Annotated in this window: 117 protein-coding genes, 2 pseudogenes and 1 riboswitch (2 of these 120 running past the window's edge); of the genes and pseudogenes, 12 read left to right on the plus strand and 107 right to left on the minus strand. The window is 37.1% G+C overall.

Translation table 11 applies throughout. From position 1 onward, the window contains the following. Positions 1-613: the 5' portion of a sugar ABC transporter ATP-binding protein gene (locus ACFSTA_RS08170; protein ID WP_377556117.1), read on the minus strand. 899 nt of this gene lie to the left of the window's left edge; only the first 613 of its 1512 coding nucleotides appear in the window; it begins with the start codon at positions 611-613; the stop codon falls past the left edge of the window. A 403-nt stretch (positions 614-1016) separates the two neighbouring features. Here ACFSTA_RS08170 and ACFSTA_RS08175 point away from each other — a divergent pair, with 403 nt between their 5' ends. Genes ACFSTA_RS08175 through ACFSTA_RS08185 form a run of 3 tightly spaced genes read left to right on the plus strand, consistent with a single transcriptional unit; the run spans position 1017 to position 3929 of the window. Then, complete coding sequence (locus ACFSTA_RS08175) at positions 1017-1934, plus strand: sugar-binding transcriptional regulator (RefSeq protein ID WP_377556118.1); 918 nt, start codon at positions 1017-1019, stop codon at positions 1932-1934. Between the two features lie 52 nt (positions 1935-1986). Continuing rightward, positions 1987-3576, plus strand: coding sequence for an autoinducer-2 kinase (lsrK, locus tag ACFSTA_RS08180; RefSeq protein ID WP_377556119.1), 1590 nt, complete (start codon positions 1987-1989; stop codon positions 3574-3576). Beyond that, positions 3573-3929, plus strand: a complete 357-nt coding sequence (locus ACFSTA_RS08185; RefSeq protein ID WP_377556120.1) for a cupin domain-containing protein — start codon at positions 3573-3575, stop codon at positions 3927-3929. The genes lsrK and ACFSTA_RS08185 overlap by 4 nt, the downstream gene beginning before the upstream one ends. A 192-nt stretch (positions 3930-4121) precedes the next feature. On the opposite strand, the gene ACFSTA_RS08190 is transcribed toward ACFSTA_RS08185, so the two are convergent. From ACFSTA_RS08190 to ACFSTA_RS08235, 10 genes are read right to left on the minus strand one after another with little or no spacing between them, the layout of a single operon-like run. Next, complete coding sequence (locus ACFSTA_RS08190) at positions 4122-4769, minus strand: bifunctional 4-hydroxy-2-oxoglutarate aldolase/2-dehydro-3-deoxy-phosphogluconate aldolase (protein ID WP_377556453.1); 648 nt, start codon at positions 4767-4769, stop codon at positions 4122-4124. A gap of 24 nt (positions 4770-4793) precedes the next feature. After that, positions 4794-5732 (minus strand): sugar kinase, encoded by a 939-nt coding sequence (locus tag ACFSTA_RS08195; RefSeq protein ID WP_377556121.1) that lies wholly within the window; start codon positions 5730-5732, stop codon positions 4794-4796. A gap of 12 nt (positions 5733-5744) precedes the next feature. Then, entirely contained in the window at positions 5745-6593 is an 849-nt protein-coding gene (locus ACFSTA_RS08200; protein ID WP_377556122.1) for an SDR family oxidoreductase, read from the minus strand. Further along, positions 6580-7665 carry a mannonate dehydratase gene (uxuA, locus tag ACFSTA_RS08205; protein WP_377556123.1) on the minus strand — a complete coding sequence of 362 codons (1086 nt, stop codon included), beginning with the start codon at positions 7663-7665 and terminating at the stop codon, positions 6580-6582. The genes ACFSTA_RS08200 and uxuA overlap by 14 nt, the downstream gene beginning before the upstream one ends. Before the next feature lie 22 nt (positions 7666-7687). After that, on the minus strand, positions 7688-9091 hold the full coding sequence (uxaC, locus tag ACFSTA_RS08210) for a glucuronate isomerase (RefSeq protein WP_377556124.1): 1404 nt from the start codon (positions 9089-9091) through the stop codon (positions 7688-7690). Positions 9092-9139: 48 nt separating this feature from the next. Next, the gene (locus ACFSTA_RS08215) at positions 9140-9898 is read right to left on the minus strand and encodes an SDR family NAD(P)-dependent oxidoreductase (RefSeq protein ID WP_377556125.1); all 759 of its coding nucleotides are present in this window, start codon (positions 9896-9898) and stop codon (positions 9140-9142) included. A 42-nt stretch (positions 9899-9940) separates the two neighbouring features. Continuing rightward, positions 9941-11218 (minus strand): TRAP transporter large permease, encoded by a 1278-nt coding sequence (locus tag ACFSTA_RS08220; RefSeq protein ID WP_377556126.1) that lies wholly within the window; start codon positions 11216-11218, stop codon positions 9941-9943. A 41-nt stretch (positions 11219-11259) separates the two neighbouring features. After that, on the minus strand, positions 11260-11733 hold the full coding sequence (locus tag ACFSTA_RS08225; protein WP_377556127.1) for a TRAP transporter small permease: 474 nt from the start codon (positions 11731-11733) through the stop codon (positions 11260-11262). A 13-nt stretch (positions 11734-11746) separates the two neighbouring features. Continuing rightward, positions 11747-12760, minus strand: coding sequence for a C4-dicarboxylate TRAP transporter substrate-binding protein (locus ACFSTA_RS08230; protein ID WP_377556128.1), 1014 nt, complete (start codon positions 12758-12760; stop codon positions 11747-11749). Positions 12761-12791: 31 nt separating this feature from the next. Beyond that, positions 12792-13520, minus strand: a complete 729-nt coding sequence (locus ACFSTA_RS08235) for a GntR family transcriptional regulator (protein WP_377556129.1) — start codon at positions 13518-13520, stop codon at positions 12792-12794. 538 nt (positions 13521-14058) lie between these two features. Here ACFSTA_RS08235 and ACFSTA_RS08240 point away from each other — a divergent pair. From ACFSTA_RS08240 to ACFSTA_RS08250, 3 genes are all read left to right on the plus strand, one after another. Further along, complete coding sequence (locus ACFSTA_RS08240) at positions 14059-14472, plus strand: FAD-binding oxidoreductase (protein ID WP_377556130.1); 414 nt, start codon at positions 14059-14061, stop codon at positions 14470-14472. Positions 14473-14698: 226 nt separating this feature from the next. Further along, positions 14699-15526 (plus strand): D-arabinono-1,4-lactone oxidase, encoded by an 828-nt coding sequence (locus ACFSTA_RS08245; RefSeq protein ID WP_377556132.1) that lies wholly within the window; start codon positions 14699-14701, stop codon positions 15524-15526. Continuing rightward, positions 15523-15711, plus strand: coding sequence for a hypothetical protein (locus ACFSTA_RS08250; protein WP_377556133.1), 189 nt, complete (start codon positions 15523-15525; stop codon positions 15709-15711). Before ACFSTA_RS08245 ends, ACFSTA_RS08250 begins: the two co-directional genes overlap by 4 nt. A gap of 75 nt (positions 15712-15786) precedes the next feature. Here ACFSTA_RS08250 and ACFSTA_RS08255 read toward each other — a convergent pair whose 3' ends face one another. The 16 genes from ACFSTA_RS08255 to ACFSTA_RS08330 all read right to left on the minus strand — a co-directional run bounded on the left by ACFSTA_RS08255 (position 15787) and on the right by ACFSTA_RS08330 (position 31546). Then, positions 15787-16641 carry a hypothetical protein gene (locus ACFSTA_RS08255; protein WP_377556134.1) on the minus strand — a complete coding sequence of 285 codons (855 nt, stop codon included), beginning with the start codon at positions 16639-16641 and terminating at the stop codon, positions 15787-15789. Further along, positions 16628-17395 carry a WD40/YVTN/BNR-like repeat-containing protein gene (locus tag ACFSTA_RS08260; RefSeq protein WP_377556135.1) on the minus strand — a complete coding sequence of 256 codons (768 nt, stop codon included), beginning with the start codon at positions 17393-17395 and terminating at the stop codon, positions 16628-16630. The genes ACFSTA_RS08255 and ACFSTA_RS08260 overlap by 14 nt, the downstream gene beginning before the upstream one ends. A gap of 711 nt (positions 17396-18106) precedes the next feature. After that, positions 18107-18922: a bifunctional hydroxymethylpyrimidine kinase/phosphomethylpyrimidine kinase gene (gene thiD, locus ACFSTA_RS08265; RefSeq protein WP_377556137.1), complete on the minus strand. Its 816-nt coding sequence runs from the start codon at positions 18920-18922 to the stop codon at positions 18107-18109. Between the two features lie 60 nt (positions 18923-18982). Next, positions 18983-19750, minus strand: coding sequence for an SDR family oxidoreductase (locus ACFSTA_RS08270; RefSeq protein ID WP_377556138.1), 768 nt, complete (start codon positions 19748-19750; stop codon positions 18983-18985). A gap of 11 nt (positions 19751-19761) precedes the next feature. Further along, entirely contained in the window at positions 19762-20772 is a 1011-nt protein-coding gene (locus ACFSTA_RS08275) for an ABC transporter substrate-binding protein (RefSeq protein ID WP_377556139.1), read from the minus strand. Further along, complete coding sequence (locus ACFSTA_RS08280; RefSeq protein ID WP_377556141.1) at positions 20769-21524, minus strand: ABC transporter permease; 756 nt, start codon at positions 21522-21524, stop codon at positions 20769-20771. The genes ACFSTA_RS08275 and ACFSTA_RS08280 overlap by 4 nt, the downstream gene beginning before the upstream one ends. Further along, positions 21521-22267 carry an ABC transporter ATP-binding protein gene (locus tag ACFSTA_RS08285; protein ID WP_377556142.1) on the minus strand — a complete coding sequence of 249 codons (747 nt, stop codon included), beginning with the start codon at positions 22265-22267 and terminating at the stop codon, positions 21521-21523. The genes ACFSTA_RS08280 and ACFSTA_RS08285 overlap by 4 nt, the downstream gene beginning before the upstream one ends. A 16-nt stretch (positions 22268-22283) precedes the next feature. Then, positions 22284-23735 carry an acyl-CoA reductase gene (locus ACFSTA_RS08290; protein ID WP_377556143.1) on the minus strand — a complete coding sequence of 484 codons (1452 nt, stop codon included), beginning with the start codon at positions 23733-23735 and terminating at the stop codon, positions 22284-22286. Positions 23736-23740: 5 nt separating this feature from the next. Next, positions 23741-24817, minus strand: a complete 1077-nt coding sequence (locus tag ACFSTA_RS08295) for a LuxE/PaaK family acyltransferase (RefSeq protein ID WP_377556144.1) — start codon at positions 24815-24817, stop codon at positions 23741-23743. Between the two features lie 372 nt (positions 24818-25189). Further along, positions 25190-26209 carry a thiazole biosynthesis adenylyltransferase ThiF gene (locus tag ACFSTA_RS08300; protein ID WP_377556145.1) on the minus strand — a complete coding sequence of 340 codons (1020 nt, stop codon included), beginning with the start codon at positions 26207-26209 and terminating at the stop codon, positions 25190-25192. Continuing rightward, positions 26206-26973, minus strand: a complete 768-nt coding sequence (locus ACFSTA_RS08305; protein ID WP_377556146.1) for a thiazole synthase — start codon at positions 26971-26973, stop codon at positions 26206-26208. The genes ACFSTA_RS08300 and ACFSTA_RS08305 overlap by 4 nt, the downstream gene beginning before the upstream one ends. Positions 26974-26975: 2 nt before the next feature. After that, on the minus strand, positions 26976-27179 hold the full coding sequence (gene thiS / locus ACFSTA_RS08310; RefSeq protein ID WP_377556148.1) for a sulfur carrier protein ThiS: 204 nt from the start codon (positions 27177-27179) through the stop codon (positions 26976-26978). 15 nt (positions 27180-27194) lie between these two features. Beyond that, the gene (gene thiO, locus ACFSTA_RS08315) at positions 27195-28319 is read right to left on the minus strand and encodes a glycine oxidase ThiO (RefSeq protein ID WP_377556149.1); all 1125 of its coding nucleotides are present in this window, start codon (positions 28317-28319) and stop codon (positions 27195-27197) included. 64 nt (positions 28320-28383) lie between these two features. Continuing rightward, positions 28384-28989: a thiazole tautomerase TenI gene (tenI, locus tag ACFSTA_RS08320; protein WP_377556150.1), complete on the minus strand. Its 606-nt coding sequence runs from the start codon at positions 28987-28989 to the stop codon at positions 28384-28386. A 329-nt stretch (positions 28990-29318) separates the two neighbouring features. Next, a riboswitch (TPP riboswitch) is annotated at positions 29319-29419 on the minus strand. Positions 29420-29566: 147 nt separating this feature from the next. Then, positions 29567-30550 carry an alpha-ketoacid dehydrogenase subunit beta gene (locus tag ACFSTA_RS08325; protein ID WP_377556151.1) on the minus strand — a complete coding sequence of 328 codons (984 nt, stop codon included), beginning with the start codon at positions 30548-30550 and terminating at the stop codon, positions 29567-29569. Positions 30551-30562: 12 nt separating this feature from the next. Next, the gene (locus ACFSTA_RS08330) at positions 30563-31546 is read right to left on the minus strand and encodes a thiamine pyrophosphate-dependent dehydrogenase E1 component subunit alpha (protein ID WP_377556153.1); all 984 of its coding nucleotides are present in this window, start codon (positions 31544-31546) and stop codon (positions 30563-30565) included. A 202-nt stretch (positions 31547-31748) separates the two neighbouring features. Here ACFSTA_RS08330 and ACFSTA_RS08335 point away from each other — a divergent pair. Further along, a pseudogene (locus ACFSTA_RS08335) lies at positions 31749-32003 on the plus strand (cupin domain-containing protein); the annotation flags it as partial. A 104-nt stretch (positions 32004-32107) separates the two neighbouring features. Here the strand turns inward: ACFSTA_RS08335 and ACFSTA_RS08340 are convergent. The 15 genes from ACFSTA_RS08340 to ACFSTA_RS08410 form a co-directional block, all read right to left on the minus strand. Beyond that, positions 32108-32776, minus strand: a complete 669-nt coding sequence (locus ACFSTA_RS08340) for an LrgB family protein (protein WP_377556154.1) — start codon at positions 32774-32776, stop codon at positions 32108-32110. Beyond that, the gene (locus tag ACFSTA_RS08345; RefSeq protein ID WP_377556454.1) at positions 32767-33114 is read right to left on the minus strand and encodes a CidA/LrgA family protein; all 348 of its coding nucleotides are present in this window, start codon (positions 33112-33114) and stop codon (positions 32767-32769) included. Before ACFSTA_RS08345 ends, ACFSTA_RS08340 begins: the two co-directional genes overlap by 10 nt. A 168-nt stretch (positions 33115-33282) precedes the next feature. Then, positions 33283-34071, minus strand: coding sequence for a fumarylacetoacetate hydrolase family protein (locus ACFSTA_RS08350; RefSeq protein ID WP_377556155.1), 789 nt, complete (start codon positions 34069-34071; stop codon positions 33283-33285). A gap of 16 nt (positions 34072-34087) precedes the next feature. Then, positions 34088-35194 (minus strand): NAD(P)/FAD-dependent oxidoreductase, encoded by a 1107-nt coding sequence (locus tag ACFSTA_RS08355; RefSeq protein ID WP_377556157.1) that lies wholly within the window; start codon positions 35192-35194, stop codon positions 34088-34090. Between the two features lie 14 nt (positions 35195-35208). Further along, positions 35209-36234, minus strand: coding sequence for an ABC transporter ATP-binding protein (locus ACFSTA_RS08360; protein WP_377556158.1), 1026 nt, complete (start codon positions 36232-36234; stop codon positions 35209-35211). Beyond that, on the minus strand, positions 36231-37208 hold the full coding sequence (locus ACFSTA_RS08365; RefSeq protein ID WP_377556159.1) for an ABC transporter ATP-binding protein: 978 nt from the start codon (positions 37206-37208) through the stop codon (positions 36231-36233). Before ACFSTA_RS08365 ends, ACFSTA_RS08360 begins: the two co-directional genes overlap by 4 nt. Positions 37209-37225: 17 nt before the next feature. Beyond that, positions 37226-38125, minus strand: a complete 900-nt coding sequence (locus ACFSTA_RS08370; protein ID WP_377556160.1) for an ABC transporter permease — start codon at positions 38123-38125, stop codon at positions 37226-37228. Between the two features lie 13 nt (positions 38126-38138). Next, positions 38139-39056, minus strand: coding sequence for an ABC transporter permease (locus ACFSTA_RS08375; RefSeq protein ID WP_377556161.1), 918 nt, complete (start codon positions 39054-39056; stop codon positions 38139-38141). A 21-nt stretch (positions 39057-39077) separates the two neighbouring features. Beyond that, a complete protein-coding gene (locus tag ACFSTA_RS08380) occupies positions 39078-40634 on the minus strand; it encodes an ABC transporter substrate-binding protein (protein ID WP_377556162.1) in 1557 nt (518 codons plus the stop codon). A 12-nt stretch (positions 40635-40646) separates the two neighbouring features. Continuing rightward, positions 40647-41993, minus strand: coding sequence for a M20/M25/M40 family metallo-hydrolase (locus ACFSTA_RS08385; protein ID WP_377556163.1), 1347 nt, complete (start codon positions 41991-41993; stop codon positions 40647-40649). Continuing rightward, positions 41990-43084, minus strand: coding sequence for an NAD(P)/FAD-dependent oxidoreductase (locus ACFSTA_RS08390; protein WP_377556164.1), 1095 nt, complete (start codon positions 43082-43084; stop codon positions 41990-41992). The genes ACFSTA_RS08385 and ACFSTA_RS08390 overlap by 4 nt, the downstream gene beginning before the upstream one ends. Continuing rightward, positions 43074-43355 carry a (2Fe-2S)-binding protein gene (locus tag ACFSTA_RS08395; protein WP_377556165.1) on the minus strand — a complete coding sequence of 94 codons (282 nt, stop codon included), beginning with the start codon at positions 43353-43355 and terminating at the stop codon, positions 43074-43076. Before ACFSTA_RS08395 ends, ACFSTA_RS08390 begins: the two co-directional genes overlap by 11 nt. After that, positions 43321-44178 carry an FAD-dependent oxidoreductase gene (locus ACFSTA_RS08400; protein ID WP_377556167.1) on the minus strand — a complete coding sequence of 286 codons (858 nt, stop codon included), beginning with the start codon at positions 44176-44178 and terminating at the stop codon, positions 43321-43323. Before ACFSTA_RS08400 ends, ACFSTA_RS08395 begins: the two co-directional genes overlap by 35 nt. Continuing rightward, positions 44168-44419: a 2Fe-2S iron-sulfur cluster-binding protein gene (locus tag ACFSTA_RS08405; RefSeq protein WP_377556168.1), complete on the minus strand. Its 252-nt coding sequence runs from the start codon at positions 44417-44419 to the stop codon at positions 44168-44170. The genes ACFSTA_RS08400 and ACFSTA_RS08405 overlap by 11 nt, the downstream gene beginning before the upstream one ends. 82 nt (positions 44420-44501) lie before the next feature. Then, entirely contained in the window at positions 44502-45221 is a 720-nt protein-coding gene (locus ACFSTA_RS08410) for a GntR family transcriptional regulator (RefSeq protein WP_377556169.1), read from the minus strand. A 332-nt stretch (positions 45222-45553) separates the two neighbouring features. On the opposite strand from ACFSTA_RS08410, the gene ACFSTA_RS08415 reads away from it, so the two are divergent. Continuing rightward, positions 45554-45847, plus strand: a complete 294-nt coding sequence (locus ACFSTA_RS08415) for a hypothetical protein (protein WP_377556170.1) — start codon at positions 45554-45556, stop codon at positions 45845-45847. A gap of 145 nt (positions 45848-45992) precedes the next feature. Here ACFSTA_RS08415 and ACFSTA_RS08420 read toward each other — a convergent pair whose 3' ends face one another. The 7 genes from ACFSTA_RS08420 to ACFSTA_RS08450 form a co-directional block, all read right to left on the minus strand. Further along, positions 45993-46784 carry a class II aldolase/adducin family protein gene (locus ACFSTA_RS08420; protein ID WP_377556171.1) on the minus strand — a complete coding sequence of 264 codons (792 nt, stop codon included), beginning with the start codon at positions 46782-46784 and terminating at the stop codon, positions 45993-45995. A 43-nt stretch (positions 46785-46827) separates the two neighbouring features. Beyond that, positions 46828-47826 (minus strand): ABC transporter substrate-binding protein, encoded by a 999-nt coding sequence (locus ACFSTA_RS08425; protein WP_377556172.1) that lies wholly within the window; start codon positions 47824-47826, stop codon positions 46828-46830. A gap of 11 nt (positions 47827-47837) precedes the next feature. Continuing rightward, positions 47838-48629: a carbon-nitrogen hydrolase family protein gene (locus ACFSTA_RS08430; RefSeq protein ID WP_377556173.1), complete on the minus strand. Its 792-nt coding sequence runs from the start codon at positions 48627-48629 to the stop codon at positions 47838-47840. Between the two features lie 409 nt (positions 48630-49038). Then, positions 49039-50235 carry a trans-sulfuration enzyme family protein gene (locus ACFSTA_RS08435; RefSeq protein WP_377556174.1) on the minus strand — a complete coding sequence of 399 codons (1197 nt, stop codon included), beginning with the start codon at positions 50233-50235 and terminating at the stop codon, positions 49039-49041. A gap of 77 nt (positions 50236-50312) precedes the next feature. After that, positions 50313-51011, minus strand: a complete 699-nt coding sequence (locus ACFSTA_RS08440; RefSeq protein WP_377556175.1) for a GntR family transcriptional regulator — start codon at positions 51009-51011, stop codon at positions 50313-50315. 496 nt (positions 51012-51507) lie between these two features. Further along, entirely contained in the window at positions 51508-51858 is a 351-nt protein-coding gene (locus ACFSTA_RS08445) for a DUF2200 domain-containing protein (protein ID WP_377556176.1), read from the minus strand. A gap of 455 nt (positions 51859-52313) precedes the next feature. After that, entirely contained in the window at positions 52314-52742 is a 429-nt protein-coding gene (locus ACFSTA_RS08450) for a DUF2804 family protein (RefSeq protein WP_377556455.1), read from the minus strand. 694 nt (positions 52743-53436) lie between these two features. Here ACFSTA_RS08450 and ACFSTA_RS08455 point away from each other — a divergent pair. Next, positions 53437-53931 carry a hypothetical protein gene (locus ACFSTA_RS08455; RefSeq protein ID WP_377556177.1) on the plus strand — a complete coding sequence of 165 codons (495 nt, stop codon included), beginning with the start codon at positions 53437-53439 and terminating at the stop codon, positions 53929-53931. Between the two features lie 167 nt (positions 53932-54098). Here ACFSTA_RS08455 and ACFSTA_RS08460 read toward each other — a convergent pair whose 3' ends face one another. From ACFSTA_RS08460 to ACFSTA_RS08550, 19 genes are all read right to left on the minus strand, one after another. Continuing rightward, the gene (locus ACFSTA_RS08460; protein WP_377556178.1) at positions 54099-54608 is read right to left on the minus strand and encodes a hypothetical protein; all 510 of its coding nucleotides are present in this window, start codon (positions 54606-54608) and stop codon (positions 54099-54101) included. 86 nt (positions 54609-54694) lie between these two features. Beyond that, on the minus strand, positions 54695-55273 hold the full coding sequence (plsY, locus tag ACFSTA_RS08465) for a glycerol-3-phosphate 1-O-acyltransferase PlsY (protein ID WP_377556179.1): 579 nt from the start codon (positions 55271-55273) through the stop codon (positions 54695-54697). A 137-nt stretch (positions 55274-55410) separates the two neighbouring features. Further along, on the minus strand, positions 55411-55953 hold the full coding sequence (locus tag ACFSTA_RS08470; protein ID WP_377556180.1) for a hypothetical protein: 543 nt from the start codon (positions 55951-55953) through the stop codon (positions 55411-55413). Between the two features lie 146 nt (positions 55954-56099). After that, positions 56100-56297, minus strand: coding sequence for a hypothetical protein (locus tag ACFSTA_RS08475; protein ID WP_377556181.1), 198 nt, complete (start codon positions 56295-56297; stop codon positions 56100-56102). A gap of 518 nt (positions 56298-56815) precedes the next feature. Next, positions 56816-58186 (minus strand): DUF4179 domain-containing protein, encoded by a 1371-nt coding sequence (locus tag ACFSTA_RS08480; protein ID WP_377556182.1) that lies wholly within the window; start codon positions 58184-58186, stop codon positions 56816-56818. Then, positions 58179-58703, minus strand: coding sequence for a sigma-70 family RNA polymerase sigma factor (locus ACFSTA_RS08485; RefSeq protein ID WP_377556183.1), 525 nt, complete (start codon positions 58701-58703; stop codon positions 58179-58181). The genes ACFSTA_RS08480 and ACFSTA_RS08485 overlap by 8 nt, the downstream gene beginning before the upstream one ends. A gap of 261 nt (positions 58704-58964) precedes the next feature. Next, on the minus strand, positions 58965-59540 hold the full coding sequence (locus ACFSTA_RS08490; protein WP_377556184.1) for a DedA family protein: 576 nt from the start codon (positions 59538-59540) through the stop codon (positions 58965-58967). A gap of 410 nt (positions 59541-59950) precedes the next feature. Continuing rightward, positions 59951-60085, minus strand: a complete 135-nt coding sequence (locus tag ACFSTA_RS08495; protein ID WP_377556456.1) for a lysozyme inhibitor LprI family protein — start codon at positions 60083-60085, stop codon at positions 59951-59953. A gap of 164 nt (positions 60086-60249) precedes the next feature. Further along, entirely contained in the window at positions 60250-60555 is a 306-nt protein-coding gene (locus ACFSTA_RS08500; RefSeq protein ID WP_377556185.1) for a Zn-ribbon domain-containing OB-fold protein, read from the minus strand. Positions 60556-60559: 4 nt separating this feature from the next. Further along, a complete protein-coding gene (locus ACFSTA_RS08505; RefSeq protein WP_377556186.1) occupies positions 60560-61690 on the minus strand; it encodes a thiolase C-terminal domain-containing protein in 1131 nt (376 codons plus the stop codon). Further along, positions 61687-63180: a class I adenylate-forming enzyme family protein gene (locus tag ACFSTA_RS08510; protein ID WP_377556187.1), complete on the minus strand. Its 1494-nt coding sequence runs from the start codon at positions 63178-63180 to the stop codon at positions 61687-61689. Before ACFSTA_RS08510 ends, ACFSTA_RS08505 begins: the two co-directional genes overlap by 4 nt. Positions 63181-63188: 8 nt before the next feature. Next, positions 63189-63677 carry a PPC domain-containing DNA-binding protein gene (locus ACFSTA_RS08515; protein ID WP_377556188.1) on the minus strand — a complete coding sequence of 163 codons (489 nt, stop codon included), beginning with the start codon at positions 63675-63677 and terminating at the stop codon, positions 63189-63191. Beyond that, positions 63670-64434, minus strand: a complete 765-nt coding sequence (locus tag ACFSTA_RS08520) for an SDR family NAD(P)-dependent oxidoreductase (RefSeq protein WP_377556189.1) — start codon at positions 64432-64434, stop codon at positions 63670-63672. The genes ACFSTA_RS08515 and ACFSTA_RS08520 overlap by 8 nt, the downstream gene beginning before the upstream one ends. Positions 64435-64465: 31 nt before the next feature. Next, entirely contained in the window at positions 64466-65815 is a 1350-nt protein-coding gene (locus ACFSTA_RS08525; protein WP_377556190.1) for a TRAP transporter large permease, read from the minus strand. Next, on the minus strand, positions 65812-66297 hold the full coding sequence (locus tag ACFSTA_RS08530; RefSeq protein ID WP_377556191.1) for a TRAP transporter small permease: 486 nt from the start codon (positions 66295-66297) through the stop codon (positions 65812-65814). The genes ACFSTA_RS08525 and ACFSTA_RS08530 overlap by 4 nt, the downstream gene beginning before the upstream one ends. Positions 66298-66318: 21 nt before the next feature. Continuing rightward, positions 66319-67329 (minus strand): DctP family TRAP transporter solute-binding subunit, encoded by a 1011-nt coding sequence (locus ACFSTA_RS08535; protein WP_377556193.1) that lies wholly within the window; start codon positions 67327-67329, stop codon positions 66319-66321. Next, complete coding sequence (locus ACFSTA_RS08540) at positions 67310-68674, minus strand: (Fe-S)-binding protein (protein ID WP_377556194.1); 1365 nt, start codon at positions 68672-68674, stop codon at positions 67310-67312. The genes ACFSTA_RS08535 and ACFSTA_RS08540 overlap by 20 nt, the downstream gene beginning before the upstream one ends. After that, the gene (locus ACFSTA_RS08545; protein WP_377556196.1) at positions 68667-69965 is read right to left on the minus strand and encodes an FAD-linked oxidase C-terminal domain-containing protein; all 1299 of its coding nucleotides are present in this window, start codon (positions 69963-69965) and stop codon (positions 68667-68669) included. The genes ACFSTA_RS08540 and ACFSTA_RS08545 overlap by 8 nt, the downstream gene beginning before the upstream one ends. A 278-nt stretch (positions 69966-70243) precedes the next feature. Next, positions 70244-71356 carry a CdaR family transcriptional regulator gene (locus ACFSTA_RS08550; protein WP_377556197.1) on the minus strand — a complete coding sequence of 371 codons (1113 nt, stop codon included), beginning with the start codon at positions 71354-71356 and terminating at the stop codon, positions 70244-70246. 380 nt (positions 71357-71736) lie between these two features. Here ACFSTA_RS08550 and ACFSTA_RS08555 point away from each other — a divergent pair, with 380 nt between their 5' ends. Next, entirely contained in the window at positions 71737-72498 is a 762-nt protein-coding gene (locus ACFSTA_RS08555) for a metallophosphoesterase family protein (protein WP_377556198.1), read from the plus strand. Positions 72499-72929: 431 nt separating this feature from the next. Here ACFSTA_RS08555 and ACFSTA_RS08560 read toward each other — a convergent pair whose 3' ends face one another. The 25 genes and pseudogenes from ACFSTA_RS08560 to ACFSTA_RS08680 form a co-directional block, all read right to left on the minus strand. Next, a complete protein-coding gene (locus ACFSTA_RS08560; RefSeq protein ID WP_377556199.1) occupies positions 72930-73100 on the minus strand; it encodes a hypothetical protein in 171 nt (56 codons plus the stop codon). A gap of 439 nt (positions 73101-73539) precedes the next feature. Beyond that, the gene (locus ACFSTA_RS08565; RefSeq protein WP_377556201.1) at positions 73540-73737 is read right to left on the minus strand and encodes a hypothetical protein; all 198 of its coding nucleotides are present in this window, start codon (positions 73735-73737) and stop codon (positions 73540-73542) included. Positions 73738-74064: 327 nt separating this feature from the next. Next, positions 74065-74493, minus strand: a complete 429-nt coding sequence (locus ACFSTA_RS08570; protein ID WP_377556203.1) for a hypothetical protein — start codon at positions 74491-74493, stop codon at positions 74065-74067. A gap of 323 nt (positions 74494-74816) precedes the next feature. Then, the gene (locus ACFSTA_RS08575) at positions 74817-75419 is read right to left on the minus strand and encodes a zinc ribbon domain-containing protein (protein WP_377556204.1); all 603 of its coding nucleotides are present in this window, start codon (positions 75417-75419) and stop codon (positions 74817-74819) included. A 916-nt stretch (positions 75420-76335) separates the two neighbouring features. Continuing rightward, on the minus strand, positions 76336-77364 hold the full coding sequence (locus ACFSTA_RS08580; protein WP_377556205.1) for an SDR family NAD(P)-dependent oxidoreductase: 1029 nt from the start codon (positions 77362-77364) through the stop codon (positions 76336-76338). After that, complete coding sequence (locus ACFSTA_RS08585; protein WP_377556206.1) at positions 77345-78715, minus strand: UDP-glucose dehydrogenase family protein; 1371 nt, start codon at positions 78713-78715, stop codon at positions 77345-77347. The genes ACFSTA_RS08580 and ACFSTA_RS08585 overlap by 20 nt, the downstream gene beginning before the upstream one ends. Before the next feature lie 109 nt (positions 78716-78824). Next, a pseudogene (locus ACFSTA_RS08590) lies at positions 78825-80129 on the minus strand (nucleotide sugar dehydrogenase). Positions 80130-80180: 51 nt separating this feature from the next. Further along, positions 80181-81443 carry a lipopolysaccharide biosynthesis protein gene (locus ACFSTA_RS08595; RefSeq protein WP_377556208.1) on the minus strand — a complete coding sequence of 421 codons (1263 nt, stop codon included), beginning with the start codon at positions 81441-81443 and terminating at the stop codon, positions 80181-80183. After that, complete coding sequence (locus ACFSTA_RS08600) at positions 81436-82665, minus strand: glycosyltransferase (RefSeq protein ID WP_377556209.1); 1230 nt, start codon at positions 82663-82665, stop codon at positions 81436-81438. The genes ACFSTA_RS08595 and ACFSTA_RS08600 overlap by 8 nt, the downstream gene beginning before the upstream one ends. Beyond that, positions 82646-83224, minus strand: coding sequence for an acyltransferase (locus ACFSTA_RS08605; protein ID WP_377556210.1), 579 nt, complete (start codon positions 83222-83224; stop codon positions 82646-82648). Before ACFSTA_RS08605 ends, ACFSTA_RS08600 begins: the two co-directional genes overlap by 20 nt. Before the next feature lie 91 nt (positions 83225-83315). Further along, on the minus strand, positions 83316-84401 hold the full coding sequence (locus ACFSTA_RS08610) for a hypothetical protein (RefSeq protein ID WP_377556212.1): 1086 nt from the start codon (positions 84399-84401) through the stop codon (positions 83316-83318). A 335-nt stretch (positions 84402-84736) separates the two neighbouring features. Then, entirely contained in the window at positions 84737-85654 is a 918-nt protein-coding gene (locus ACFSTA_RS08615) for a glycosyltransferase family 2 protein (RefSeq protein WP_377556213.1), read from the minus strand. An 11-nt stretch (positions 85655-85665) separates the two neighbouring features. After that, complete coding sequence (locus tag ACFSTA_RS08620) at positions 85666-86781, minus strand: glycosyltransferase family 4 protein (protein WP_377556458.1); 1116 nt, start codon at positions 86779-86781, stop codon at positions 85666-85668. After that, on the minus strand, positions 86782-87399 hold the full coding sequence (locus ACFSTA_RS08625) for an acetyltransferase (RefSeq protein ID WP_377556214.1): 618 nt from the start codon (positions 87397-87399) through the stop codon (positions 86782-86784). It lies immediately after the preceding gene. Between the two features lie 8 nt (positions 87400-87407). Next, positions 87408-88040 (minus strand): sugar transferase, encoded by a 633-nt coding sequence (locus tag ACFSTA_RS08630; protein WP_377556459.1) that lies wholly within the window; start codon positions 88038-88040, stop codon positions 87408-87410. Then, a complete protein-coding gene (locus ACFSTA_RS08635) occupies positions 88040-89155 on the minus strand; it encodes a DegT/DnrJ/EryC1/StrS family aminotransferase (RefSeq protein ID WP_377556460.1) in 1116 nt (371 codons plus the stop codon). The genes ACFSTA_RS08630 and ACFSTA_RS08635 overlap by 1 nt, the downstream gene beginning before the upstream one ends. 744 nt (positions 89156-89899) lie before the next feature. Further along, positions 89900-90172 carry a prepilin-type N-terminal cleavage/methylation domain-containing protein gene (locus ACFSTA_RS08640; RefSeq protein ID WP_377556461.1) on the minus strand — a complete coding sequence of 91 codons (273 nt, stop codon included), beginning with the start codon at positions 90170-90172 and terminating at the stop codon, positions 89900-89902. A gap of 310 nt (positions 90173-90482) precedes the next feature. After that, positions 90483-91364: a UTP--glucose-1-phosphate uridylyltransferase GalU gene (galU, locus tag ACFSTA_RS08645; protein ID WP_377556215.1), complete on the minus strand. Its 882-nt coding sequence runs from the start codon at positions 91362-91364 to the stop codon at positions 90483-90485. Between the two features lie 48 nt (positions 91365-91412). Further along, positions 91413-93248, minus strand: a complete 1836-nt coding sequence (locus ACFSTA_RS08650; RefSeq protein WP_377556216.1) for a polysaccharide biosynthesis protein — start codon at positions 93246-93248, stop codon at positions 91413-91415. A 33-nt stretch (positions 93249-93281) separates the two neighbouring features. After that, entirely contained in the window at positions 93282-93920 is a 639-nt protein-coding gene (locus tag ACFSTA_RS08655) for a helix-turn-helix transcriptional regulator (RefSeq protein WP_377556217.1), read from the minus strand. 276 nt (positions 93921-94196) lie between these two features. Continuing rightward, positions 94197-94853, minus strand: a complete 657-nt coding sequence (locus ACFSTA_RS08660) for a response regulator (RefSeq protein ID WP_377556218.1) — start codon at positions 94851-94853, stop codon at positions 94197-94199. A gap of 214 nt (positions 94854-95067) precedes the next feature. Next, positions 95068-95832, minus strand: coding sequence for a tyrosine-protein phosphatase (locus ACFSTA_RS08665; protein ID WP_377556219.1), 765 nt, complete (start codon positions 95830-95832; stop codon positions 95068-95070). Between the two features lie 210 nt (positions 95833-96042). Next, on the minus strand, positions 96043-96816 hold the full coding sequence (locus tag ACFSTA_RS08670) for a tyrosine-protein phosphatase (protein ID WP_377556220.1): 774 nt from the start codon (positions 96814-96816) through the stop codon (positions 96043-96045). A gap of 472 nt (positions 96817-97288) precedes the next feature. Further along, a complete protein-coding gene (locus ACFSTA_RS08675; RefSeq protein ID WP_377556221.1) occupies positions 97289-97987 on the minus strand; it encodes a CpsD/CapB family tyrosine-protein kinase in 699 nt (232 codons plus the stop codon). Between the two features lie 2 nt (positions 97988-97989). Next, positions 97990-98727 carry a YveK family protein gene (locus ACFSTA_RS08680; protein ID WP_377556222.1) on the minus strand — a complete coding sequence of 246 codons (738 nt, stop codon included), beginning with the start codon at positions 98725-98727 and terminating at the stop codon, positions 97990-97992. Between the two features lie 162 nt (positions 98728-98889). Here ACFSTA_RS08680 and ACFSTA_RS08685 point away from each other — a divergent pair, with 162 nt between their 5' ends. Continuing rightward, entirely contained in the window at positions 98890-99030 is a 141-nt protein-coding gene (locus ACFSTA_RS08685) for a hypothetical protein (protein WP_377556223.1), read from the plus strand. Between the two features lie 86 nt (positions 99031-99116). Here ACFSTA_RS08685 and ACFSTA_RS08690 read toward each other — a convergent pair whose 3' ends face one another. Then, positions 99117-100004, minus strand: coding sequence for a nuclease-related domain-containing protein (locus tag ACFSTA_RS08690; protein ID WP_377556224.1), 888 nt, complete (start codon positions 100002-100004; stop codon positions 99117-99119). 305 nt (positions 100005-100309) lie between these two features. Here ACFSTA_RS08690 and ACFSTA_RS08695 point away from each other — a divergent pair, with 305 nt between their 5' ends. Then, positions 100310-101368 carry a C40 family peptidase gene (locus ACFSTA_RS08695; RefSeq protein ID WP_377556225.1) on the plus strand — a complete coding sequence of 353 codons (1059 nt, stop codon included), beginning with the start codon at positions 100310-100312 and terminating at the stop codon, positions 101366-101368. A 626-nt stretch (positions 101369-101994) separates the two neighbouring features. Here the strand turns inward: ACFSTA_RS08695 and ACFSTA_RS08700 are convergent. From ACFSTA_RS08700 to ACFSTA_RS08760, 13 genes are all read right to left on the minus strand, one after another. Beyond that, positions 101995-102969 carry a Gfo/Idh/MocA family protein gene (locus ACFSTA_RS08700; RefSeq protein WP_377556226.1) on the minus strand — a complete coding sequence of 325 codons (975 nt, stop codon included), beginning with the start codon at positions 102967-102969 and terminating at the stop codon, positions 101995-101997. Further along, positions 102966-103658, minus strand: a complete 693-nt coding sequence (locus ACFSTA_RS08705; RefSeq protein ID WP_377556227.1) for a hypothetical protein — start codon at positions 103656-103658, stop codon at positions 102966-102968. Before ACFSTA_RS08705 ends, ACFSTA_RS08700 begins: the two co-directional genes overlap by 4 nt. An 11-nt stretch (positions 103659-103669) precedes the next feature. Further along, complete coding sequence (locus ACFSTA_RS08710; protein WP_377556228.1) at positions 103670-104503, minus strand: sugar phosphate isomerase/epimerase family protein; 834 nt, start codon at positions 104501-104503, stop codon at positions 103670-103672. Between the two features lie 13 nt (positions 104504-104516). Next, positions 104517-105491: an acetylxylan esterase gene (locus ACFSTA_RS08715; protein WP_377556229.1), complete on the minus strand. Its 975-nt coding sequence runs from the start codon at positions 105489-105491 to the stop codon at positions 104517-104519. Between the two features lie 158 nt (positions 105492-105649). Then, a complete protein-coding gene (locus tag ACFSTA_RS08720) occupies positions 105650-106708 on the minus strand; it encodes a Gfo/Idh/MocA family protein (RefSeq protein WP_377556230.1) in 1059 nt (352 codons plus the stop codon). A 20-nt stretch (positions 106709-106728) separates the two neighbouring features. Continuing rightward, positions 106729-107781 carry a Gfo/Idh/MocA family protein gene (locus ACFSTA_RS08725; RefSeq protein ID WP_377556231.1) on the minus strand — a complete coding sequence of 351 codons (1053 nt, stop codon included), beginning with the start codon at positions 107779-107781 and terminating at the stop codon, positions 106729-106731. A gap of 250 nt (positions 107782-108031) precedes the next feature. Further along, positions 108032-108862, minus strand: a complete 831-nt coding sequence (locus ACFSTA_RS08730) for a MurR/RpiR family transcriptional regulator (RefSeq protein WP_377556232.1) — start codon at positions 108860-108862, stop codon at positions 108032-108034. 124 nt (positions 108863-108986) lie between these two features. Beyond that, the gene (locus tag ACFSTA_RS08735) at positions 108987-110648 is read right to left on the minus strand and encodes an alpha amylase family protein (protein ID WP_377556233.1); all 1662 of its coding nucleotides are present in this window, start codon (positions 110646-110648) and stop codon (positions 108987-108989) included. A 199-nt stretch (positions 110649-110847) separates the two neighbouring features. Next, entirely contained in the window at positions 110848-111534 is a 687-nt protein-coding gene (locus tag ACFSTA_RS08740) for an N-acetylmannosamine-6-phosphate 2-epimerase (RefSeq protein ID WP_377556462.1), read from the minus strand. Positions 111535-111587: 53 nt separating this feature from the next. Continuing rightward, positions 111588-112223 (minus strand): YesL family protein, encoded by a 636-nt coding sequence (locus tag ACFSTA_RS08745; protein ID WP_377556234.1) that lies wholly within the window; start codon positions 112221-112223, stop codon positions 111588-111590. A gap of 19 nt (positions 112224-112242) precedes the next feature. Further along, positions 112243-113112 (minus strand): carbohydrate ABC transporter permease, encoded by an 870-nt coding sequence (locus tag ACFSTA_RS08750; protein ID WP_377556236.1) that lies wholly within the window; start codon positions 113110-113112, stop codon positions 112243-112245. A gap of 14 nt (positions 113113-113126) precedes the next feature. Further along, positions 113127-113981 carry a carbohydrate ABC transporter permease gene (locus ACFSTA_RS08755; RefSeq protein WP_377556237.1) on the minus strand — a complete coding sequence of 285 codons (855 nt, stop codon included), beginning with the start codon at positions 113979-113981 and terminating at the stop codon, positions 113127-113129. 95 nt (positions 113982-114076) lie between these two features. Then, on the minus strand, positions 114077-115343 hold the 3' portion of the coding sequence (locus ACFSTA_RS08760; protein WP_377556463.1) for an ABC transporter substrate-binding protein. 38 nt of this gene lie beyond the right edge of the window; only the last 1267 of its 1305 coding nucleotides appear in the window; its start codon lies off the right edge, out of view; the stop codon is at positions 114077-114079.

Here is a 115343-nt window from a genome sequence, read left to right on the forward strand (position 1 = left end):
TTGAAATTTGAAATACTTCATCTAAACGGTGAGTAATGTAAAAGATGCCAACACCTGTACATTTCAATTTTTCTATTACATTAAATAATGATTTAGTTTCTGAGAATGTTAATGCTGAGGTAGGTTCATCTAAGATGAGTACTTTTGCGTTACGTAGGAGTCCTTTGATGATTTCTAACTGTTGTTGTTCTGCTATCGTTAAGGAGATAGCTAAACGATCAAGATCCAAATCCCAACCTAATTCCTCTACTAAATTCTGAGTCTCTGTTCTAATCTCATATTTGTTTTTATGAAATCCAATTGTAAGGTTCTGTTCAACAGTCATATTTGGAAATAATAAGGGCTCTTGCGGAACCAGGTATATTCCCTTTTCATGAGCAATGGATGGATTAAAGCTTTCAATATCTTCCCCACTGAGCTCAATACTTCCAGCATCAGCTTTATAAACGCCAGTAAGGATTTTCATTAAGGTACTTTTCCCTGCACCATTTCCCCCAATTATCGATACTACTTCTGACTGATTAAGTTCTAAAGATACCCCTTTTAAAACTTTATTTTGGTTAAACGATTTTTGAATATTTTCTAACTTAACTAGGTTCCTGGATTCTTCCATTTAGTAAAACCCCCTAAAAACTTTCAAATATTTCTATGTAAACCGTATTATGAAAACGCTTACTTTTAAGGTTATTTACATTATAATTTAAAACATTTTATTTATCAAGTGACATTTTATTATTTTTTAGTTTTTTGTGAATTTTATTTTAATTAAGTAAACCCACCATGATTATGGCGGGGTATTATTCCAGTTTTCCACTATTATTACAATAGAATCAACATATACCACTAATTATAAATTTAAATTAAAATATTTTTAATCTTATTGACTATAGTCTTTTTTACTGTTATATTTGTTTTTACATCAAACATTAGTTTTATGTATAATAATTTGTAACGAATACGTTCAATAGTTTTATCAATAAAATCTGTTTACAAAATATAGTAAGAGAGTGATGAAAATGACATATGAAAATAACTTAATTGTTAAGGTTGCTTGGAAGTACTATAATGAAGGCCTTACTCAGAATGAAATTGCAGAGTCTTTAAACTTGTCCAGAATGAAGGTCATCAAATACTTGGAGAAAGCCAAGACAAATAATGTTATCCAATTTAAGATCAACTTAGAGAAAATTGCTAATATGGACCTTCAAAATAAAATTAAAGAAAAATACAATTTGAAGGATATTTATGTTGTCCCAACTTCCTATCAGAATTCGACCGATAGTCTTACAATTGCAGCTGCTCAATACATAGAAGATAGAATTACCAGCGATACCATGATAAATGTAGGTTATGGCGAGGCTGTATCCAAAACATTAGGTCACCTTAATATTTCTACTAAATACAAAGTTACCTTCGTTTCTTTATCTGGTGGTGTCAAATTTTATATGCCTACAGCCATAGATAAAACATCCGATTATTACACCAATCCAAATTATAACCATTATATTATGCCTGCACCTTTGATGGTTTCTTCTCCAAGCCTTGCTGACCAAATGCAAAACGAGAAACCTATTAAAAAAATTTTAGAAATGATTCCACATTCGAATATAACCGTAGTCGGAGTTGGTGCTTTAAGCGAACAAGCTACCCTTGTCAAGGAGGGACTTCTTAGTATAAGTGATATTGAGATTTTGAAATCTAAAGGAGCTGTTGGTGACTTATTAAGTCAATTTTACGATATAAATGGCAATGTATTAGATCTGGAGTTACATAGTCAACTGATTAGTACGGAAATTGATTTATTAAAGTCTCTTAATCATGTTGTTGCCGTTGCTGGTAATCTTGAAAAAAAAGAGGCAATAGTTGGCGCACTAAATGGGGGTTATATCGATGTGCTAATTACCGATGAGTCAGTTGCTCAAAGTTTGGTCTAATTCATTATTATGCCTATTATATTTAAATAAAATTAACGAAAGGAAGAGTAGCATGGAGAAGTATCTAATGGCAATTGATGCTGGAACCGGAAGTGTAAGAGTTATTCTATTTGATTCACTTGGTAATGAATTGACTGTATCACAAGCGGAATGGATACATAAAGAAGATCCCAGGTATCCAGGTTCCATGGATTTCGATGTAAAAACCAACATTGGTATAATTACAGATTTAATCAAAGAAACAATTACTTCATCTAAGATAAATCCAAAAGATATCGTTTCGATTTCAACTACAAGTATGCGCGAGGCTATTGTACTTTATGATGAAGATGGTAAAGAAATTTGGTCTTGCGCAAACGTTGACTCACGTTCTGTTGAAGAAGTATCAAATTTACACGAATTAAGTGAGCGATTAGAATCAGAAATATATAATGTATCTGGCCAAACTTTTTCTTTAGGAGCTATACCGAGAATTCTTTGGGTGAAGAATAATCTTCCTGATACCTATCAAAGGATTAAATTCGTAACGATGCTAAATGATTGGATCACTTATCGTTTGACTGATGTGATTTCTGTCGAGCCCTCTAACGGTTGTACTACTGGACTTTTCGATATTAATAACCGAAATTGGGATAGTTCTATTGCTAAAAAAACTGGTCTACGTAATGATATTTATCCCGTTGTCTTTGAAAGTGGTAGTGTCATTGGTAATGTTACCGATAAAATGGCAGCGCTTACAGGACTGAGCAACCAAACAAAGGTAGTTGCTGGTGGAGGCGATGCCCAATTAGGATGTATTGGTATGGGAGTTATGGATGAAGGGCATGCTGCTGTTTTAGGCGGAAGCTTTTGGCAATATGAATATACAACAAAGAATGTACAAATGGATGATCAGTGTCGTGTACGAATCAATTGTCATGCAGTTCCTAATACATGGCAGTATGAGGCTATCGCCTTCTTCCCAGGCTTAGTAATGAGATGGTTCCGTGATAGTTTCTGTGAATTAGAGAAATATCTTCAAGAAAAAACTGGAGAGAGCATCTATTCCCAAATGGAAAAACGTGCACAACAAGTACCAGTAGGAAGTAATGGAATGATGAGTACTTTTTCCGATAGGATGAATTATATTGCATGGAGACACGCCGCTCCTAGCTTTATAAATTTTAAACTAGATTCCAAGAAATATAATAAAGCTAGTTTCTATCGTGCAATTATGGAAAATGCAGCTTTTGTTACAAAAGCAAATATTGAATTAGTTAACGAGATTACAAATACCTCACCTGAAGTCATCGTTTTTGGTGGAGGAGCTTCAAAAAGCGATTTATGGTGCCAAATTATTTCTGATGTATTGAACAAACCAGTTAAAATACCCGTTGTGAGAGAATCTACAGCTCTTGGTGCTGCAATTTGTGCCGGTGTTGGAGCAGGAATCTATGAAAACTTTGATGATGCAACTTCTAAGGTTGTTAAATTTAATAAAACTTTCCATCCTATTGAAGATAATAATCTAGTTTACGAGGAACTCTATCAGAACTGGAAAAATGTTTATAAAAACCAACTAGATCTAGCTGATAAAGGGCTTACAGAGCATATGTGGATTGCCCCAGGATTATCTATTAATAAAGGAGTGTTGGCAAAGTGACAATAATTAATGAAAAAGAAAGAGAATATAGATTCGGAGATAGTGGTCCGAAATACTTGTTAAGGGGACCAAGAATGAATTTTGGAGTAGTGGTTTTAAAACCAGGAGAAGACTTTACTGCTCACTACCACAATATAATGGAGGAAAATTTCTATGTATTAGAAGGTGAATTAGAAATCCACATCGACGATGAGATATTCCATTGTAAGAAAGGTGATTTCATTCACGTAGAACCAAAGAAAGTACACTATCTAACCAATAAGGGAAACAGCGATTTCAAAGCCTGCTTTATGCTATCCCCCTTTCAAGAAAAAGACAAAGTAGAAGTGGAATACACACCATATAGAGATTGATAGAAATGAACAGATCGTATTATGAATGAACTAAAAAAACTATAGGTCGTATTTTACAGGGTAAGGGCTGTTTCAAAAGGTCATAAATAATGACCTTTTGAGTCTTACCCCACAAATACAGGCATAACTAATGGGACGAGGGGTCTGACCCCTCGTCCCTGACACCTCGTCCCACCCTCGTCCCACCACTCATTAAATCTCTTCCCGTGCTCTTTCTACAGCTTCTACATATTGTTTAGCTAGTTCTGTTATTCTTTCAAAGTTATTTTCATTTATTGCTTTTTTGTCTAGCAATTGTCCACCAGCTCCAATGGCAACTGCACCAGCAGATATATAATCTTTTGCATTATCTAAGTTAATCCCACCTGTCGGAATAATCGAGATATTGGGTAATGGGCCTTTCATATGTTTAAGAAATCCAGGTCCGTAAACTGATGCAGGGAACACTTTAACAATATCAGCACCGTATTTAATAGCTTCAACCATTTCAGTCGGCGTCAACACACCAGGTATACTGATTTTCCCATGTAGAAGCGTCTTCTTTATTACTGATTTATTTAATATCGGACTGACAATAAATTCAGCTCCACTTTGCAATGCTAACTCCGCAGAAACTTCATCTAAAACGGTCCCCGCCCCTATAATGGCACGGTCTTCAAATGAAACCTTTAATTTATTAATTGTATGAAATGCATCTTCCGTATCTACTGTTAATTCTAAGGCATTGACTCCACCAGCAATCAAGCTCTCAGCTACTTGCATGATTTTATCATTAGGAATTTTTCTAAGAACGGCAATTACTCCTTGCTCTGTCAAAGTACTGATACGCTCATTCTTCATATTTTGCAAAATAATTCCTCCTACTTACCGTAACACTTCTTGGTTATTGGTATTCATTTTATTCCAGTATGGGTATCCTTCAACATCCCCAGAAACAGACAGTGCATGTGCCCCAATTCGATTGCCTAATTCGACTGATTGGAGGTAATCAAAACCTCGTAGTAGTCCAGACATAAAACCTGCTGCAAAACCATCTCCAGCACCTGCAGTATCTACAACATGCGATACATTAACAGCTGGGACATATTGTTGGTGATCCTTTGTTGCTAGGAATGACCCTTTTTCCCCTAACTTTACAACAACAGTATGGGTATCCCCTTGTAGAAGGTCGTTCGCAACTTCTTCTGGTGAATCATTACCAGTCAAGAGCTGTCCTTCATCTATTCCCGGAAGAACAATATGGCACTGTTTTGCAATATCAGATAATACATCACTTGCCTCTTCTTTTGACCAAAGCTTTAATCTTATATTTGGATCGAATACGACTGTTTGCTTATGTTTTTTCGCTAGGTCAAGTACATGATAGATTGTTTCTCTACAAGTTGGGCTTAAGGCTGGAGTTATACCAGTTAAATGAATATATTTTGCTTTAGATACGTAACTTTCATCTATATTTTCAGGCGATAGTTGGCTCGCCGCCGAATGTTTTCGATAATAAAATACATTCGGGTCTTGCCCCGGGTTTAATCCCTTAAAAAAAACCGCAGTTTGGTTTTGTTCATCAAATATTACACGCGATGTATCAACGCCTTCACCCCGGATAAAATTTCTTACATACAATCCAAATTCATCACTACCTAAACGGCTAATCCAACCAGTTTGATGGCCAAGTCTTGATAACGCTATTGCTACATTCGATTCTGCCCCACCAAGTTTTTTATTAAAATTAGTAGCAAATCTTAACGGACCAGGTGAGTCTGGAGTAAAAAGCACCATACTCTCCCCTAGTGTAATGACATCCATGTTACATTCCCCCTAGACACCAGAGTAAGCCATAAATCCACCATCGACTGGTACAGTAATTCCTGTAACAAACCCTGACATATTATGGTCCACAAGCCAAAGTAACGTGCCTAATAAATCATTTGGATCACCAAACCGCTTCATTGGAGTATGGCCAATAATTTTATGTGATCGCTCAGTTAATGAGCCATCTGGATTGGTTAATAAACGTTTATTCTGCTCCGTTAAAAAGAATCCTGGTGCAATTGCATTGACCCTTATCCCCACATCAGCTAGGTGTACGGATAACCATTTCGTAAGATTATCAATACCAGCTTTACCAGCACTATAAGCTGGAACTTTTGTCATAGGCGATGGCGCACTCATCGATGACATATTTACAACAGTAGTCCCTTCTCGATGAAGCATTTTTTTAGAGAAAATTTGAGTAGGAATAATAGTTCCTAATAAATTTAAGTTCATCACATGTTGGAACCCTTCAAATGTAAGATCAAAAAATGTCTTCAAATCTTTGCTTTCAAGATCTTCTGGTTTAAGTGTTTCGTTAGTAGTTGTTCCGTCTGGATGGTTTCCACCTGCACCATTAATTAAAATATCGCATGGCCCATACATGTCAGTGATTTTTTGTTCAGCATTTTTCACACTCTCAACATCCAATACATCACATGCGATTGCAACAGCTTCTCCTCCATTGCTTTTAATGTCCTCTTCTACTCTTTTCCCATTTTCAACAGTTCGATTTAGTATGGCAACTTTGGACCCCTGTCTGCTAAGTTCTTTTGCCATTGCACTGCAAAGAACTCCGCTTCCACCAGTAATAACAACAACTTTTCCTTGTAAATTTGGATTAATTGGTAACAAAACGATTCTCCTTTCCACTTTCAACTAAGCTATCCCATATTCCCCATAAATACATAATTCCAAGGGCACGATCATATAATCCATAGCCTGGTCTACATTTTTCACTCCATATATGTCTTCCATGATCTGGTCTCATATATCCGTTATAATCTGATTCATAAAATGCTTTCATAATTCCGTGAATATCTAATGAACCATCTGACATCCGATGTGAGGTTTCGATGAAGTCACCATTTTCATACCGTTTCAAGTTACGAACATGGGCGAAATGAATACGATTAGAAAATGTCCTAACAATATCGACTAAATCGTTTGCTGGATGAGCACCTAAAGCCCCACTACAAAAAGTTAAACCATTAACTGGGCTATCAACTAGCTTTAGGAATCGATGTAAATTTGATTTATTAGTAATAATCCGAGGAAGACCAAATACAGAATAAGGTGGATCATCCGGATGAATAGCCATTTTTATATTAAGTTTTTCAGCTACAGGAATTATCTTCTCTAAAAAGTATTGTAAATTTCCCCATAGATCTTCCTCTGAAACACTTTTATATTTTACAAATAACGTTGACAAATCTTGAAGTCTATCAGGTTCCCATCCTGGCATCGTATATGCTGGATCGTGAGCAATCATTTTTACTAGTTCCATAGGATCAATATCCTCGATTTTCTTCTTTTCAAAAAAAAGTGCTGTCGATCCATCTTCTAGTTTTTTAAATAACTCCGTTCGCACCCAATCAAAGACAGGCATAAAATTATAACAAATAACCTTAACACCAACTTCTGCAAGATGCTCCATTGTTTTAATGTAATTGGAGATGTATTTATCTCTAGTAGGTAAACCTAACTTTATATCTTCATGGATATTAACGCTTTCTACAACATCAATAGTTAGACCATATTTATCTGCTTGTTCTTTTATTTCCGCAATCCGTTGAAGGGGCCATACTTCCCCAGTCGGTATATCATGAAGTGCCCATACAACTCCACTAACACCAGGGATTTGTTTAATGTAATCTAAAGGAACTTGATCATTACCCTCTCCAAACCAACGAAAAACCATCTCCATCTAGTATGCACATCCTTTTATTTTAAAACTTAATACCCAAATAATTGCATATATTGTTAAAAGCAATATCTTGAATGATTTTCCCATTCCATTTCATATCGTTTGGTACTTCTCCATTTTCCACCCAATGACCGAAAACATTGCATAAAATCCTTCGAAAATACTCATGCCTAGTATATGATAGTAAACTTCGTGAATCGGTTAACATACCTACAAAATTAGTTAAAACACCAACATTCGCAAGTGTTTTTATTTGATCTACCATCCCATCACGATGATCATTAAACCACCAAGCCGTGCCGAACTGAATCTTCCCAGGAAAACCGGACTGAAAATTCCCAGCCATGGATGCAACCATATAATTATCACGAGGATTTAAGTTATAAATAATCGTCTTTGGTAATTCATCCGTTTTTTCTAATTCATTAAGTAAACACGCTAAAGCATTTCCATAAGTGAAATCAGCTATGGAATCATAGCCAGTATTCGGCCCTATTTTTTCTACCATCTTCGTGTTGGTATTACGTAGCCCACCAATATGAAGCTGCATTGCCCATCCTTTTTTTGCATAAACCTTTCCTAAATACGTTAGGACACCGGTTCGAAATTGAGTAGCTTCTTTCTCGGTAATAGATGCTCCATCCATTACTTTCATAAAAATATTTCTAGATTCTTGCATTGTTACCGCCTCAAAAAAAGGAGCGTCTAAACCATGATCTGACAACCGACAGCCAGCTTCATGGAAATACTCCACTCTTGACTCTAGCATTTCCAGAAAAGAATCATAGTCATCGATTCGTTGATTCGATACATGTTCTAATCGATGAACCCAATCCGTGAAAGCATCTAATTGGATATTTAGTGCACCATCTGGACGAAAAGTTGGAAGGACTTTTACATCGAATGATTCATCTTCTTCTATTTGTTTATGAAAACGCAAATCGTCTAAAGGGTCATCTGTCGTACAAAGGCCTTTTACATTAAATTGTTTTATTAAACCTCTGGCACTGAAAGATTCTTTTTGTATCTCCTGGTTACAGATCCTCCATATTTCATCTGCACTTTCACGATGAAGAAGATCTGTTATCCCAAAGCATCTTCTTAATTCAAGATAGGTCCAATGAAAAAGTGGATTTCCAATTAAATGTGGTACTGTTTCTGACCATTTATCGAATTTTTCTTTGTCTGTTTTATCTCCTGTTATATAATCTTCTGATACACCATTAGCTCGAAGGACTCTCCACTTATAATGGTCTTCCCCTAACCAGGCTTCTGTTATATTAGAAAACCGTTTGTTCTCTGCTATTTCCTTTGCAGTTAAATGACAATGATAGTCGAGTATTGGCATGTCTTTAGCATAGTTATAATAAAGTCTTCTTGCAGTTTCCGTTTCCAATAAAAAGTCATCATCCATAAATGTTTTCACGTTAAACCTCCTCAAATAGACTCTTAACGTAATCAGTTGTGAATTATATTAATCTGTTAAAAGACCACCATTAACTTCTAAAATTTCGCCTACCATATAATTAGCATAATCAGATGCAAGATATAGAGCTGCCCCGGCTATTTCCTCAGGCTTCCCTTCTCGTTTAATGGGAACTTGGCTAACCATTTTTTCACGCATTTCTTTCGTACTGTATTTGTCATGAAATGGTGTAGTTATAATTCCTGGAGCAATGCCATTAACATAAATATTATCGCTAACCAGTTCCTTCGCTAGACCACGAGTAAAGGTAGATACAGCACCTTTTGCAGCTGCATAGGATACAGCTCCTCCACCTCCACCATTTCTAGCAGCAATTGATGTTAAATTAATTATCTTACCTGATTTTTGTTGCTTCATCATTGGCAATACCGATTGGGTAACATGAAAAACAGAATTTAAATTAATATCCATAATGCTATGCCAGGTTTCAAAGTCTAAATCCTCGATTTTACTACGTTTTACCATCGTCCCAGCATTATTGATTAATATATCAATTCGTTTAAAGTGCTTTTTGATGTCAGACACCATTTGCTTTACTGCTGTTCTGTCTGTTACATCTCCCGTAACAAGAATGGCTTCCCTGCCTTTTTGGCGAACCTCTTGCAAGACTTCCTCTGCTTTATGAATATTGGTGTTTCCGTGTATAACAAGGGAAGCTGCATTTTCTGCAAAAGCTAAAGCAATAGATCGGCCAATACCTGTGCTACTTCCAGTTACCCATACTACTTGATCACTAAAATCAAACATTTTTTCTCCTCCTAATTTCTATTTATTTAATCGAGCCTATAATTAAAATATGTTCGGTAAATATAATGAAATAGACGGAACAAAGATTAATAATATAATGAGTAAAATCACCCCAGCGTAAAACGGTAAGGATTCTTTTACGTAATCTTCAATCGGAACATCTGTTAAGGAACAGACCGTATACATAGTTACCCCAACTGGAGGAGTCATCCCTCCAAAGGTTACAATGGTCATCATTAAAATACCAAAATGAACAGGGTCTACTCCTATTTGTTTTACAATTGGCAAGAATATAGGAGTTAGCAATAATACTAATACCGTTGATTCAATAAACATTCCTGCTAATAAAAGAAAAACTAAAATCAGTATAAGCAGTAATGTTGCATTACTTGTTATCCCTATTAAAAAATCTGCTGCATTCTGTGGTAGTCTTTCATACGTAATTAGATAACCTAAAATAGACGAAGTGGAAATAATTAATAGAATCGTCGCATTATCAACTACTGACTGACGTACAGATTCGATTAAGGTTTTCCAGTTAAGTTCCTTGTAAACAACAAATCCAATAAACATCGCATATACCACAGCAAATGCTCCTGCTTCTGAGGCAGTAAATATACCGAAACGAATACCAACTACCAGTATAACTGGGAATAATAATGCCCAAATACTATCTTTGAACGAAATAAGTAACTCCTTCAATGAAGACCTCTTTGTTATTTGATCTACATCGTAATTTCTTTTCTTTGCAATTACATATGTAACAATCATCAGAAAAACCATCATTAAAATACCGGGAATAATTCCCGCCAAGAATAGATCTCCGATGGACACTTCTCCTACATAACCATATAGTATTAACCCTATACTTGGTGGGATTGTAGCAGTAATTAAAGAACTGACAGCAATAACACCCGCTGAAAATCCACCTGAATACCCACGTTTAATCATTTGATGTCCTATGACTCTACTTTGCATTGCAGCATCCGCATTCGCAGATCCTGAAATACCTCCCATGATAGTACTTAGTACAATGGAAACATGTGCTAGGCTACCTACTACATGGCCAATTATCGCATTTGCAAACCTTATCAATCGCTTCGTTATGCCAGAAGAATTCATTAAGTTTCCCGCTAAAATAAAAAATGGAACAGCTAACAATGGGAAAGATTGTGTACCAGCTACCATACGTTGAGAAGTAATCTCTATTGGCAACCCTGGTTCAAATATGATCAATGATAAACTAGCTATCCCAATAGCAAATGCTACCGGCATGTTTAAAAATAGAAGCACAAAAAAGATTAATGCTACCATTAACATGCACTTCACCTCTTTCTACTTTTGAAAATGAAGAGTTCTTATTATGACACTGTTCCTAATGCTAATATTTTCTCCCTTATCTTTCCGATTGTAGTAATTGACATAATAAAACAACCAACTGGAACAGAAGCAGAAATATAAGCATAACTGATTGTTAGACTACTTATCTGCCGTACTGAATTTTCAATACTAAGTAGAATTCCAAATCTACTTATAAATAGTAAAAATGCTAATATAAGTAGATAAATAATAATGTCTATAATGTTGCGTAGATTATTTGGCAATTTCTTCACAAAAAAGTCGACACCTATATGCCTGTTTTCTCTTAATGACCGATTTGCACCTAAAAATATAAGCCAAACAAATAAAAGTTGCGCTATTTCTACTGACCATGCGATGGGACTTCCAGCCCATCGCATGACCGCTGCTATAAAAACAAAGAACACAACCGCCAACATTAAAAAGTTAGTCATAAAATTTTCTACTTTTATATAGCTTTGTAAAATTGTTTTCAAGGCTATCACTCTCTTATTTTCCTAGGATATTATTTATTTCTTCACGTAATTCTTGATAACCATCAAATTCACTGTATACTGAATCTGTCAAAGCCTTAAATTCTTCAACATCAACTTCTTTAACAGTAACACCTTCATCAATCATCATTTGTTCATATTCTTCTAAAGACTCCTCTGTTTTCTTCGAGGCTTGTTCACCATGTTTTTGTGCTTCTTCATAAATAATATTTTGATATTCCTCAGGTATATCTTCCATCCAACCAGCACCAGTGATAACACCAGTGATTAATTGGAAATGTCTTGTTTTCGTAATATAATCTACTACTTCATGTAAGTTCGCCCCATAGGTTGCTGGATGTTGTGCATCCGCCGCATCAATAACACCTTGTTGTAGACCAGGGTAAACTTCTGTCCAAGCCATACCAGAAGGACTCATTCCTAATGCTTCCATTGTCTGTAGAGCAATTGGAGCACCAATTGTACGAATAGTTAAACCTTCCAGATCTGCTGGCGTTTCAATTGGTTCATTTGTTAACATATGTCTTTCTCCTTGATACCAATTGAATGATAAAATTTGTAAGCCATGTTCTTCCGCTAATTTATCTGACCACTCTTTAAACAAGTCTGATTGTGCAACTTTATTCGCCTCGTCAAAGTTGTCTACAACATATGGAGCAGATAAAATCCCAAGCTCAGGAACCATATCTGCTAAGCGCCCTGAGTCGACAAGAACAGCAACATTTGCACCAGTTTTGGCTTGCTCTACAATGTCATTATCCTCACCTAAGGAACCGCTTCCAAAAATTTCAACTGTAACATTTCCATCTGTTCTTTCATTCACTGCATCACTAAATTCTACTAATCCATCATAAATTGGATCCCCTTCAGTCAATGCTGTTCCAAGTTTTAATGTGTAAGTTTCTCCGCCATCACTTTCCCCGCTTGTTTCACTATCACTATCTCCGCAAGCGCTTACAATCAATACTAAAAAAATAGATATTAACGTTAATCCTATTTTAATTTTCATTTCAATCCTCCTATTTTTATGTTTATGGAATCTACTTAAAATAATCCGGGAATTCATTTTTAAGTTCCTCTAATTCAAACGTTAGTTTTCTCAAATGTTCTTCCATTACTAAATCTGCCTCATCTTCCTTTTGTTGTTTAATTGCTTTAATTATTTTTTCATGCTGTGATAAGATGAGTTCCCAATTATAATTAGCCGCTAAACTAAGCATTCTAATACGATTCAAGTGTGCGTTCATTTGCTGGATAACTGACCAAATTCTTTCCTTATCAGTTCCTATTGAAATACACTGATGAAACATTTCATCTAACTCAAAAAGCTTTGTATAATCCTTTTTTTCAACAGCAAGTTTTTGAAGTTCAAATTTTTTTTCCAATTCAATTAAACAATCAACATTAAAAGACTTACATGCCTCTTTAACTATTGCCCGCTCTAAATGTTCTCTAATAAACCTCGCTTCTTCAACATAGTCAAGATCAATAAGGGAAACAAATGTCCCTTTTTGAGGATAAACTTCGAGTAATTTCTCTTGAGCCAGCTTCACAAATGCTTCTCGTACCGGTGTCCGACTCACTTCTAACATGATGGACATTTCATTTTCTGAAATGCTTCGACCCGGATTTAATTTCAACATAATGATTTGTTCTCTTAGTTCTTCATAAGCATAATCCCTCGTTGAATACCTTTTAACTTTACTATTAATGTTTATAATAGCTCCCCCCTTTAGTCCATTTTCTGCTTCTGCGAAAAAGTATACCATACAAGTATACTTGTATGGTAGTACTTTTTAAAATTTTTTAATTATTTTAAGATCAACTTACTTTTTCAATTTGTTTTAAAATCGTTGAACCGATGTCGTTGAAGCCGTTAATGGCGAATTCACTATATATGGTATCCAAAGCAATTGATCGATTTTTTTCTTATGGAAAACCATAATAATATGACATATTATGTTAATATTGAAGCATAGAGAGCTGTCTTAGAGGTCCAGATTAGTATCAGAGGAGAATGGATAGATATAAAAAGTGTAATGACCAGTTTGAATGTTATCCATTATTTATTCTAGGGTTAGTCAAATGTAAAAAAATGTGGAACTAGGCATAAAATATGGAATTTCTCTATTATGCTTATATCTATTTTTGGTACTTTGTTAGTATCTGCTAATGCTGTTGTATTTTTAGGACGGTTATGGGTGGACTATTCTTGCTTCTTCTTTCGCCTTACTTCATTAGATTAGAAGTAGAGTACTCAACTAATAGAGCATTACAACTTCATTAATTTGGAAGGAGCTTTATGGAATGGGTTTAAGAATACGTTGGATTGCACTTATTGCAGTGGTTATATATATCCTTTCTATGAGTCTATCATTGTATTTTCATAACCAATCAGATGACGATTTGCTGATATATGATGTGAGTCGTCTATTTCCTGATCAAGTTCATAAAATTGTAGACGGACAAGATGTTGAATCATTTCAATCGGCGATCGAATATGCCAATGAACACGACTTAACGGTTTCCATCGGTGGAGCCCGTCACAGCCAAGGCGGTCATACTTATTTTGAGGATTCCGTATTTTTGGATATGACGTCTTATAACGATATATTATCGATTGATACAGATAACAAGCGCATTACAGTTGAAAGTGGTACGACTTGGGCGGACGTTCAAGAAGCTGTGAATCCATACGATTTATCGGTTAAAGTTATGTAATCTTCCAATATTTTTACCATCGGTGGTTCACTAAGTTCAAATGTTCATGGGCGTGACCCTAGATATGGTTCTATTGTTGAAACAATACACTCCTTTCGCCTACTGCAGCACGATGGGTCAATCATTAACGTCACACCTCAAACAGATCCTGAGCTATTTCGTTCCGTTATAGGTGGGTTTGGACTATTTGGTGTGATTTTAGATGTAACGCTTGAACTTCAGGAAAATGAAATTTATACTGCCACAACGTAGTCGATTTGATCTTGAAGACTATCCTGATTACATCGGTGAACATATTAGTAATCAAGATAATGTCGGATTACATTTTTCTCGCTTATCAGCTAGTCCAGATCATTTACTTGAAGATATGTATATGACCACATATCATGTCGTTCCGTCATCCAATTCTAATTATCCAACATCGGATGAATGGGAAATATTACGACCATTAAATGAAGAAGAAAACGTCCTTCGTGATAAATTTGCTTTCGGTATAAGTCGAAAATTCGATTGGGCAAAAACCGTTGTTTGGGATTTGCAGCAAAAGATATATGGGGAAAACAATAGCACTTTGATTACGAGAAATAATGCGATGCGCCCACCGATTGAGTTTTTAGAATATGAATCTGGTAAAGATACGGATATTCTACAAGAATATTTCATCCCAGTTGAACAGTTCCCTGAATTTGTCCAGAAATTACGTCAGATAGTCAAAGAGGAGGAATTGAACTTGCTTAATGCAACTGTCCGTTATATGCCGAAGTCTACTGATGCGACTTTAAGCTATGCCCAAGAGAATATGCTGGCCATTGTGTTATATATTAATCATTCCATGTCAGATGAAGGAATTGAACATATGAAGAAATCCACCAGACAAATGGTTGAAGCGGCGCTTGACGTGAATGGAACATATTATTTAACGTATCAACTTTATCCTTCTAGTAAACAACTATCGCATGCTTATCCGGCATTCGATGATTTTGTTCGTTTGAAACAAACGTATGATCCTAAAGATCGATTCATGAATAATTTATATGAGGAATATCAACCATGATACTTAAATGGGTAGTTCGTTCGCAAAGTATGTTATTGTTTGGAACTGGATTAGTCTTTCCGTTTTATATCTTATTTTTAAGTGAAGTGGGTGCTAGTTTTTCAGAATTCGGATTAGCTTATGGGTTGTTTACGATCTCAGCAGCACTCGTTCATCGATTAATTACTTCTTTTTTCTATCGGTGACAACCATTACCCTAGACCTAACCGCTTTGACCTTACTACTAATACTTCTCTCCTCTTTCAAGAATTTAGCAAAATCTAATTTCCCGCATACTGCAAAATAATTGGCTCCATATCTCCCATAGTCGCTCGATATAAGCTAATCTCACCTGTTTGTGAAGAAGTTGTATTGGAATTCACTTCAAAGTTCTCGTTTAAGGCAATTGTCCATACTGCCTCATTTTCTCGAGTTAATACAACTGCTAGCGTCCCAAATTGAACAACATGTTCCCAGTCAAATAACTCTGTTTGATTGTTTTGAGTTACTGTGATACCTTCTTGACTACTTAGTACCTCGACACCTTCACCTTTCCATAAGCCATGTACCTCAGCTCCAACATAATAATAAGAAATACCACTACTGCGATCTCCATACGTTCCCACATATTGGTGAATCGTATCATCAGCTGCCTTATATGTTGCCACTGCCACATCGTCCGCCAACCACTTAACTTGAAAAGTTCCGTCTGTTTGGTAGGGTAACTTCTCCTTAGGGCGTGCTAAAATACCGTAGTACGATCGGTAAAATACTGCTTCCCCTGTGTCCGTGTTTTCTTTAATGGAAAATACTTGTTTAAAATTAGGAGAGATGCTTGTGACAAGACGAATATCTTTACTCGAAGTAACTAGTAACACTACATTTACTAGGATAAACACAACACTGATGCTGGCACCAAACCATTTCCATTTATTAGATAGTGCAAGCAATAACCATAATGCTAGCGCTAAACAAATCACAAAAAGCATATTGATGATGTAGAATAATCGATTGTCCACATACTCCGCTTCATAATTAGCTTGTAAGTACATGAACCCCATTTGTATACAAAAAAATCCTATAGCGAAAAGAAATAGCAACCATCCAATAATTTGAGTCTTTCTATTTGTTTTCATCCGGCATGACCTCTCTTAAAAATTCCCAAGTTAACCCATTATCATTTGAAACGAACTGCCCTTTTACTCGTCCACCTTCGTAATCTCCATTAGGTCCCTGGTTGACGAGCATAACCAACTCTTCCCCTTCCATTACCGGTACTTCCGCACTTACAAAAATCGGAATGTATTCTTCAGGAATTTGTACGTCTGATTTACTCCAAGATACTCCACCATCTTGGGTTACCCATAAATCTGGTTCGGTTGGATTAAGCGTTCCATAAGACAAAAATCCTGTATTTTCATCCACAAATCCTCCATCAGAAATGAGCCTAGTTACACCTGAATGATCAGTTTCCCGCCAGGTTTCTCCGCCATCATGAGTGAGGAACACCGTCGAGTATTCCTGTGACATCGTTCGATCGCCAGAGATAATAACATAACCGAACAATTCATTTATAAAATCAACCTTTCGGAACCGAAGCGAAGGAAACTGTTCGGATACAACAGTATCTCTCCATGTCTCACCTTGGTCAACAGAATAGGTTAACAAGATTTGTTTCTTACTCCAGTCTGATTCTCTTGAATATAAGAATGCAACTAGATCCTCCGTTAGAATATAACTTTGGTCAATTAGTTCACTTTTGCTCCCATTGTAATCTCCTTCAAAGAGCAAATCTTTTTCCACAGGCACAAGCGTCCAGTTATTCCCTCTATCATATGTAATATGAAGTTGATCATTTTGCAGTGAGTAACCAATGATGTCATCTTTCATAATCGGTTGTAGTTGTTCAGATTGGGATTACTCTGACTCAGTTTCTGGTTCATGAAAATCTTCGCTAGTACGGTTCACTGTTGGAGGATAGCTTGAAGAAGGTTGCTGAAACATGATCATTGCAAAAAAAGACCAACCATCATAAAACCTGACACGCTAACTAGTATTGTTTTCACAGATTCACCTTCTTTAAATTGATTCCGATTTTGTGATCTAGATATATCTACAGTATACTAATCTAGTAATGGAAACAAGAGTAATAGGAATATTATTCCACATCTAAAACTTGGCTCCCTCTACACCTTGTATAAACTTTACCGTGAACTAGATTTCAGAGTCGAAGAATTATTCCTGGAAGTTTAAAAACAAATCAAAACGAATAGCGAGTATAGCTAAGTCAAATTCTCTCTCCCACAACATCACCTCATATTATCATTCCATACCTGTCTCATCTCCTTCCAAAACTTCCCTAAAGGAGTGTCCCCCTCAATGAATGAAATCCAATCTCACTATCTCATTATATTTCACTACATTTAGCCACAAAGAAACACCCCAAAAGTCAGATTTCACTCTAACTTTTGGGGTGCAGTACTTCATCAAAACTGAATGATATTTTTCTAACTGTTACCATGCGATTCAATTTCCAACCGATATCCTTTTCAAGAACTTCATTGCCTAAAAACATCAAAGAACATAAACAAACACCCACCTCTATCTCCCTCTCGCTCGGCGATACGCCCAATGATTTGTAGGTCCATGCCCATTTCCAATACCGAGTGAATCTTCAATGGCAGCATGTATAAAATCCTTGGCAATTCCAACAGCAGTTGGAATGCTTTGTCCTTTAGCTAATTCTGCTGTAATCGCAGCCGCGAAAGTACAGCCTGTTCCATGCGTATGCTGGGTATCAATGCGGTTTCTCGTAAAATAATCAAATACTCTCCCATCATACAACAGGTCAACCGACTCATTTTGGCTATCAGCATGGCCACCTTTAATGACAACATGCTTTACCCCAAGGTCATATAATTGTTTTGCTGCTTCTTTTCGGTCATCTAGAGTTCGAATGGTTCTATCTGTTAAAACCTCCGCTTCCGGAATGTTAGGAGTGATTACTAGTGATACTGGTAAAAGCTGTTCTTTAATTGCTTTTACCGCTTCTTCTTGCAGTAAACGTGACCCACCTTTCGCAATCATCACTGGATCAATAACAACATTTTTCCATTCATACTGCTTGATTTTACTAGCAACCACTTCAATAATTTCTGAGCTAAACAACATACCTGTCTTTATTGCATCGACTCCAATATCTGTACTGACAGCATCAATCTGTTTGATAACAGCTTCTTCAGAAAGTGGATAGACACCATCTACCCCTAGTGTATTCTGTGCGGTAATAGCAGTTATAGCAGACATTCCAAATACATCCAATTCCTGAAATGTTTTAAGGTCTGCTTGTATACCGGCGCCACCACCACTATCCGAACCCGCTATCGTTAATGCTTTAAACGTAGTTTTCGTATCCATCGTATCACCTTTTTTCAATAGATTTTGATATGAGAATCTAAAAAAATAACAATCTAGCTCTTAATTCATCACCAATCCACCGTCCACATACAGTGTTTGCCCCGTCATAAACCGACTCCAATCCGATGCTAAAAACAGCACTGGACCTGGAATATCTTCAGGGGTTGCAATTCGTTTTAATGGTGTTTGTGAGATCAGCATTTCTTTTACTTCTTCTTTGGTGTACTGACTCACTGAGGTTGGATATACCAGCCCGGGCGCAACACTGTTTACCCGTATTCCAAATGCCCCTAATTCAGCAGCCAAATTACGGGTATATCCAATTAATGCAGATTTAGCCGTCGTATACTCATGGTATGGAATCATTGGTCTTGCCACTAAATCAGTAGCGATATTGATAATACTTCCTTGACTTTGTTTTTTCATGATGGGAATAACTGCTTGACACAAAAAATGAGTGGAACGAACTGCACCATCTATCTGTTTTTGGTAATCGTCCCAAGTTAATTCCCAGGCAAGCTTTCGTTGATCTGGATCAAAGATATATGGTTTAAATGCATTGTTTACAACAACATCAATTTTTGCTACCTCTAACAAGATTTCGTCGATCATTTGTTTAACATCACCCGCTGAGGTCACATCTGCTCGAATAGCCCATGCGTCTCCACCTGCTTTGATACATGCTTCTACAACTCGTTCTGCTGCTTCTTTGTTTTGTAAGTAATTAATAATAACGGTTGCACCCTCTTTAGCAAAGGCTTTGGCGATAGCAGCCCCGATTCCACGACTTGACCCTGTAACCAATACAACTTTATATTGAAACTTCATCCTATCCCCCACTACTCTTTCGGAATTAATTCATTCGATATAACTTCAGACATGTCTAAAGCATTTTCAATTAACCCTAGCTGCTTATATGTATCTGCCGCTTCTTGTAACACTTCTTCATCAATCGTACCTAATCCACTCTTTTCCGTGCTTTCAGAGATACTTGACGCATTTCGAAGCTTAATTATCTCAAGGTTATCCTCTTCATTTTTCCCGTCAATCGCATACTCTACCGCTAGCTCTGCTGCCTCTTCCGGACTCTGAATCATCCACGCTGCACTTGCACGATATCCTGCTAAAAACTTTGTGAGTAATTCTTTCTTCGTTTCATAGGTTTCCTCCGTCACGACAAACACATCACTAGGAAAGTTTAAATAATCTTTCACTTCCATGACGTTTACCTCACCCAAGCCCTTTTGTTTCCCTGTATATAACCCGGTGTCTGTTGCCGCAGTTGCATCGACCTGACCTTGCATTAACGGAGCAAAATTCAATAACCCCGTTTCGACTATTTCAACATCCTCTTCCGTTAATCCAGCTTGATGTAATAAAACGAGTAGATTTTGGCGTGTTCCACTGGATAGGCTGTAAACGCCCACTGTTTTTCCTTTTAAATCTTTAGGCGTCGTTATATTGGATTCTTTTAACGACACAACATTAAATACATTCTGTGGGTAAATATTATAAATTACTTTCAACTTCTCCCCTTGGTCTAACGAAAAAAACAAAGAACCAGGATCTGTAAAAGCGATGTCCGCTTTACCTGTTAGTACATTTTTAATGGCGTCCCCACCACCTACTCCAGGAATAACTTCCACATCTAATCCATGTTCTTGAAAAAATCCTTTTTCTTCGTCAACGAGTAGGTTTGTTTGCTCCGATATTAATTGACTCCAATTAGCAACTCGAACACGTTCTAACTCACCCTTTTCCTCTGATGCTTGATCACTTTCATCCCCACAGGAAGTAAGTATGACAATCAAACCTAGAACTAACATTATAAAAAAAGCTTTTAATCTCATTGATTTTTCCCCTTTGTATATCGTTTTAATAGATATTTCTCCGATAGGTTTACGAATTGATACAAAAGCATACCAATACCTGTTAATAAAAATAATACAGCAAACATCAGTGGCGTATCCATCATTCCTTGTGATGCAATGATTAAAGCACCGAGTCCTACACTGCCACCAATGAATTCACCAACGACCGCTCCAACTACCGCTAAAACAACCGCAACCCGCAGCCCTGCCATAATACCTGGTAACCCAGCTGGTATTTTTAACTGAAGAAGTGTTTGCCAGCGTGTAGCCCCTAATACACGGAACAATTCACGTTTATTGGAATCTGTATATTGAATCGATGTAACTGTATTTTCTAGTAAAGGAAAGAAACAAATAAGGGCAGTAATAACTACCTTTGATGTCATTCCAAAGCCAAACCATAAAATAAACATCGGTGCTAATGCCAGCTTCGGAACAGCTTGACTTGCGATCACGTACGGAAACAATAGTCTTCTAAGAAACGGAATCTCTCCCATTAAAATCCCGACTAGAAAACCAAGGAAGCTCCCAATCATAAGCCCCATTAAAATTTCGGATAAAGTTCGCAAAATATGTGGGAGTAAATAGCCTGTAGTGAGCCCTTCCCATAATGTCATCACGACAACCGATGGAGCAGGTAAAACAAGTTCAGACATAGCCCCCGATACAAGCTCCCATACGATAAGCAACACTATAAATAATAGGATCCCGTAGACGCGTACATTTCTCATATTTCTTGACCACTCATTTTCTGACGTACATTTAAACAGAGTTCATTAAAAGAATGCTGGTATCTCATTTCTGCTGTTCGATGTTTAGGTAAATCTACTGGCAAGTTATAAATAATCTTTCCGGCTTCCATTAACGCCACTTGATCGGATAAATATATCGCCTCTGAAATATCATGGGTTACAAATAACACACTCGTTTTTTCCATTTGACATAAACGTAACAAATCATCCTGCAATTCTTCCCTTGTTATCGCGTCTAGTGCGGCGAAAGGCTCATCCATGAATAATAAAGTTGGATATTTAATGAGTGCTCTGGCTATTGCTACTCTACTTTGCTGCCCCCCGGAAAGCTCTTCCGGATAACAGGAGCGATAGGAGGATAATCCGACTAGATCTAATAAATATTCTGCTCGATTAATCTCTTCTTTGTTTGGCTTTTTTTGTAGGGTGATTGGCAATAGGACATTATCGATTACATTTTTCCATTCTAGTAGGGTTGGCGATTGAAAAACAAAACCAACTGCAGTAGACGGCTTCACTACCTTTTTCTTCTGCAAATAAACTGCTCCTTCTACTGGATTCAATAATCCTGATGCAAGCTTTAGTAAAGTTGTTTTTCCACAACCACTCCTCCCTAGCAGACTATGAAACTCCCCTTTATTTATTTTCCAGCTAACGTCTGTAATAATTGGGGTTTCCCTTTTATAGCCAAAGGTTACTTGGTCGATCTCTAAAAATGCCATCAATAATCCCTCTCTTTTAGTCTACATAAGGAGCTAAAGCTTCTGCATAATCCTCAGCAGAATCTTCAATATCTACCATATTAATTAAATCAAGTAAGTTAAACCGTCCATCATGATGCCATCCAGCTTCAGGAGATGTCATACTTCCAAGTCCTGATATCCGAGTCACTCCAATATTTCCTAGTAAACCACCAACCTTAAAAAGCTCATCAGGAGTAGCAGCAATACCCACTGTTTGTAAGTAGGATCGATAAGGAGTAACTTCAGAGATAACCTCATCAAACTGATCAAAACCAACAACTTTTATCGACCGATTTAAACTACTAGGTGTAAATGCTCCACCTATATTTTCAAAAACAACCGTCCAAGCACCAGTATCGTCTCCAATTATTTCCTTTTCACGATCGGTGTAGGAAGCGAACTCTTCTTTTTGTCTCCATTCCGCTAACGAGGAGGCTTCCTCTATCGTTAACTCCCGTCTTGGATATCTCTTTTCAAAGCACGCTAGTTCATGAGCTAAATAATAGGCGAATTCTTTCGGGGATACTCTTCCACCACGCTGTACATAAAAAATATGAGGGGAATAACATCCTTGTTGATCGTAGCGTATCACGTCATAGGCAGCATCGTGTGCAGTCTTCCATGCTTTACGAGTATCTAGACTCGCCTTTGATAAGATACCAAAGCTAAGCTTATGTCCAAAAGGTAAAAATCGAGTTGTAATCGGGATACGGCTCCGTAGCGAATCAAGAGATTTATTCCCTCCATAGCCAACGACAACATCAGCTACATCAAAGAGATATCGCTCTCGGTCCTTATCGCCACCTTTCCACCAGACAACAGCTAAACAATCCGAAAGGCTCGGCTCAATCTCTACTAATAATTGAGCAAATAACCCAGCAAAAACAGGTTCCGAGCTAGAAACTTTGCCAATATTTCCTGACTTCACCAACAAGCCAGAAATAAGACTCCACAAAGGAAGTCCTGGCACATTTCCTGCCCAAACATGGACCGTCAAATCTGGACCTACCGCTTTTGAAAAGCCTCTTTTAGCTCGAGGTTGGAAGTCATCCAACAGCCCTGGATTACCTAGATCCTCGATTAGAAATCGCTGCAGTTGCTGCTTCCGAAACGTTTTCAAGTACGAAGTTAACCCCAACCTAACTAGCTCTTGATCATACCCAGTTACGATAGGAAGTAGCTTCTCCGCTTTTTGTCGATAGGGATTTTTTCGATCTATTAACTGCTCAATGGCTTTGTCTATAATCGTTACCATTTCTGAAACAGTTCTTGACTTTAAAACTTCCTTACTTGCCGTTTTGACCTTATCCGTAACTTTATTCATTTGTTGATTCGTCAACATGGGAACTTTTACATGGACCGTTTCATCGTTACCATGAAAGGTAAGTGTTTTATATTCAATATCCTCATCTTCTACTTGTGGTAAATATCCTGCTATTTCTTCCAACATAACTACCCCTTTGTTGCGTGGATCAATTCATCAACAGCGACCGAGCATCCTTTCGCTTCAGTTCCCTGCACCCTTCCTAATAAAAGAAAACCTTCATCCTGAGCAACCCCCATATCTTCTGTAAGAATCGTCGTTACAGAATTAAAGTTTGCTAAATCACAGTGTACAAGAACTCCTCGTTCCCCTTGTTTCACCTCATTACCTGTTAGCGGATTTACTACCCTTGTTCGCACCCAATGGGGACCAGATTTGGTAGAAGGGACAACTGTATTACCCGAGTCATAAAACTGTGTACTAAGCTCTGTCATTCCATACATATTGATACATTGCGAACGATCTACTCCGAGATAACCCGATAACCGCTCGTAAAATTCGTTTAGCTTCAACTCTTTTGATTGATTTTTAAAACCACCAGTATCAAACAGCTTACTTCCTTTTGGTAGTTTAAAAGAAATATTTTTCTGCTCTAAAGCCTCAAACAAATGTACAAAGCTAAATGTTGCTCCTAATAACGCATACGGTTCCCCTGACTCCTCCACATGCTTTAATTCATGTAGTAACTCATTGACTTCAAGTCCATTCTCACCGACAAAATAGCAACTGTCTTCTGTACCAAAATGCCCCTTGGCTAAAGCTAAGTAATGTGCAAGAGATGAATTAGGCATAACCTCTTCTGTCGGAAAAAGTATCCCCATACGGATTTTTTCCTGATCTTTCATAAAACGATCCATAAAATTGAGAACCATAGATCTATCATATACAGCTAGGGTTGGATGGTAGTGCTTCCCTTTTACCCCACTAGTTGTTCCGCTTGTCATAAAGACTGCCTCTGATTTGCTAGGATCCTCACAACTTAAGGTTAATTCTTTAAATCCATTAATCGGAACAGCAGGTATGTCTTTCCACGTTTTAACCGTTCGAAGTGTTTTACCCTTTTTCTTACAGAATGCCTGATAAGGTATATTATGCCCATATTGATAAGAAAACAGATATAAAGCTAGGTCATTAAAAGGTTCTTCGGATGAATCCTTATTCTCTATGAATTCTAGAACTCTATTTACAATCTCCTGTTGCGTCACCTCATCCCAACCTTTCTTAGAAAAATTGACTTGTCTCCATGCCTTTTTTCGACAAGTTTATTTGCAAAAAAATAAACACTTCACCCTAGGGTAAAGTGCTAAAATAATCATGACTTCCCTACGCTGGCATTATCCAACAGGTTCAACGGTCTACGAAGGATTATTCGTACTCTCAGCTGCTTCCACAAGCTCCCGTTCTATTTTTATTTACAAATGAATTCTTTCCTGTGTTGATGTTTGTGCTTTTGTGTCCGATGTTTCCGCTTTTGTGTCCGATGTTTCCTCTCAAGTGTCCGATGTTTCCGCGCGTGCGTCCGATGGTCCCGCTCTCAAGTCAGATATTCCCGCTCCCAAGTCCGATATTCACACCCACTATCCTAAATATCGGTGGTATAACGTCTTCGCCTCGGCAATGTCATTTGTACCATGAACAAGAACACGACCATCTTTAAATAAAACCAGACGATGGGTTCCTATTTGAAAGGAAAGGAGATACGGATTCTGTGAAACTTTTCCACCTTGTTCGGAAAGAATCTCTGCAAGCATTTCTAAGTCTCTTTCCACTTGTTCTGGTGGACGAATTTGAACCGTATCTCTTCCACATAAGACAGCTGTTTTCGTTTGATTTTCAAAAGATAAAAATGGATATGAAGGTGTTTCTCCACAGGATGAACAGCCTTCCTTTTTCATTTTATCGACACGAATAGCTGTTTGTTGGTTTTTCCATAAATCAAAAGAAACTAGTTTTTTTCTTAAGGATTGATAGTCTTCCACTAATATCTTCAGAGCTTCTGTCGTTTGATACGCAACAACCATTTGAACCGCTGGACTGATAATTCCCGCCGTATCACAGGTTAACCCACCCATCGGTACGGTTTCTAATAAGCAATGTAAGCAAGGGGTCTCTCCTGGCAGAATGGTATAACTAATTCCGTAACTACCAACACAGGCACCATATATCCATGGAATATAATGTTTCTGAGAGATATCATTCATAATCATTCGAATATCAAAATTATCTGTTGCATCCATAATCAAATCAACTTCATCAATTAGTTGTTCGATTTCTTCCACTGATACATCTAGAACCAAAGCTTCTATGTCGACTTCTGAATTAATCATTCTCAGACGATTTTCTGCCGCTACTGCTTTGGGGATACGTTGCTCTGCATCCACTTCGACATACAACTGCTGTCTTTGGAGGTTACTCCATTCCACATAGTCACGATCCACAATGGTAAGCTTACCGACCCCCGCGCGGACAAGTGCTTCAGCGCTACCTGTTCCAAGAGCGCCTGCACCAATCACTAATACATGCTTATTGCTAATTTTTGATTGTCCCCCTTTTCCGATCGGAGTGAACAATTCCTGACGGGAGTATCGTTCACTCAACTGATGCTCATTCCTTCCATCGGACTACTGGCTGTTGCATAACGTTTTTTTGGTATACGACCTGCTTCATATCCTAAACGTCCTGCTTCGATTGCCATACGCATTGCTTTTGCCATTTTCACCGGATCCTCTGCCCCTGACACAGCCGTATTTAACAATACACCGTCAGCACCTAATTCCATTGCGATAGCCGCATCAGAAGGGGTACCAATGCCTGCGTCAACAATAACAGGAACATTAGACTGTTCCATGATTAAGCTAAGATTTAATGGATTAATAATCCCTTGGCCTGAACCAATAGGTGAAGCACCAGGCATGATGGCATGACAGCCTAATTCCTCCAAACGTCTTGCTAACAAAACATCATCAGACGTATATGGTAAAACTATAAATCCTTCCTTTAACAGCTCTTCTGCTGCCTTTAATGTTTCGACCGGATCAGGTAACAGTGTTTTCTGACAACCAATTACTTCTACTTTAATCATGTCACAAAGACCCGAAGCTTTTGCTAATTTTGCTGTTCGGACAGCTTCTTCCGCTGTCTGTGCCCCTGCCGTATTAGGCAGCAGGTTGTATTTTTCTACATCAATTTTTTCTAAAAAATTCGGTTGGCTTGGTTCGAATATATTCATTCTACGAACGGAAAACGTCAGTATCTCCGTCTTTGAAACCTCTACCGCTTCTTTTTGAATCTCAAAGTTCGGATATTTCCCAGTTCCTAACAACAGTCTTGATGAAAATTCATATGGTCCAATATTTAACATAATCATCCGCCTCCTACAAAGTTTACAATTTCAATTTTGTCACGATCAGCAATCGTGGTTTCATGATGAGTTTCTTTCTCCAAAATGGACTGATTTAATTCCACAATAACTACCTTCTGGTCAATCCCAAAGTGATGTAATAAGGAAGAAACGGTTGTAATTGTATTTGGAATTTCTACCTTATCCCCATTAATAACTAACTCCATATGTACAACTCCTTCTTAAACGTTTGTTTTAACATGACGGTCAATCCGAAAAGCGGTCAAATCAATCGGTATAGATTCTCCTGTTACTAAACTAGCTATAATCTCACCGGTTATAGGAGAAAGCAAAATACCATTACGGTAATATCCTGTTGCGATGAATAATCCTTTGTATTTTGGATGCTCCCCTAAGTATGGCAAACCATCTCCCGTTTGAGGTCGGATGCCAGCCCAGGCTTTTTCCCATTCCGCATCCACAATAGATGTTACTAGCTTTTTGGCTTTTTCCATCAGTGAACTAATCCCATCAACTGTCACGGTTTGATCAAACGTGTTCGGCTTAACGGTCGCTCCCACAAGAAGACGTCCACCCATTTTAGGGACTAGATAACATCCAGGAGAAAAGATCGTTCTCGTGATCAATGGTTGGTGTGTACGTACCGAAAAACACTCTCCCTTAACTGGATATGTTTGTAATTGTACGCCAGCTTCCGACAATAATTTCTGAGTCCATGCTCCTCCTGCTACAATCACAGTATCACTTTCGAATTTACCAACGTTTGTTATTACCCCGGCAATTTTTCCATTTTCAACCTGAAAAGAAAAAACTTCTGTATACTCTTTGATCACTACCCCTAAAACTGCGGCCGCTTTCAAAAATCCTTCCGTTATTTTCGGCGCGGACACTTGACCATCTTTTTGAATAAACATAGCACCAGTTATCGCATTAGATAAGGCAGGTTCTCTCCTTCTAATTTCTTCTTGACTTATCCATTCCGCTTGTTCTCCAGCTTGCTGTTGCAAATCAATTATTTGTTTATACTCATTTTCTTCTTGTTCGGACAGGGCAATTTTGTACATCCCTTTATTTACTAGTTCGATATCAATTCCGCTTAATTCCTTTATTTCTTCCGCTATTGAAGGGAACATCGATCTGCTTTCCTTTGCCAATGCAAACAACGGACCATCTTCATCCAATTCAACTTGCGCAGCTAGCATCCCTGCTGCTGCTCCTGAGGATTTACTAGCAAGAATGTCTTTTTCCAACAAAAGCACCTTTTTACCTTTTTTGGCAAGGTTGTAAGCTATGGAACCACCATTAATTCCACCGCCTACCACAATTGCATCATATATATTAGGCATAAAAAATCTCCTTTCCCCATAAGATCTACAGCATCTAGTAACTAATAAAAGATACTTGTAGATGTTAGATTGAAAGATTCAAAGCATACTCTTTGGCCACTCCTAAAGGATTATCCGCTTCTAAAATTCCTGACATCACCGCGATCCCTTTGGCACCTGATTCCATTACTGATCTTACATTAATCGGATTTATCCCACCTATTGCAATGACAGGAATAGAAACAGAATTCGTAATGGAGCGTAATTGATCTAATCCTCTTGGAGCTAACCCAGCTTTAGAGTTTGTAGCAAATACATGACCAAAGGTGACATAGTCAGCACCTTGCGTTTGTGCGTGAAGCGCTTCACCAATGGTATGCACGGAACAACCAACACGGAAACCCGTGAAATTTTCTTTAACCATATCCAAAGGTAATGAATGGTACGCTAAATGAATTCCATGAACCTTCGAAATGTAGGCCACATCTAAGCGGTCATTAATTATTATTTTTGAAATCGGAACCTGTTTTTCAATGAGTAGCATTACCATTTCATAGATTTCTTTAGCAGTTTTTGTTTTTTCACGAATATGAATGGCATCGATATAAGGATGAATCTCCTCTATAATCTCTGCTAATGTTTCTGGGGATTGTTTCCCTGTTGAAATAATGTGTAACTCTCCATTTTCCATAAAACTTAACTCCCTATATAAGAAAAGCGCAAGCGCCCGTTTAGCGACGTACGAACTGCGCCAGCGTAACGCTGGTGGTTCAATGTTGCCACGCAAAGTGGTGGTTTTAATTGAACATTCCCCGTAGGAGATAAAGGAAACACGGTGACCGAAAGAAGCCGATGTTGACCTTATCGTACGGAGGTGAAGGAAGTTGCGATAGTCGCTGGACGCGGCTGTTCCTGCCAATAATTATCAACATGCATTTAATTTTATAATTTCCTATACAATTAGAAAAGGCCACTCCATATAGGGGTGGCCTTTTATATATGTTATGTAACATAAACATATGATAAAAATTCCCACTTCCCTACGCTGGTATTGCCAGATCAGGTTCAAAGGGTCCAGATAACATCTGTCTCAGCCTTTAACGGCTCCCCTAGTATGAATGCTATGTAATTATCAAAGTCAGTATAACATACCTTATCAAAAGACGATAGATGTTTCTATAAAATACTAACAGAACTTTTAGGTAGCATTGTTTCTTTACCCATTGTATGGTTTAGTAATTCATTTCATTCCTTTAAAATAAATCCTTTTAAGCTCTGTGTAGTGTATCTTTCACTGCCTTTATAATATCTGGCACTTGTGGAACATGTGCTTTTTCCAGTTCAGGATGATAAGGTACTGGCGATGGCTCCCCACCTAACCGCTTAATGGGTGCAACCAAAGAATCAAATGCTTCACTTTCAGCAATCATACTTGCGATTTCTGCCCCATATCCACCACGTTTAACGGCTTCATGAACCACTACCACACGTCCTGTTTTGGACACAGATTTCACAATTGCTTCCTCATCTAAAGGTACTAGTGTACGTGGATCAATAACTTCTACACTGATTCCTTCTAACGCAAGTTCTTCTGCTGCTTCTAGTGCACGATGCACCATGATAGCTGTGGCAACAATAGTTACATCGGAACCTTCCCGTTTCACATCTGCTTTCCCTAAAGGAATACTATAAGGATCTTCTGGTACATGGGAAGCAGTTTTGTATAATAATTTGTGCTCATAGAAAATAACTGGATTGTCATCATCGATTGCAGCTTTTAGTAAGCCTTTTGCATCGTAAGCTGTGGAAGGCTGAACCACTTTCAAGCCTGGGATATGTGCCACCCATGCTTCTAAGCTTTGGGAATGCTGTGCAGCAGCACCAGTACCAGAACCACTCGGTGTACGCAAAACCATCGGAACCTTCCCTTTACCACCATACATATATCGGATTTTTGCTGCTTGGTTTACGATTTGATCCATGGCAATGGTAATAAAATCAGAAAACTGTAAGTCAAGAATTGGACGCATCCCAGTTAACGCAGAACCAACTGCCGTACCAGCGATCCCCGCTTCACTTATCGGTGTATCACGAACACGCTCCGAACCAAACTCTTCAATCATCCCACTTGTCACACCAAATGCCCCACCATATACACCAATATCTTCACCTAAAATAAATACATCATTATTTATACGCATTTCCTGACTCATTGCTTCCCTTACTGCTTCTAGATATGTAATCACCCTCATTGCAAACCCCTCCTATGCATAAACGTCTGTTAGTAAGTCATCTAGAGTTGGCATGGGACTTTCTTCGGAAAATTTCACTGCAGCTTCGATTTCTTCTTTCGCCACGTCCTGGAGTTCTTCCGCTTTTTCTCCCGTTAAAATTCCCGCTTCCATCAAATCATTCTTAAAGCGTTTGATGGGGTCCATTTGAATCCATTCTTTTTCTTCTGCACGAGTACGATAAATCATATTCTTATCACTCTTGGAATGGCCTTTCCAGCGATATGTTTTTGCTTCAATGAAAGTTGGTCCTTCGCCTTTACGTGCTCGATCTATCGCTTGATCTGTTACATTCATCATTTCTATCATATCATTACCATCTGCAACAACTCCCGGAATTCCATAAGCCTGTGAACGAATTGCAATATCTTCTACGTTAACCATTTCTTTTATCGGACTTGACATACCATATTGGTTATTCTCACAAACAAAAATAACCGGTAATTTCCAAATTGAAGCTAAGTTCACTGCTTCATGAAAACTTCCTTCATTTGTAGCACCATCCCCAAAAAAGCAAACGGTAACGTAGTTCAGCTTTTTCATATGTGCTGTAAGAGCAGATCCTACAGCTAGCGGAATCCCACCTGCAACAATCCCATTTGCTCCAAGGTTTCCCATGTCCACATCAGCGATATGCATGGACCCACCTTTCCCTTTGCAATATCCAGTTGTCCGACCAAAAAGCTCTGCCATCATTTTGTCAGCGGTTGCACCTTTTGCAATACAATGTCCATGGCCCCGGTGCGTACTAGTTATTTTATCTTCCACACCTAGCAAAGCACATACACCAACTGCACTTGCTTCCTGCCCGATTGCCAAGTGCGTCGTACCGTGAATCATTCCTTTTGCAAAATACTCATCTACTTTTTCCTCAAAAAAACGAATAACCCACATTTGCTTATATAAATCGATTAATTTGTTGTCGGTAATTTTTTGGGGGACGTTCCATCTAGCCACGAGAACACTCTCCTTCTTCTATTTAACATTCATATAATGACCTATATTTCCCACTAAAAAACCAAGCAATCCGAGCCCGGTTCTTTTTACAAAACAAATTCCGTATGTGGTGTTTTCCATATGTTAAAACTAACACAGTTTTCGTTCGTGTGGTAGGAGGGGAATTTTTGACAAAATCCTGTTGTGATTTCACGTTCGAACTGGACCAGGAGAAGACTTTACTGCTCACTACCACAATATAATGGAGGAAAATTTCTATGTATTAGAAGGTGAATTAGAAATCCACATCGACAATGAGATATTCCATTGTAAGAAAGGTGATTTCATTCACGTAGAACCAAAGAAAGTACACTATCTAACCAATAAGGGAAACAGCGATTTCAAAGCCTGCTTTATGCTATCCCCCTTTCAAGAAAAAGACAAAGTAGAAGTGGAATACACACCATATAGAGATTGATAGAAATGAACAGATCGTATTATGGATGAACTAAAAAAACTATAGGTCGTATTTTACAGGGTAAGGGCTGTTTCAAAAGGTCATAAATAATGACCTTTTGAGTCTTATCCCACCAATAAATAAACAAACAATGGGACCAATACAGGCATGACTAATGTCATTAATAAGAATGATAATGTACTAATAGCCCCAGCATAATCATCGTCTTCCATCAGACGGGCGGTTCCGATTGCGTGAGAGGTTGATCCCATAGCTACTGCTTTAGCCAAGCTACTTTTTATGTTCAGCTTTTTAAAAATAGTTGGACCGATTACTGCACCAAGCATCCCAGACATAGTACAGATAACAGCTGTCAAAGCAGGAATCCCCCCATAAAATTCTGCAAGATCGATGGCGACTGGTGCAGTTATATTTTTCAACATAGCAGAAACTACATAACTGTTGTCTACTTGGAATGCCCATAAGAACACAGCACCTGTCAATACGCCTAGGATTGCGGCAATGACAACCCAACTTACAATTTTCAATCCATTTTGTGCGAGCATTTTACGATGTTTATATAGCGGAAAGCTTAATGCAACCACAGCAGGACCGAGCAACCAGTCAATCCACTGTGCACTCACATAATAGTCTGCATAGGTTTTTCCGCTAATGAGTACCAATATGATTAGGACCACCGTAGCTGTAAAAACAGGAATCAAATAATTGCGCTTCTTTCGTAAATAAACATACTGCGCTACAGCGAAAACAATTAAAGTTAATATTAGCCACATGAAGAGTCACTTACTTTCCGGTCCATCCAATAACTAACAAGCAAAATGATTAAAAATGAACTCACAAGCATTAAACTGAAGAATAAAACGCCAAATACACTTAGTAGATTGTCATATTGAATGATTCCAACTGTTACTGGCACAAAAAATAAAGGCAGATACTTAATGAAAAGCTGAGCCCCACCTTTTACCCAATTAACTAGTTTTTCACCATATACTAAAAAAAGACCAAATAGTAATATCATGCCAATTATACTGCCTGGAGCCCATGGCAAAAGATAAGTATTGATAGTTTCCCCCAATAAATAGAATCCTATAATTAAAATAATTCCGCTCACGGTTTTCAATATATTCACCTCATTAAAAAACTTAGCTTTTCTTATCCAACCTTGGAAAACTTGGCAATCACCATGCCTTTATGGTGATTGCCTTAGTTGCACTTATGCAGGAAGGAAAGTTTATATTTTCCTATCTACTAAGAAAGGCCACAACATGTGACCCTTTCATTATATCAAAGTTGCTTTCTTCGTTGTTTTTGATTGAATTACTGGATTTTCTAGTGTACCTATTCCTGTAACGGTACAAGATACTACATCACCAGCTTTAACAAAACCTGCTCCTACTGGACTCCCAGTAAGAATGACATCCCCAGGATTTAAAACCGTAACTTGAGACAAGTAAGAGATCATTTGTGAAATGGAGATGATCATGTGGCTAGTTGGACTATTTTGAAACGGTTCCCCGTTTACATAGGATTGAATCATTACATTTTCTAATTCAAATTCTGTTTCAATCACAGGCCCCAAGGGGGTAAAGCTAGGGAATGATTTCCCTACGAACCAATGACCATCTTCTCTAAAATAATCTGGGCTTGTTACATCGTTTGCGACAGTGATGCCGAAGATATAATCTAAATAATCCGATTCATCAATATTCCGAGCCTGTTTCCCAATGATTACAGCAATTTCCGATTCAAATTTTACTGATTCAATTCCAGGTGGCAATTCGATGGAATCTTCTGTCCCAATGACAGAATGCTTAGGTTTTGAAAAGAAAATTGGCGTGTTGGGTAACCATTCCGGTCGGTCCTTCTCATCAGCAATAAAGTTAGCTCCAATTCCGATGATTTCATTTGGAATAAGAGGAGAAATCAGACGAACCTCCTCTATATTCACTTTTTCATCTGTTTGTGCTGTATCTACGTTTAAAGGAGAACCTGTTAAGACAATAATTTCCTCATCTTTCAGGACACCATATTTATCTGTTTTTCCTTGCTTGAAACGTACATATTTCATTTCATTCACCTGCTTTTTAACGTAATGGATCATATGGTGTTAAATCAAGATCAATAGCTTCTTCTAATGCCAATCGTGCTGCCAATGAGCCAACGTATGGTCCCATCGTTAAGCCTGACGCACCGAGCCCGGTTGCAATAATTAAGTTCTCGAAGCCTGACACTTTTCCGAGCAATGGGTTTTTATCCGGACTCATCGGCCTGAAGCCGACCCGGACTTCTTTGAACGTAGCGTCAGCTAAACCAGGTGCAACACACAACCCTTCATGTAATACTTCATGAACTCCACCGGATGTTACCCGATAGTCAAAACCACTCCCTGTCTCACGCGTAGCACCAAATGCAATTCGGTTATCATTAAAAGATACCATATAATGGCTACTATCCTGCGGCAGGACAACTGGCCAATTAGAAGTATCCTCGTCAACGGTTAGATGAACAATTTGGCCTCTTTGCACCTCTTGATTAATCGCTACACCAACTGGTTTAAGCAAGTCGCCGGTCCAAGCACCTGCTGCCACAATTACTTGGTCTGCCTGTATGTTACCTTCACTCGTTTCTATTATTAGCCGATGATCTGAGTCTTTTATCAAACTTACTTTCTCTTCAATTACTTTTCCGCCATTTTGCTTAAAACCTTTTACCAACGCCTTTGCAAGTAATCTTCCATCTAAGCGAGCTGAACCTGAAATATAAAGTGCATGCAGGTTTTCATCCAAACCAGGGAAATAATCCTGGGCTTTTGGGGCTTCCAACAGTTTTATATCGCCAACAGCTGCATAGGACTCCTTATGTTTTTCTACTTTTTTCTTTAATTCCTTTAATTCTTCCCAATCGTCGCTCGTCGCTAATGCACCGGTAAAACCATAACCTGTTTCTGTATTCCCATCGGCTTCCAACGATGCGATCAGTTCAGGATAATATAGAGCTCCTTTACTCGCAATAGCAAACCAGTCCGGATCATCCACCCTTGATATCCAAGGGCAAATGATTCCTGCTCCTGCCGATGTGGCTTTTCCTTCAAATGCTTGATCGATAAGAATGACTTCTTGTTCTCCCTTTTGCGATAAATAGTAAGCAGCACATGCACCTACTATTCCTCCTCCAATTACTACATATGTCATGTAACTTCCCCCATCTAATGTTTTAGTGGATAATGGCATTTCACATAATGACCTGTGGCATATTCTCTTAGTTTCGGTCGATCAACCAAACAGTTGTCTTGTGCGAACGGACACCGTGCAGCAAATTTACACCCTTGGTCACTAGTCTCTTCCTGGTTCAATTCATCGGCGACCGCGTCACTGTCACCAATTGTCCGTTTAGTTGGATCAGTTGATGGAACAGCTGAAATCAACCTCTTTGTATAAGGGTGAAGCGTGTTTGAAAATAGTTTTTCATTCGTGGTCATCTCCACGATTTCCCCCATATACATTACAGCAATCCGGTCACTCACATATTTAACAGCCGGGATTCCATGCGCGATAAAGACATAGGTTAAATCCAGTTCATTTTGCAGTCTTTTTAATAGATTCAAAACCTGCGCCTGAATCGATACATCCAAAGCGGAAACCGGCTCATCACAAATTATCAATTCAGGATTTAGTGCAATAGCACGGGCAATACCAATCCGCTGTCGTTGTCCGCCACTAAACTCATGCGGATATCGATGCAAAAGCTCTGGATCTAATCCCACGATTTCCATCAATTCAACTACTCGTTTTTCAAGCTCCTTTCCTTTGTAGAGTTTGTGTGTAACAAGAGGCTCAGCGATAATATCAAAGACGTGCATTCTTGGATTTAAGGAAGAAAACGGATCCTGAAAGATCATCTGGATATTTTTCTTATACGGACGAAAATCCTTTGGTTTTACGCTAGCAATATTTTCACCGTTGAAGTAAACTTCTCCACTTGTCGGTTCAACCAATCGAATAATTGAATTTCCTGTCGTTGATTTTCCACACCCAGATTCTCCTACAATACCTAGTGTCTCTCCTTTTTTCACATATAATGATACATCATCCACAGCCTTTACATAACGAGTAGTTCGTTTGAATTTTCCAGATTTAATAGGAAAGTAAGTTTTTAGATTTTTTACTTCCAATAAAACCTTTTGATCTTCTGTAGTACGATGTTTTTCTTTAAGTTCCACTGCTTCCGTCAAGATGTCTTCACCTCTTCCTTATACAGCCAGCAATTCACCATCTCTTCCTCACCGTAGTACATATTTTCTGGTGCCTGACTTTTACAAATCTCCATTGCAAATGGACACCGTGGATGGAACGGACAACCACTTGGCTTGTTGGCAGGGGTAGGCACACTCCCTTTGATAGATTCGAGGTTATCCTCTTGATCGATGGATGGAGTACTCCTGATAAGTCCCTTGGAATAAGGATGCTTTGGGTTGGCAAAGAACTTTCCTACCTCATTCTCTTCAACAACTTGGCCCGAATACATTACTACCACTCGGTCGACCATTTCAGCCACGACACCTAAATCATGGGTAATGAGAATAATAGATGTATCTAGCTCTCTCGTAATCTTTTTCATTAATCCTAGGATCTGTTCCTGTATTGTCACATCAAGCGCAGTCGTTGGCTCATCCGCAATTAATAATTCCGGATCACAAGCTAAGGCAATAGCAATCATGATCCGCTGTCGCATCCCACCGCTCAACTGATGCGGATAGTACGCATACTTTTCTTCCGCCTGTGGAATCCCTACCATTTTCATCATGTTAATCGCATGGTTATGTGCCTCTATTTTCGAAAGTTCCTTCTTATGCAGTAAGACGGTTTCTTCGATTTGCTTTCCGACACGAATCAACGGATTAAGAGATGTTAGTGGCTCCTGAAAGATCATCGAAATTTCATTCCCTCGCACTTTTCTCATTTTCTTTGTTGAAAAAGTCGTTAAATCCTGTCCTTTAAAATGAATGTTGCCAGAGTTAATTTTTCCTTTATTGCCTAACAACTGTAATATAGACAATGACGTGACACTCTTCCCGCAACCAGATTCACCGACTATGCCAAGGACCTCGCCTTTTTTGACAGAGAAAGAGACACCGGTAAGTGCTGGGATCACACCATGATCTGTATAAAAGTTCGTATGCAAATCCTTTACTTCCAATAAATTCATTCCGTCATCTCCTTTTCTTATAATCTCGGATCGAGCACATCGCGGAGCCAGTCACCAAGAAAAATAATGCCAAGCACCGTAATAGTAATCGCAATACCTGGGAAAGTTCCCATCCACCAGTGTGTTGCCAAGTAATCCCTGCCATCATTCAACATCCCTCCCCAGGAAATGTCTGGTGGTTGAATGCCTAATCCAAGGAAACTCAGAGATGCTTCTAGAATAATCGTTGTCGCTACGCTCAACGTTGAAATAACGATAAATGTCGACATCACGTTTGGAATCAGATTCTTTCGGATGATGGTCAAGTGGCTTGTACCAATCGTCTGAGAAGCTTTCACAAATTCACGTTCCTTTAAGCTCAGAACCTCCCCCCGTATAATCCGTGCATAGTTCACCCAAGTAGTCAGTCCAATTACAATAATCAAAACGGTTAAGCTTGGGGAAAAAATAGTCAAAATAACCATGATGAACAAAATACTCGGTATGGACAAAAACGCATCGACTATTCGCATCAAAATTTGATCAACCCATTTTCCGAAATAAGCCGAAACAACTCCGATAATCAAACCGATAAAACCAGCAACTACCACGGATAAAACCCCAACAATCAGGGAGACACGCGTTCCATATATCAGTCTGCTAAAGACATCTCTCCCCAGGTTATCGGTTCCTAATAAGTAAGCTGATGTGCCTCCCTCTTGCCAAGAAGGTGGAACCAAAATATCGGATAATTGCGGTTCTGTTGGACTGTATGGTGTAATGAAATCGGCAAAAATCGCGATCAGTGTGACGCTGATTAAAATGAAGAGTCCGACCATTCCTGTTTTACTCTGTGCAAGTAATTTTAGAAATAACTTAACATTTCCAGATCTCTTATAGGTTTTAACTTTTTTCACTTCGCTAGTAGCCTCACTCAATTGGAACACCTCCTTAAGAATGTTTAATCCGTGGATCAATAATGAAATAAATCAAATCAGTGATTAAGTTAATGAGTATAACAAGTATCGCAATAATAAAAACGGAGGCCTGCACAACTGCCATATCACGTGCGTTTACCGCTTGAACGAGTAGCATACCCAAACCTGGCCACTGAAAGACGGATTCAGTAATAATCGCCCCACTAACAAGTATGGAAAGCTGTAAAGTGGTAATTGTGATGACAGGTATAAGTGTATTTCGGAATGCGTGATAAACAACCACCTTAACATAAGGTACTCCTTTACTTGACGCTGTCCGAATATAATCCTGTCCTAATGTGTCTAGCATCGAAGATCGAACAAGTCGAGTCATCTCCGCAGCAACCGACGTTCCCAGTGTAATGGCCGGTAAGACTAAATGCATAAAAGTTCCTCGTCCTGACACTGGGAAGGCTTGAAAATTGACTGCCAAAAGTAAGATCAACATAATCCCTAGCCAAAAATTTGGCATTGCTTTACCTAATACAGATCCACCAGTGATGAATAAGTCGACATAAGAATTTCTCCTATTCGCTGACCAAATCCCCAAAGGTATGGAGATGGCAAGAGCCACCAACATGGCGGCTCCTGCTAACTCAAAGGTTGCGGGCAAGCGATCAATCACAAGCGGAAGAGCGTCCATATCGTACCGAGTGGATGTTCCGAAATTCCCACGAGTAATATCCATAACAAAATTAGCATATTGAACAATGAACGGATCATTGAGTCCCAAGGATTCACGCATATATTCACGGTCTTCCTGACTGGCATCCTCAGGAAGCATCAAGGAAACCGGATCCCCAGCATGGTAGACGAGCACAAAAACCACAAAGGTGATGATAAACAAGACCGGTATTAACTCGAGTAATCGTTTAAATATGAATTTCTTCATTTGCTCACCCACCTCAAACAGTTAGTTTGGTTGTATATGATCGAAATACAACGCTTCATCTAAGCGTGGTTCGAACAGTATACTGTCAGATACGCCATAATTCACTTTATCCTGATACAAGAAAGTGTGTGGACGCTCTTCTGCGACGACTTGCTGAATTTCTTTAAACTGTTCCAATCTAGACTCTTCGTCTAAGTTACGAGATGCATCTTGGAATAGTTGGTCAACATCTGGATTATTGTAATCTGTTTGTCCAGCAGCCCGGTCTATCGTGTAATGTACCAAGGAATAAGAAGCATCCAACAATCCATCCGCAAGTCCAATCATAATCAATTCTTCGTTTTCATTTTCTGAATAAACATCAATGAATGTGCCTGACTCAAGAAGTTCCAAATTCACTTCAATACCGACCTCACCAAGCATTACAGCTATCAATTCTGCTACCTCACCATCTAATGGATAACGACCGCGTGGTGCCGTTAGGGTAATTTCTAATCCATCTTCATAACCCGCTTCTGCAAGTAACTCTTTTGCACGCTCTTTGTCATGCACATACGTATCATAAAGGTCAGGATTCGTTCCAAATACCCCTTCTGGTACACGCGAACGAACTGGAACACCAGAACCACGAAGAACAGAATCCACAATTGCTTGTTGGTCAATGGCTAAATCAATTGCTTCACGAACACGTTCATCTGATGTCGCAAATCCTTCTGTCAAACGGTTCATTAATAGCATGACGCGAGTTGTCTCACCTTGCACTAGGGAAGTTCCTTCATTATCATTGACCCGATCCCATTCATTCGGTGTAACATCCGTAATCAACTGAACACCACCTGTCAACAACTCTCCAACTCGAGTAGAACTCTCACTAATGGCCCGAACAGTAACCGTATCCCATATTCCAGGCTCACCATAATAGTCCTCAAATTTCTCCAACACTACTTCACTGTCCACATCCCAACTAACAAACTGGTAAGGTCCTGAACCAATCGGATTTTCAACAAACCCATCCATACCAACTTCTTCTACATATTCTTTCGGTAAGATATCTGCACCACTTTTAGCAAGTACATGTTGGATCGTTGGCATTGGGCCGTCGGTTACAATTTCAACCGTATACGTATCCAATACATTAACTTCTGCAAGCTGTGTGAAATATGGATATTCTTTTAATCCTTGATCTGTCATAACTCGTTCTAAGCTGAACTTAACATCCTCAGCCGTAAGTTCTTCACCATTATGGAATGTGATACCCTCAACTAAATTAAAATGCCATGTTTCTTCATCTACATTTTCATACGATTCAACGATCTCAGGAACAATCTCCATATCTTGATTTCTAGCAAATAAGCGATTATACATATTGCGGAAAATCCGCTCCCCATTAGTACTTAAAGAGTCCTGCGGGTCAAGGGTTGTGATATCTGCCGATTGGGCAATTACCAAGTTCCCATCCGTCACGCTACCATTTTCCGTTCCATTTTCCGTTCCTACTTCTCCACTTTCTCCACTACAAGCAGCTAGGAAAAATACCAAAGCTGCAATAAACGTTAGCCATTCCCACCTTTGTTTCATGCTTTTCTCCTCCTATTTTTTAAATTTATTTATAATGGTCGCCACCAATTGTGTACCCTGTATAAAATCCTGTATGGTGATATTTTCATTTGGTGCATGAAATTTAGAGCTTGTATTGGCCACCCCCACTTGTACTGCTGGCATCGGACAGTTCGATAATAATTTATGCATTGGACTAGAACCGGCTAGGTTACTGTATATGATCGCTTCTTCTTCATACGTTTCTGCCACTGCGTCCAACACCTGTGTTACAAACGGATCATCCGGATCGGTATTATACGATTCCAAATGGTTTAACTGATTAATTTCAATATCTTCAAACCCATGTTTGTCTAAATGCTTTCTTAGTAAAGAAACGATTCGGTCGGGTTTTTGTCCGGGAATCAACCTAAAGTCCAGCTTAGCAACTGCCTTGGAAGGAAGTACTGTCTTTGCACCTTCTTCTATATAGCCAGACTTTATGCCACAGATTGTACACGTGGGTTCTGCAATCAAACGACGTTTTAATTCATAGCCTGAGATGCCGTCAATGAATTCGTCGATCTCATAGTTCTCTTTTGTGTAAGTCTCATCGTACTCTAGCGTTTCAATGAATTGTTTTGATTTATCCGTAAGCGGCTTTACTTCATCATAAAAATGATCGATTAATACATTGTCGTTCCGATCCTTCAGTGTAGATAAAGCCCACGTTAGTTTCCATGCTGGATTCTCAATGATCGCTGCTTCAGATGAGTGTAAATCATGCTTCGCTCCCTTTGAGATCAGCTCAACGTACGCGATTCCCTTTACACCTAGCCCTACATGAAGTCGCTTATTGTTTACCTCACGCATACCGCCTTCCCATAAAATCGCATCTGCTCGAATGTCTTCTGTATGTTCCCTCGCAAGATATTCTAGGTGCGGGCTACCAACCTCTTCTTCACCTTCAATGATGAATTTGATATGAATCGGCAACTTTCCATGAACGACTTGATACGCATCGACTGCAGCTAAACGAGCAATGATATTTCCTTTGTTATCAGCTGTTCCCCTAGCAAAAACCACCCCATTACGAAAAGTTGTTTGAAAAGGTTCACTTTCCCACTCATCGAGAGGATCCTCCGGTTGAACATCGTAATGATTGTAAAATGCTAATGTTTCTTCCTTTTCACCTTGGAATTCACCAATTAAAACTGGATACCCTTCTGTTTGAATCGTTTTCGTCTGTGCCCCAACACGTTGCAAGAGCTCCTTTAAAATAGTAAACATCTCTTCCATCCCTCGGTTTTGAGCAGAAACACTTGGTTGATTACAAACCTTTTCAAGCCAACCTAAGTACTTCTCCTTGTTTGCTTCAATGTATTGATGCACCTTACTCATTGATTTTCCTCCCTTCCCTTAAATCGTTCTATTGAATAGGCTTCCATAGGAAAGCTTGATTCCCCTGTTGTAACAAGCTCAGCCATTGATTTTCCTAAAATTGCTGAGAGTGTCATACCGCTATGTGTAACGGCTACATATAGACTTTTTTGTTCAGGTACCTCACCAAATATTGGTAATCCATCATCTGGCATAACTCGAATGCCAGAAAAGGCTCGAACAATCTTCACATCCTTTAGTTTCGGTACCAAATTGACCGACTTTTTGGCTGTATCCTGCAGCACATCCAATGTCGTTCGTCGGTCATATCCGACATCCTCTTTAGAAAAACCCATTAACACAATTCCATTGTTTAACTGCCTCATACCAACGATCACATGATGTATAAGTGGCTTCGTAGGTTCAGTAACTAAAATTTGTCCCCGAGAAGTATGAGTTGGTATTCGAATGTTCAGAAATTTACCAATGGATTTTGACCATAGTCCCGCCGCTAGAATGACTTTCTCGGCTTCATAAACACCTCTATTCGTTGTTACTTTGTAACCTACTTCTGTCTTCTCTAGCGCTCTCACTCCGTTGTAAAAAGAAAAATGTGCTCCATTTATCTTCGCCTGAAGATGATAACGTTGAATTAGCTTAAAAGGATTCACGTGACCATCAATGGATGAATAGGTTGCACCGAGTAGATTGGGTGATAGATTCGGCTCTAGCTTAAGAACCTCTTCTCTTGAAAGAAGATCTACCGGGATGTTTGCTTTATTCATTTCTAGTTGTAATGCTTTAGCATCATAAAGTTCCTGTTTTGAAAAAATAGGCGCTATGCCGCCAGACCTTATATATTCAATGTCACCAATTTCCTCCTGTATTTCCTGGTACCGATTGGCACTAGCCAGACTAAGTTGACCATACGTATAAGGGGTTTTGCTGTGAACCCAAATCCATGCCTGTGTCGCACCTGAGGTACCACTCATTGGATAACCCTGATCTATTGTCAATGTTTTGAGCTCTTGCTGTTTGGATAATTCATATGTAATGCCTAGTCCAACGACTCCTGCCCCAATCACAATAGCATCATAGGTTTCAACCTTCATGAAATCCCCCCTCTATGAACACTTTCAGAGGAACCGGTCGAATTGGCATCCGGTGACGTGTGTTAGGAAGATATTCCACGGGAACCTTGGACCAATTGGCCAAATGTTCATTGGCAGTATTGAAGCAATATTTTGCTTGACAATGTCCCATGCCACATCGACTCATTCGTTTCAAGTCGTCAAAGGTACGCGCCCCATGATCAAATGCCATTTTTAAATCCGCAACTGTAAGTTCTTCACAGTGACACACGATTACTTGATTCGCTTCCATGTTCCTCACCTTCTTTCTCCAAATAGGTCAAGATGTTATGCGCCACCTGAATTCCCGATTGAACCGACTCTTCTTCTGTTTGTGTTCCACTTGCTCGACCGGCAACAAAAAAGGATGTTTGTCTTGTTTTATCAACTGGTAGGGCTGCCCATCCACCTGAATCCTTCTTATACTTCAGCGGATATCCGTATAAATGAGCTAATTCGTTGACTGGAACATAACCCTTGCTAGAAATGACAACATCCACATCATGTTTTGCTCCATCAACAGAAAGTTTTTTTACCTGATCCTTACCAAAAGCGGTCACTGACTGATTCGTTGAGGCTAAAACAACCTCGTGACCTTCTTCTCTAAGGTTTTGTGCAACCTTAGGAAGGGAGGGATGTGCTCCTACAATACCGATTCGCTTCGGAAAGATAATGCCTTCTATATAACGTAGCTTCAAATAAGCATCCAACGTAATCACTCCCGGTAATTGCCAGCCTTCGAATTGTTCAGGAAGGTCACGAGCACCGGAAGATTGAAGCACCACCTTAGATCGAAAACAAGTCATCGTTTGTTGATCTGTTACTCCGAGGGAATTATCAGCATAAAGCCCAATTGCTTGGTGGTTAAGAAAGACATCTGTTGACGGTTCGATCACTTGATCTAGCAATCTATTAAAAGAATGTCGGTGATCAATTAACCATCTGCGTTTTAAGTAATTCCCACCAAGCTCATGTTTGTCATCAATGATAGCGACTTTTAAGGAGTGTTGTTGAATGACCTGTAGTGCCGCCAATCCCGATAAACCTGCTCCAACTATAAAAACATCATATTCCAAACAATTCACCTCTCATGACAATCATCCCTTCCTTTGGTGGTGTTTGGCAGGCTAGCACCATCTCATTTTGGACATTCACGTAACAACTGCAGCAATCACCGGTCATACAGAATGAACCTACTTGTGATTTCGTCTTTTTTGATAAACTTATGCCGTAGATCCCAGCTTGGAAGAGAGCTCCAGCAATCGTTTGACCTTCTCGAAAAGGAATTTCTTTTCCTTCAAACATAAATACTTTCAATGTCCCCACCACCTTTAAAAATATAATATTATAATATTATAACTTTTATGTATTAAAGCATACTTTAACACGAAAGTATGTTTTAAATATTTACTTCGATATAGAACTGATAATGTTCCTGTCTAACGATAAACTTAGAATACTCAATTACTTCACCTTGCACTGTCCTTGTAAAACGTTCAATGACGAATAGTTGCTCACCAACTGGGATCTGGAGTAATTCTGCTTCCGTCTCATTTGCTGTTAATGTAGAAAAATATATTTTTGCTTTTCCCAGTTCAATTGAATACTGATTTTGTAAAACACTATAAAGTAACTCGTCTTGAATCATTTCTTCTTTGAGATCAGGTAGTAGCTTCACCGGTAGATAAGTATACTCCAAACCAATAGGCATGGAATCATTCATCTTAATCCTGCTCAGTTTATATACTTTATCTTCCTCGTCCACTTCCAAAAGCTTCGCTATTAAGAGATTAGCTTCTTGCTTATGAAATTCTCTCGTATGGTGAGGATGTTTTACTCCTTCTTTCTGACCATACTTTAGTGTAACTAAACTCTGTAAGTCAGTTTCCTTTTTAGAAGTAACAAAGGTTCCTTTCCCACGTTGTCGATATAATACTCCTTGATGTACAAGTTCCAAAACGGCCCGTTTAATCGTGATTGTCGAAACATCAAAGCGCTCTGCTAGCTCTTTTTCTGTAGGAATTTGGAACCCTTTTGGCCACTCTCCCGATACAATCTTTGCTTCTAGATGATCTTTCACTTGATGATATAAAGGATGTGGTGCATTTTTATTAATCATAGATGCCTCCGATAATTTATAATATTATAACTTTTAATTATCGATATCTTAACACTATGAAATAAAATGTCAACCCTTTTACATGAATTTTAAGAATTTTATTTAAAATTAATTAACAATTATTATAAAGATTTAAAAAGTTTCGCTAAGGTAAATTTGAGATTTTGTTGTAACAGTTTTTTCTTCATATACTTGAGGGTCAGACCCCTCGTCCCAAAAGTGATTGGGTCGAAGGGACTGACCCCTATATCCCGTGGGGTCTGACCCCTTAAAGGGTATATGCAAATACTAATTGGTTAATAATGTTCATATCAGATAAAAGGAGTAATGATATGAACAGTTATTACGAAGAATTATGTCATCTCGTATTTCAGAAGCATGGAATTGATGCTCAACATAAATATACATACCAGAATTATAGCCTGGAAGTAAAAGATTATTTATTTGCAGTTAGCACGAGAGATAATAAAAAGTGGATCCTTTATACGTTGGAAAAATGCGAAACAAAGGAACAAGTTTTATTTTTTCTCAGAGGTGCTATAACGAGAATAATTGTAGAGACGTTAAAGAGAACTCCAGAGTATTATAGTTCCTACAAAGATAAATTAATAAAGGAAATATCCTAATTAACTAGTTTCTATTATTGATAATACCTAATAAAAATGACCACCAATTTGGTGGTCATTTTTTGGTGTATTATAGGAAAACTCTTCGATAGTAGTAATGAAGAGTGGGACGAGGGGACTGTCCCTCATTCCCCTAACTCCCGCTCTAATCCAACAAATCTGGTTCTTCACTAACAATCCGTTCCCACAATGGTTGAAAGCTTTCCCATCCATCGATTTCTCTACCGACTTGTTCTGCCGTATGTGCTGCATCTTCAGGTGCGATGGGATTTACAATGCCAGCTGATTCTGCCAATAGTTGAGATTGACATGACCGCTCCATAGTAATGAACCAAAATGCAGCTGAGTCTACGGATTGCCCGACGGTTAAAAGCCCATGACTACGTAAAATAACTGCTTTATTATCACCTAATGCCTTTCCAATGCGCACTCCTTCTTCTTCGTCATAGGCAACACCTTTATATTCATCAAAAATAGAGTGATCATTATAAAAAGAGCAAGCATCCTGTGTTAAAGGGTCTAATAATCTTCCACTTACTGACCAGGTTTTTCCATATACAGAATGAGCATGGGCAGATGCAACTACATCTGGGCGAGCTTCATGGACAGCTGAATGGATAGAAAATGCGGATTTGTGTACCGAATATTTCCCTTCCACCACTTTCCCTTCACTATTAACTAGTACAAGGTCCGAAGCTTTTATTTTGCTAAAGTGCATACCATATGGATTCACCCATAAATGATCCGTTAATTCTGGATCGCGATACGTAATATGCCCAGCAGCTCCCTCTGAAAACCCAAACCGACCAAACAAGCGAAATGCTGCAGCTAATTTTTGTTTATTATGTTGACGTTCTTCCTCTATTGCTTTAAAGGTTGGTCTTACCAAATAATCCTTGACACCTTCTCCAACAACTCGTTCCATCTGTTGACTCATAATATACCTCCTATTTAATGTAACAATTAATAGTAATTTTCCCCTACAGTTCGACCTGCTCTATTTCTTCTTTTACTTTCTTAGCTACTTTTTCTGGTACCCATTCTGTCCAAATAGATTCATTTTCTTGTAGGAATTTCACAGCTGCATCATATGCAGAAGAATCGGTTTCTTGGATATACGCTAGAGCTTCATTAGCAATATCGCTTGAAGTTTGGTAGTTACCTAGAAAATCCGTTACTTTTGGTGCACGGTCCGGTAATGATTTAGTTACAACAATTTCAATATCCTGTGTAGCAATTTCAGCCAAAGGACCATCCTCTTTTTCTATTAATTGGGTCATATCATACATACCGATAATCCAGTTAGGCTCATAATTATAACCTACCCATGGCTCGCCTTTTTCATAAGCTTCAGTTAGTGATGCATTAATTGCCGCCTCAGAACCTGGGCGAGAATAATTAAATGTATCTTCTAAACCATACTGCTCATACGCTTCATATAATATTTCATCAATCGTCCATCCTGAAATAGCACCAATAATACGCCCTTTCTCACTGTCTTCTGGATCTTCAAATAGATCCTTATATTTTGGCAAATCGGTGATATATTTTAAATCAGGGGCAATTGGTTCAATCCCCCGTTCTGGATCCCCTTCAATCACATATGTCGGGACATAGAATCCTTGGTAATTATCATCAAAATTTAGGGATACTTTTTGAAAATCCCCATTTTCAATCCCACTTTCATAAATGTCTACTAGATTATCTTTCCATACCTCCATATGGACATCAATATCTCCCTCTTCAATACCGACCCATACTGCCGTACTTGAACCAGTTCGTTGTTCTGTATCATAACCATAGCCAGCCTCGATTATGATACCGGCAACTTCATTGTGAAAACGAAGACTGTCCCACCCTGCATCTGCAAAAACAATTGGCTCATTTTTGTCACTAGAGACATTATCCCCACACCCAACGACTATAAAAATAAGGATTACAATACTGATTCCACTTATGATATGTTTAAATTTCTTCAATGTACATTCTCCTATTTATTTAAATTTAATAGTTCACTATAGTTTTTGGGTGAACGATTTTCATTATATTTTAAATTTGGGTCCCTCTTTTCATTAATAGGGATTTCAACTGTTTGAATTGCCGCTTTGTTGTCTAATTTAATAAGTCGATTCCCATAGGCATCATAGGCAGCACTTTCCCCAAAAAAGATAAGCTCTCTTTCTCTACCTATACGGTTACATGAAGCAATGGGTAACTCATTTTCCATTGCTCTACTTTGTAAATATACCTCATGATAATGTTGATAGGGTCCCATATTATTCGTCGGTGAAAGAACAATATCAGCACCTTTTAAGTTTAATATTCTAGTAGACTCCGGAAAGTCCAAATCAAAACAAATCATTAGCCCAATTCTACCGAGTTTTGTATCAAATACATTAAATTCATTACCTGCTGCAAAAACTTCCCTTTCCGTTCCATACAGATGGACTTTTCGGTAGGTACCAATGATTACTCCTGTATCAGAAATGAGACATGCCGAGTTATATACGCTTCCATCATCAGCAAGTTCCGGCCAGGGTAAAATGGTATGTACGTTCAAGCTTCTACTCTTCTCTTGGATAATTTGAATACTTTCTCCATCAATTGGTTCTGCTAAATTGGTATTAACATCTTGGATAAAATATCCGGTTAAACTTAGTTCTGGAAAAATAACAATGTCTGCTGCTTCCTTCGAAGCTTGTTCCATGATCCTGATCATCTGATTTACATTATTAGATTTATTACCTAATACAGGATCAAACTGACCAAACGTCACTCTCATTCTATCCCTCCTTTCGAACACACTTATTCCATGTTAGTTCAACTAAAAGTAGTAATCAAACCGCATATAGCCTCAAATAATAGTAAATAACAGTGCCTTTCATCATAGTACAACTAGAATTATTACATTATTATTTAAACCTTGAAAATAAGACTAAATCCAATAAAATACTCGTAATTTGCGGATAAACCCATATTTTTCCTATACATACATGAGAATTCAGCAACATCTTTCGACAAATTTCGGGTGGTGACAGGCACCTTTGAAGAACCAACAAAAATGAGCATAAACCCAATCTCAATGGGTTCATGCTCATTTTTTTATGATAGTAAGAGGTTCGTTGTGGACGGATGCACCCATCTATCATCTCTTCCTACTTCTATTGGTTAGGTAAGAAACATACCAAGAATCAGTTCTTAACAGTTATGGAAATAACTTTTAATGCTTGTTCTAAATCAGAAATAATATCTTCTACATCTTCCAATCCAACGGACAATCGAATTAACCCTTTGGCAATACCAAAGTTATCAAGTTCGTTTTCTGGTATGGATGAATGAGTCATGGATGCAGGATGTTGCACCAATGTTTCAGGATCACCAAGACTAAATGAGATCATGGCAATCTTTAACGCACGAATAAAATCTTTCCCCGCTTGAACGCCTCCTTTTACTTCAAAGGAGACAATTCCTCCCATCCTTTTCATTTGTTGCTTAGCCAAATGATGTTGTGGGTGGGATTTAAGTCCCGGATAGTATACATGATCAACCAATGGATGGGTATCCAGAAATTCTGCTACTTGTTGGGCATTACTACAATGTCGATCTAAACGAACCCCAAGTGTTTTAATGCCTCTAAGTATTAAGAATGATTCCCATGCATTCAAATTTTGACCAAGATCGCCCATAATATTTTTACGCATATAATCAATAACTGCCTTTTTACCACAAATAATTCCCGCAATAACATCGCCATGTCCATTTAAATATTTGGTCGCACTATGAACAACAATGTCAGCACCAAGCTCCAATGGCTTTTGCAAATAAGGTGTCATAAATGTGTTATCAACAATTAATACAATGTTATAACGCTTCGTTATTTCAGCAACAGCCTCAATCTCTATTAAGGTAAGACTGGGATTAGAAGGAGTTTCTATATAAATAGCTCGAGTTTCTTGTCTGATAGCGTTTTCAATAGAATCTAAATTTGTACAGTCGACAAAGTCATACTGCATATCATACCTTGATGCAATGTTGCATAAAAATTTATGTGTCCCTCCATAGACATCCTTTGTAACGACTACATGATCCCCAGCACGAAGGTTTGCCATTAGGGCAATGCTAATTGCAGCCATTCCACTACTTACACCTAAAGCATCCTCTGCTCCTTCTAATGCTGCAACTTTTTTCTCTAGTGTTCGTGTAGTTGGATTCCCATATCTTCCATAATAGCTTCCTTCTTTCTCACCAGAAACAACAGCTACGGCCGTATCAGCATCCTCAAACGAATATGCTACGGCAGGGATAATTGGCTGGGAAATAGCACCTGTTTTTTTGTCAGGATATTGCTCGCTGTGAATAGCTTGGGTGTTAAAATTCCAATGTGACATAGTATCTTACGTCCTCCCTAAGTAATAACTGGAATAGCCTATTAGTTTTATTGACCATAATGACTAACTATTGCTAATCACCAAATAGATTCTTGATTTTTCTCATATATTTCAATAGCAGTTACAGCAGAAGATAAGCTATTATCGATATGTTTTTTCATCGCGGCTTCTGCTCCAACAGCATCTTTATTGGCAATACAATTTACAATGACTAGGTGTTCTTCTCCTTCTTCCATCATTCTTTTTTCACTTTGACTTGGAACAAGGTATCTATATCGTTGAATATGGTCATTTAGTTGCGATAGAAAGTCTTTAACTGTTTTATTCCCGCTTAGGTCGTAGATATAGGTGTGAAATTTGGCTCCATAAAGTAAAACCTTTTCAATATCTCCGTCAGCAGTAGCTCTTTTGATTTCATTTGCAAGGTCTAGGAGATGCTTGCTATCGACTTCATTAGCGTTTTCTGTTGCCTGAACGACAGCAATCTCTTCCAGCTTAGACCGGACTTTAAATATCTCTTTCACTTCCTCCACGGAAATAGGAGAAATTTTAAGTCTTCCATTTGATTGACGTACAACTAGCTTTTCAAACTCGAGTTTTTCCAATGCACCGCGTAAAGGTGTACGACTTATATTTAGTTTGGAAGATATTTCTTCTTCTCGAATTGGCTGGTTGGGGTATAATTTTCCTTCAATGATTCGTTGCTTGATTTGGGTGTACGCATAATCTTTTGCGGTACCCCCTTTTTGAGATGTTTGTTTTAGCCGATTTTCCATGAAATGACCTCATTTGTAATTTTTGTTTTTTATTCTATTACCTCACCAAAAAATGTATACATAAATTGTATACAGAAATCATAGTTGATGCACATCGAATTGTCAATACAATTTGATATTTTTTTAATCATATATTCATGCTTTCCTGCCCGATGTGTAACATGGGAATAATTCTCTTAACTAAATAGAATAAACACAATCATATGTATTTAATTGAACAGGTATAAGTATGCAAAATATAAGAACCCTGGTCTTCAGCATTGAGCCAAATTGTTGAGAAAAAAAGCACCAATAACGGTGAAACTTACCATAAATAGAGGTGTCTTACAAAGGAAAATCGGAAAATAGAGTGGAAAAAATTGATTATTGATTAATAGCCTCATAGCCAAAAATAGGATTACTGGGATCATTTACCTGAAGTTTCAAGATTATTGTCGATTCAACAAAAAAACACCGATTCTTTTATATATGGAATCAGTGTTTCTTTTTTTAATCATTATTTCCGCAAAATCTTCTCCATCGCTTTTCCCTTCGCTAACTCATCAATCAGCTTATCCAAATAGCGAATTTCTTGCATAGTTGGTTCTTCGATGTCTTCCACTCGAATACCACAGACCACACCTTTGATCAAAGCCCTCGAAGGATTTAATTGGGGAGCTTCCGCAAAGAAGTTCTCAAAGTCTGTCTGTTTTTCCAGTTGCGCTTCTAACTCTTCCTGGCTATACCCTGTCAACCAACGGATAATTTCATCGACTTCTGTTTTCGTACGTCCTTTTTTCTCTGCCTTCGTAACATAATGGGGATAGACACTTGCGACACTCATTGTATAAATCTTATGTTTGGTCATGATACAACCTCCCTTATATGATTTTCTTTATTATAGTAAGAAAAATAGTAGGGTTCAAACTAAGTAACCTTGTGTGTAGCCTTCAATTATTTATTGCTTACTATACGATAATCCGAATACCCAGAAAAAGAAAGCAATTTAATAGGTTTATTTTTAATTTTTTTACTGATAGTGTTGAGAAACACTTGTTCCAGTAGAAAATGCGGTTCAATTAGGGGCGTGTGGAACTACGGAGTTAAGATACAACTCCAGAAAAGAATAAAGAATTTAAGTTTGGTCTAGAAGTAATCCTAGAAGGATTGAAGAAAATTAACGTAAAACCAATAGTTTGGTGTGTGTTTTACCTAAGGAGATTTATCCGACTAATGTAGGGTTAAGAGCGCGTCGATAGCACTAGGGGTAGACAGGCCACTTACACCTGTCTATCCCCCAATATTCACCAATGAAAAAACTGTTTAGAGACGCGCACGCATTGACTCACAGACTCCACGCACACCTATCACCTTATGTCCAGCTACAGTGCCGGTATAAGTGCCGACCATTTGCCAGTAGTCAATTGAGGCTAGGACGAGTTGGTGCTTGACGTCCTTTCGATCCTCGGGGGTGAATGTGACGTCCAATTGCCCATCAGCTGATGTGACTCTCCAAGGTGCGAGTGGATCGTCAGACGTCTGTTCGAATGTGATGTCCGTGAGAGACTCACAGTCACCCGGAGTCCACAGGCAGGATTCTTCTTCGGTATTTGGCACGATTGGTCGTTTGGCGAAGTTCGCACCGATTATCCCATCAGGAGTGATTGTAGCAAACGTTCCCCATAGCCAGGTAGTCCTGTATGGCAGGAAGGTCCGATGCTCGTCTTGTCCCTTGGAAGTAAGGACTTTCAGCTACATCAGATCGCCAAACTTGGAATACAATAAACAATCCCTCTACTAAGTGCATTTTTTCACAACTTAATTATAAGCCCTTATATAGATGTCACGAAAGGTTCATACACCCTCCCCCAGAAGTCCAGGCAACGATGTATAAATAAAGTTGGAAAAATTGGAAAGTATGATAAGAACAAGGTCTTTCAATAGTAGGTTATAAAATTTAGAAGGGGGTTATCCAGATAGTTGTCGTTCTTACTTTCGTTTTAACGCTGTTCATCCTATTTACTTACTGTTCGAATAGAAAATACTTACATCTATATGAACAATTTTTTATATATTTTATTTTATTGCTCGGTAATACTGGCTTTCTTTCCATCATCACTGTAAACCTAGAAGTTTGGGAACTGAATAAACAGCTAGAGAAAATTATAGCATTACGGCTATATGGGGTGATTTTTGTTCCATTAACCATCCTATTTCTCATTGACGTATGGTACCGAACAAAAGGGATTATCAATAAGTCTGTATCACTAGCCACCTTCTTATTCCTGTTGTTCCTAGGAGATTTTATTCTACGGTCTTTTCACGTATATGAATATCCTACTTGGAACCATTGGATGTTGATTCTTGTCTGGGTTACTTTCTTTGTCGTTCTATTATTTGCTCAAAAACTATACCGAAGATTACTAAAGAAGGATGAGGTTATATCTTGAGTATACTTCCAATGCCAACGAATTTTGGTGCTAATGAATGGTTTGTTATTTTGTCAATAGTAGTGACATATACGATATTATTTTTACTACGAAAATATTTTTCTGCAAGCTTCACCATCCTGATCATCTTATTTTCAGCATCTATAGCCAGAATTGTTGATCACGTATTGGCCGGACCACCATTTGATTTATATGATATAATGGATACAGAAAAATTTGATTTGCTCGATGTCTTCTCCTACTTCCTTTATGGACCTTTTGCTTATATATTTCTTTACCTCTATCAAAAGTTCAACATACAGGGTATGTATACTTATATATATACCCTGTTGTGGTCGGGACTAAGTGTTGCATATGAATGGATAACAGTTTTATTCGGTGTATTTTCATTTAAAGAATGGGAACCGCTCTATTCGTTTCCAGTATATTTGTTTGTGCAGTCCTTAACCATTTTGTTTTATCATATCTGTCTATCGGCAAAAAACAGCTAAGGCAAAGATATATCTTAAAAACTATATCTAACTAAATACAGCAAAACCTTCCAATTAAAGGAAAGTGGAAGGTTATTTGGCATGCACATTTTTAGTATATAACATAACTTATTTAAACTTTTTATTGAAAAATATTGACAAACTATTAACTGGTTTAATTGAACAAATCATTCATTATCATCTTCAATTTTTCTTGTTAAATCTTGAACCAATTCCCCATCTCTCCAGTAATACCATTCCAAATACTTAGCGTGTTCACCTTTAATGGTATACCCAACTACAATGTATTTTTCTTTGTACTCCACTTCGTCAATAAAGTCTATTGTAAAAGTTTCATTTTCGACTTTTTCTTTAATCACATCATGAACAGCATTTTCCAATTTATTTTCTTTAAAGAATAGAAACAACACCACTATTAAAACAATAAGACATAATACCAGTTCTATCCAATCTATTACTTTTGTTTTGATATTCTGTTTCTTGTTGTACCACATTATTTTGATTACAGACATTATCAATGCGAGCATTAAAACAGGTACCAATATCACGGGTAGAGAAACTCGAAAGGCGGTAGTTAGATACAAAACTACCAGCCAAAATATAATAAGAAAAATAAACCTCTCGACCCGATACTTTTGCCCGTTAAATAGGAATTCAATAACTTTTTTGTTTATCAAAACCCCACTCCTTTAATACTTTAAACTGCCCTATAGTGAAACATCCTTTATTCAAAAAAAGCATCCGTTAGCTTAACAAGTAAACACTAATTTTCAACTATTTTATTCTCTGTTCCATTTACAATTCTCTTTATATTTTGTCGATGTAAAATGATTATTGATACGCTTATTAGTAGAGAAAGTGCTATGATAACTTTATCTTCAAATATAAGACTGTAAATGAATAATGCTATACTAGCCAACATGGAACTTAGTGATACATATTTAGTAAATAGCAAAGTTAATACAAACACAACAAAACCAACAAAAACACCTATAGGAGCCAAAAATAAGAAAACTCCAGTTGTTGTCGCAACAGCCTTTCCACCTTTAAAACTAGCAAAAACAGAAAATATATGCCCTAAAATGGCTAATAACCCACATACAATAGGGTTAACTGTAGAACCAAGAATTAGGGGAAGTAAACAAACAAATGTACCTTTTAATATATCAGCAATTGCAACAATTACTCCTGCTTGTATACCTAGTACTCTATAAGCATTAGTTGCACCAAGATTACCACTTCCGTAATCACGAATATCTTTCTTATAAAATATTTTACCAATTACTAAAGCAAATGAGATTGAGCCAATTAAATAACTTAGAATCAAAGTTAAAATGTTCAAAGTATTATCTCCTTACCCCGTTACATAGTTTGTTAAGTAAGTATTTCTATTTATTGCACATGATTTCCTGCAATCCTTCTTACATTAAGCGCATCTATTAGCTGAATAAGGAATAATCACTAGCTAGAACAGAACTTTTATGTGTGTTTTGTTTGGAAAACGTAATAATAACTAATTAAAAATGTTATTTCCAGTAAGAATAAAGCAACCATTATAGTAGTTGCTAACATTGGAATGAAATTAAAGACAGCACTTATACCTGCCAGGATGAATAGAAACATCATAATGTTTACTAGATTGTATAACAGCTTTTTATTCGTTTTACCAGTTAAACCGTCCATCAGTTTGAAAATAATAATAAATACCATAAACATACCTGCAACAATAAACACAACCCCAACCAAAACTATAATTGTCTCTAGTGTAGTTGACATACCCATCGTTAACGGCGAATTATCTGTAATATTCAACAAGAAAAAGATAATACTATGAGTAACCATAATAATGACATAAGGTTTGACCTTTAAAAGACTTTGATTTGTTCTCCCTAATTCTTGTATCCCAAAATATATCGATACATACCCAATTATATTGGTTATGTAATAGGTCACTCCGATATCCCAAAAACTTAAATTTGTTTTGAAGAAGACAAAGATAAGGCCTACGAAAATATTTATCATAATTAACTTACCTCCTTTATGGTTGGATATTTATAACTGTAATAGGCAAACTCTTTACTTCTACTAAACTGCTGCGTTACTTCAACAAAGAAAAGCGAATACCCTAGCACAGTATTCGCATCCTATAGTAGAAATTTTTATTCTCTTTAATTTTTTTTATCTCTTTTTAATTCTTCGTATTCTCCCCAAACCAAATAAACTATTCCTGCTATAAGTGAGAGTAAGCTAAAGTTACTAAGGGTGTTCCCAACATCACCTTGCCACATGGCTTCACTTATATATTTAATTGCAATTAGAATTGTTGATATGGCGATAAATGACATCCCCACGCTTCTTCTTCTCATATGTAATCACTCTCCCAAAATCATGTTACCAAACTTATCTTGTTACTCTTTAATAAGGACTAATTTGTTGAATAAGACTAATTCCTTGTATATGCATAAAAATTAACCGGAAAAGATGTGTGCCATTTTATCAAGCGAAAACTGTTTCATATATTAATCTTTCACACAGGGCTAACCTTAATCCCCTCTTCCCTCTTGATATTATATAAATTTCAGAATGTTGTAAAGTGGTTAAATATTGGTGTTTACTCGGTTACACCGTATTGAAATACCCGAAAGAAACAAAAACAATAACGGTTTCTATGAAAAATCAGGAACAAAGAAAGAAGTCCATGAACGGTTATCTACAGAAAAAGGAGATAAGCTTTACTAGTAAAAGATATGGGTAAAAAGGTGGGATAATCCATCTGCTTTCCCAAAATATGAATTCTAAAAACGAAAAAAGAGAGGGTGCCCCTCTAAAAATCACTTTTCAGTGAACTTTTGGGACAGCCTCTTCATCCAATAATAATTTACTTCTACTGATTATCATATAACATTTCTAGATCAACAATCGTCTTCCCTTCAAAAGTATACGAATCAGTAATTTTCCATTTATCTCTTACTTTCTCTGCCTCGAAGATATGATTTATTCCATCCTCCGTCTTATAGACGACGTATGCATTTGCGTTCGAACTCTCTTCTATTAGAGCAGTAGTCTTCACCACATTCTTTTTATTTATTTTCTGCTCTTTTTGAAAATCACTTGCAAATTCAAGACTTAAAACCGTTACTTCAGCTTTAGAATATTCTCCTAGCTCAATTCCCAATTCACTACCAATTTCCTCGACCATATAATTTCTTAAGAAGGTTTCTTGATCGACCTTATCGTCTATTAGCCCATAATTGGCTGCTTCATTGGAAATCTCCTTCCCCTTAACAGTACTCAAATCAACCACAATCGCTAATTTCTTCATCTCGATTAATTTTCCATCATCATATAAAGCAGGAATGATAGTAAATACATGATCCTCAGATGGTTCATATAACGCGCTCGTCTTTACAACATCCTTTTCAAAATTGACTAAAGGAATGGTTTTCTTATCTTCCTCTAGGAGTTCCAGTTTTTCCCCATTATGGTTATAAACAAGAAAATCATAAGTTGTATCTTCACTCATTGGCGTATCCAGTTTCATATGGATTTTCGTTCCACTAGGTGCTAATTGAACATCAACTACTTCAAATGTATAAGCATCCATTTCCTTTGTTTTCGTTACATCGTAGACTAGTGCATCTGTATTTTTTCTTACAGGTAGTTGAAAACTCCAGTCGCCTATTTTATTAAACACTTCACTAAAGCTAATATCTAAAGTAAAACTTTCCGGTAGCCTGACATTGGTCTCAATCGTTCCGAGAACAAGGTCATCTTTTACCGTACTATGTGTGTTCATACCTGTGACTATCTGATCATCCACTCTCATTTTAATCTCTGTTTCCAACGCTTTGTAATCATCCATTTGTTCTTGAATTGGGATGGAGTATCCAACTACTAATCGAAAATTATCATAGTATACTTCTGTAATCGTTATCGGAATATCTCGATCAACAAACGTTTCCCCAACACTTGTTACAAGACCTTCATTTGAGGCTTGTTCTAATCCAGTATCAAAATAAGACAATACACTCCCAACTAATGGGACCTGGCTAAAAATCTTAGCCATAGCAGGAGAAACAAATGCAGATCCGAATAGAATTACCATTAGGGTAGCAGCCACTGCGATAACGTAACTGACCTTTCTAGGTCTTTTTTTAGCAGAAGAAATAGAACCAGTAATTGCAGAGTTCAACTGATCTTCCGGAATCGGAATCGCATTAATTTTCTCTTTAAAGTTCTCTATTTCATTACCCATTCATATAGTCCTCCTCTATCTTTCCTTTCAATAATTTAAGTGACCGATGCAATGATGATTTAACTGTTCCCTCCGGACATTGTAGAATATCAGCTATTTCTCGATTAGTTAAATCCTCGTAGTATTTTAGAATAATAACCGTTTTATCTCTTTCATTTAAGTAATCTAATAGTTGATATAGATCTATTTTTTCTTCGGAATGAATAGTTCGTTCTTCTTTTAAATCAACATTTCCGTTTTCAAATGGGACGATTTTTTTCTGGCGCCTTAGAAAGTCAATGGCACAATTGATGGTTATTCTTTTAAGCCAAGCAGAAACTTGGTTAACATCTTTTATTTTCCCGATAGAGATTAAAGATTTGTACGTTGAATCCTGAACGATATCCACAGCATCATTTTCATTTTTTACGTATAGAAAAGCAATTCGGTAAAGCCTATGTTTTTCTGCAAGAATGATTTTTTCAAAGGCTTTTTTATTTCCTTTTACGGCTTTTTTTACATCGTGTATCGTATACATGTTGTCCTCCTTTCCTATACTTGACGGCTGAAGGGGTAGAAATCGTTGCATTTATTTGTAGAAAGAATTAATAATCTAGATATTATGTACTAAAAAAAGAAACCACTATATTAGATTAGCGGTTACTTTTGGTTTCATCAATTTAATTTTTAAAATGTATAAAAATCTATTACTGAAGGCTTGCTGTAAAGATTTTCTTTCCTTTCCTACTTATATCAAGCCACCACCCAAATGATTCCGAGTGTCACTCCATCCTCAGCCTCATCTCTTCGACCTTCTAACCAACCAATATACAACAATTCCGATCACTAAAATAACAAATGCCCCATAAATATACAATCGATAGGATTCAAAAAATTGTCTAAATGCATCATAACTCCCATTAAAATAGTTACCAAGCATAATCATTGCGTACGACCAAGGATAAATCCCAATACATGTTAAAATTAAAAAATTCGCTACATTAACCTTGCTCAACCCTGCAACATACGAAATATAATTTCCAATACCAAATGGACGTGATAAGGCTATACTCCATATCCCATACCGATTAAAAAACGTCTCCGCTTTATCAAATCCCTTATTAATATATCGGTTAGAAGTAACTTTTTTCAGTTTCCTTGCCAGGAAATAAGGAAATAAGCTGGCAAGACTGTAACACAAACTCATTTTTGCTGCCAGCAAAATAGCATCAACATAACTTGGAGACAATATGTAACCAAATGATAGCACTAGTATAACTCCCGGGAAGGGTAAAGAAGATCCTTCCAATAACATGACAAAATATAAACCAGGCTCTCCGATGGCTTGAAACCAGTCTAATAACTTTTGGAACATCGTATTTTTCCTACCTCCCACTGAAGTATCCTTAACCAAGGCAGGTTATTTGTTCATCATAGTATTTGCTAATGTGATGATTTTTACTTATATATATGTGTTATAAGTGATAGCCATCAACACATAGAAGCCACTTTTAGATCTTCTGTTTTAAGATAAGAAAAATCCTACTGCTACCCCATTACATCTCGAGATTCCTTTTTAATTTGGGAAATGAAACAAGCCAAGCTTCAAGTAATTTTTCATCTCATATAAAATATGCACGAGATCCATCCCATGCTTTCCTTTTGAAAATACAAAAACCACACAAATTGTGTAGTAAAATAACCTCATACACTTAATTTGTGTGGCTACACCTTGTAAATGAACAATAGAACAAGGAGCTTTTCCCTCATCCCAGAAAAATTATTTCATAATAATTCAACTAATTCATGGCATCTTTCTTTTGTAGGGTTTGCTAGCACGGTCACAAATTCTAAATGTTCCATTGTACCGCCTTCATATTTAAGTGATGCCTCTTTTGCATTTTCATCTCTATACTTGATACCTCTTCCATCCCTAACAAAACTTCCACCAGCCTATAAAGTTAGTCCTCATCGAGTACAGTTGAAATTATCCTTTAGATTAAAAACGTTTGCCAATAGGTAACTTAGGGGCAGACCCAATGTCGCCCCACTTTATCCATCCGCTCTCTAAAAATGTGTCTTTCCTAACTGACTTTTTCAAATACGTAGGTACTATCTTTTATTTCTTTAATTGTTACTTTATCTCCAATGTTTACTTTGTCTTTCATAAATCCTGTTACTTTCAGCTTATTGGATAGTTCAATTAACACTACTTGATAAGGTGCTAGATCTGCAAATTCTGGTGGAGCTATATGAATGGTTGTATAGCTATACACAGTTCCGTCTCCTGAGACATCGACAATCTCATACGCTGTTGCTCTACACTCTGGACAGTAGTATTTTTTCGTAATAGACTTATAACCACATTCACTACATTTATATGCTTTCATCTAGTTACACCCTTTCCAGAATGTGGACGGTAGAGTAAGATCCCGTTCCACCTAAATTTTGTGCTAAACCGATTCTAGCTCCTTCAACCTGGTTTGGTGCCATGCCACGCAATTGCAACACAATTTGATAAAGTTGAGAAATACCGGTTGCTCCAATTGGATGTCCCTTGGATAATAATCCACCACTTGTATTAATTGGCACTTCCCCATTTTGCTTGGTCTTACCCTGCTCAACTGCTAAATAACCTTCCCGCTTATTAAAGAATCCAAGTTCCTCCGAAGAAATAATTTCTGTCATAGTGAAGCAATCGTGAATCTCCACTACATCAATATCCTTTGGGCCTACACCAGCTTTTTCATATGCAAGCCTACCAGATTCACCAACAGCAGGTATCGATAATAAATCATCTGCATTTTGCATTTGTGTTGGTCCAGAGGCTTGTGCACTTGCCAATACTTTAATATCCGATTTTTTCTTTGAAATAACAAGAGCTGCAGCTCCATCAGTTGTAGGTGAACAATCAAATAACCCTAGTGGTTCGGTGATCATCCGTGCCTCCAAAACCTCCTCTATGGAAGTTGCTTTCTTAAACTGAGCAAGTGGATTATTTAATGCATTTTTCCTATTCTTTAAAGCTACCATTGCTAGATGTTCCTTCGTAGCTTCCGTTTCATAAAAATAACGATTAGCCAACACACCAAAAAATCCTGGGAATGTAAGTCCCGCATGTTTTTCATTGGAATCATTATCCATCGCAGCGTTGATCGCTTTGGTCACCTCTACTGTTGATACGTGCTTCATTTTTTCCACTCCAGCAACCAGTACCGTTTCATATTCACCACTGATAATTCCTAATATCGCCTGACGAACTGCAATACCACCAGAAGCACATGCCCCTTCCACTTTTGCTGTCGGAATATAGCCTAGACCTAAGTCATTGGCCACAATTGCACCAAGGATTTCTTGGTTATAAATCGAACCACTCATAAAATTTCCCACGAAAACAGCATCTACTTCAGGATTTCCCGCATCGTTTAAAGCATCAATGGAAGCATCTAACAGCAAATCCTTTAATGTACGATCTTCAAATTTTCCAAACTGAGTCATTCCAACACCATGTACATATACACTCATTCCTTAACAACTCCTACCGTTTCAAGATGCTGCTTTTTCAACTCACGCTTCAGTATTTTTCCATAAGAGCTTTTTGGAAGACTATCAACGATATGAACTTCTTTAGGCTTTTTAAAGCTAGCTAAATGTTGTTTACATAGCTCAACCAGTTCTTCTGCATCAATAATTTCTTTTCCGTTTGGAACGACATAGGCAACAATGGATTCGCCCCATTTTTCATCCGGAATACCAATGACACATGTTTCCTTTACACCACTATGTTTGTTCAATACCTCTTCCACTTCACGAGGGTATATATTAACACCACCAGAAATAATGACATCTTTGATCCGATCTACAATGTGCAAATATCCCTCATTGTCTACCCAGCCGAGATCTCCCGTCTGTAACCAACCATCGATCAACGTTTTTTCTGTTGCTTCTTCATTATTCCAATATCCCCGCATTACCAAGGAGCCTTTACATATAATCTCACCAATCTCACCCGTGGGAACTTCCTTTCCATCTGAATCAACGATCTTCATTTCAACAAATGCACCTGTTCTTCCACAGGATTCCAGGCGATGAGAAATTTCATCTCTAGGCATAACAGTAATACACATCGGTGCTTCCACTTGGCCATATGTTTCTACAAACTTCGGCCCCAGTTTATCTAATGCCAACTTCAGCTTACTAGCAGCAATTGGTGAACCTGCCATATTAATAGATTTCACCCCAGCTAGTTTACTAGAATCAAATTGAGGATGCTGGATCATTAAGTTAACCATCGTCGGAACTAAGAAAATAACGGATACTTTATCCTGTTCTATATCATCGATAAAGTCTTCTGGATTAAATTTGTTATAGATAACTTGCGTTGTCCCGTGTAGCCACGCCACATGAGATAAGAAATTACTTCCGTGAGTTAGAGGAGCTACATGTCCAATAACATCCTGGTTATTCACTTCACAAACTAAACTCAAAGATATTGCTCCTGCCAGAATATTTTTATGACTTAGCATAACCCCCTTAGGATTACCAGTTGTTCCAGAAGTGTACATGATCGCAAATAAATCATTTTCATTTACCTCTTCATTTACGACCTCTCCAATATGATCAGTCAACGCTTGATCATATTCATCTCCAACGAAAACACTCTCCACCTCAACATCAATTAGTTTTATTAGCTCCTCTTCCCCAATTAATATAGATAAATCCGCGTCCTCAATTTGAAATTTATGCTCATTTGGATGAAGCTTATAATTAAGTGGAACTTTAACAAAACCACCATAAGCAGCCGCTAAATCTAATTCGACATATTCTAATCTATTAGACATAAGGACACCGAAGCGATCGCCTTTTTTCAGACCCTTGTTTCTCAAAAAAGCCGTAATTGCCATTGCACGTGAATATAGCGTTTCATAGGTAATTGACTTTACTTCAAATTTAACCGCTGTTTTATTTGGATATGCGCGTATAACTTTGTTAGCTTGAGAACCTATTGTTTCCATATCGATGATTAACTCCTTTCTGTAAATTGAAATACTGGCAGATTCCACACCGGATCAATGTTTCGTTGCAAATGGATATCATTAGTTGGCTGAATGACATATTCAATTGTTACAGCAGTGGGATTTTCCCCACGTAAAAAATGTCCTCCAGATATCGTTCCTTTACTATCGACAAAAAGCCCATGGTAATGAATATCCAACTCACCATCGGCATCAAGACCTATAAATCCTGTTCCCGCTAACAACTCAACTGGACTCTCTAGATAAATTGGATCAGAATAACCAATTTCTTTTTCCTCATTCAAGGCAATTTGAACAAATCCTACTTGTGATAAAGAACCAATACACTGAAAACTCGCTGTCTTTATTCCGTGCTCTTCACAAGCCTGGATAATCCCCTCAAACAAATCAACACCTTTTGTTAGTCTTCCCATCACACATTGGTCATTAGTTCCTATGACACTTTGAATTTGTTCTTTGGAATACTTTTTAGCCAATGTCTACACCTCCATCAACACGCAATGTTTGTGCAGTAGTATACCCTGCGGAAGGTGATGCAAAATAGCGAACCGCTTCCGCAATATCCTCAGGCGTCCCCATTCGTTTAATTACTTGCTGGTCATAATTATAGTCTAAGCCCTGTGTAATTCCCGTCTGCGTTGCACCTGGAGCAACTGAGTTGCATGTAATCCCAAACTCCCCTAATTCCTTAGCAACCCATTTCGTTAAAGCAATCAAAGCACCTTTTGATGCTGCATAAGCTGGACCTGAACGACCTTTTTTGGACCCTACATGGCTAGACAAAACTCCACCATTTATCCCTGACACAGAGCTAATATTTACAATCCGGCCATAATTATTTTTCAACATATGTGGATAGACGACTGCTTGCATAAATAAATAAGCAGCTTTTACATTAGTATCCATATCTCGGTACCAAATCTCTTCCGTCATTTCTTCCAAATCAACTCTTCCACAAGTACCAGCATTATTAACTAAAATATGAACATTACCAAATTCACGAACTGTATCCTCGACAACCTCATTCACAAAAGAAGCATTACGGATATCACCGAGTTTTTCTAACACGTGAACTTCTTCATTTACAGCTTTAATTTTACAAATAGTTTCCTCACATGAATTTAAATCTACTAATGTAACATTAACACCACGTTCTGCTAATTTGATAGCTGATGCGCCGCCTATCCCTCCAGCGGCTCCAGTTACAATTGCAGCTTGATTCCTCAACTCCATAAAAAACCTTCCCTTCTATATAAATTCGTTCTTAATCTATTTTTAATAAGTCCGGCAAGAAGTTTGATATAGCCGGAACATATGTAATTAGCAACAATACTGCTATTGCAGCTACTACAAATGGGATGATTGCTTTAGATATTTCTACTAAGGAGGAATTCGATATCCCGCTCGCAACATATAAGTTCAATCCTACTGGCGGTGTAAACAATCCAATTGCTAAGTTTACCGTCATAAACACACCAAATACAGTTGGATCGATATCAAAAAACAAAACTACCGGTATCAAAATCGGTACGAAAATGTACAATGCGGAAATAGCATCGATGAATGCGCCAGCAATCAATAAAATTAAATTAATTAGAAGCAAAATAATGATCGGATTTTCTGATAAACCTAATAACAAATTAGAGATATCTCTTGCAATCTGCTCTGTCGTTATAATGTAGGCAAAGATGGAAGCCGTACTTACAATGAACATTACAATTGCAGTTTGTACGGATGCATCAACAAAAATTTTATAAAGCTTTTTGAAGGTTAATTCTCTGTAAATAACTGCACCAACAAATAAACCATAAAATACCGATACTACCGCAGCTTCTGTCGGTGTAAATATTCCTCCATAAATACCTCCAAGAATAATAACTGGGATTAATAATCCCCATAGTGCTTGGTAAAAGGATTTTCCGACTTCGCTCAAGGATGCACGTTCAGTTGTTACTGCAATTTCAGCTTCTGTTTTTGTATCTTCGGTAAGTACTTTTGCTTTTTTGTGGTCATTTCTCCAGCGCACATACATCATAGCTAGGACCAACCCAAACGCAAGTAAAATACCTGGAATGATACCCGCGATAAATAATCGTCCGATAGACACTGGAATTTGGTCTCCAGCCACTACTGCGAAAACGATAAATGCAATACTAGGTGGGATAATAATCCCAATCGAGCCGGAACTTGCAACAAGGCTTGCAGCAGTCTCTTTTTTATAGCCATTTTTCACTAAAGCAGGAATCAACATGCCACCAATCGCAGCTACAGTGGCAGGACCAGATCCGGAGATAGCAGCAAAGAAAACTGCTACAATAACCGTTATAAATACGATCCCACTCTTAAAATGGCCAACAAGAGCTTGTGCAAAGTTTATTAACCTTTTTGATATACCAGAATACTCCATAATAACCCCAGCCAAAATAAAAAACGGTATCGCGAGGAGAGTAAACTTAGCAACACTGGCATACATGATATCTGCAATCAGATCTAATCCATTAGTTCCAATAGATACTAATAATGCGCAAATTGAAGAAACAGCAAGGGAAATCCCAATTGGTATTCGTAAAAGAATTAGCAAGAAAAATAACCCAAATAACAATAACGCAATCATTGACTCCCCTCCTGTTCCAATGATACTTCCTTCCATTCTTTAATTAGCGCCTCAATGGAACGAATCGTACATAATAATGCGCCAAACGGTAACCCTAACGAGAATGTCCAACGCGGCCAACCTAATGCTGGTGTTGTTGAATTCATATCCATTTGAAATGCAACCATGGCAAAACCGTAATAGGTAAACAAAGAGAAAATTACAATGGAAATAAATCCAATTAAAATAGTTAAAAAGCGCTTTAGCGAAGCTGGTGATTTATCATAAATTAAGGAAAACCCAAGGTGTGCCTTTTTACGCACACCTATGGATGTACCAACAAATGTCAGCATCACAAATAGATTAATAGTCACTTCCTCCGTAAATGCCAAGGATAGGTCAAACAAATTACGGGTTAATACATTACTGAAAGCGATAATAGACATGACAGCTAACACGAATACAACAATCATTTCTTCTACACGACTGAGCCATTTAGTCACGTCTTTAACCCCCTTTTCCAATTAAGGTGTGAATGCCTCAAGTAAGTCGGCTCCCCAAATATCTTCATATTTGTCATAAACTGGTTGTACGGTTTCTTTAAACATAGTAAGTTCTTCATCTGTTGGATAGTAGAACTGCATACCTTTATCTTCCAGTTCACTAATTTGCTCTGCTTCTTTATCACGTGCTAACTCAACTTGATATTCAGCAGCTTCTGCACCTAATTTAGTAATTAATTCTTGATCTTCTTCACTCATAGAATCAAATAATTCTTTATTGATTCCGAGTACTAGAGGATCGTAAGAGTAGTTCCACATAGTAATATAATCCTGAACTTCCTCTAATCTAGAAGAATGGATAACATCGATTGGATTTTCTTGGCCATCAATTGTATTTTGTTGAAGAGAAGTGAAAACTTCAGAGAATGTCATTGTCGATGGGTCTGCTCCTAATTCACGCCATAAATCGGTATACATCGTGATTCCAGGAATACGCATCTTTAATCCTTCAACGTCAGCAGGTGATTTGATTTCATGTACACTGTTTGTCACTTGGCGGAAACCATTTTGACCATAACCAAGTGGTTCAACACCAATTTCTCTTAAAATATCTTTTAACGCTTCTCCACCGTCTCCACCGAACACTTGATCAACTTCATCTAAGTCTTTAAAAAGGAATGGAGCACTTGCTACCCCAAAGCGCTCATCTAAAATGGAATAAATAATAGTTGAGTTAAACGTTAAATCAATCGTTCCTTTAGATAGCAACTCTACCGCCTTACCAGAGTCCCCACCTGATAATTGTTCATTTGGGAAAACTTCCATCGTAATACGTCCGTCTGTTTCTGATTCAAGGTCTTCAGCAAGCTTCTCAGCTGCTTGGTACCAAGTTGAAGAATCATTTACCGTTACAGACATCTGTAATTCATATTCCTCTCCACCATCTGAACTTGAACCTGAATTAGAGGAACAAGCACTTACAAATGCAACGATAAATAACAATAATAAAACACTAATAAACTTCTTCTTCAATTAAATTACCCCCTATAATTTGATCTCTTAATAAATAATCATAAATAAAATCAATAATATGAAGCGCTTCTATTTTGTCGGAAAGCCCTGCCCTCTCAATGCCTAATTTCATTTGTAATAGGCATCCAGGATTCGTAGTAATAATAATATGCGTTCCACTTTTCTTTACATTATCCATTCGATTATCTAAGATTTTCATGGACATTTCTGAGTGGATTAAATTGTAAATACCAGCAGAACCACAGCATTGATCTGCCCCTTCAAGCTCCAAATATTCCACATTTTCAATAGACTGTAAGATTTCCCTAGGTTCCTTAATTACATGATTTACATTTCTTAGATGACAGGAATCCTGATACGTAACCATCAGTTTTTCGCCATTTGTGTTTCGAAGTGGAAGTTCCGTGATACCCAACTTGTGAATGAAGGATGTAATGTCAATTGTTTTTTTTGAAAATAGCTTTGCCTTCTCCAAATATTCTGGTTCATCCTTTAAAAGGTGTTCATATTCCGATAAAAATGCTCCACAGCCACCTGCATTATTAACAATATAATCAACATCTCTAGCGAAAAAACTATCCAGATTCCTCCTTGCGTTTTGTTTCGCCTTTTCCAACTCGCCACTATGACCATGTAATGCCCCACAGCAAAATTGGTCCTCTGGAATCCATACCTCACAGCCTAATTTTTGGAGTACTTTAACGGTTGCGTCATTCGTTTTAGAAAAAACAGTCTCCATTAAGCATCCCGTAAAAAATGCTACCTTCGTCGTTTTCGTTACCGGTTGATAAACCCTTCCTCGAACATTTCTGTCCTTCTCAATTGGTGGTAAGACTTTTTCCATACCACCTAATATATCAGGGAAGAATGATAAAATTTTCATCTTCCTTGTAAGCGTTTGCATTCCGGACCTTTGATAAAACCGTACTAATCCCACGGTTTTACTCATTTTATCTGGTTCTTGGAATAGGTAATCAAATGCAACTTTACGTGCAGTTTTTTCTTTTAGTGTTGATTTCCTTTCCTGCTGAATGACATCTCTAGCATTTTCCAAAAGATGGCCATATTCTACTCCAGCTGGACAAGCTGGTTCACACGCCCGACACCCAAGACATAAATCCAAGGATTCTTCAACCGAATCATCAAATGGAACATCTCCATCTCGTACCGCCTTCATTATTGCTAATCTACCTCTAGGTGACTGGGTTTCATCGTAATTCAAATGTATGTAGGTCGGACATGCTGGTAAGCAAAATCCACATCGCATACAATCTAGCAATTTTTCTTCTTCTAAATTCTCTTTAAAACCCTGCTGAATTCTTTCAGTTAATGATAGATTAGACATTAGCCATCACCAAACGTTCTTTTGTTGACTTCGCAAACACTTTTCCAGGATTCATTATGTTATGTGGATCTAACACTTCTTTTATTGCCGTCATAACCTGAATTCCTGCCTTACCTATTTTCCATTCTAGATATGGAGCTTTCATTTCACCTACTCCATGTTCTCCAGTAATGGTTCCCCCTAGATCAATTGATGCATAAAAGATTTCTTCAAACGCCTGCTCGACTCTTTCCATTTCCTCTTTGTCACGTATGTCTGTCAAACAAGTTGGATGTAAATTTCCATCCCCAGCATGACCAAATGTCCTTATCGTTACATTATACTTTTCAGCAATGCGAGTAATTTCACGTACCATTGGTGCAATCTTAGACCTTGGTACAGTTGCATCCTCTAAAATCGTTGTCGGACGCAGTCTAGCTAAAGCAGATAAAGCATCGCGTCTAGCAGATCGTAAATCCTCTGCCTCTTCTTCTGTTTCTGCTTTTTGTACATCAATAGCACCGTAATTCGAACAAATTTGATAAATTCTCTCTATGTCTTTTACTACTGTCTCTATCGCCCCGTCTTGTTCGATTAATAACACAGCCTCACAATCCGTAGGAAGACCAATTTGTTTATAATCTTCCATTACTTGAATGGTACCTTGATCCATAAATTCAAGTGTAGTCGGAATAATTCTAGCAGCTAAAATAGCTGATACTGTTTCTGCAGCGTCCTCTAACGTTTTAAACATCGCTAAAATCGTCTCCTTATACGAAGGCTTTGGAATTAACCTCAAAGTAGCTTCCGTAATAACAGCTAGCGTCCCTTCTGAGCCCACAAGCAAACTAGTTAAATCATACCCTGCCACATCTTTGGCAAGTTTTCCACCAGTGCGAATGATCTTTCCATTAGGTAAAACAGCTTCAAGTCCTAAAACATAGTCTTTTGTCACACCATATTTCAATCCTCGAAGTCCACCAGAGTTTTCACTAATATTGCCACCGATCGTAGAAATTTTTAATGAACTCGGATCAGGGGGATAGAATAAGCTTTCTCCTTCAACATAGTCTATTAATGTTTTTGTAATAACACCCGGTTGTACAGTAACAGTTAGATTTTCCTCATCTAACTCTAGGATGCGATTCATATTCTTAAAAAGTAAAACGGCACCTCCATTGGATGGACTTGTTCCAGCCGATAGATTTGTTCCAGAACCTCTTGGAACAATTGGGATTTTATTTTCAGCACACACTTGAACGACTTGGGCAACTTCTTCCTTATTACGAGGTGCTAGAATAACATCTGGCATCGTTTGGAAGTTAGCAGTTGCATCATAGGAATAAGCAAGTTTTGCTGCTGTCGAATATTGAACATTTTCAACCCCACAAATTTCTTGAAAAGTTTCAATTACATTTTCTGCAAGTTTTATATATATCCCCCTCTACCCTAGTTTATTGGCGCCTTGAAATTTATTATATTATTCGGAATCGTATAAATCTATATGATAGGTTACAAAAAAATAAGAATTTTTATGCAATTACTTTGTGATAGAATACAAATTCCCATGACAAAATTTAGGATGTAGCCTTATTTTTCATACAGAAAACGATATCCAACGTATAAAATTACAAGATCGTGTATTTTACTTAAACTTAGTCTAGTTAACTCTTCAATTCGTTTTAGTCGGTAAAGTAAAGTGTTTTTATGAATATGTAATTGTTTAGCCGCCCTTTGATTGGACATATCATTATGGAACCAACATTCAAGTGTTTGTAATAGAACTTCCTCACCTACTAGAGGTTGAATAGTTCGTTCTACAAAATTTCGTTTGGTACCATCATTTAAAGCTTGCTGTAAAATATCAAATCTCAATTCATCTTCAAATATAATATTATGTTTCTCAGAGGACGCTCCACATGCTCGGTCTGCCTGTTCAAAAGAAACATACAGCTTTTCAAATCCTGTAGCTTGCCCGACCCCAACATAAACATCTGCTTTCATCGTTATTTCTATTTCCTTTAGGAACTTATCTAACTTATGATATAAGCCACATTTCTCATAGCTATCCGTTAAAAGCATTAGAATTTTATCCTGCCCCCATCGTATGAATAAAGTATCTCCTTTTTGGTCCCAAGCAGTTTTTAATAGATTAATATCCTTATAAGAAAGTTGTAATGCTGATTGTTCCGTTTTTAATACAACTACACGTTCATATTGGTTCATTTGGATATTAAAAAAATGACTACGCTCTATTAAAGATTTAGATACCTCCTTTGAATTTAACCAATCAAAAACGAAAAACTCTAGTTCTCGTGCTTGCCTTTCTTGGTTTGTTTGAATGATCGAATCCTGAACAAAGAGCTCGGCTACTTTTTGAACAAGTAATGCAAATGGTTCCACCACTTTTGGTTCCCCCGTAATACCTAAGCACCCTTGTGGTTTGTCATCTATCATAATTGGCAGAGCAACACCTTTACGAACCCCTTTTAATTTTTTCGTTAATTCTTCCGTCATAAACATGTTTTGTTTTTTTTGCATCGATAATAGTGCACCTTCGTGAAACTGACCTATACGTGAGGGGTCTGTACTGGCTACAATAGTTCCTTCTTGATTAGTTAAAATTACATCTTCGTTAATTAATTTGTGTACTTCTTGGACTACGGTGGCATAGAATTTCCCAGAGTGGAAAAGTTCGTTCATGGAATTCCTCCTTATATTGAATATTTCGACTTTTTCAGTTAAATTAATACCTTTTAACAGACTTAATTGATAGCGGGATCTTAGAGGATATATAGGCTTAAGTAGGGTTTATTATATTTTTATATAATTCGACATTATTATTAAAATTCCTTTGAGATGTAGATGAAAGAAAAATAATCCTACTTACTAGAAACTGAAGCAAATGGATGGGATTCGTCCTTAGGAGGGGCTTGTACTATTAGCTATTGATGTACTTACCATATCGATTTTTGTTTCGATTTCTAAACTCCGCTTCCTCCGCTCTAGAGCACACTTCATTAAAAAGCCATATCTTTTCTGCCCTATATTTCGTTTATTATTAAGTAAGAGATTTTTAAATTATGGAGGGGATAACCATTAAAATCGCAGCGATTTATGATATTCATGGGAATTTGCCTGCACTGAACGCAGTGCTAAATGAACTTGCAGACATTAAGCCGGATTCTATTGTTGTCGGAGGGGATATTGTTTCTGGACCTATGCCTAGTCGAACTTTAGAACGGATTTTCTCATTGACTGATAAGGTAAGTTTTATTCTTGGAAACGGAGACAGGGAAGTTGTGATGGCCTTTGATGGTAAGCCACTCCCGTCCGTTATGTCGGAAAAAGGACGGGAGAGGACACAATGGGTTGCTGAACAGATAACTCGATCTCAAAGGAATTTTCTATCAGAGTTACCAACAACGATAACGTTTTCTGTTGATGGATTAGGTGACGTTCTATTTTGTCATGCCACTCCAAGTAGTGATGAAGATATTTTTACACCTCTTACCTCGCAGGAACGACTTGCCACTATTTTTGCAAATATCGAGCAACAGACTGTCGTTTGTGGACATACTCATATGCAATTTGAAAAACAAATAAATGATAAGCATATTATCAATGCAGGGAGTGTAGGGATGCCCTTTGCTGATGAACCAGGAGCATATTGGCTTCTACTTAGCCCAAAGGGAATAGAATTCCGTCGGACGACATTTGATTTGGAGATGGCTGCACAAGAGATCAGGAAAAGCAAAGACCCACAAGGGAATGAATTTGCTGAGAAAAACGTGCTTGAAATTCCAACAGCTGTAGAAATCGCGAAATTATTAGAGCGAACTTAGTGTGTTGTTGTATAATTAATAATTTGCCACAATAGTGCGCAAGACTGGAATAAGAAGACCTCCTTATCTTCTGCTATACTGGCCATCGTATTATTTGGTCAATCAGAACAATTTCTGGTTGGCCTATATCTTATTATAAACCAAGGTGCCTGTCCCTGCGGTCTTTTGTTTATATACAAGTCCCTAGCAAGTAGTTACATAAGATAAGACGAAGGCACAATTAAATCCGCTAGTTGTGCCTTCTTTCACGCAAATACTTCCGATTGTCCCCTTATTTACCACTCTTCCTAAAATGAGCAATAGAAACGTCCCCATGTTCACCAAAAACCCTTTTATCTTATATACTTATTCAATGTAGGGATAAATAGATAATATTTTCTAACAGCATTTTGATAAACTCCGTTATGTTCATTCATTTCACCATTCTTAATTCACATTAGCACCGCATAGGTATGGTCATCACTTTTAACTATTTCGTCTAAATTAACACCTAAATCACGTTCAACCTTTTTTGCCTTCGCAACCCTAGATCTAACCGCCTTGTCCTTACTACTAATACTCCCCTGCTCATTCAAGAATCTAGCAAAATCAAATTCCCTCATAATAATCCCTCTTTCCTTTAGTTATTATAGTTCTATTATATATTAAATATCTGCAGCTGGATTTATATGTTTTATGATCAACAACCGTCATTAAACAACATAAGCAAAGTGTTGGTCAACACCGAGTCCTTGTACATAATTTGAGAAGAAGCATTAATCCCTTGAGATTACTCTTGTCACTCATCATTTCGTTCAGCTGGCTCATATGGACTCAACTTCCAAATATTGCAGTATACGCATCCACTTTTCTTTTTTGAGTTGATACAAGGACTGATACCGCTGAAAATGTAACACAATTAAGCAGGGTATCTGGTTGGGTTCTGAACCCACAGCTGAAAATATTCCATTGGGGGTGTTTTTGTTAAATTCAAGGAGTTTTCTTCCATAAACAGACAGATAAAAAAGAACCCAACATCTCAGGTTGAGTTCCATCCATATTCTAATATGTCATGGCATCATAGACATAATTATTAACCGGGTCAATGCCATACCAGCCCCAAGTCGCTGTATGTCCTTCTTTCGTTTCTGAGTTATTAATGACCACTTCGTATAACAAAAAAACATAATCGCCATTTTCTAAATCATGGTCATATTCTAATCGTACATTTGAATTACTTAGTGGATCTCCAGAATACAAGCTTATTAGATATTCATGAACATACTGTCTTGCTTCCTCATGGGAAAATTTAGATGATTTCGCTTGTTCTTCTTGTTTTTTACGTTCCTCTTCCTCTTTCTTTCGCTGTTCTTCTTCTTTCTTGCGTTGCTCCTCTTCCGCCTTTTTTCGTTCTTCCTCTGCCTTCTTCTCTGCGGCGATTCTTTCCTGTTCTTCAACGTACTCTGCTTTTTCATGATCTGTTTGTTCAATTAAAGACGATGCTTCTTCCTTTAATTGATTGACACTATTATTGTTAGGAGATTCCGTGGAATTTGCTATTTCTTCAAAAAGATTTAGTGCCTCATCTTATTCCTGCTCTTTTAAATAGTCCTTTCCCTGCTCCAACAACTCCACCATACGTGTATACGTTTCAATAGTTTCTTCCGTTTGTGCTATCAGCTTATCTCGATCACGCTCTACCTTCTTCAAAACAGTTAATTCCTCTATTGGTAACTCACCAATTCCTTGATAAGCTTCTAAGCTTTGTTCAAAATTACCCTGCTCAAATAAACTCATACCATCTACCATCAACTCTAATATTTCATAGATAGTTTCCGCTTCTTCAGTTTCTTTCTCTGTCATTGCTTTAGAGTAATTTGTTAATGCATCTTCATAATTTCCTTCATGGATTGAGTTATTACCAGCCTCAATAAAGGATTTGTACTCCGATGAGGTGCAACCGACCATCAATACAAATAAACAAATGCATACTACTAATAATATTCTCTTGTTCACGGATAATCCCCCTTGTAAATCTATCAAATCATCTAAGTATCTGCGATAATTAAGTTTCTGTTAAATTTGAAAAATATATTTTATCATCAAAGCATGTGTTTTTTGTGTTTTCTACGAGCTGTGTAGAGGTGGGACAGACCTATGACCTAATGGGACATGGTGCCTGTCCCCTTTTTTTCCATTATACCTCTAGAAGTTTAAGAAACAGTAATGGTCCCACTTTACAATAGGATCATTTGTATTTTTTGTATAATTCCAGAAATTATAACGATTATTGCATTTAGTAACAAGCACAAGGTCAATGGCTCTTACCTTAGAAGCTACTAATAGCTAGGTCTATCAACAATCTTGAATTCCCCTACCGCCACAAGTTCATTATTAATGTATGCCTCTAGATTATATTTACCGACTTCAAAGTTCACATCTCTTAATAGAGTATTTACAAGTAAACTACGCTTACCTGTACCACCTTCATAGTTTTCATCCCATTCTTTTAAGACTTTCCCCTCACTAATAAATACAAAGTGTACAGAGCTGACATTATATGATTCTTCTATGTCCAACTCTATCATACTAGGTCTTCTGTCATCCCTAAGATAATATGTTGTATCTTCATAATACGCATTAATATTGAATGTAGTAGATGATTCCTTTGCTATATATCCATTTTCTTTATTGCCATAGAACTTAATTTCTGGCACTTTATTAATTTGAATAATAAAAATTACCACTAACAATAGAACTATAATCATAATAGGAATAATTATTCTTTTGTTCTGAATGAAACTTTGAAGTAGTCCATTAAAATTTTTCTTCTTTTCTTTTTTTGGTAACTCTAATTTTTTCATTTCCAAACCACAATTCGAACAATACTTTATTTCTTCACTTATTTTGCCACCGCAACTTGGACAATACTTTAATCTCATAGATAATCACCCCTTTATTTAAAAGGATTATACGAATCCTTAATTTGCATCTCCTCTTTAAATTCATTTGCACAATAATCTCCCTTAGAAGTATTTTCTTCTCAACAATTATGACAATATTTCACTAGAGTATCCCTTCCTTTCATTTTTTTCATATTAAATATCTTTTACAGCAATTTAAGTGTTAAATTATCCCCTATGGGCTTTTAGCTAAGTATTAGCAAATTTAATAAACGAAATTATAAATATTTATGTAGATCATGTAGTAAGTTTAAAATACGCCATTGACTAGTTTAAATAGTTTAGTCTTTGTTCGGTTTTTCGACAAAAAAATATAAACCCCTTCTTCTGTCGACAACTTTATAAATGTTTTGAACTTATCGTCAAGAAAAATATTTAACCGTAATACAACAGTAGTAGCTACAGTGAATTCTACCGTCCAAACGGTCTATTAATATGCATAAAGCGTATGCCTAACTTAACAGCTGACTTAGGATAAAGGATTCCGACCCAAGCAATCATAAACCCATTGATCACTTTTATGTAATTAATTCCTTACAACATCTTTCCATTTGACACAATCTGAGGAGTAACAGGCACCTACACGCTTTGACACTCATCATTATTTAGTTTTTTGCTGCCTATTACTTTTAGGTTCTTTCTGGTTTGCCTTTTCCATCTTTTAACTGCATCGATAGGACATTTCCTTGTTCTGCGATTTTTCGGAGTGGCATGGTGACTTTCATTAATAGAGTATAACTACATCCTCACATGCTTTTAGGATTTTTAAATTTACTCCCCACAGTAAGTTCTTTTAGACACAAAAAATACTCCCCTTTATAGTAGCAGATTTTTACTTTTTAATCTGTCTACCGAAAGGGGAGTATATCAGCCAACTGCCTAGCGGGTAATTTATTTAATCCTTCAGATTATAATACTCCACATACCAATCAGCAAACTTCTGCAGTCCATCTTCAATTGAAGTTTCAGGCTTAAAGCCTACAGCTTTTTGCAATAAATTAGTTGAAGCATAAGTAGCTGGTACATCCCCAGGCTTGATTGGTTCAAAAATCTTCTCAAATTGTACTTCTTTGCCTAACGCTTTACTTAAGGCCATTTCTAAAGTTTCGATAAACACCATTAACTTTTCTGGACTGTTATTCCCAATGTTAAAGACCTTATGTTGAACATTATCTTCAGGTGGGTTACTTAATAATCGTTCAATCCCCTCGACAATGTCATCAATATAAGTAAAGTCACGATAGAGGTCATTCTCAAAATCACCATTATTGAATATTTTAATTGGTTCTCCATTAAAATATTTATTTGCAAATCCAAAATAGGCCATATCTGGACGCCCCATCGGACCATAAACCGTAAAGAATCGAAGCCCCGTAGCTGGAATCTTATAAAGCTGGCTATACGTATGAGCCATCAATTCATTTGATTTCTTAGTAGATGCATAAAGTGATACTGGATTGTCTACAAAATCTGTCTCTTCAAATGGAACCTTTTTATTGGCACCATAAACAGAACTAGATGATGCATATACAAGATGGTCAACTGGATTATATCTGCAGGCCTCAAGGATATTATAAAAGCCAATGATATTACTTTGAATATAGACATCCGGATTCTCTATTGAATACCTTACTCCCGCTTGAGCAGCTAGGTTAACTACAACATTAGGCTTGTACTCTTCAAAGGTTCTTATTAACATATCCTTGTCTGATATGTCGCCTTTAATAAAGGTAAACTTCTCATAAGGTTCCAAGTTCCCCAAACGGCTATGTTTAAGGTTCACATCATAGTATTCATTGACGTTATCAATACCAACCACCTGGCAGCCCTGTTCTAGTAGTTTTTTAGATAAGTAGTATCCGATAAAACCCGCTGCTCCAGTGATTAGGTATGTTTTACTAGGATCAAGAGTTTTGTAATTCAAGATTCTTCGACTCCTTAACAGCTTCTCTAATTGCAGGTTTTCTACCGATTGAGTGATACTCTACTCCTGCTTCTTGCATATCTTCCACAGGATATATATTTCTGCCGTCATATACTAAAGGAGTTCTCATTAAATTCTTATAAGTTTCAGGAGTTAATGCTTTCACTTCTCCCCATTCAGTAAAGATAAAGCAAACATTTGCATCTTCTAGAGCATGCTCGATATTGGAAACATAAGTAATACTTCCTTTGCCATTATTACCTTCTGGGTGAACTTTAGTAAAATTCTCTGCTCCAACCGGATCAAATGCATAAATGTCTGCACCTTGTTCTAATAATAATGGTACATTTTCAAGAGATGCTGCCTCTCTTAAATCGTCCGTGCCAGGCTTAAAAGTTAATCCTAACACTGCAACCTTAAGACTGTTTAACGTAATGAGTCTTTTACTAGCTTTCTTATAAAGCATTATTTTTTGTTCTTGGTTTACATCAATAGCCGCTTTAACTGTTTTGAGTTCATAACCGTTCTGTCTAGCAATATACTCAAGTGCTTTAGTGTCCTTAGGGAAACATGAACCTCCGAAACCGATTCCTGCATTTAGAAACTTGCTTCCAATACGCTCATCAAAACTCATCCCTTTTGCCACATCTTGAATATCAGCACCAACTAATTCACAAAGATTTGCAATGTCATTCATATAGGATATTTTAAGGGCAAGGAAGTCATTAGATGCATACTTAATCATTTCTGCCGATCTTCTATTTACGGAAACGATAGGTAATTTGAACGGCTCATAAATCTTCAATAATAATTCTTCCGCCCATTTGCTTTCAGTTCCAATAATTATTCTTTCTGCATGCAACGTATCGTGTACCGCAGATCCTTGGGCCAAAAATTCTGGGTTTGAAGCTACTTCTACTTTCACATCATTTACTAAAAAGTCCTGAATAAACTGTTCCACTTTATCATTCGTTCCAACTGGAACTGTCGATTTAACTACAACTAGACAATCCTTTTCTACCGATTCAGCAATTTGTCTAGCAACTGTAGCTATATATGATAGATTTGCAGATCCATCCGGTTGTTCTGGAGTACCAACACCGATAAAAATTGCATCCGCATCTCTATAAGCTGATTCATAATCAGTTGTGTACTCGATTCTTCCAGCAGCATAATTTTTTTGCATCAACTCTTCTAAACCTGTTTCATAAATTGGAGAAACTCCAGATTTCATTAAATTGACTTTATTCTCATTAATGTCCACACAAGTTACTTTATGCCCAATTTCGGCAAAGCATACACCTGCTACTAAGCCGACATAGCCTGTTCCTGCAACTGCTATTTTAAACATAATTACCCTACTTTCATTTTATTTTTTTGTAGACTAAGCTTCTAACTTTTCTTATTATTAACAATGATCGTATTTTCTAGATAAATAGTCTGTAAAGTATTTACACAATCTATAGATTCCAGTAGGTATATCCTTTTTCTTCTATTTCTAACTTATTCAATATACTTTTAACATCAATAATTACTTTCTCTTTATTATCAAAATCTCCAAATAAAGAGTTAACTTCATTCCAATCCAGCTCTAAAAACAAATCATGAGCAACAGCAAAAACAATACAGTCAGCATCTTTTACATCTTTTACATCTTTTATATCGACTAACTCAATACCGTATTCTTGTTTAGCCTCAATAGCATCTGCTTCGGGGTCAACTACAATTGGTTCAATGCCATATTCTTTTAATTCTTTCAAAATATCAACTATTTTCGAAATTATTGTATCAGGTGTATTTTCTTTAAAGGTAATACCGAGAATAACTACTTTAGATTGCTTGATTAGTTTGTTTGCAAGTATTAATTTCTTAATAATACTATCTGCTACAAATTCACCCATGCCATCATTGATCTTCCTACCTGATAGTACAATCTGACTGTGATATCCTAATCTTTCTGCCTCGTAAATAAAGTAATATGGGTCAACACCAATACAATGACCATCTACAAGTCCTGGATAAAATTTAAGCGCATTCCACTTTGTATTCATTGCATCAATAACTTCTTTTGTATCAATCCCCATACGATCAAACACCATAGCTAATTCATTCATGAATACAATGTTAATATCACGTTGACTGTTCTCAACTACTTTGGTAGCTTCACCTACTTTAATCGAACTAGCGCTATGCACTCCTGCATAACTAACTCATAAGTTTTTGCAATTTCTTCCAAAGTGTCTTTATCAATTCCTGATACTATTTTAATAATATTTTCTAATCGATGTACTTTATCTCCAGGATTGATCCTTTCTGGTGAATATCCTACTTTGAAATCAACCCCACAATCTAGACCTGATTCCCTTTCAAGAATAGGGATACAAATATCTTCTGTTACTCCAGGATATACCGTTGATTCATATACTACAATAGATCCTTTAGTCAAATTACGTCCTATAATAGAACTAGCTCCTTCTACGGAGAAAGATTTGGTGTTTTATCTGAATTAATTGGAGTAGGGACGGCAACTATATGAAATTTAGCTTCTTTTAACTTTGTTTCATAGTTGTAAAATCAATGGTAGTTTGCTCTATTGCTTCATTACCAACCTCATTGGTAGGATCAATTCCAGATTTATATAAATCAATTTTATTTTGATTTATATCAAAACCAATAATATCTACTTTTTTAGCTAAATCTACTGCTAAAGGTATCCCAACGTATCCTAAACCTACAACTGAGACTCTCGCTTGTTTATTTACTATTTTTCATATACTGAAATACTTTAATTCCTCTTTTCATTTTTTAATAATATATTATCTTTTTCCATACGCGAACTTCATTATGCTAATAAAGTAAATAACATAAACTAATGAAAATACAATTGTTATTGACATCAAATATTGGTGGACATTAAAATCTAATAATTTTGATATAACTAAACAAGCTACTGAGGAAATTATAAACATAAGTTGAAGCCCAAGTTCTAACTGTTGTTTCTTAACAACCTGTAATCCATAAGCTACAGTATTAACTACAAATCTAACACCAAACATAGGTGCCAGAATTTGAACATATACACCGGCTTCTTTCCAACCTGACCCAAAGACAATTTCAAATGCTATAGGTGCTAAATAATATAATGCTAAAACCATAGGAATCGCGATAAGTAGGAGTATAATGCTTGTCTTTGTAAAACTTTTTGCAAACTTACCAGTTTCATCATATTCTCTCGAAGCCTCTTGAAAAAAAACTTTTGCTACATTATTACTCATCACTGTTAAAGGTAAACCTAGCACTTTATATGATATCGAGTAAAGGCCTAATACAGATAAACCAAATAAAGATTCAATAAAGAGAGCTATGGAAGCATAAGAGAAACGATTAGCAAATGCTGCAGGTGCTGAATAAAGCGGTAAGCGGTAATGACTTTTCATAACCACATTCATCTCCGCCTTACTTGATGACAATATTTCCTTTAAATGAGATTTCATAGTTATTGATTGCTTTTTAAGTCCAGCTAACATTCCAACAGTATGTGAAATCAATAATCCAAAAACCCCAAATTTAAGAACTCCTAAAACTACAGATCCAAAATTTTGAGCTAACGTTTTTAAGACATATACAGAAGTCATTACCTTATACTCTTTATAACGGTTATTATAAGCTTCAAGTGTTCTCATCAATCCATTGACTAATAACATCGCAAAGATAAAAATAATCGCATAAGAATAGTTTCGATATTCATCTTGTAAAAGGAAGTAATATGACCCATATCCGATTGATGCTATTAAACTAAATATAATTGTAATAAAAAAAGATAACTTAATAATTGGATATATTCTCTTTTTATCTGGCTCAGTAACAATTGCTACATCGTACCTGCCACATATAATACTTCCAAATAGGCTTTCTGCAGTTAAAATTAATGTATATACCCCTAACTCCTTTGGTGAATATATCCTTGTTAAAAGGGGAGCTACTAATATAGTTAATGCTTGAGCAAATATTGATCCCGATGTTAATGTCATAACTGACCTAAAGAATCCGTCATTAAAAAGATTTTTGATTCTATTCATTAAAATGCATATCCTTCAGTATTATTGAGCAAATATTATAATAGTATTCTTCTGATAAGGAAGTATCACTTAAATTATTAACTGTATTTTTTGCATTATCTCTAATTCTCATTTGCTCCTCAGGATTTAATGTCATTACATGATAAATAGTTTGATGAATAGCATTTTCATCATTAGAATCAGTTAAAAATCCATTTTCACCATCTATAACAATACCGTCAATACCCTGACCTCTTGTCGCTATTATAATACAACCTGCAGCCATAGCTTCTAAATATACGAGACCCAATGTTTCCTTCTTACTAACCATAATAAAAATATCCGCTTCTTGCATTAGCGTAAAAGTTTTCTCCCTAGTCACTCTACCTTCAAAAGTTATCTTTTCAGAAACACCTAAATTACTAACTAAATTTTCAATATTTTTCTTTTCTTCTCCATCACCAACAATAGTAAAAGAATATGGTACACTTTTACCTAACTTATTTAAAGCCAATACACTTCTAGCAACATTTTTATTATCATCTAATCTACCAGCATACATTAATTTAATATTTTCATTTATATTATAATTAGGTTTGTTTACTTCTAATGTTATATATTCCTCAGGAATACCAGACAAAGACATGAACGAATTATTTCTGGTTCCAATTAGTTTTTCAAATTCTTTTTTTATTACATATGACCTAAAGCCAATAGCATCAAATTCCTCAAAATACTTTTTCCAAAAGACTAAGCTATATCCGTTTTTAATATTCTTAATATCGAACGAGTGAATTACTGCTATTTTTTTGGGGAATATATCCATATTTTTCATAAGATCATTATAATAAGTTGGAAAATGTACCACACCTACTTCTGGTTTATATTGTTCCTCTTTACAGTATTGTTTTATAAAACTAGCATACTTATTACTAAAATAACGAAAAGTTTTAATTGTTTTAGGGAATAATAATAAGTATTCAAAGAAAAGAATATTGTTTCCGTAATCATCAGTGTATAAATATTTTCTATAGTTCGATTTTAGGGGCAACACTTTTGGTAACTGTCGCCATGCGTTCTTGAATCCATGCATGAATAAATGTATTATAAGAATATCATTATCATTAGCAAACTCTTTTAACAAATAAAATACTGCCTTTGTATCTTCAAACAAGTCATTTCTATGTTTTATTGGATAAAAGGGAGTAATAATTGCTATTCTATTATTCTTGTCTTTTTTCATTTATATCTAACCTTCTTAATATTTTTGCCGGATTACCCGCTATTACGCATAGGCCGTCTGGAAAACTTTTAGTAACTACTGAACCTGCCCCAACGATGGTACCGTCACCTAACACTGTTCCAGGTAAAATAGTTGAATTCATACCTATCCAACAATCCTTGCCTATAATAATATCTTTTGCCTCTTCATGATTATCTAAATCCCCAATTTTGTGATTCTGTGTAATTAACCCAACATTGGGGGCAATGTATGTTCCATCACCAATGTGAATTTTCCCATGAAAATTTTGGTAATAACAACCGAAATTTTGGAAATTATTCATGTCATTGGAACTAAAGATAAGATTTCGGTGATTCCCTACATTGTTTCTATGAGATACAGGAAAAGGAATTCTCCTATTATATCCAATTATTTTTTGCATAAAAACACTCCGCCAGCACCAGCGCCAACCTTTAGTGGAATTATCAAACCAGCGACCTTTTAAAAATTTTTTATCATAAACACAAGACATAATTAATCTAGATATTACTATAAACACTTTGGAGAATATCTTTTTCATACAGTATTCCTCCTCTTCATTCCTTAAACTTTCTTAATTATACTTCTACTTTTTATAGTGAATAGCACTTTAGTTTTTAGTTTAATTTAAATCATTGTTCACTTCGTTTAGTTTCTATTAACCTTTTTTCATATATATATATATATATTATTATTAAAAGTAACAAGACAATATCTAATCTATTTCGCACAATTGCAGATAAATCAGCATTATTTAATATACCTATCATCGAAAAAGATATTCTATACAACACGATCCTTATAGCAAAATTGTTTTTAAAAAAGTAAAATATTAAATCTAATCTACGGAGTATTCTACCTATTACTAAACACATAGGTAATAATGTGAAATAACCAAATTGATAGTAATTGAAGGTTAATAAATCGACAGGGATCCCCCCAGTAGGGTCTACCCCTAAAAATGCTCCATAAGCTTTCGTATTAAAAGTTGACACTGAAATAATTGATTCTTTGCTAATCCCAATTAACTCTAATATCGAACTTGGTATCATTGTAAATGGCCATATAACATAATCGTACATATAGCGATATCCAGAATATTGTATTAATTCATTTCTTAAAGAAAAATTTGCAAATGGATAGCTAAATTGACTTAAAAACTCAGTAATATAGTTACCGCTTTGCTCGACAGCATAATATCCATAAGCTAAATATTGAAATATTGCATCTAAATAGGCAAGCAAAAATAGTCCTACCCCAAATAGTATAGCCAACCCCAATACACCTTTTTTCCTCCTTTTACCGATTGCAAAAAAGAATGGTAAAAAGAAAATGACAAGGGGAGCCCTTCCTTGATTATAAAGTAGAAATAATACTGCAAAAATTAACGATATAAAAAATTTTAAAAGGATTATCTTACTATTCTTTAAACGGTATAAATATAGATACAAATATGGTGGTATTAAGATTATTACTGAGAGTGTAACCAGTTGTAAATAGCTTGATCCAATATAATCAGTTGGTGACTTGTCTAACCCTCTCGTTAATGAGCCTAACGCCAAGTATGTTTTTAAGGAACCAACTTCAAAAATTAGTAAAACTATACTTGCTACACCAACAAGGAATATAATGTCTGTAATAAGTTTGATTTTTTTGTATAAAACCTTTCCCTCTAATCCTTTTTGTTTCCAAGTCTCCTTGAATTTTATGTTACCCATTGATTTAAACCTTAAATGATACGAAACAATAATTAGAAGTAAGCAAATTGCACTCATTAATAAGTTGAAGAAAACCTCTCCATTACTCATCTGATTTAAAAGAATTGTAAAAAGTGATGTATTATCTCTATAGGTCTTAAAAAACATTTGAATAAATGGGACAACAAAATAAAACATACTAAATGTTAAAATAAACATGCTTAATCCATTAAAACCACTTTGGGAAATTATCTTTTTTACATATATATATACTAGTACAAATATAAGAATATATATAAGAAAAGCCAAATAGGAAAATATACTATCAAATACCATAAAGAGCTCCAATCAAATCATTATTCTTTGAGTTTAAACCCATAACTTTTTCTAAAAATCCGACGATATGTCAGATGGGAAAAATATCTTAAAACATCAATTACTCCAACATTCCTATCTTTTAGCATGTTATATCCTTCAGTCAAGTTTCTAGTCGTAACAACTCTATAACGAAAAAGTTGTAGATTAATTAACTTATAAAATTTAATTTTCTCTTCTTCGGATAGTTCATCAATATGTGATTTGAAAGTAGATAAATAGTGTTTTGTAATTTTATCCATATCAAAAAATCTTTTTTCAGGATGCCTATGATAAATGAGTCCCATTTCATCAACATAGGCCAGCTTATATTTTTTTAAAAGCCTAACAGTAAATTCAATATCTTGATTTCTTTGAAAGGTTTCATCAAACCCACCTAATTCTTCAAAAACTTCTCTACGCATCATTAAATTTGATCCAGCTTGAATAAAAAGGTTTCTACATAGCTCTTTAAAATACAAATTACCTTCCTGGTTTTCTGCACAGACAGTATCAATTTTTCCATTTTTTAATCGTTTATATTTTGTATAACAGGCTCCCCAAGAACTATCCCGTTTTTCTAAGCACTTAACTTGTACTTCTACTTTATTAGGAAGAAACTCATCATCATCATCTAAAAGCATGATATATTCTCCTTTTGAATTCTTAAAGCCCGTATTCCTAGCTGCTGATCCATTCTTATTAAACTCATGTTTAACATATTTCACCTTTGGATTTCCACTATATCTCAGCATTAACTCTTCAGTTTCTATTCTTTCGTCTGTATTAGGATTATTATCATCTACAACTATAACTTCAATATTAGAGAATGTTTGAATCAAAACTGAATTAATTGCCCTAGATAGTGTTAAAGGCCTTTGGTATGTTGGAATTATTACGCTAACCAATTTATTTTTCATCCTATTTCCCTTCAATCATTATAATTTTCTTTCGCCTGTTTTCTTATTACATTTAAATATTCATTAATAATTATTTGTCTATCAAACTCGTTTTCTACTTTTTCCCTTCCTGCAATTCCCATTTCTCTTTTAGCCTCATAATCTAAATCTAGAAATTTTTCAATCTTACCTATTAAATCTTGACTGTTTTTTTGCTCTACAATATAACCATTAATCCCTTCATCAATGATTTCTTTGCACCCATTGCGGTTTGTTGTAATAATTGGCCTACCACAAGCAGCACTTTCAAGCAAAACATTGGACATACCCTCTGGATAATAGGTTGGATGAATTGTACAATGTGAAATTTTGTGAAATTCTCTTACATCACTTTGTTTTCCGTGGTATTTTATAATCCCTTTTTCTTGCATTTCCATAAGTTTTTCTTCATATGCATCTTCACAAAAGCCTATAATATGAAAAGCAGTATTTGGATACTTTTTTTTAATATGACTTGCAGCATCCAAATATTGATCAATTCCTTTTTCTTTCATCACGCGTGAAATAAACAGAAAATTAATAGTAGTATTGTCTGATGGATAATCCAATAGCGCATAATGGTTGAGGTTCACGCCAGATCCGGGTAATACTTTATAGTTTCCTTTAATTACCTTCTGTTTAGTTAGGAAATTCATGTTCCCGCTATTTTGAAAAAACACACATTTCGCTCTTTTTAGGGATGCTTTATATAACAGTAGAGTGATTTTTTGCAATAACCCTCCATTTTCAACAGCAGTTCCCAATCCAGTAATATTTACAAGATACGACACATTTGCTAACCGACAGGCTAATCCACCATAAATATTAGGTTTAATAGTATATGTTAAAACCACATCAGGCTTAATATTTCTGATCATTTTTTTGTAATTCAATAATAACCTAAAATCGGTTATTGGGTTAGTCCCTCTTCTACTTACTGGTGTATTAATAAACTTACAACCCAATCTTTCTAACTTCGGTACATACTCTTGGTCATTTGGTAAAGAAATATAAACCTCATGATTCTGTTCAATCAATTTTTCCAATAATTCTTTTCTAAAGTTATATAATCCCATACCGAAATTAGCTAATACTAGAATCCTCATAATTTAAACTCTCCTAACTGGTACACCAACATAAACTCCAGGCTCAGGTATATCCTTAATAACAACAGCTCCTGCACCAATGTTGCAATCACTAGTGATATTTAGGTTATTGTTTATTACACTACCTATACCTATCCATGAACCTTTTCCAACTTTAACGGTTCCTGCTAAATGAACTCCAGGTGATATATGAACAAAATCTTCAATATAATTATCATGGTCTACTGTAGAACCAGTATTAATAATGCAACCTTTTCCAATTTTAGAGCAGCAATTAATAACTGCTCCTGCCATTACTGCTGTCCCATTCCCTATATCCACTTGATTCCCAATTACTGCATTCGGATGAATTAATACCGGAATACTAGCCCCTGCTTTTTCTAGCATCAAATATATCTTTTGTCTTGTAATATTATTCCCAATACCCACGAATACGTCGTAATCATCGATATGAGCAAATAAATCATCCGAAGTTCCAATGACTTCTATACCCATTGACAATCCGATACTTTCATTATCGTCTAAAAAGAAAATTCTATCCCATCTATTCATTTGTAATGCGATGTCAGCAACCACTTTCCCATGACCACTAGCACCTATAATTAGAAGTTTATTTTTCATAGCTCTATTCATTCCTTTTTAGTTCCCTTAAAAGGTTCCATTGTTGCCGCAGTTTGTGAGTTAATTCCTTCCCTGACAAAAACCTTTTTAATAGTAGAAAAAATGATTTTCCAATCATTACTAAAGCTAACATTTTCAACATAAATCACATCTAGATTAAACTTATCTTCCCAACTAATAGCGTTCCTTCCACTTACCTGAGCCAAACCAGAAAGACCTGGCCTTACTTCATGACGTCTCTTTTGATGCTTATTATAAAGAGGAAGGTACTGTACCAATAAAGGCCTTGGACCTATAATAGACAAATCTCCCTTAAGAATATTAAAAAGTTCTGGAAGTTCATCGAGTGATGTGGAACGTAGAAATTTGCCAAACTTCGTTAACCTAACACTGTCAGGAAGTAAATCTCCATTTTCATCCTTTTCGTCCGTCATTGTTCTAAATTTATACATCATAAAAATCTTCTCATTAAGCCCTGGCCTTTTTTGTTTAAACAACACTGGACTACCTAACTTATTTCTAACGAGTATAGCTACCATTAACAGAACTGGGCTAAGCATTATAATAGCTATCAAGGATAGTATGAAGTCCATTGGCCTTTTTAAAACTCTTCTATAAATACCGCCTTTAGAATGCCTCATTACTTCAACCACAACCCTTTTATAATCTTAACGACTCTTTCCAAATCCTGATTCGTCATCTTCGTATCAGATGGTAGACACACACCATTTTCAAATAGTTTCTCTGATACACCAATCCCCACAAAATCAAACTTTTCAAAGAATGGCTGCAAATGCATTGGTTTCCAAATTGGTCTTGATTCAATATTCTCTTGTTCTAGAGCTTCCATAACATTAAAGGGTCTAACCTGTCCTCTTAATGTCATTGAACTCAACCAATAGTTTGGTTCATCCCACTCATTAACAGGCATAAACTCAACACTCTCAAGTTCACCAAGTTCTCTCTTATAGAACTCAAAAATATATTTCTTCTTTTCTACTCTCTTATCTAAAACCTTAAGCTGTCCACGACCGATACCAGCAACAACATTACTCATACGGTAATTAAAACCTAGTTCACTATGCTGAAAATGCCTTGCTTGATCTCTTGATTGAGTTGCCCAGAACCTCACTTTTGCAACCTTCTCATCATTATTAGAAACTAGCATTCCACCACCGGACGTAGTAATTATCTTGTTTCCATTAAATGAGAAAATGCCATAATCACCAAAAGTACCAGTGTGTTGTCCTTTATAGTAACCACCTAGTGATTCTGCCGCATCTTCAATAACTACAACATTTTGTTTCTTACAAATCTCCATAATCTTATCCATATCAGCAGAAAGGCCATAAAGGTGAACAACAACTACCGCTTTTACTTCTGGGTATTTTTCAAATGCTTCTTCCAATGCATTTGGGCACATATTCCAAGTTTCATGATCGCTATCTATAAATACAGGAGTGGCATTTTGATAGATGATTGGATTTGCAGTTGCAGAAAAAGTAAGTGTCGGACAGAAAACAATATCCCCTTCTCCAACGCCTGCTGCTTTTAAAGCTAAGTGAATAGCTGCTGTACCTGAAGATAGTGCAGCAGCTGATTTAGAACCAACCTTCCCAGCTAGCTCTCTTTCAAATCCATTTACATTTTCACCAAGGGGCGCAATCCAGTTTGTATCAAAAGCTTCCTGTACATATTGCATTTCATAACCTTCATCACTCATATGTGGTGAAGAAAGGAATATTCTTTCTTTCACTTTTGTTGACTCCATTATTCTAGACTTCCTTCCCTTGTAAAGTTAATATTATTTTAGTAGATTAGGACTTAATTAGAACCTCTTCCTTTCTAACCAACTACTAAGCCACTAAAATTGTTATCTACTTAGCCACTTCGCATATTATAGCCATTATGCGAAATAGATGAAAAAATCAATATGTTGTATCGTTCCTTATTTTTAATCAGATTTAAATGCTATATATTGTGTTTTTATCTACTTAATCAATTTGTGTCAGTTTTTTAAATCCATTTCATATAATAGTAATTCGTATGGTTACACAAAATAAATGAAATCAATATATTGCGTTTAATATGTGATTTTTAGTAAATTTTAATATTACATATTGTGTTTATCTGATACTCACCTCGTAATATCTATTCAATCTACCTAACAAATACGAAATAGATAATCACTTTATAAAAATCTTAAACCGAGTTTCTTCCTATTATATAAACCATTCAATCAATCTATAAATCTCAATAATAACGCCTCAAACCCTTAGTCCGCAAGGTTTCTAGCGTTCTATCTAACCACGATACTCAGTTCCCCTACACCATTCAACCAAATAATCTGGAACCAGATGCAATAACAAGATATATGACTCCCTTCCCATTAACAACGATCTATTAACTATCTTACAAAAATGGCACTTCCTCTATTCTATCATTTTCAATCCCCCCTCAGAGTGTTCACTACAAATAACATCACCGTCCACATAGGATATCACTCCATCTTCTGGACATATTGTTTCATCAAACTCTCTAATGAATTGAAAAAAAAAAGAGTTTCAGAATGCTCAATATCATCAAGTGTTAAATGCATTTCATAATGTCTTTCTAGTTCAATAATATTTGAATAGCAAACTTCCCTATTAGCTTTTTCAACACTAGAAGAAATGCTCGGAACAACGATAAGTAATATGATACTTAATATAGCTAACACGCCAAGTAAATCCATCAAAGTAAACCCTCTATTGTATTTTAGTTTAGATGTTATATCATTTTATTTAATAATCCCTCCCAATTTGACAATTTAAATTCAAATGATAATACTTTTTCAATGCTACTCTGCCAAATCTAGTTAGAATTAATATAATTAATAGGGCATCTAACCCCACCTCACACCACACTACCGACAACAAGTGTCTAAGGTATATTTCAACCCACAGCATAACCGAGCGCCCCCATTGATAAAGGTAAAGAGACATCACCTGTATTAAAATCATCTTGAGACTAGCCTCATATTTTATCCAACAGAACCTCAATGTTCCACAAAATTCACCATCAAACTATAGGTTAGCTAAAAACTAAACCCCAACCTTACTGCCTTTCACCAATCCAACCAAGTACTCCATCAACTCATCCTTAATCTCATCATTCTTCAAAGCTATTTCAATATTCGTCTTCACAAACCCCAACTTCTCACCAACATCATAACGCATACCTTCAAAATCATAAGCATACACACTCTGTAACTCATTCAACATCTGGATAGCATCCGTCAATTGAATCTCACCACCAGCACCAATCTCTTGCTTATCTAAGAAAGTAATGATTTCTGGAGTAAATACATAACGCCCCATAATAGCTAGATTAGAAGGCGCAGTACCTTGCGCTGGTTTCTCCACAAAATTATTTACTCGATATCGACGCCCTTCAACAGTACTAGGATCCACAATCCCATAACGATGTGTTTCATTATCAGGAACCTGCTGCACACCTACAACAGAACGTTGAGTCTCCTCGAACTGCTGGATCAACTGTCTTAACCCAGGTGTTCCAGCTTGAACAATATCATCACCTAGCAACACTGCAAAAGGCTCATTCCCGATAAACTTACGCGCACACCATACAGCATGTCCTAATCCTTTAGGGTCTTTTTGACGAATATAATGAATATCAACATTAGAAGGCTGTTTCACCTTTTCTAACATCTCAAATTTCTCTTTTTTCACTAGATTATCTTCCAACTCAAAATTATGATCAAAATGATCTTCAATTGCACGTTTTCCTTTACCCGTAACAATAATAATATCTTCAATACCAGATTCAATAGCCTCTTCTACTATGTACTGAATAGTAGGCTTATCAACAATTGGTAGCATTTCTTTTGGCATTGCTTTTGTAGCTGGTAAAAATCTAGTACCTAACCCCGCAGCTGGTATAATGGCCTTTTTAACTGTCTTCACAAAAATTACCCCCATTAATAAACATTTACAAAAATACTAAAAAGCTCCCTATAAGCCTTTTGCAGTCAACAATTCTCTCTCCTCAAACACAATTCCCATCAACTCATTCTTAAGTTGAACATTATCCAAACCATCAAATCTACGAATCAACCGATCCAAAGCCGAAGAATCTACTTCAACCGTCCGACCAACATAAATCTTTTCATAAATAGCCCCGGGATGAACTTCCTTCTCATTCAGAAGCTCCTCATACATCTTCTCCCCAGGTCGAATCCCAGAAAATGCTACCGGAATCTCTTCTTCACTATAACCGGATAGTCTAATAAGGTTCTTAGCTAAATCCACAATCTTAACCGGTTCACCCATATCCAACACAAAAATCTCCCCACCATGTGCAAGCGTGCCAGCTTGTACCACAAGACGTGACGCTTCGGGAATCGTCATAAAATACCGAGTCATCTCTGGATGTGTCACCGTTACCGGTCCCCCGCGCTCAATCTGCTTCTTAAACAACGGAATAACACTACCACGACTGCCGAGGACATTACCAAATCGTACCGCAACAAATTTGGTCTTACTATACTTTGCCATATCCTGAACAACCATCTCCGCAAGACGTTTCGTTGCACCCATAACATTTGTCGGATTAACTGCCTTATCCGTCGAAACTAACACAAACGTACTAACTCCAAAAGCATCAGCAGCCTGAGCTACATTCCTCGTACCAATCACATTGTTCTTGACCGCTTCATGCGGATTATATTCCATCAACGGTACATGCTTATGCGCTGCAGCATGGTAGATTATCGTTGGTTGATGTTCTTCTACAACTGAAAATATACGTTCACGGTCCTGAACATCCCCAATGACCGGAATAATTTCTATATTGGTTTGTCCATATTTTTCACGAAGTTCCATATCAATCGTATAAATACTGAATTCCCCGTGGCCAACAAGCACAATTTTTTTCGGAGTAAATCTCATTAGCTGCCGACATATTTCCGATCCAATCGACCCACCGGCACCTGTTACCATTACGGTATTACCTGTAACATATTCTGAAATTTTATTAATATCTAGTTCAACCGGCTCTCGCCCGAGTACATCTTCTACTTCTACATTTTTTAAGTTACTAACCGATATTTTACCCGTCATTAGATCCTCGATTTTCGGGATCATTTGCACGATTGCTTTCGTTTGGTTACACTTCGCAACAATTTGTTGTAGTTCACCATTACGTAAAGATGGAATGGCAATGACGACATGTTCGACTTGATGATTTTCTACGATACTAGCAATATCCTTTACCCCACCTAATACTGGTACACCATAGATTTCCATTTTCCACTTACTCATATCATCATCAACAAATGCAACTGGTAGCAACTCATTATTTTCTTGATTATTATTCATTTGTCGAGCGATCATCGTTCCCGCTGCACCAGCACCAACAATTAACGTGCGTTTTTTACCTTTGTCGTTCGCAATATAGCGGTCCCGGTAGATACGCCATATAAACCGTGAACCACCGATTAATATAATATGTAGAAGCCACGTGACAATTAGTGCTCGCTTATATAGGGAGAATCCATTTACTAAGAATTGAATCATTCCTGTAGTTACAACCGACAGCGTAATAGCTTTCACTATCGCTATTAACTCGCCGACACTCGCATACGCCCAGACCTTATTATATAATTTATAAATAAATGCATAAAAATGATGGAAAAATAATAGTGCGATGGAACTGATGGTCAGAACGTGAAAATTAAATGAATTAAGTGCCATACCTGGATAGACAATCCATGATGCAGCAAAGATAGCAAATGTCACAATGATGGAATCTAGTAGAATTAATAATATCAAACGCTTTCGATAACTCATTTTATATACACCCCTTTCTCTTCCACTGTGTGGTTACATTGCATTAAACAACTCCACAACAGCTTTCCGTCTCTTCATCCCCAATTTCTTATAAATATGACTTATATGTACTTTCACCGTGCCCTCGGTTACGCCAATAATTCTAGCAATCTCGCTATTTTTCAATCCACGTCGCATTAAATAAGCAATCTGTGATTCTTTTGGACTTAAATCATAGTTGTAGTTCTGTAATTTAGCGTAGAACTTTCCTCGCTGGATTGTTTGTAGCTTGTCTACTTCTTTTATAAATATCGGCATTGTATGCTGTGGAATATAATAATAGCCTTCATTTACTGTTTGAAGAATAAATGCGATTCTTTCTAATGTATCATTTTCCTTATGTAGAACAGTATCTAATCCAACTTCTATCCAAGGAAATAAAGCGCAGGCTTCTTTTCCTTCCGTAACACCGATAAGTTTTATCTGTTTTTCTTTTAATAATTGAACAATAGGTTTAGTTTCCTCTAGAGCCATTGCATCGATATCGAACATAACAATATCAGCATGAATGTTGGTAACGAAATCCATGCTAAGCTCTTGAAAAGTTGTTACTTGCATAGCTTCTATTTGGTAGATTTCATGATGAATCAATTGCATGTACGGAGTGTGACTAACTACGATAACATCTATCATCTAATTCTCGACCGCCTAATGTAATATGTAGACTTAATAAAATGCAATGAGACAGTTAGAAAATGATATACACTAATAGAAAAAAGTTATACTTTTCCAGTTCTTTTATCTTATAAATCCATATCATTTATAACAATTAAAACTATAATACTAAATACCTAGTCACCTTCTATAGTGACTTTCCCAAATAAAGTAATAATTCCGTCGAAAATAGTCAGGTTTAAAAAATAATTAACTTATTTATAGTAAGGTATGAGGTAAAATCCTACATTTGCTTTACATATCAACTAAATTATTTAAGTACATAATTGCTTTTTGTCTATTGTTGATATTAAGCTTCATATAAAGATCACTGATATAATTCTTTATCGTTCCTTCCGATAAATGAATGTGCCGGGCAATTTGTTTGTTTGTCTTACCCTCCATAAACAATTTCGCAATCTCCAGCTCTCTACTCGTTAACCGAATACCACGATTTTCTAATCGAATCGCTAGAACCTGCTTCGTATTCATCGTTAATTCCCGAATGGAATCCACAAGAATGGCAGCCACTTCCCCAGACAAAACATTTTGACCCTGATAAGCATCTCGGATCGCTCGATATAATTCCTTAGGGTGTAGTTCTTTTAATAAGAACCCCTCCGCAATACTGACCCCTCGAATAATTAAATCCTTTTCCGTATACGAAGTAAGGAATACTACTTTCACATCGTCATTCATGCTTTTCATATGTGTTGCAGCACGAATGCCATCTAAATCCGGCAAATGGATATCCATTAGTACAACATCCGGATTCAATTTTGTTACTAATTTAATCCCTTCATCGCCATCCTTTGCCATTCCCACTACTTCCATATCAGATTCCTGATCAATTAACGCTTGCACGCCATTTCGAAATAATCGTTGCTCTTCAACCAGCAAAACTTTAATCATAGATGACATTCCTTTTTGTGAAATTTCATAGCTTTAGAGCGTTAAAGTGGTTGGACATAGTTAATCGGTCGTACAGTAAAATTTAGAAGACGCCCGAACGTACACAGATACCGCTTTTACCTGCACCCTTACCAATTGGCAATTCCAACTCGAAAGCGAATATACTTTACACATATTGGTTATTTCCTAGTGCTTTATATCTATGCGAACGTCATTAAAAAATTCCGAGGAATTTTTTCTTTCGTATTATTTCAGGTTCTTCTCGAATAACGTTTTCACCATCAATTATTAATTGGGAGTTCTCCATAAACATGTAAAATGCTTCATTGCCATGATCCTTACGTAATTCTTGATATGCTTCTTGCATGACAAAGCCACGAGTAGTGGTATTATGTGCATCAGATGCGAGAAAATGGGTTAGATTTGCATCCACTAATTGATGGGAGAACTTCTTAATGTTTTTCCCGAAATTCCCAATTAGGCTTGCTGCTGTTAATTGGGTTAATGCTCCATTATGAACAAAGTCATACAATATCGATGGATGTTCGATAATTTGCTGATTTCGCTCGGGGTGAACAATGATAGGTGTATAGCCAGCAACCTGTATATCAAATAGCATTTGCTTTGCATAACGAGGTACTTGACCAGATGGGAACTCTACAAATACATATTTGGTGTTATTTAAAGTTGCTATTTTACCGTTTTGTAATTCCTCGATCATATCTCCATTGATCCTAGTTTCTTGACCGACAAGGACATTTAGTGGAATACTTTCGTTTTGTAATTCATCATTTAATTCTAATACTAATGTATGAATATCCTCTTTTTCGTTGGTAAAACTACCGTTTTGATGATGTGGAGTGGCAATAATCGTATGAATTCCCTGTTTCACAGCAGATTGTGCCATTGCTAGACTATCTGTAAATGTTTGCGCGCCATCATCAATCCCGGGTAATATATGACTATGAATATCGATCATATCGGTCACTTCCTGTAAATTGGTAATTCAAGTATAGCAAAGGTCGACATTAATTTACAATTGCATTTTGGAAAAAAGTCTAACAATTTCTATACCATAGGTAAAGTGAACTAGTAATTGTTATTTTGGTCTATTTATGTAAATTTTATACAATTACATGCCGCAAAAAAGCTAGATATAGATCCGATCGAACCCATCTCTAGCTCTCAATTACTTACTAAATACTTTCCACAACTTTTGCGTTACAACACGCTCTGGTTCATTTTTATATAATGCAAGTCCACCTACTAGTGCCTCACTGTTTTCCATCAATTGATATGAAATGGTGGTTCCGAACGTTCTTCCAATTTCCTGAAATGCTTCTCTCATATAGAAACCACGTCTTTTTAAATTATGTGCATCAGATCCAACAAAGTGGGTTAGATTTGATGCAATTAATTGCTGAGTAAATTTTTGGATCTTCTTACCTGCTTTCCCTATAACACTACTTGCAGTTATCGAGGTTACCGCACCATTTTTCACGAGTCGATATAGCTTATCGGGATTATCAATTAACTCCTGGTTCCGTTCCGGATGAGTAATTATTGGTATATACCCTGCAATCTGCATATCGAATAATAACTGTGTCGTGTATTGTGGCACATGCGTATCAGGCAATTCCACAAACACATATTGGCTCGTCTCATTGAGCGGTAATAAATCCCCCGTTTTCAGGTCAGTAACCATTTCACCGTATATCCTCGTTTCCTGACCCGGAAGAATTTCCACTGGGATATTAGCTTCTAGTAATTTAACGTTTAATAATTTGACCATCGGCTTGATATCGCTTGCCGAATTCGTAAACGCCCCATTTTGATGATGTGGTGTTGCAATAATCTTTTGGATCCCCTGTTTCTCCGCTTCTCGTGCCATTACCATACTCTCCGTCATCGTCCTTGCCCCATCATCAACACCAGGTAAAATATGACAATGAATATCGATCATAAACTCACCCCTTATTCGAATTACAATAACATAATCTATCTCTTAAAATTATCGTACGAAATTTTTCGACAAAATACTACATTTTACCTAGTTAAAATTAACTACGTTCATTATAACAGATGTTTTGGTAACCGTATACATATTTTTGTAAATTTGGTAATGCAAATTGCTGACATAGAACAAAAGCGCAAGCGCCCGTTTAGCGACGTACGAACTGGACTGAGCCGCAGGAGATAAAGGAAACACGGCGACCGAAGGAAGCCGATGTTGACTTATCGTACGGAGGTGAGGGAAGTTGCGCTAGTCGCTGGGCGCTGGAGCTGGACGTGGCTGTTCTTGCCAAGAAGTATCCACAGGTATTAAATTTTATAATTTCCTAGTCTACCAAAAAGAACCCCTTTTCTATAGCAGAATAGGAGTTCTTTATAAAGGATATTATATTATTTTCCCATGACTATACAGGGAACAAAGCCTAGTTGTTTCCGTAATAGTAATAATAGTTAGCTTCTTTTTTATCGCGATCATTCAAGACCGTACCAAGTAACTTTGCTTTAGCAGGTTTTAAAGCCTCAATCGATTTTTTCGCACCTTCGTAATCAGTGTGTTTACTTCGAATTACTAGCAATGATCCATCACAACTATTTGCTAGAATTTGTGCATCTGTCACCGCAAGAACTGGCGGTGCATCAAATAGAACAATATCATATCGATTTTTCGCTTCCTCAATGAATTTTTCCATACGTCTGGATCCTAATAACTCAGATGGATTTGGCGGAATTGGTCCACACCCAATTACATCTAGCCCAGGAACACCACCATCTGCAATTGCTTCATCCATTGTTGTATCTCCAACAAGAATATTGCTCAACCCTTTTAGGTTATCCATCCGGAACGTATAATGCATCGTCGGTTTACGCAAATCCGCGTCAATAAGTAGAACACGTTTCCCTTGCTGCGCATACACCACAGCTAGATTTGAAATCGTAGAGGATTTTCCTTCACTCGGTCCCGCTGACGTCACTAGTATTGTTTTTAACTCTTCATCAACAGAACTAAATTGTAAATTTGTTCGTAGCGTACGATACTGCTCAGATATCGGAGACTTCGGGTTCAACTTTGCAATAAGATGTCTTGCACTATTCAACATTGCTTGTTTTTTTCGACGTGCCACCATTAAGCCCCCCTCTGTCTTCTACTTGCTGCACTTTGTAATTTTTCAACACGAAGATCAGAATCATCGACATGACTGATAATTCCAAGCACAGGTACATCTAAATGCTTCTCAATGTCATCTTCCGTTTTAACCGTATTATCTAGGTACTCTAATAAGAAAGCAAGACCGACACCAACCATACCACCTAGCACAATCGCAATAGCGATATTTAGTGTTTTATTCGGACTAACCGGCGAAGGATCAGCGGCAGTTACAGCAGGTGATAGAACCTGTACATTATCCACATTCATCAAACTAGGAAGCTCCTCCTGAAACACCTGAACGGTCATATTCGCAATATCCGTCGCAAGCTCAGGATCAATATCTGTAGCCTTTACCGTAACAACCTGGGAAGAATCAGGACTAGACACTTGCACCTTCTCTTGTAAATGTGAGCTTGAAAGAGATAAATTCAGCTCTTCAATTACTAAATCTAAAATTCGTGGACTTCTTATAATTTCATTATACGTATTAATAAGTTCAACATTATACCGTACATCATTAACGCTATATTGTGCATTCGGATCCTGCTGTTGCTGATTCACAATAAACTGCGAACTAGATTGATAGGTTGGCGTTAGCACAAAATAACTAATCACACTACTAATCAAAGCAGCCACTACGATCAGACCAATAATCAGGCCAATGCGCTTTTTAAGTACATCAAATATTTCCTTTAAGGAAATTGTTTCTTCCATGATAGAACCTCCAAAATATATATTACAAAATAATGTAATTTTTCATATACAAAGGAAATTATATCATAACTAGTAATAATGTAGTATCGTTTTTTGGAAAATAGTGTCGAATTACTAGATGTTGTGTTGAGGGAATGAGCGGGTTTGGAGGGTGGTGGTGGGGTGGATCAACTTTTTGTGGGTGTCGCTCAACTTCGTGGTGGGATGGATCGACTTTTGGTGGGTGTCGCTCAACTTGGTGGAAGGGTGGATCAACTTTTGAGGGGTGTCGCTCAACTTGGTGGAAGTGTGGATCAACTTTAGGGGGTGTCGCTCAACTTGATGGAGGGGTGGATCAACTTCGTTGGTGCCACCTTTTATGTTCTTTTTGATAGATTAAATTACTTTTTTTAAGTATTCTGGTTGCTAGACTTTTGGAGTTGATTTGTAGAAAGTGCATGCAATCTTTGTTTGTTATGAAGGAGCTTTTTAATTAGAAGGTAATCGGATATTGCTTTAATATGCGCTGACTTTGATCGGCACTTGCAGCTTTGGCATTCCCAGTAGGCATAGGTGCGATGCATTCCTAAAAGTCCGCATTCTGGGCATTGAACTCCTGGCATGATATCTGTTGATTTAACTCCATATTTATGGAGGATATCAAAGTCGAACTCCCCACATTCTTGTAGGATGGCTTTACCTAGTTTATAATCCTGGAATTTGTCTTCTAGCTTTCGATCAATATCTAATATTAATTTCGGCAACTGGTCACCGTGGACGACTTTATTAGCAATTTCCTGTTCGTTCCCTTTAACTTCAATGATCGTACCTGGGTTACTTAAAGCAACAAAATAGTAGATTGGAACGTCACCTATATTATGTTTTGCAAGCCAATTCTCAAGCTGGATTTTTTGATTTTCGACCTGGGTAATGGGGTAATTAACACCTGTCTCTACTTTTCCATTGGATAGGATACATTGCTTTAGTACCGTATCAAATATTACTCTCTTATTATAGTCCTTGGTTTCGATTATATAGCAGGCACGTTTCGTAGCAAGAATTGAATCAATTTGAAACGATTTGCCGTTTACTGTTAAATAGACATCATGAAGGATTGTGCAGCGATTGGCTAGGATATTTAGATAATAATCTATCTGTTTTTCCCCTTTGTAGCCTTTTAATCGGTTCTTTTCCTCATTGCATAATGCGGCATAGTTTGGAAAGTCTGGCTGTAAGCGTGGAATTACTGCTTGTAGTTTTTGCAGTGGTTTTGGTACTTGAAGACCTCGAATTTTCATAATAAACCCTCCTTTTTTTCTAGCATACAATGATTAACAAATTCTTACCAAAAGGTAAAAAATTATTTTGACGCGTGATAAAGGGTTGAAAGATTACCTTTGGCTAGAGGAAAAGGGTTTTTTATCTAGTTAATAGGGTTGCTAAACATAAATTTAATGATTTGACTGAAATATACTTTTATAATTATCAATCTTTTGAACTATTTTGGATATTTTTCATCCATTTTCTGCCAAAATTCTATTAATCTCTACAAATTATGTAGTATAATAGAAAAAACTAGATTCCCATAAAGGAGGTATTTTTATTGGCCAATAAAAAAATATTTATGTCGGTTACGGCTACTGCATTTATCGCTTCAGCATTCATCGGTGCAGAGGAAGCGGAGGCAGCAACCTACAAAGTTAAAGGCGGAGATTCACTGTGGGTGATCGCCCAGAAATTTGATACAAGTGTATCAGAATTAAAATCTATTAATAACCTTAATAATGACATCATTTTTCCAAATCAAGTGTTAGAAACATCAAAAGACCAGAAACAAGTAACGAATAGCAGTAGCAAAACAAGTTCTTCTGATAAATCTTCACCTACATATACGGTGAAATTAGGAGACACATTGAGTGGTATTGCATCCAAACATAAAATATCTCTTTCTGACTTGATGAAATGGAATGATATGAATAGTACACTAATTTATCCTGGGAACGTGTTAGTCGTTAGCAAAGCGGAAAAAGTAGAATCTAATCCAAGTAGTAGTTCAACGGAAAAGAAAACTACCGATAAACCAAATGCAAAAGTTGGATCCTCTGTTGTTTATACCGTAAAATCGGGAGATAGCTTGTCTAAGATTGCAGCACAACATAAGGTCACTGTTGCACAAATTAGAAACTGGAACAACTTGAGATCCGACCTTATTTTAATTGGTCAAAAACTCAATATTGGTAAAGGAACATCTACAACAAATACTCCAAAAGAACAGGCACCAGATTCAACTGATATTAGTTATAACGTAGATAGCTTAATTAAAGTAGTCAAAAAACAACTAGGTGCAACTTATGCATGGGGAGGAACTACTCCTAGTGGTTTTGATTGTAGTGGATTCATTTATTATGCTTACAAACAAGCAGGAATGGATTTCAAACGATATTCCAGTGAGGGGTATTATAATCGTTCCTATTATGTGAACACACCGAAAATTGGTGATCTAGTATTCTTTGAGGGAACGTACAAAACATGCATCTCACATGTTGGAATTTATATAGGGAATAACGAGTTCATCCACGCTAGCTCAGGTGGAGTAGAAATTACAAGCCTAAATAACTCCTACTGGAAAAAGCATTTTGAAGGGTTTAAGAGATTTTATTAATAGATTAGGGGGACTCTAACGAGAGCTCCCTTTTTTGTACTTTTTTGTAGGTGCCTGTCACTTGTCGAATTATATTTATTAAATTTTTTCTGTTGTGCTTAGGGGTTCGATAGCAGAACCAGGGATATAAATAGGTTGGGAGTGGATCAACTTTCGGGTGGGATCGCTCATCTTTTGAGGTGGGTGGATCAACTTTCGGGTGAGGTTGCTCAACTTTTGGAGTGGGTGGATCAACTTTCGGGTGGGATCGCTCAACTTTAAGGCGAAGTCGCTCAACTTTATAGGTATATGAATCAGTTTTGAGACATTTTATTAATAAATAAGGGAACCCGCTTAGGTTCCCTTATTTATGCTATTTTTCTACGAGTAATTACGGGGATATATTTTAACAATCCTTAACGCCATACTTAACATAGGAAAGTAAAGGGAGAGGAAGACCGCGAATCACCCTCTCCCACAAAGATTCCTCTACAATCTGCTCTTTTGGTGTTTGTATATCTCCAACATCAATTCGTTCATCTTCATCAAAAAACCATACCTAGATCTTCATCCCACCAATATCGATCCCAATTATAATCACGACAATTCTCAGCACCTATTTTTCACAAACAGATGCCAATCTTTTATTAAAGATTCACCTTTGATTTTGTCTCACTAGAACGATAAGCTGCCAAAGCAACTTCCACTGCTTTTAACCCGTCATATCCGGTAATCGATGGTTCTCTTCCCTGCTCAACACAGTCTACGAAATCACAAATTAATCCAAAGTCCATATCATTTCCATAGAAGACATGTGATAAAGACCTATCTCCATTGGCGAACAGCCTGAAATGTTCCTTCAACGCATCGACTTTTACTGTTTGCTTTGTACCAACGACTTCGATCGTCACATCTCCCCATGTAGGGTATTCCGAAAATCTAGACCAGCTTGCATCATGGGAGGCAATCACACCGTTTTCAAATTCAAATGTAAGAATTCCAGCATCATCTATGGGTATATCATGGAAGTACGAATCAACAATCGAATATACTTCGGTAATTTCCTTTCCTAAATACCAGCGCATAATATCCACCATATGAACTGTGTGATCTAGTACCGCACCCCCGCCAGATAGATCCTCATCAATAAACCAGCCACTAGGGTTTTGCCCACGGTTCGTCGTTCGGAAGGCAACAATATCCCCAAGTTCACCTTCATCGATCATTGTTTTTAATTGCTGAATAGGCGAACTGAACCGTACAGGAAATGCGACTTGCAAAATAACCTCCTGTTCCACACATACGTCAATCATTTCTTGTGCATCCTCAACGGTTGTCGCAATCGGTTTTTCACATAGAATATGTTTTTTCGCTTTGGCAACGTTCAACACCATTTCCTTATGGCGAATATTTTCACTACAAATAATGACGGCATCCATGTCTAATGTGAGGAAAGAATCTTGATCGGAAAAATGTACCGTATTATATTTTTTTGCTACCTCTTTTCCGCGAGCAATGTCATCATCAAAAATCCCTACGAGATCAACATGTGGTAGTTTCATCAAACTATCCGCATAACTATAGGCATGCATATGCGCAAAACTCATCATACCGATTTTCATGAATGAACACCTCCGTCTACCACTTGCTGAAATTGTTCCAGTTTCTCAACTAGTTCATCGTCCACTTGATAAGACAGTTTTAAAATAGCGTCTACACTATAAGAAAGCGGAAGCGCAGTATGCAGTTTCGACCCAAACGGATTCATTTCATTGCTATTGAATTCGATAATCCTTTGCATGCCACTCCATTCCAGTTCAATATACTCCTGCCCCGAAAACGTATAATCAAGATGGGCCATAGTACCACCGCCAAAGTTTACAGTCACAATCACATGTTGTGTTGCAATGTCTTCACGACTTCGCTTCACATAAACATGCTCTGGTTCACCAAATACTGTAGATAAAACGTAAAGATCACTAGCTATAATTGAATTATCCTCATCTCCGACAATTCTTCGTAATCGAAAAACGCCCTTTGTATTCTTGCTGATAACTTCCCTCGCCTTTTGAAAAAAAGGATACAGCTCCAAATCAAAATACACGTTTCCATCCTTAACATGACTACCATCCATCAACGTTGATGGCATGTAAACCGAATGACTATCAAGTGGTACTTTATGAACATTTTCATAGTCGATAACAGATAACCGATCATCTGTTATCTGCTCCTCGGATTCAACTAGATCTACTACTTTTCTAGTAGTTTGAAAATCTAGCTTTCCAACGTCTGCTATCACAACATTTGCCATCGTCATCCCTCCTATTTCAATAGTTTCCTTAAACGACGGACAGCTTCTTCACTCGCTACCGCGGGATCATCCTTGCCCTCGTATTCAATCGATAACCAACCATTATATTCGATTTCCTTTAATCCATGAACAATATAGGATAGATTCACCTGGCCATCACCTGGCACTGTTCCGACCAGTTCTACTCCTTGTGTCGAACGGAATCCGTTCATCATTTCCGCTGGATCTTTTACACGAAAATCTTTGAAATGAACATGAACTATTTTTCCGCGTAGGTTGTCAAAAGCTTCCTCTGGCTGTTCATGAACGAGTAGGAAGTTCCCAGTATCAAATGTTGATTTCACATACGGACTATTTACTTTTTCAATGATCTCTTCCACCTGTTCACTTTTACCTGCTAGCAATCCATGATTTTCGATCGCTAAGAAAACTTTTTCTTGTTCTGCCTTTACTGCAGATCGCTTCAATCCTTCGACAATCCAATCCTGACCATCCTCATAGGTTAAATCTCCCTGTAAATCCCCACAAAATACCCGAACAACTTTTGTACCTAATCTTTTCGCGACAGCGATGCCATCGTTAATTTTTTCTACTTCATTCGCACGTTCTTCGGCTGACGCTTTCACAAAATTATTTGTCACGTCATATGCGGAAACAGGTAATTGCAACGATTCCAATTTAGCAACAACTTCTTCGATTTCCTTTTCTTTATCCTTCCAGTAGATGTCTAGTAATTCGACACCATCCAAACCAATTTCTTTGGCATAGTTTAAGAAATCTATTGTCGTCCAGTTTTCTCTGTGAATCGTGGAATTCAAACTATACATACTAACACTTACTTTCATGCTTTATCCTCCTTTAAGCTTCCATTTGTTTTGCAATAAAGGCGATTATCTTCTCTTCATGAAACAGGTTTTGTTCATGAGTAAATTGCGGGTAAACTTCCATTTCTTTCTTCGTTGTAGCCAAATGATTATATGCGGCAAATACGGTTGATGGCGGTGTTATTGCATCCTCCAATCCCGTTCCCATCAAGGTTGGACATGTGATTGCGTCACAAAAATGGACACTGTCAATATATCCAAGTGTTCTCATGACATCTTCATATGTCTCGTATTGCGGATCATTCCATTTAAAATAGTTCACAATCTCCATATATGGACCAGATAATGCTACCTCCAACGCCCGTTCAAAATGGGAGATAAATGGCCAATCGGAAGCGACAAAATCCATGTTTTCATCTAAACCTGCAGCAACTAATGCCAAACCACCACCTTGCGAGCCTCCCATCACTCCTAGCTTTGTTGGTTGAACAGGAAATTCACTTGATCGAATCCAATTTAATTGCAGCAACATATCCCGATATACATTCGTATAGTAATAGTTCTTTGGATCATGGATACCGTTTAACATCCAGCCAACAATTCGACTACCATTGCTATACTTACCATAATCTGGAGAGTCCCCTTGCCCTCTAACATCAAAAGAAATAACTGCAACACCAAGCGTCGTCCATTTCAGAAAATCTACGGCAAGCCCACGAGAACCAGTGTATCCGTGAAAGAAAAAGATGACCGGACATTCCGTTACACCTTTTGGCTTGATGAAAAGTCCCCTTAAGGGCGTATCATCCCAACTCGTAAACGTAAGATCAGCCACTTCAACCGATGGCACAGCGTAATCTCGCCAACTAACCACAACCTCTGGTGTAAACTTACGAATCATTTCCTTTTCCATATCCCAAAAATCCTGAAAATCAACTGGCTTATTTGCTAGTTCTGGATGATATTTTCGTAGTTCATCTAATGCAAAGTCACCAACCTTTCTTCCCATTTATCCTTCACTCCAATTTATATAATATTTCTCTGCTATTCCGGCTCTAATCCTTCTTATCCTGCTTCTTTAACAGCCCTACATTATTTCTGTTTCTACCGAGGTTACATTGCCTCACGGGCCTGTCAATTTCCCACAGTCAGTAACATCAACATCCTTTACAAATACACTTCCTTACCCGTTTTTGCAGATTCATAGACTGCATGAAGCATCTTCATTACTTGTACCCCATCGGAAACTGGTGCAATCGTATCTTTTCCATGTAAGCAACAGTCAACGAAATGGTTGATTTCGTTTGTAAACGCTTGATTAAAATCAAAAGTTAAGCTGTCAATTTGTGGTGTTACATTTAATATCGTATTATGCTTCTCCGTTACGATAGCTAATTCTGGTTCGATTTCAGCTCCACCCTGATCACCGAACAACTTGACATATAATTCATTTTTTTTCGCTTGCAGAGTAAAACTCACATCCACCATGAGCGATGCCCCATTCTCAAATCGTATAATGGCATTCGTTAAATCTTCCACATCATTTACTGTTGGATCATAATCTGCAGCTTGATAGAAGGATAGATTTTCGATATGACTGCGGTTACCTAGTTTTTTATACGTGTTTCCACTGACAGATACTGGTCGCGGTTTCCCCATGAAGTACCAGCAAATATCAATCATATGTACCCCTAAGTCAATTAATGGGCCACCACCAGATTTCGTCATATCACTAAACCAGCCACCAGGATTACCAAGTCTACGCAAACAAGTTGCTTTTGCATAATATATCTCACCGAGATCACCATGATCGATAAATTTTTTCAGTAGTTTTGCATTATCCCCATGCCGACGTACAAAACCAACTTGCAGGAGTTTACCTGTTTTCTTTTGTGCCGCTTCAACTGCCATTGCTTCCTCTACCGTCATGGATAAAGGCTTTTCCACTAATACATGTTTACCAGCTTCCATGGCAGCAATCGCAATCTCCGCATGTGAGTTATTCCACGTACAAATACTAACCGCATCAATGGCGTTATTCTGTAATAGCTCTTGATAGTCGGTATACAATTCCGCTACATCATAATGCTTTCCTTTTTCCTGCAGACGCTTCTCATTACTATCACAAAATGCTACCAATTCAACTTCCGCATTGTTCAAATAGGGCTCGATATGAAACTGTGAAATCGATCCAACTCCAATTACACCAACCTTTAACATGCTCATACCCCTTCCACTTACAATTTTTAGTACACAACCTCTTTTTGTATTTGCGAAGATTCATAGATACCGAGTAACATTTTCAATATGTGATTACCTTGTTCACCGTCAATTAACGGTTGCTCTTTCGTACGAACACAATGCACAAAGTGATTTATTTCTTCCTTAAATGTATCCCCGTCAACATATGTTGGCGAAACTTCGGTTTGAATACCATTTTCCTCCTTATAAATCGTTAATGGTGTTAACCTTGCACCACCTTGTTCTCCTAGCAGCTCCAATTGAATCCCTTCATCCTGTTCACCATGGATTGCCCAAGCAATTTCCAAATTGATAACAGCACCATTCTTGAACCGAATATAAGCAGAAGCAAAATCATCAACATCCATGACTTGACCCGCATTTAACTGTTTATTTTTCGATGTCCAAGCAGATACATATTTTGTTTCGTAGTTCCCTAATCCCGTTATCGTCTGTCCACTGATCGATTGAACATCTTGTTTCCCCATTAACCACCAAGCAAGGTCTAACACATGGACACCGATATCCATTAATGCTCCTCCACCAGCCAGTTCTTTATTCGTAAACCAACCTTTCGGAGTGCCACGGCCTCGGAACAATTTTGCTTTCGCATAATACAGGTTGCCAAAGGTATTGTTATCGATGTATTCCTTGATAATACGTACATCTCGACGAAAACGATGGGTCATTCCAACCATTGTGATCACATTTTTTTCTTTTGCTAACGTTAAATATCCTTCCACTTCTTCTAAATTCGTGCCAATTGGCTTTTCTATGAACACATGGATTCCTTGCTCAGCAGCTTTTTTCGCAATCGGAATATGTGTAGCATTTGGCGTACAAATCAGTACGGCATCAACATGTGTTTGTGCAAACATTTCATCGATTGTTTGAAAAGCATATGGAATATCATGCTTTTTTGCGACAGCTATTGCTCGTTCCAAGTCCATATCTACTAATGCGTTTACAATGACATGTTCATTTTCCTGTAAATATTTTAAATGAACTGCTTCTGCAATGGCACCAATACCGATAATTGCCACATGTATGTTTTTCATATTATCAACCCCTTATTAAATATTATTTTTGCTAATATAAAAAACAACCATTTTATTATATGGTTGGATTTTAATCGAAATAGTGTGTTTTAAATCTGGGGTGCGGACTCGAGTTCGGGTGTTTAAGTGCTTGGCCAAGGTCCGAGTGATCTTTGGAAGTGTTTGGTGCGATAAATACCTTGTTACTGCGCTCCGGTCGAGATACGTGCGCTCTGGCACGACTTAGAGCGCTCAACCACAAGTTCGAGCTCTAGTAAATCTTACTAACCACTGCCTTAGCGGTCTTATTCTTCATCTCTAATGATTTTTCTTTCTTCAATAATGCTAATCCTGTGCAAAGTAGATCAACGACAAACAGTTGGGATATTTTTGCTGTTAAGGATCCACCTTCTAATGGTGATTCTTTGGCACCACCAACTAATACAATATCGGCAAATTGTGTGATTGGTGACCGAGAATAATATGTAATAGCAATTACTTTTGCACCGTTTTCTTTGGCAATTTTCACTGATTCAATCGTATCTCTTGTACTTCCTGAGATACTAAGGGCAATGACGACATCTTGATCCGATAATGTGGCTGCTGACATAGCTTGTAAGTGTGAGTCTGTAATCGCACTTGCCTGGATACCAATTCGAAGTAACCTACTTTTTGCATCCAATGCTGTTATTCCTGAGCTACCTACACCAAATATATGTAATGAATGTGCTTCCTGTAACAGTGCTAACGCTGCATTTAGATCTTCTTCACTGATCATGGATGCTGTATTTTCTATCGCGTAAACGGAATTGCTAGAGATAGAATGAATGATATTACTTGGTTCGGAACCATTCTTCTCCTTTTTCTCTTCCGATAAATTTTGTGCAATAGTTAGCTTGAACTCTTGATAGCCTTTTAAGCCTATTTTCCGACAAAAGCGAAGGACTGTTGTTTCACCTACTGCTGCTTCATCTGCTAGATCTGTTACAGAATAAAATATAACTTTTTCCAAGTTATCCAACACAAACGACGCAACCTTTTGTTCTGAGTTCGTTAACGATGGAAAGTAGCTATTTATTATTTCAGTAATTGGCTTCTTCATATAGTTACCGCCTTTTTCTAGAATAATTATCTCCTACCATTTTACTAGTTTTCAAACGTAAGAACCATTGTTAAGTAGTAATGGAATACAAGAAGGCGAAGCTAATCGCCTCCTTGTATAAATTTTATGATCTTAGCTGTTTCAAGAACCCAGGTATAGAGTGAGGTGCTTTTGTCTTTTTATCAAATACTTCCTCAAGTAGTGGCCACCAATCATACATCTCAATATATACTAAATCAAAGAGCATAATACCGTGCATTTTTTCTTCCGTCATACGGATGGCACGTTTGAAATCTTCTGGCCTATCTTGGTATTGAAGTAAATAGAGACTTCCATATACAAAAGTATCATAATCGGTAACTTCCATACTTAGGTCTGCTGCACCTTCTACACTATACCAGTATGGCAATCTACCTTCTAATTCGTCGATTGTTACATCACCATAATATAGACCTGTCATTAAAAAGTCTAAATGATCGGCATATCCTGTTTCGTTGTAATCATCAGCTGCCCAATCATAGTCAGGGTGATAATCTTTACTTCCCCAGTTTACTCCCTCACTATAGTATAATGGGTGCCAGGAACCAACATACGTATTAAATAACACATCGGAATCAAGATTGTGCATTATTTCTTTTGTTTCCTCAAAATAATCATGTATGTTTTGAGCCCGCCATTTGATCCATTCTTGATAAAATGGTCCAGGGAGGATTTCTTTTTCATCTCCATTAAATTCTACGGTAAAAATATCTTCTGGCCAGTTTGTCAATTCCTGCCCAATAGACTCTTCAAATTTCTCTCGACTTAACTCACTAAAGTCTGTATAAATATTGTTGTATCTTGCGCGATCAAGCGTGATTCCGTCAATATCATAGTTTTCGACCAGTTCTTCGATAACATTCCATGTGTATTCTCTTACGTCAGGATTTATTGGATTCATAAATGCTGCTGGTCCAGCTGTTTCAGATACTGGTTTTAAGTCGGTTTCGACACTAGCGATATCCAGTTGCTCTCCAACTTGAACATTATCAAGAATCCATTGTCTTGCTTTACCATGACCAGAAAGTACATAGCCATTGTCTGGTACCGGTACTTCCCTGTCTCCGATAATCGCTTGATCTACTATATCAACAATCGTCCCATCTTCTACAACAACTTCAATACCCCAACGATTGGTTGGAGTAACATCATTATTTTCAGGGGTATATACAACTAGTTGATCAGTACCTCTTGATTGGTCAAATCCATGAATAGGGTGTGTTTCACCATCTTCTTCGGTTACAATTCGATTCACATCATAGACAATCGTTTGCCAATCGGGATTATCGATTGCCGGTCCTTCTTGATACACAATATCTCCTGCTGAAAATACATTGATATTAAGGTGCACCTCAATATCATATTTTTTTGCTTCTTCTATCACCGTTTCTACCAGATCGTAATCTTGTGGATACCAATTATACTTAGGATTTAGTGATTCACTCAGATGTGGGGAAAACTCACTTGGATATGGAACAAATCCACTGCGATTTTTCACATCAAGTATGATGGTATTAATGTTAGCTTGTGCTGTCTTCGATACGATATCAGCAACTTTTTCTGGTGTATCTAAGCTATCTAAGTTGGCACTAAGATCATACCAAAGAATTCTAGCTTTCATATTTTTATTTTTGATGATATTTTCTACATTGGAACCATCAGCTGCATGAACTGGTATAGATGTTAATAGGACTACCATGGTGACAATCATTGCTGAAAAAAACGAGATAATTTTTTTCTTATTCATTTCGTACACCACTTCCTTAATCTATGAATTTTCATATATTTATACTCCAAAAGATTTATAAACTAGCCTCCTTCCACTTGAAATTGGAGTTACTACCTAGTTAATGGTTATGTTTCCGCTAGAGTGTGACGATGTTCTCGCTCGTGCGGCCGATGTTTCCCCTCATGTGTCCGATGTTCTCACCTACAGAGAATCGAGCCTAATCATTCATTCCATCAACAAATACTTTCGTGATATGCTGAGGTCTCGTAATCGCTGAGCCAACAACAACGGTATGTGCACCTTTTTGGATCATTCTCTTCGCATCGTTCGGACATTCGATACGTCCTTCCGCAAAAATAGGTGCATCGGTCGCATGTACAAGCTTTTCCACCAACTCTACATCTGGTCCAGGTTGTTCCCTTACGGTATAGTCGGTATAGCCAGATAATGTCGTTGATATAAAATCCGCACCTAAATGCAGTGCATGTAGCCCTTCTTCCACTGTGGAAATATCCGCTAATATTAATTGTTCTTTTTCTTTTACATAGCGAATTATTTCTTCAAGTGAATCACCATTCGGTCTTTTTCTGTTCGTGGCATCGAGTGCAATGACATCGACACCAACATCCAACAGTTCATCTACTTCTTTTTTTGTAGGGGTAATGTACACATGACTATTTTCATATACTCGCTTTACCAATCCTATAATTGGTAGTTTTGTAGCATGTTTAATTGCGGAAATATCGTCACTCCCGTTTGCTCTGATCGCCACTGCACCTCCGACATCTGCTGCCATGGCCATTCTAGCCATGATATGTGGCCCATGTAGTGGTTCATCCTCTAGCGCCTGACAAGAAACGATTAACTTTCCTTTTATTTGCTCTAATAATTGTGTTTTCTCCATATACTTCACCACGGTTTGTAATTTTCGTTTGTCTAACTTCACAAGATGCCTACCTATTCCGCTACACTTTTTAATTGTTCATACCTTCGTTCCACTTTGCTTTTAATGATTTGATTCATACACGTCATCCATAAGACTATGCTACTTCCTGTAAGGAAAAACAAGGTACCTGGGAACCGATAAGATACAAGTAAAATACCTACAATTCCTAATAAGTTGATCATGCTCCAATGGATATAGGATAGCCCTGTAAAAAAGGAAGTTCTAAACAAATCTTTAAGCTTGATATCGTGCGTTAGTAAAGTTGGAAATATATATAAAGCAGTGATGGCAATCCCCAACAATAAAATAGCCAATACCATCATAATTGGAGTTTTTATCATTCCTCCATCCAGCTGTTGAAAAAATGTAAAATCTACATAAATAATGAAAACGGCAAGCCCGATTATATAACCTACTAGCTGGGAGCGGACATAATTAGCCTTGAAATGTTTCCAGAATTCCTTCCAAACAGATATATCTGTATTTCCTTTAGTCCATTGGTCAGCTACAGCAAATGCAGCTACTATTGCTGGAAAAAAGCTAAATAGAACAAAACCGCTTAGACATGCCAACAGAAAGACCAAATTCAGTCTTACTAACCTCATAAACCATTCAAATGCTTCTAAAATAGTAGATACGATAGTCATTTATCTCACAACCTTTTGTTTACCCTTTTACAGAGCTAGAATATGCTGCTTCAATAAAGTACCGCTGGAATACAATAAACACGACAATAACTGGTATCAGTGCAATTAATGCACCCGCAGCAATAAGTCTCGTATTTGCAGCGAAAGCCCCTTGCAATTGATAGAGTCCAAGAGTAATCGGATATTTATTTGGATCATCGAGAATTAATAATGGCCATAAGAAATTATTCCATGCTGCAATAAAACACAAAATAGCTAATACGCCAAGCATTGGTTTAACCATCGGAAACATGAGCTTCCAAAAAATTTGCCATACATTTGCTCCATCGATAACTGCAGATTCTTCAATTTCTCGTGGAATTTCCTTAAAACCTTGTCTCATGAGGAATATCCCAAGTGGTGTAATGGCACCAGTAATAATAATACCGGTGTATGTTCCCATTAATCCGAGTTTATCAATTACTAGATAGACTGGAATCATGGTTACTTCATTTGGGATCATCATCGTAGCAATGATCAATATGAAGATGAGATTCATTCCTCTAAATTTCATTCTCGCCAATGGATACGCGGCAAACGAACAGAAAATTAACGGTAATACCACTCCAAAGAAGGTAAGAAATACGGTATTAAGTAAATACCTTGGAATTGGCAATGTATTCCACACCGTAATAAAGTTCTCTAATGTGAACGTATTTGGTATAAATTGTGGTGGTATCGAAAAAATAACATCATTTTGTCCCTTCAATGAAATAGATACCGTCCAGATAAATGGAACAATGGTAATCGATACTAAAAGTAATAAAAAGAAGTAAGAAATCGATTTATTGATTAGCTTTTTTCGATTAAATCCTTTCTTTGAAGGATTGGATACTATGGATTCAGACAACGTATTCCCCTCCTTTATTTATTGGGGTTATCAAGCAATTTTTGATTGATTAACGTAATAATTAGGATGATAACGAATAGGATGAAGGATATCGCACTAGCATACCCCATATCTAAGTTCGTAAATGCTTCCTCGAATACTAATAAAACAACCGTTGTGGATGCTTTCAGTGGACCACCATCTGTCATCGTTAACATTAACGTAAACTCTTTAAATGCTCCCATCGTAGAGATAACCGCAACAAAGAAGATCATCGGTTTAATCAACGGAACGGTTACATAAAAATGTTTTTGCCAAAAACTCGCACCATCTAATTCACTAGCCTCATATAAATCCTTCGGTACTCCTTGTAACGCTGCTAAATAAAATAGCATGTAATAACCAAATCCTTGCCAGATAGTTACAAATGCAAGAGCAAGCATTACTGTGGAAGTATCCATTAACCAGCCAAATGGCTCAACGCCAAACCAACTAAGGAAGTAGTTTACAATTCCTTCTTTCGCAAACATCCACTTCCATAAGATTGCTGTGATAACAACAGAAACTAGTACAGGGAAGTAGTAGATCAATCGAAAAATTTTGATTCCACGTAACTTTTGATTAACTAGAATTGCTACCATAATAGGAAGAACGACTAGCGCAGGGGTAACTAGTAACCAGTAATAAATGGTATTGAACATAGCCTTACGAAAATCGTTATCCTGAAATGCTTTTATGTAATTTTCCAAGCCTAAAAATTCAATTGGCTGAAAAACATTATAATTAGTGAAGCTTAAAACGAATGCAGCGATACTCGGTATAAAAGTAAATATAAGTAATAATATAAGGGGAATGGCAAGAAAACCCCATGCATGCCTTGCCTTATACATAAATCTTACCTCCTTTAAGAGAAGACGTAATCGTCTTGAAAGGGTCAGCCCCCCGTAACTACCATGGCACCCATAGGGGTCTGACCCTTAATTACCTACTCTAGTACACTATTAACTTGTTGTTCCGCTTCAGCTAATGCTTCTGCTGGATCAACATCATTAAGTAATACTTGCTGGAACGCTTCTTGAATAGCTTCTATAACTTGCGATACGTTTTCTACTTGCGGACTCATGTTTTCTGCAGTAGCAAGTGCTTGTGCTGCATAATAACGTCCACGTTCTGTTGCATCCTCTGAATCTTCACCTTGAGCGAAGAATTCATCATTTGCAGCTTCTTCAACTGGAGGCAATACGGATGCCTCTTTACCAAATTCCAGTTGGTTTTCTGCATTTGTTACAAATTTGGCAAACTCAACTGCTGCCTCTTTTGATTCACTATTTTCAGATACGGCAATATTCATTGGGTTGGCATGCTGTTTACCAGCCGTTCCATCTAATGCCGCACCACCTAAAGATTTTTCATATACTTCTGGTGATAAATCGTTTACTTGACGGAATAACTGTGGTCCAGTAGCCCACCATGCTACTTTTTCTGTAGCGTATAATTCTGCCATTGATACTTGGTTTAACATAACATCTAATTCAAATAATCCTTGATCATAATACTCTTTTAAATCACTCCATAATGCCACTGCTTCTGGCGTGTTAAATGCTGCAGCGGTATTATCTTCATTTAAGATATCAATACCGTTTTTCGGGAATAACAGATGCATTTCACCTTGGATCACTTCACCATATGCACCGGTTTCTTCATAGATTGTTTTTGACATTTCCCATGCCTCTTCAAACGTCGTTGGTGGAGCATCAAAACCAGCTTCTGCTAGAATATCAGGATTATAGATTAAGCCACTTGTTGTTGTATACCAAGGTAGTGCATAGACAGATCCTTCTACTCCACCTGTTTGCCAAAGACCTTCAAAGAAAGTGTCTTTGACATCGGCAGCAGCTTCATCCATGTTAACGAGTGCCCCCATCGCACCAATCTTCTTCACAAATTCGGTGTTTAAGTTCATTACATCCGGGAGATCACCACTTGAAGCATTTGTAAGTACATATTGCTCTACTTGATCATATGGTACATCGTTAATGGTAACGGTTACATTTGGATGCAAATTTTCAAACTCTGCTTTTAAATTGTTTAAGTAATCTTCAAATGTCGGTAATAATGAGATGGTCATAAATTCTACTTCCCCAGATAATTCTTCTGTATCTGCAGAATCACCATCATCATTTCCATTATCTGTTTCGTCAGAACTTGACCCACTGTCATCCGAACATGCAGCAAAAAGTAATAACATTATA

This window comes from Ornithinibacillus salinisoli (genome assembly GCF_042684965.1).
GTDB classification, from domain to species: Bacteria; Bacillota; Bacilli; order Bacillales; family Amphibacillaceae; genus Ornithinibacillus; species Ornithinibacillus salinisoli.

What these genes read in the sequence shown, in the direction of transcription:
- ACFSTA_RS08175 (WP_377556118.1), top strand. Translation starts at nt 1,017, where the DNA reads ATGACATATGAAAATAACTTAATTGTTAAGGTTGCTTGGAAGTACTAT.
- lsrK (WP_377556119.1), top strand. Translation starts at nt 1,987, where the DNA reads ATGGAGAAGTATCTAATGGCAATTGATGCTGGAACCGGAAGTGTAAGA.
- ACFSTA_RS08190 (WP_377556453.1), bottom strand. Translation starts at nt 4,769, where the DNA reads ATGAAGAATGAGCGTATCAGTACTTTGACAGAGCAAGGAGTAATTGCC.
- ACFSTA_RS08195 (WP_377556121.1), bottom strand. Translation starts at nt 5,732, where the DNA reads ATGGATGTCATTACACTAGGGGAGAGTATGGTGCTTTTTACTCCAGAC.
- uxuA (WP_377556123.1), bottom strand. Translation starts at nt 7,665, where the DNA reads ATGGAGATGGTTTTTCGTTGGTTTGGAGAGGGTAATGATCAAGTTCCT.
- ACFSTA_RS08215 (WP_377556125.1), bottom strand. Translation starts at nt 9,898, where the DNA reads ATGTTTGATTTTAGTGATCAAGTAGTATGGGTAACTGGAAGTAGCACA.
- ACFSTA_RS08220 (WP_377556126.1), bottom strand. Translation starts at nt 11,218, where the DNA reads ATGTTAATGGTAGCATTAATCTTTTTTGTGCTTCTATTTTTAAACATG.
- ACFSTA_RS08230 (WP_377556128.1), bottom strand. Translation starts at nt 12,760, where the DNA reads ATGAAAATTAAAATAGGATTAACGTTAATATCTATTTTTTTAGTATTG.
- ACFSTA_RS08235 (WP_377556129.1), bottom strand. Translation starts at nt 13,520, where the DNA reads ATGGTATACTTTTTCGCAGAAGCAGAAAATGGACTAAAGGGGGGAGCT.
- ACFSTA_RS08240 (WP_377556130.1), top strand. Translation starts at nt 14,059, where the DNA reads ATGGGTTTAAGAATACGTTGGATTGCACTTATTGCAGTGGTTATATAT.
- ACFSTA_RS08245 (WP_377556132.1), top strand. Translation starts at nt 14,699, where the DNA reads ATGAAATTTATACTGCCACAACGTAGTCGATTTGATCTTGAAGACTAT.
- ACFSTA_RS08250 (WP_377556133.1), top strand. Translation starts at nt 15,523, where the DNA reads ATGATACTTAAATGGGTAGTTCGTTCGCAAAGTATGTTATTGTTTGGA.
- ACFSTA_RS08255 (WP_377556134.1), bottom strand. Translation starts at nt 16,641, where the DNA reads ATGAAAACAAATAGAAAGACTCAAATTATTGGATGGTTGCTATTTCTT.
- ACFSTA_RS08260 (WP_377556135.1), bottom strand. Translation starts at nt 17,395, where the DNA reads ATGAAAGATGACATCATTGGTTACTCACTGCAAAATGATCAACTTCAT.
- thiD (WP_377556137.1), bottom strand. Translation starts at nt 18,922, where the DNA reads ATGGATACGAAAACTACGTTTAAAGCATTAACGATAGCGGGTTCGGAT.
- ACFSTA_RS08270 (WP_377556138.1), bottom strand. Translation starts at nt 19,750, where the DNA reads ATGAAGTTTCAATATAAAGTTGTATTGGTTACAGGGTCAAGTCGTGGA.
- ACFSTA_RS08275 (WP_377556139.1), bottom strand. Translation starts at nt 20,772, where the DNA reads ATGAGATTAAAAGCTTTTTTTATAATGTTAGTTCTAGGTTTGATTGTC.
- ACFSTA_RS08280 (WP_377556141.1), bottom strand. Translation starts at nt 21,524, where the DNA reads ATGAGAAATGTACGCGTCTACGGGATCCTATTATTTATAGTGTTGCTT.
- ACFSTA_RS08285 (WP_377556142.1), bottom strand. Translation starts at nt 22,267, where the DNA reads ATGGCATTTTTAGAGATCGACCAAGTAACCTTTGGCTATAAAAGGGAA.
- ACFSTA_RS08305 (WP_377556146.1), bottom strand. Translation starts at nt 26,973, where the DNA reads ATGTTAAATATTGGACCATATGAATTTTCATCAAGACTGTTGTTAGGA.
- thiS (WP_377556148.1), bottom strand. Translation starts at nt 27,179, where the DNA reads ATGGAGTTAGTTATTAATGGGGATAAGGTAGAAATTCCAAATACAATT.
- thiO (WP_377556149.1), bottom strand. Translation starts at nt 28,319, where the DNA reads ATGCCTAATATATATGATGCAATTGTGGTAGGCGGTGGAATTAATGGT.
- tenI (WP_377556150.1), bottom strand. Translation starts at nt 28,989, where the DNA reads ATGGAAAATGGAGAGTTACACATTATTTCAACAGGGAAACAATCCCCA.
- ACFSTA_RS08325 (WP_377556151.1), bottom strand. Translation starts at nt 30,550, where the DNA reads ATGAGGGTGATTACATATCTAGAAGCAGTAAGGGAAGCAATGAGTCAG.
- ACFSTA_RS08340 (WP_377556154.1), bottom strand. Translation starts at nt 32,776, where the DNA reads ATGTGGCTAATATTAACTTTAATTGTTTTCGCTGTAGCGCAGTATGTT.
- ACFSTA_RS08350 (WP_377556155.1), bottom strand. Translation starts at nt 34,071, where the DNA reads ATGAAATATGTACGTTTCAAGCAAGGAAAAACAGATAAATATGGTGTC.
- ACFSTA_RS08355 (WP_377556157.1), bottom strand. Translation starts at nt 35,194, where the DNA reads ATGACATATGTAGTAATTGGAGGAGGAATAGTAGGTGCATGTGCTGCT.
- ACFSTA_RS08365 (WP_377556159.1), bottom strand. Translation starts at nt 37,208, where the DNA reads ATGAATTTATTGGAAGTAAAGGATTTGCATACGAACTTTTATACAGAT.
- ACFSTA_RS08375 (WP_377556161.1), bottom strand. Translation starts at nt 39,056, where the DNA reads ATGAAGAAATTCATATTTAAACGATTACTCGAGTTAATACCGGTCTTG.
- ACFSTA_RS08380 (WP_377556162.1), bottom strand. Translation starts at nt 40,634, where the DNA reads ATGAAACAAAGGTGGGAATGGCTAACGTTTATTGCAGCTTTGGTATTT.
- ACFSTA_RS08385 (WP_377556163.1), bottom strand. Translation starts at nt 41,993, where the DNA reads ATGAGTAAGGTGCATCAATACATTGAAGCAAACAAGGAGAAGTACTTA.
- ACFSTA_RS08390 (WP_377556164.1), bottom strand. Translation starts at nt 43,084, where the DNA reads ATGAAGGTTGAAACCTATGATGCTATTGTGATTGGGGCAGGAGTCGTT.
- ACFSTA_RS08395 (WP_377556165.1), bottom strand. Translation starts at nt 43,355, where the DNA reads ATGGAAGCGAATCAAGTAATCGTGTGTCACTGTGAAGAACTTACAGTT.
- ACFSTA_RS08410 (WP_377556169.1), bottom strand. Translation starts at nt 45,221, where the DNA reads ATGATTAATAAAAATGCACCACATCCTTTATATCATCAAGTGAAAGAT.
- ACFSTA_RS08415 (WP_377556170.1), top strand. Translation starts at nt 45,554, where the DNA reads ATGAACAGTTATTACGAAGAATTATGTCATCTCGTATTTCAGAAGCAT.
- ACFSTA_RS08420 (WP_377556171.1), bottom strand. Translation starts at nt 46,784, where the DNA reads ATGAGTCAACAGATGGAACGAGTTGTTGGAGAAGGTGTCAAGGATTAT.
- ACFSTA_RS08430 (WP_377556173.1), bottom strand. Translation starts at nt 48,629, where the DNA reads ATGAGAGTGACGTTTGGTCAGTTTGATCCTGTATTAGGTAATAAATCT.
- ACFSTA_RS08435 (WP_377556174.1), bottom strand. Translation starts at nt 50,235, where the DNA reads ATGTCACATTGGAATTTTAACACCCAAGCTATTCACAGCGAGCAATAT.
- ACFSTA_RS08440 (WP_377556175.1), bottom strand. Translation starts at nt 51,011, where the DNA reads ATGGAAAATCGGCTAAAACAAACATCTCAAAAAGGGGGTACCGCAAAA.
- ACFSTA_RS08445 (WP_377556176.1), bottom strand. Translation starts at nt 51,858, where the DNA reads ATGACCAAACATAAGATTTATACAATGAGTGTCGCAAGTGTCTATCCC.
- ACFSTA_RS08470 (WP_377556180.1), bottom strand. Translation starts at nt 55,953, where the DNA reads ATGATAAATATTTTCGTAGGCCTTATCTTTGTCTTCTTCAAAACAAAT.
- ACFSTA_RS08475 (WP_377556181.1), bottom strand. Translation starts at nt 56,297, where the DNA reads ATGAGAAGAAGAAGCGTGGGGATGTCATTTATCGCCATATCAACAATT.
- ACFSTA_RS08480 (WP_377556182.1), bottom strand. Translation starts at nt 58,186, where the DNA reads ATGGGTAATGAAATAGAGAACTTTAAAGAGAAAATTAATGCGATTCCG.
- ACFSTA_RS08485 (WP_377556183.1), bottom strand. Translation starts at nt 58,703, where the DNA reads ATGTATACGATACACGATGTAAAAAAAGCCGTAAAAGGAAATAAAAAA.
- ACFSTA_RS08490 (WP_377556184.1), bottom strand. Translation starts at nt 59,540, where the DNA reads ATGTTCCAAAAGTTATTAGACTGGTTTCAAGCCATCGGAGAGCCTGGT.
- ACFSTA_RS08500 (WP_377556185.1), bottom strand. Translation starts at nt 60,555, where the DNA reads ATGAAAGCATATAAATGTAGTGAATGTGGTTATAAGTCTATTACGAAA.
- ACFSTA_RS08505 (WP_377556186.1), bottom strand. Translation starts at nt 61,690, where the DNA reads ATGAGTGTATATGTACATGGTGTTGGAATGACTCAGTTTGGAAAATTT.
- ACFSTA_RS08510 (WP_377556187.1), bottom strand. Translation starts at nt 63,180, where the DNA reads ATGGAAACAATAGGTTCTCAAGCTAACAAAGTTATACGCGCATATCCA.
- ACFSTA_RS08520 (WP_377556189.1), bottom strand. Translation starts at nt 64,434, where the DNA reads ATGGAGTTGAGGAATCAAGCTGCAATTGTAACTGGAGCCGCTGGAGGG.
- ACFSTA_RS08525 (WP_377556190.1), bottom strand. Translation starts at nt 65,815, where the DNA reads ATGATTGCGTTATTGTTATTTGGGTTATTTTTCTTGCTAATTCTTTTA.
- ACFSTA_RS08540 (WP_377556194.1), bottom strand. Translation starts at nt 68,674, where the DNA reads ATGTCTAATCTATCATTAACTGAAAGAATTCAGCAGGGTTTTAAAGAG.
- ACFSTA_RS08545 (WP_377556196.1), bottom strand. Translation starts at nt 69,965, where the DNA reads ATGCCAGATGTTATTCTAGCACCTCGTAATAAGGAAGAAGTTGCCCAA.
- ACFSTA_RS08550 (WP_377556197.1), bottom strand. Translation starts at nt 71,356, where the DNA reads ATGAACGAACTTTTCCACTCTGGGAAATTCTATGCCACCGTAGTCCAA.
- ACFSTA_RS08555 (WP_377556198.1), top strand. Translation starts at nt 71,737, where the DNA reads ATGGAGGGGATAACCATTAAAATCGCAGCGATTTATGATATTCATGGG.
- ACFSTA_RS08560 (WP_377556199.1), bottom strand. Translation starts at nt 73,100, where the DNA reads ATGAGGGAATTTGATTTTGCTAGATTCTTGAATGAGCAGGGGAGTATT.
- ACFSTA_RS08575 (WP_377556204.1), bottom strand. Translation starts at nt 75,419, where the DNA reads ATGAGATTAAAGTATTGTCCAAGTTGCGGTGGCAAAATAAGTGAAGAA.
- ACFSTA_RS08585 (WP_377556206.1), bottom strand. Translation starts at nt 78,715, where the DNA reads ATGTTTAAAATAGCAGTTGCAGGAACAGGCTATGTCGGCTTAGTAGCA.
- ACFSTA_RS08595 (WP_377556208.1), bottom strand. Translation starts at nt 81,443, where the DNA reads ATGAATAGAATCAAAAATCTTTTTAATGACGGATTCTTTAGGTCAGTT.
- ACFSTA_RS08600 (WP_377556209.1), bottom strand. Translation starts at nt 82,665, where the DNA reads ATGAAAAAAGACAAGAATAATAGAATAGCAATTATTACTCCCTTTTAT.
- ACFSTA_RS08605 (WP_377556210.1), bottom strand. Translation starts at nt 83,224, where the DNA reads ATGAAAAAGATATTCTCCAAAGTGTTTATAGTAATATCTAGATTAATT.
- ACFSTA_RS08610 (WP_377556212.1), bottom strand. Translation starts at nt 84,401, where the DNA reads ATGGGTAACATAAAATTCAAGGAGACTTGGAAACAAAAAGGATTAGAG.
- ACFSTA_RS08615 (WP_377556213.1), bottom strand. Translation starts at nt 85,654, where the DNA reads ATGAAAAATAAATTGGTTAGCGTAATAATTCCAACATACCAAAGGCCT.
- ACFSTA_RS08625 (WP_377556214.1), bottom strand. Translation starts at nt 87,399, where the DNA reads ATGAAAAATAAACTTCTAATTATAGGTGCTAGTGGTCATGGGAAAGTG.
- ACFSTA_RS08630 (WP_377556459.1), bottom strand. Translation starts at nt 88,040, where the DNA reads ATGAGGCATTCTAAAGGCGGTATTTATAGAAGAGTTTTAAAAAGGCCA.
- ACFSTA_RS08650 (WP_377556216.1), bottom strand. Translation starts at nt 93,248, where the DNA reads ATGAGTTATCGAAAGCGTTTGATATTATTAATTCTACTAGATTCCATC.
- ACFSTA_RS08655 (WP_377556217.1), bottom strand. Translation starts at nt 93,920, where the DNA reads ATGATAGATGTTATCGTAGTTAGTCACACTCCGTACATGCAATTGATT.
- ACFSTA_RS08660 (WP_377556218.1), bottom strand. Translation starts at nt 94,853, where the DNA reads ATGATTAAAGTTTTGCTGGTTGAAGAGCAACGATTATTTCGAAATGGC.
- ACFSTA_RS08665 (WP_377556219.1), bottom strand. Translation starts at nt 95,832, where the DNA reads ATGATCGATATTCATAGTCATATATTACCCGGGATTGATGATGGCGCG.
- ACFSTA_RS08670 (WP_377556220.1), bottom strand. Translation starts at nt 96,816, where the DNA reads ATGATCGATATTCATTGTCATATTTTACCTGGTGTTGATGATGGGGCA.
- ACFSTA_RS08680 (WP_377556222.1), bottom strand. Translation starts at nt 98,727, where the DNA reads ATGGAAGAAACAATTTCCTTAAAGGAAATATTTGATGTACTTAAAAAG.
- ACFSTA_RS08690 (WP_377556224.1), bottom strand. Translation starts at nt 100,004, where the DNA reads ATGAAAATTCGAGGTCTTCAAGTACCAAAACCACTGCAAAAACTACAA.
- ACFSTA_RS08700 (WP_377556226.1), bottom strand. Translation starts at nt 102,969, where the DNA reads ATGAAAATCGGTATGATGAGTTTTGCGCATATGCATGCCTATAGTTAT.
- ACFSTA_RS08705 (WP_377556227.1), bottom strand. Translation starts at nt 103,658, where the DNA reads ATGGCAAATGTTGTGATAGCAGACGTTGGAAAGCTAGATTTTCAAACT.
- ACFSTA_RS08710 (WP_377556228.1), bottom strand. Translation starts at nt 104,503, where the DNA reads ATGAAAGTAAGTGTTAGTATGTATAGTTTGAATTCCACGATTCACAGA.
- ACFSTA_RS08715 (WP_377556229.1), bottom strand. Translation starts at nt 105,491, where the DNA reads ATGGGAAGAAAGGTTGGTGACTTTGCATTAGATGAACTACGAAAATAT.
- ACFSTA_RS08720 (WP_377556230.1), bottom strand. Translation starts at nt 106,708, where the DNA reads ATGAGCATGTTAAAGGTTGGTGTAATTGGAGTTGGATCGATTTCACAG.
- ACFSTA_RS08725 (WP_377556231.1), bottom strand. Translation starts at nt 107,781, where the DNA reads ATGAAAAACATACATGTGGCAATTATCGGTATTGGTGCCATTGCAGAA.
- ACFSTA_RS08730 (WP_377556232.1), bottom strand. Translation starts at nt 108,862, where the DNA reads ATGAAGAAGCCAATTACTGAAATAATAAATAGCTACTTTCCATCGTTA.
- ACFSTA_RS08735 (WP_377556233.1), bottom strand. Translation starts at nt 110,648, where the DNA reads ATGAATAAGAAAAAAATTATCTCGTTTTTTTCAGCAATGATTGTCACC.
- ACFSTA_RS08740 (WP_377556462.1), bottom strand. Translation starts at nt 111,534, where the DNA reads ATGGAGAAAACACAATTATTAGAGCAAATAAAAGGAAAGTTAATCGTT.
- ACFSTA_RS08745 (WP_377556234.1), bottom strand. Translation starts at nt 112,223, where the DNA reads ATGACTATCGTATCTACTATTTTAGAAGCATTTGAATGGTTTATGAGG.
- ACFSTA_RS08755 (WP_377556237.1), bottom strand. Translation starts at nt 113,981, where the DNA reads ATGTATAAGGCAAGGCATGCATGGGGTTTTCTTGCCATTCCCCTTATA.